This is a genomic window from Bradyrhizobium lablabi, assembly GCF_900141755.1.
Lineage (GTDB): Bacteria > Pseudomonadota > Alphaproteobacteria > Rhizobiales > Xanthobacteraceae > Bradyrhizobium > Bradyrhizobium lablabi_A.
Window position 1 is genome coordinate 7,783,734 of the sequence record NZ_LT670844.1, and the last position, 112,159, is coordinate 7,895,892.

Sequence of the window (112,159 nt, forward strand, 5' to 3'; positions counted from 1 at the left end):
AGCACATTGTTCGCCTGACCTGGTATCTGACGAGCCGCAGCGAATATGAGGCCGCGGGCGCCGGCATCGGTGCGGCCTGGCGCGAGACGCTGGGGCGAAACTTTCCGCCCTCGACCTTGCTCTACATCTCCGGCCTGGTCGATGAGCGCGCCAAGGTCGAGATCGAAGTCACCGCGTTTGTGCCGGCCGCATAGGAATTCGCGACATGACCACCAAGCGATCGACATCGGCGGATTTCGTCACGGCCTTTGCCACCGGCTGGCCCGAGCAACAGCCCGATATCATGGTGCTGTCGCTGACCACGCAAAAAGGCGTTCATGATTTTGCGCTCAACAAGGAGCAGGCGCTGTTGATCGCCAAGACCATGAAGGAAACGGCCGCCCGGCTGGCGAAGCCCAAAACGAGCTAGGGCCGGCCGGCCAGCCGGTACTGTCAACCCAGCTAAAGCATGATCCGGAAAAGTGGGTACCGGTTTTCCGAAAAGATCATGCTCAGACAAACAGATAGAGCGGGATGACGATTCGGAGAAAAGTCATCACGCTCTACGAGCGCGACAACGTGATATTGGCGCCTCTGAACTGGCTCTCGGCTCTGATGATGACCGACTGCCGGTTGCCGTGCGTCGTCAATGAAATGTTCGAGTTAAATCCGGGTGCGCTGGCGATCACCTGGAAATTGCCGTTGGCACCGCGTCCTTCGAGGTTACCGTTAACGCCGCGGCTGCTTTCGCTCCACGTTCCCGAAAGGGCGCCGCGGTCGGCAACCACATTGGCTCTGAGGTCGAATTTGTAGCTGTCGCTGGCGCAGGTCAGGGTCAGATTGAGGCCGGACCCACCGGCGCCGACGGCATAGCCGGCGCGGCAGCGGATTCGCTCGCTCGAGCCGTCGTCGAGCGTCACGCTTCCACCGCCCGACCAGTTGCCGGCCATGCCGGCGAACGGGCCCGCCTGCGCATAGCTGGCGGTGCTGGATACGCTGGCCGCGACCAGCGCGACCATTGCAAATATCAATCGCCTGATGACCACGAGGGCAGGCGCCGCTCGGCTTGCTTTATTGTTATTGGCGGGACGCTTCCCACCGGCCGCTGCACGGGATGCCCGCAGATGCCCCATTCCATTTCCCCGATCCGGTGTTGCCGCTGAGTTGACCATTGGCATATGCACCACGAATTGTAACACGGACAAGACCTTCGTGCCCGATGCTGCCGGTCACATCCGCGCCAGGTGCGGAGATTTTACCATCCGTGACCGTGAGCGTCGAACTCGTCGAGGGTTCGCAATTGCCGCTCTTGGTCACGACGGTGACATGCCAGAGCCCGTCGTAAGGGGTCTGGGCGATGGCGGGAACGGCGGTGAGGGCGGCGGCGGAAGCGAATGCGGAAGCAAGAAATACCTTACCAATGCGGTTTTGACGCATGAATCAAATCCCTGTTTTTTTGTGTGATGGCGCGGCTTATTCGGTCACATTGTGTTCAAAGTTTGCTGCGCTGCGCCAACTCCGATTGTTCCCATCGAATCAAATATTTGATCTGTGAATTAGTTCCCGGCCCGGAACAGAAAGCCAGGGGTTTGCGCGCACAAAAATGCGGCACGAGCAACTTAGGGTATGATGCTACCCTGGGAGGCTTCGGAAGAAAACTCTACTTCGGAAGGCTCGGCGCCAGCGTGGCGAATTGCTCATCCTGGGGTTTTGCCAGCAGGCTATGGTGGGCCTTGGCATAGTCGATGACTTCGCCCAGGAGTTTTTGGCCGAGCGGCGCCAGCGCGCGCTCCCACAGCTCGCGCGCGGTTTCGCCCTTTTTCACAAAACACCATTCCTGGGCGGCGATCGCGCCGGCGTCCATGCGGTCGGCGAGATGGTAGACGGTGCCGCCGGCGATCGGATCGCCCTCCTTGATGGTCCATTCCACCGCCGCGATGCCGCGGTGCCGCGGCAGCAGCGAGGGGTGATAGCCGATTCCGCCCAATTTCGCCGCCGCCAGCGCTTCCTGGCTGATGCGGGCGTGGCTATGCGCGGTGACGATCAGGTCGGTGCCCTCGGCGATTTCGGAAGCCGTCACGAGCTTGGGGCTTTCCTGCACCTTGACCTCGACACCGGCGGCGATTGCCGCGGCGGCGAGCCGGTCGTCGGCATCGGCGACGACCACCCTGGCGATCTCGACATCGTGTTGGCGCAGCATATTGAAGGTCGTCACGCCAAAATGGCGCGAGCCGACGAGCGTAATCCGCATGGTGATTTTTCCATCAGGCGAGGTGTCTGTTCCCCGTCGATAACACGTCGCCCGCCGCGGGGGCCACGGGTTATCAACGACAAAAGACCGCCCGGAGGCGGCCTTTCCCCAATCCCTCGTCCGTTTTCCGGCTCTAGGGACAGGCGTCCCAAAAACCCTGGGTCTTGGTCATGTCGGTGTAATACCAGCAGTAACCGGCGACGGGCGGCGTGCCATAGCGAATTTCTGGCAAAGGCCCCACCCGCAAGCTACGCCATACACATGCGGGATCGGGGATTGGCGGTGTCCGGTCGGCGCGAAAGCGCCTCAGCCGAGCCGGCGGCGGACTTCGTCGCGCATCTTTTCGCGGAATTCCTCGCGACGCGCCGGTCTCTCACGCTCGGGGATATTGTGGCGGTCGAAGACGTTGAAATTGTCCAGGATCGGGTGACGGTCGCTGGCCATCGCCAGGATGCGAAGCAATTCGCCGGCCGGCCCGCTCGGGCCGGAGATTTCCCAGCGCCGGATGGTGTCGGCGCCGCCGCCCTCGAGCCCGCAGAGTTTTGCCATGTCGGCGGCCGACAGGCTCTTGCCGATGGCATCACCGAGATCGCTGCGAAGCTGTTTGAGTTCGGGGCCGGTCATCGAGGCTGATCCATCCTAGGCGATGGACACCCAACCGACACACAAAGATGGCGAAGGCGAGGACCGCCGGGCCATGCCGGCAATTATCCACGCTCCGGTTTGGCGATCAGGCCCAGAGGCTATTCAGTCCGCGCTGTTTGCGGGCGGCGGCCCGATAATTCCTGCAAGCGTGGTGGTAAATCAGGCCGATGATGATGTCCCACATGACCAAACCTCGTTGTTCGGATGGGGCCGTTGATAACAGCCTTTGGTTTCCGGCGACCTTCGTGCGCCGACAAAATGGCTTCGTCGGTGCGGCGGATTGTTTCGCGCGGACTGGCCGCAAGAAACCTTTTCGCTGCGTTGCGATGAGGTTTAGGGAAAGATCCGGCTTCGTCCGTATTCTGCCGGATAGCCCAACGGCCAAGTGTCGCTCTATTAATTTCGACCAGGTCGGGCAGAGTTGATCGTGAGACCACCACGATTTCAATCGCGCGACAGGGACCGCCGGCGTATCGAGGGGGCGCCGGCGGTCCCGCTTCCCGCGCTATGCCCCGCGCGCTCAAGCATTGCGGTCGAGGGCATTACGATCGAGGGCATTACGATCGAGCGCTTGCAGGATTGCCGTGAGGCTTTGCGGCCGGCTCGGCCGGACGGTCACTCGGCGAGGAATGACGTCGACAGAAGTTAGCGGGAACAATTGTTAGAGCAGAATTCTTGAAATGGTCGGGTGCCTCGCCGCCGGGGTGATTCCCGGCCTGGAACGGTCCCAGCTCGCCCCCTTCGCTGGGGCCGTTTCTTTGGACCCTGAAGCCGCAAATGCCGCCCGCGTCAGCGGCCTTCCTGAGTGGTGCAGGGTGAGCTTCGTCGTCAGAGCAGTTTTGCGCGCACGAACAGCGCGCGAAGCGCGTTGGTGGCCTGAGCGCTCAGCATCGCATTTTCGGCGGCTGCTGTCAGAGCGGCCTTTGCCTCGTCGTGCAGAGACTGGAACTCCATCCACTCGAATGTACTGAGCCGGGTTATGAATCGGTAAGCTTGCCCGACGGTCGCAATCGCAATCGGCTCACCGTCCAGCTTGATCCGGAACGATGCCATGAGAGGTGTCTCGGATTTGGATACTTCGCTCATGCTCCGCTAGGGTATCCTAGCCCAATATTTCGTTTCAAAAAATCGACTTGGCGGAATGACCTCGACCCCATGATTAAAAGTCACGCGCTCTACCGCGTGGGCTCCGCGCGCAGTTAGCCGCGTTGTGCAGGGGTCCTGATAACATGCAATTTAATGGTGTCTGCGGATTGCGAAACTACATCCGCTTGAGGCGCATCGTCGATCAACCGTTACGTTGCTCGCGTTCTCGAAGGATTATCGGCATGAAAAAGCCTTCCGTTCTTTGCGTCGCCCTTTGCGTCAGCCTTTCGACCACCGCTGCGTTTGCCCGAGGCGGCGGTACGGGATCGCATATGTCCGTAACCGGCGGCGCCTTCGGCACCAGCGCCGCTGCGCCGGGCACCAACTCACTGGGCACGGCGCTCTCGTCATCCGGCACCGGTCATGGCCCGATGAAAGGGCCGCTGCTTGGCACCAATCCCGCTATCGACCGCGAAGACGCAAAGGTCGAAAAGATGATAGATTCGATTTGCCGCGGCTGTTGATCCGGGAGCCCTGCTGGCTGCGACGACGCGGTCTAGGCCGCGAATGCCCGGCGCGCGGCCGCGGCCAGCATTTGCTCGGCCTGGAGCGTCAGTTGGGACCCTTTGACGAAACCAATTCGCTTCAAGGTAAGGAGCGCAACGGCGTCGCAGAGCTCGGTGGAAACGCCTTCCGCCAGCATCGCGATGGTGCGCTGCTCATCCTTATCAAGATCAGTCCATGAAATGCCGTCCATCGCGCCCCTCGGATATTCAATCCCTGCGACGATGATTCGAATGAAGAGTTTAAGAATTTATTAAAATGGTCTGGGCTGTGAAAATTCCGCGCCGCCATTGAATGAGTTAGCCCGGCGAGTGGGCGGAACCGGGCGCCTTCGCCGCCACGTCGACAGCAGTGAGAAGCGTCGGCAATGGGCGATAGGCGCGCTTGCGGGGCCTGTGAATTCATGCGCAGCAAGTTGTTGTCAACGCTTCGAATTCAAGCGTTTCGGGACTGTGGATATGCTGCGGATAACTTGCCCCGCGACAGACCAGGCCGATCGTTGACGCGCTTGCGGGTCAGGGCGGGCATGCGCCCACGGTTCCGCAGATTTGACCGAGCGTGAAGGCGCTACGGCTTGGGGCCGCGGCCGCCCGTGCGCAAATGGTCAGCTGATAGCCCTTGCGCGATAACCGACCGGAGCAATGCGATGCGATCCGTTTTGGCCTTAGGCCTCTTGATCACTTTGTGTGCTTCTGCCGACGCCGCGACGGTGCATCGCCCCAATCCGCTCGCACGCGCGCACCAGCGTGTTACCGTGCGTCCGAGCCAACGCGTTACCCCCCGGACGACGACTTTTGCAATTCCTGGTTGGACCGACGAACAGACCCGGTACTGGCTGGACAACGCCAGCCGCGGCTCTCACGAAGGCTGATAGACGCCTCGAATTCAAGCGTTTCGGGATTACGGATATGCGGCAGGCGTAGCAGGCGGAATTGCGAATCCGCGGCCAAGCCCCATCTCTTTTCCAACGGTCTGTCCCGGGCGCGCCCCAATCCATGGAGGAAACATGAGGAACCTTTTCGTGGCAGTTCTGTTCGCCAGCAGCCTCTCAACCTTCGGCGCGGCCAATGCCGCAGATGCATGCGGCCCTGGCTGCCATAGCACAGCCAGCGGCGCGTGCGTCATCGACGGGTGGGGCGCTACCGCAGCTCGCAACGAGTGCCCCGCCGGGGCTCGGCCACGCCCCCCGTGCGCACGTGATTATGCCTGGCGATACGGGGCCTGTTTCGAGAGGTGAAGGGCGGCCGGATAGGGGGACATTGAGCGAACCGGTCGATGCGATCACGCCGGGGCGGGCGCTGGCCTGTTTTAACCCTTGGTCGCCTAGTTTGAATTTTGCAGTGGCCTAACAGGACCTATTGAACCGGTTGCGGATATGACGATCAGTTGATTCATTGCGGCGCGAGGAGGCGCTGCAATGAGTGATTTGATTTGGTTGTCGGATGCGCATATGCGCCGGATCGAGCGGCATTTCCCGCGGTCTCACGGTGTGCCGAGGGGCGCCGCATCCACACCCGCTATGACCGCTGCGCCCACACCTTCATGTCCGCGATCTGTATCGCCGCCGCCGTAACCTTCTGGCTCTGATCAATGAGTCCTGAGCCTAGCGATACGAAGCGTAGTCTCGCGTCGAGCACGGCGGCGCGCAGCGATCACGCCCCAGTGGCCTCATTTTTTTGCTCGCTGAGCAGCGCGAACGCGCCACCAACAGAGTGGCGTATTGACGGACCATCAATCGAACCAATTAGTATTGACTCATCAATTAGCGTACGCTATTGGTTGCCCATGACCGAAGCCGCTCCCATCAACGCCGTCATGCGCGCGCTTGCCGATCCCACACGGCGGGCCGTGTTTGAGCAGGTCGTCAGCTCTGACGAGATCACCGTCGTCGAACTGACGCGAGGGAGCGGCGTGACGCAGGGCGCCATTTCTCAACACCTCAAGGCCCTGAAGCAGGCCGGCCTGGTCGCCGAGCGCCCCGAAGGCCGGAAAGTCTATTACCGCGCCCAGCCGAAAGGCCTCGAGCCGCTGGTCGACTGGATGAGCCATTACGGCGTCTTCTGGCGCGAACGCTTTGCAAATCTCAGAACACTGCTGAAGGAAATTGATCCATGAACGACGCCGCATTGAAGCCCGACACGCAAGACATAGTGGTCGACGAGGTTTTCCCACATACGCCGGAGACGATCTGGAAAACGCTGACCACGGCCAATTTGATGGGCCGCTGGCTGATGATGCCGGCCGGCTTCGAGCCCGTGGAAGGCAAACACTTCACCTACCAGACCACACCGGCCGGCGCGTGGGACGGCACCATTCACTGCCAGGTGCTGGAGGTGAAGCCGAACGAACGTTTTGCCTATGCCTGGAAAGGCGGGCTTGAGGGAAACGTCGGATACGGCTCACGGCTCGACACCGTGGTCACGTTCATCCTTTCCAAGGTCGAAAACGGCACGCGCCTCCGCCTCGTCCATTCCGGCTTCGTCCTGCCGAAGAACGATACTGCCTTCAAGAACATGAGCGAAGGCTGGAAGAAGGTAGTCCAGAACATTGGCGCTATCGTCGACGGGAAGGACTGACGCGACGGAAATCGCCGTGGCCAATGCAGCGCTTTATTGGGAGAGAGACATGAGCAAGCCTTACACCGGCGGATGCGCCTGCGGCGCGATCCGCTATGAAATCTCGGCCGAGCCGATTGCGATGAACGACTGCCAGTGCCGCGACTGCCAGAGTACGAGCGGCACCGGGCACGGATCCTATCTGACCTTCCCGAGCAGGGAGGCGGTGAAGCTCGAGGGCGAAGCGACGCATTGGGACATGGTCGGCGACAGCGGGAACGTGAAGACGCGCGGCTTCTGCCCCGCCTGCGGGTCGCCTGTCTATCTGACCTTCTCGGCCATGCCGGACCTCTTCACCATTCACGCCGCGAGCCTCGACGATCCAGGCCGATACGAGCCGCAGATGGTGACGTACACGGTGCGCAGTCATGCCTGGGACCGGCTCGATCCGGCCGTGCCGAAATTCGAGAAGATGCCGCCGATGTGAAGCTATTGCCGCCGTCCGTTCTGCGTAGAACTACTGAGATTTGCTTGTGCAGAATTGGGTGCTGCCATGTCTTGCTGCCCTGCCTTGAAGAGATGGCCATGAAAGCCTGGCTAAGCCAGGCAGACGGGATAGGCCGGGTCGTAAGTCTGGGCGCGAGCCAACGGCGCTGCCGAAACCGCTGCAATCGTCAAAATCGCCAACGCCAGAATGCGCATCAGAATCCCCCTCGAAGATTGACGAATTGCGGTGACAGTGCGTTCAACTCCGTTTTGCCGGGGAGATTCCCGAGATTCTCGACTTTCCAAATTGAGTGCACTGTCGCCGTAATTCCGAAATTTCAATCAATGACGTGATAGCGCCGGCGCCGAACGGTCGGCAACCGGCGGCAGATCGCCTCACACGCGAGACGCCTGAGAATAACTGAACATTAACCATATAAGCCCATGATTTAAGTCGAAATTGGGTGGGCAATCGCGCGAGAGTCGTCGCTGGATCGTCCACGCTGCGGCTCTTTTTTGTTTTGTTGATCGGCGGCGAGGAAAAATCTTGCGACTGGGCTGACACGTAAGGAACGCAGGTGGCGGAAACACCGGATAAGGAAACGCAAGGAGATAAACAGCCTGAGGCGGCACGGCTGGGGGCTTCGAGCCGAGTGGCGATAGTGGTGTCCTTATCCGCCTTGGCCGTCATTGGCGCGGCCACTGCCAATGCTTTGCCGAATTTCCATCGCTTCTCTTTGCCGCATTTCAATCGCCTTTCTTTGCCGAATTTCAATGGCTTCTCTTTGCCGGATTTCAATCGCTTCGCTGCACAGTCTCCACATGAGACGGTTTCAGCCCCGATACCAGATCCCGCCGTCAGCGCGACACTGAAGGATATTCAGTTGTCGCAGCAGCAAAACGCAGCTGTGTTGGTGTCGCTCGCGCAGAGCTCCGCAACTCAACAGGCGGATTTGAAAAGAATATCCCGTCAACTCTCCTCGCTAGCGGCGCAGGCGGACGCTCTGCAGAGTGCGATGACGCCGTTGACGACTTCCAGCATCCCACATCCAAATCCTCGCACTCGGGTCCTCGGGACGTCGCGAAAAATAATTTCTCCACTGCCTAAACCTGTCGGCCCTGTTTCGGTCGGAGGCGCCCCGCTGAGTCCTGCGCCGGCACCGGGCTCGGGCGCAGGTTAGCTTTGGTTTCGCGCCTCAAACCTGTGAACATCGATCCAGAAGACCTGGCTAACGCAGAAGAATTGCGGTGACATTCAACTATCGTTCTGCCGGGGGCGATCCCCCGAGGTTCTCGACTTTCCAAATTGAATGCACTGGACTGCACCCCTGGAACGAGACACGATAATTTCTGTGACAGTGCGGTTGCCATGATGCGTTATCGTGGTTTGTTTTGCGCGAACGCGGTTTCGAACTCAAGGGGCGATTGGTACCCGAGCGCCGAGTGCAACCGGTCCTTGTTGTAGACTTCTGCGATGAAGCTATTGATTCGGCGGCGGGCGTCACTGAGGTCGGCGAAGGCCTTGCCGTCGATCTCTTCGGTCTTCAGCGTCTTCATGAAGCTCTCGGCCTTGGCGTTGTCGAAGGGATTGCCCGGTCTGCTCATGCTGATGGTGATGTCGCGATCGGCCAGCCGTTGGCGATAGGCGATGGAGGCGTATTGCACCCCGCGATCGGAGTGATGGATCAGGCTGCCGGGTTGCGGCTTTCGGGCATCGATGGCTGTCTCCAGCGCGGCGATGGCGAGTGAGGCATCGAGCGTGTTCTCAAAAGCCCAGCCCACGGCCTTGCGCGAGAAGGCGTCGAGAATAACGGCGAGATAGGCGAAGGCTCTGGCGAGATGCACATAAGTGATGTCGGCGACCCAGATTTGATCAGGCGCTGACGGAACAAGGCCGCGCACCAGATTGGGCACGATGAGAAAGGCCGAGGGGCGGTCGGCTGGTGGCTTCAGGAACGGCGCCTTGCGCTGGGCCAGGAGATTGTCCTCGCGCATAAGCCGCTGAACTTTCTTGGCATTCACCACCATGCCCTGCCGTCTGAGGGCCGCTGTCACCCGCCTATAGCCATAGAAGCGGTGCTTGAGGCAAATGCGCTGGATAACGTCGCGCAACTCGCACTCAGCCGCCTCACCGCTGCGTCCGGCAAGGTGCCGGTAATACGTCGCGCGCGGCAGGCCTGCGAGCCTGCACAGGTGCAGCACATCGGCGTGCGAACCGGCCGCTTCTAGCGTCATGGCTTCAATAACTTCGATGATGCGGATGCGGGTTTGCCTTGCGCTGCCGGCCGCTCCAAGGCGCGCAAGGCTTTTCGAAAAAAATCGATGTCCAGTTGCTGGCGGCCCACCAGCCGTTCAAGCTCGGCGATGCGCGCGCTCGCCTGGGCGAGCGCAGAGCGTTTTTTGTCATCCGCCTGTAGCGGCCTGAGCCTGCGGGGGCCAGGCTTGGGCCCGCGCTTGCGATTCAACCCCTCAGGCCCATGGGCCTTCCACGCCTTGATCCAGTCATGCAGAAGCTTGCGCGATATCCCAAGCTTGCGGGCCACAGGCAGAACGCCTTCGCCTCCTTCAGCAAGCTTGATCGCCTTCAATTTGTACGCCGTCGGAAACTGACGGATCTTTCCTTTTGCTGCCACAGGTCATCCTCGAAATGCCTGTCACAGAAATTATCGTGTCTCGTTCCAGGGGTGCAGTCCAGCACTGTCACCGTAATTCTCGTAATTCGAAAACCTCGAGGTGTCAGCTGCAGACATGCCGCAGAAGGCCGCGGCCGTGTACATGATCACGCAAGCTCGGCATTTCCTGGCGCGGCATCCCATCGGCGAAGTCACAGTGCTCGAGGCGCTGCGGCCGATGCTGAGAGGATTGATCCGCGAGCATGCCGAGTTCGCCGCCAAGGATTGGGAAGCGCCGATCTGCACCATGCCCTTCTACGCGGCCTAAAGATCAGCGCCAGCGCCGTTCACGAAGCCGCCGGGCTCGCCCGGCGGCTTTTTTGTTGCTCGGCCGTCGGCGAATCGCCAACGCGCGAACGTGAATTGACTTCGAACAACCAGGTCCGTCTGCTGCGCCGCGCATGTGTTGAAGGAGGTACTGATGCGCAATCTGGTTTTGGCCATATTGGCGATCGGGGCGGCCTCAATAGCCGGGCCGGCGGCGGCCCAAACATACGACCCGGACTATCCGGTTTGCCTGCACGTGTATGGACCGGCCACCTATTACGAATGCCGCTATACGTCGCTGGCCCAATGCAACGCGTCGGCATCGGGCCGCGGCGCCCAGTGCGTCATCAGTCCATATTTTGCGAGCGTGCAAGTGCCCGCGGGACCACATTATCGGCGGCATCCCCGCGTCTACTAAATGCGCTTCTGACAAAGCATTTCAAGCGCGCTTACGGCATTACTCCGCTGCAATTTGCCAAAGCTGCCGCGCCAAGGGCGTGAAAATCAGGCCCAGGGCAAACCGTAGTTCGTTATTTTGACCGGGGCGGTGAGGAGATTGGTAGCCGCCGGCTCGAAAACGTGTCCTGAGGCCCCGCAGCCCGTCACGGATCCCGCGCCAGCTTGCGGCGTCCCCAAGGTCATTCCCCATCTAGGTTTCTCGTCAGGTATCCCAGCATGGCCTTGCAGGCTTCTTCGGCCTCAGCAAGCGTTTTAAAGGGCGAGCCGCCAACCCGGATGGCGGCCGTGTTTTGAGAAAGCGAGCGCCACGATGCCACATAGCCGGGCGGTCCGTGAAAGCCGGGACCGCCGCGGCTCTCATAACTGATCACGAAGGAAAAGCCGTCGCTGCTCGCGTTCCATATTCCCATGTCCTCGACGGGACCAACGACGCGGTTGAACTGCATAGCCATTCCACCGGGTGAGGGTGGGCATGCGCCATCAAAACGCGACGCTTGCCGGCTGGCAAATTAGATTCGCAAATTTCGTTCTCAGAAAAACGGACACGGAACGGACACGGTCAAACCGTCTGCGACGAGAAAGAAGCGGCCAAGCTATAAACTGCTGCGACTGTTAGATATTTTGGTGAGCGCGGAGGGACTCGAACCCTCGACCCCATGATTAAAAGTCACGTGCTCTACCGCCTGAGCTACGCGCTCACGTGAGGCGCTGTGTAGGGGGCAGCTTGGTGCGGGTCAATAGCGCCAGTTGCCGCAAACGGAGCGCCGGGATAATCCGGATTTCTATTGTCAGATGGGCCGTTAGCGGGAGTTCTTCAACCGGGCTGCCCACAGAAAACCCGCCTCCGTCAGCTCGCCTCGGGGTGAATCTCCGACGCCACCGGCTGTGAATTGCGGACCACCTCGGGGAGGGCGACCGGGCGCAGGCCGATCAGCTCCGCGGTCCGGATCGCGCTGTTGCGCCAGAACGAGAATTCGTTGAGGCGGGAGTTTTCCAGAATGGCAATGGCTACCGCCGACAGGAAGGGCAGGCTTTGCAGCACCAGCACGCCGGCGAACACGTAGATCTCGAGGACCTGCTTGAAGTTATTGGTGACGACCAGCACCGCCGCGCCGACCAGCAGCAACACGCCGATCACGGCCTCCCAGAATGCCTGGAACTCGATCGACATCCGCGACAAGCCGCCCTTCGAGGTGCGGGTGAACGGCAAATGCTCGGTGATGAGGCCGTTGGCAACCGCCCGCGACACCGTCCATTGCACCGACATCGCCGCGATCATGGCGCCCAGCATCTGGCCCCATTTCACCGGCACGCGCAGCCGGTACATCGTCACGAAATGCAGCAGCGAGACCACGAAGGATGCGATGATCGGCAGCGTCAGGATCTTGTCGGGAATGGCGATGTCCGCGAAGGCTACGATCGGCACCCAGATCAGATTGAGGATGGCGACCAGCACGCCAAGGCTTTCGGCCCCTAACCAGTTCAGCCAGCCGAGGGTGAATTCGCGGCGTTGGTCCGGCGTCAATCGGCTGGCGCCGGGCAGAAAACGCCGCCAGTGCTTTTTGACGATCTGGAAACCGCCATAGGCCCAGCGATGACGCTGCTTCTTGAAGGCCTCATAGGTGTCCGGCAACAGGCCGTGACCGTAGCGGTGATTGGTGTAATGGGTCAGCCAGCCATGCTCGATGACGGCGAGGCCCAAATCCGTGTCTTCGCAAATGGTGTCGCCGGCCCAGCCGCCGGCCATGTCCATCGCCGCGCGCCGGATCAGGCACATGGTGCCGTGAACGATGATGGCGTTGGCCTCGTTGCGCTGGACCATGCCGATGTCGAAGAAGCCGGCATATTCGCCGTTCATGATGTAGTGCATCAGCGAGCGGTCGCCGTCGCGATGGTCCTGCGGCGCCTGCACCAGGCCAACTCTGGCGTCGGCGAAAACCGGCACCAGATCCTTCAGCCAATCCGGCTGCACGACATAGTCGGCATCGATGATGCCGATGATCTCGGCATCGACGGCAGTGCGGTCCATGGCGATGCGAAGCGCGCCGGCCTTAAACCCTTGCACCTTCTCGGCGTTGATGAACTTGAAGCGCTCGCCGAGCGCGCGGCAGTGATCCTGGATCGGTTGCCAGAATTCAGGGTCGGGGGTGTTGTTGATGATCACGACGCATTCGAAATTCGGATAGTCGAGCCGCGACACCGCATCGAGCGTCTGTTTCAGCATCTCCGGCGGCTCGAAATAGGCGGGGACATGGATCGAGACCTTGGGGAAGGTGACGGTTTCGCCCATGGTGGCCGGCGCGACAGCCGCGCCCTTGATGATCAACCGGAGTGGCTTGCGGCCGAAAGCCACCGCCGCGATCTCCTCGATCCGCGCCATCGCGATCAGCACCAGCGGAACCAAGAGGATCAAGCCCAGCGTGAGTGCAAAGGCCGAACCGAGCACAAAATAATGGCCGGTCCAATAGGAAAACACGGTCGCGGCCCAGGCGCCGATGCCATTGGCCGCCGTCGCCAGTATCAGCGACTGCATCACGGTGGCGTCGGGCAGCCGCAGGATCGGGAGCGACATCAACAGGCCGACCAGCAGAGCGAGCGTTGCCAGTTTCCAATAGGCCTCATCGACGACGGGGCCCGACCAGGCGAATTTCGGCTCGCGCGCCGCGTTGAGGATGCCCCAGTATGGACCGACGCCGCCCTCAAAATATTTCCAGGGCTGATCGATCGCCTCGACGATGTTGTATTCCATCCCGATGGCTTCGGCGCGGCTGACGAAATTGCGCAGCGTCACTGCCTGCTGGAACGGTCCCGGCGTGGCGCTTTGCAGATTATAGCCGGCGCTCGGCCAGCCGAATTCGGCGACCACGATACGCTTGCCCGGAAACGCGTCGCGCAGTTTCTGATAGATGATCAGCGCCTGATCGACCGCCTGCTTGTCGGAAAAGCCTTCCCAATAGGGAAGGATATGCGCCGCGATGAAATCGACGGAAGAGGCGAGTTCGGGGTGCTCAAGCCAGATGTTCCAGATTTCGCCGGTGGTCACGGGGACATTGACCGATCCCTTGACGCGCTGGATCAGCGCGATCAGGTCGTCGATCTTCTGCTCGCCGCGGTAGAGGGTTTCGTTGCCGACCACGACGCCGTTGACGTTGCCGTTGTGTTTTGCCAGTTCGATCGCCGACAGTATTTCGCGTTCGTTGCGGTCGGCATTCTTGTCGATCCAGGCGCCGACCGTGACCTTGAGCCCAAATTCCGCGGCGATCGGCGGCACCAGTTCGCTGCCTTCCGTCGAAGAGTACAGGCGGACCGCTCGCGTCAGGGTGGAGAGTTTCTTCAGATCGGCGCGAACCTTCTCAGAGTCGGCGATGCTGTCGGCTACGATGTGACCCCGTTCGAACGGCGCGTAGGACACGCTCGGCAGAATGCCCTTGAAGTTGGGGGCCTCCTGCTTCTCCCGAAATACCCCCCATAAGGCAGCATGAACGGCGGCCACACACAACAAAACGGCGACGACGGCGCGCATCGCGACTAAACCACCTGGGGCCAAAATGGCAGGGAAACGGATCCGTCCCCGAGATCCGACCGAGTCAGCGGCAAATTCAACATAGCTCTGCCACGCGATTTAACAACTCTTATGACGCCATGGCGTTTTGAGGGCGCGAACAATCCCAACCGTGAAAAAGGTTGGAACCATCGCGATCTGCGCCAGCGATACTAAGATGATCATTCCCAGCGTCACTGCAACGGCCGAGCCGCAAGTGAAGTAACCACCAGAACGGCGGCGACGACGGCGCGCATCGCGACGAGACCCTGGGGGCAAGTATGGCTGGGAAGCGGATTCGTCCCCGAGATCCGACCAAGTCAGCGGCAAATCGAGCATATCTCCGCCACGCGATTTAACAACTCATATGACGCCCTCACGTTTTGAGGGCGCGAACACTCCCAACCAGTGAAAACTTCGGATCGTTCCGAAGGCGGGATTGCGACTATTTCGCCGGCGCCGGGGTGGCAGCGGGCGCCGGGGTTGCCGCGGCAGCGGGCGGGGCGGGCGCCGCGGCGCCCGAGGTCGTGGGCGCGGCGGGCGGGGCGGCCGCTGCGGCGGCTTGCGGCTGGGCCGCCGGATTGATCCAGCAGGCATGGACCCGGCCGCTCAGGCTATCGGGCACCTTGGGATCGATCAGCGAAAAGAACCGCGTCAGGCAACGAAAAGCAGCCTGGACGTGGCCGCCCGGGCAGCCGAACCGGTCGTACAGATCGAGATGCCGGAACGCGGTGTCGAGGTCGTCGCGGTACATCAAAACCACCACCCGGCGGCCGAGCCAGACGCATTCCGGGTTTCCGGCCGGACCGTTGATGGTTTGCGACGCTTCGACGAATTCGTCGGTTTTGTGCTGATTTTCCTTGGGCGCGTCAGCCGAGGCGGCGGGAGGCTTGCCGGATTGATCGGCGCTGGGCGGGGTGCCGCTCTGGGCAACGGCGCTTCCGATACCCGCGCTTCCAAAACCGATGAGCAATGCAAGGCCGGGAACGGCGAGGTGACGCAAAACCGCATTCTTGAACTGAAGCACACCTCGACCCATAAATTCCCCGATTTGTTTCCCGCCCGCGGCCAGCGCTGAGCAGCTGGTTTGCGCGCTGGTTTGATTGCCGTTCAAATGGGTCCCCAATGCGGCGGAGACACCGGGGGATTCCCATGACGGACATTTCGGATTTTGTCCAGCAAAGTCACAACTTTATCGTGTCGTGGTAAAGCCGGCGCACCGGACGGCATTGGATTGCGCATATCAACTCTTGGCAGACGGCACCTGACCGGCTAATCGACGGGCCCTTCCCGGAGGACGGAACCGATTTCTCTTCGTACGCCACTGGCGCTTCTACTCATATCCCTGAGTGCGATTGGAGCCGTGTGGTGGTGGCTGGCCACGCCGATCTCGCTGCCGCGCGCACCGATCGACCCCAACGCCAAGCTGTTGTGCGTGTCCTATGCGCCGTTCCGCGACACCCAGACGCCCCTGCAGCCGACCACGCACGTTTCGGCGGAGCAGATCGCCGAGGACCTGGCGCAGCTTGCCAAAGTCACCGACTGCGTCCGGACCTATTCGATCGAAAACGGTCTCGACCAGGTTCCCGCGCTTGCCGGCAAAGTCGGGCTGAAGGTCCTCCAGGGAATATGGCTCGGCAGCAACCGGCTCAAGAACCTGACGCAGATTTCAACCGCGGTGCGGCTGACCAAGGAAAACCCCGGCGTGATCACCGCGCTGGTGGTCGGCAACGAGGTGCTGCTGCGCGGCGAGATGACGACCAACGACCTCGCCGCCACCATCCGCTCGGTCAAATCGCAGGTTTCCGTTCCCGTCACCTATGCCGATGTCTGGGAATATTGGCTGCGCAACCGGGAAGTCTATGACGCGGTGGATTTCGTGACGATCCACATCCTGCCCTATTGGGAAGACGTTCCGGTCCGTGCCAAATATGCCACCGCCCACGTCGACGCCATCCGCAAGCAGATGGCGGTCGCCTTTCCCGGCAAGGAAATCCTGATCGGGGAGACCGGATGGCCGAGCCAGGGGCGGATGCGCGACGGTGCGCTGCCGTCGCGGACCAATCAGGCCCGCGTCGTCTCCGAAATCCTCGATCTCGCCAAGAAGGAAAATTTCCGCGTCAACCTGATCGAAGCCTATGACCAGCCCTGGAAGCGCGAGCTCGAGGGCACCGTCGGCGGCTATTGGGGCCTGTTCGATTCCGTGCGGCGCGCGGTGAAATACCCGCCCGGCGTGGACATCAGCAATTTTCCGCTGTGGAAGTGGCAGATGGGCTGCGGCATGGCGCTCAGCTTCCTGGTGTTCACTGCGGCCTGGCTGACGCTGCGGCGCCGGCCATGGAAGCCGCGGCTCGCCTCCTGGATCGCGGTCGGAACGTCGGCGACCACGGGCGGAATCCTGCTCGGGGTCGCCGCCGACAAATTGGTCTATGAAAGCTACGGCGTGGGCGGCTGGCTGTTATGGGGCGCGCTGTTTTCGGCCGCGATCGCCTCGCCGTTGCTGTGTGCCAATGCGCTGATGTCGGGACGCCCGCTGCCGACCTTTCTGGACCTGCTAGGACCGCGTGACGACCGGCCGCGGTCGATCCTGACCATGCTGCTGGCGATCGCGCTTGTCGTGACTACCCTGGTCGGTGCCAAGACCGCGCTCGGCTTCGTGTTCGACCCGCGATATCAGGATTTTCCGTTTGCCGCGCTGACCATGGCGGTGGTGCCGTTCTCGACGCTAATGCTGCTCAACCGTCCGCAGGACGGTGTGCGCCCGATCGCGGAAGCGGTATTTGCCGGGCTTTTGGCGGGGTCGGCGATTTACACAGGGTTCAATGAGGGCGGCAACAATTGGCAATCGCTGTGGACCTGCGCGGTCTATGGCCTGCTCGCGCTCACGCTGTGGCGGGCGCGGGCCGTGCAAATCCTAAAATAAGCAGCCCGATCGCAAGGCCGGAGAGGCCGACATTGTAGAGCACGATCCCCAGGCCAGCGGCGATCAGCCCGCCGGTCAAGAGCACGATCGAGGGCCGGATCAGGTGAAGGGTCGCGATGATGAGCGCGACCGCGCCGAACACCGAATTGCGAAACAGGGATGTTGCGAGTAAGCGGGTCTTGCACAGCATGGTCTGCAGGCCGGCATCGCAGGCCAGCGCCACGGTCGAGAGCTCGATCGCGAGATAGCGCAGATAAAGCGCATAACCGACGGTGACAAAGCCGACGATCAAGAGCCATTGCACCTGGTAGGGCGACAGCCGAAACGGAGTTTTTTTCATCGCGGGAATATGGTCGGGAATGCGGGGCGGGACAACCCTGTCTCAGCCGTCATTGTGGGCGAGCCCCAGTTCCAACCGTCATTGCGAGCGAAGCGAAGCAATCCATCTACCCGCGGAACGATGGATTGCTTCGTCGCTTCGCTCCTCGCAATGACGATGGGGTTAGACTCTGGATCAAGGTCTAGACTTAACGTACTGAAACTACGTTGCTTTTAGCGCTACTTCCTACCAAACAGCGACGACAGCGTCGAGGGCGGGTCGGGCTTTTTCGGCGGATCGTCGATGACGACACGCTTTGAACTGTGCCTGCGGGCGACCGGCTTCGGCGCCGGCGGCGCAGGCTTGGATGAGCTGGCCGCCGGCTCCTCGGCCTTCATGGCAAGGCTTTGGCCGTCGAACACGGCGGTCTCGCAATCGCGCTCGTGTTCGATCAGGCCGGCGCAGATTTTCGCCGCCGCCGCGGCGTCGTCGAGCGGGCCGGCCACCAGCCGCAGCTGCATGCCGAGCCCGGTCGAGCCCTCCCGGATCACGATGATCGGGCGCAATGTCGTCAACGCGGCATTCGCACGCGATTTCAAGAGTCCCCGCCACAGCGCGCGCAAGCCGCTGACCGAATTCGCACCCCCGACATCGACGCCAAATTCGGTGCGCAGCACCGCGATCTTGGCCGGCGCCGCATCGGGGGCATCCGTCCCGAAATCGTCGGCAGCCGGCGTGGACGCCGCCACCTCCGGCATCGGCGCCACTGTGACTTTGGCCGGCTTTTCCGGTTCGATCAGTTTCGACGCCGCCGCATCGGGCGGCGCCATGATCGATTTTGTCGCCACCATCGGCGTTGCCGGCGGTGCCGCCGGCGGATTTGCCGCGGTTGGGCCTGCGGAGGCGACGCTCGCCGCCGGGACTGGCTGCGGGGCAGCGTCCGCGCGCGGCCTTTCGGGTATCGCGGCAGGCATGGTTGCAACCGGGGACACGGCGGGAGCCGGCGGCGGAGTTTGCGCCGCCTGTTGCGCGTCTGCGGTTGTGGGAGAAGCGGGCGCGGCCGGCGCCGAGGCGGCCTGCCGCGCCATCGCGCCGGTTACCGTTTCCAGTCCCTGTTCGAGGACCGTGACGCGGGAGTAGAGCCGGTCGCGATCGCTGTTGAGGGTATCGATGGCGGATGCCAGCCGCCGCGTTTCGTTCTGGCTTTCCTTGGCGACCAACTGGATCTGCTGCGCCTGGCGCGCCAGGTCGGCGGCGGCGATCTGTTCGCGCCGCCATCCGATTCCGGACTGGTTGGCGTAGAGCGCGATCACGATCGCGCCGACCGAGGCAACGCCCCATGAGCCGAGCCGCCACAGCGTATGCCGGTCGAAAACGTCCTCCTCGGCCAACAATCCAGACAGCACCCCGCCGGTATTCTCGGTCTCAAAACTGCCGGCCAATTGGTCGGGATTCTTTGCCATACGACGCTTCCGGCCCCCCTCGGGCCTTATCCGAATCACACAGCAAACATTAACAGGAAATCCGCCCTGATCCGGAATTCCGGACCACTTGTGGGTGTGCGAATCAGGTTTCCGTTCCGATGCAAACGCTTTATGACGGCGGCGGCGCAACATGCCCCGCCGATGCAGGGCTTCTGATGCAAGGACAGGGATGACCGTTCGATCCAGCCTCACGATCGTGCTCGCGGCCGGCGAGGGCACGCGCATGCGATCAGTGCTGCCAAAAGTGCTGCATCCGCTGGCCGGCCAATCGCTGCTGGCGCATGTGCTCGCGGCCGCCCCGAAGGGCGCCGGCACGGCCATCGCCGTCGTCGTTGGACCCGGCCACGAGGCGGTAGCGGAGGAGGCCAAGAAAATCCGCCCCGAGGCTGTGATCTACATTCAGCGCGAGCGCCTGGGCACCGCGCATGCCGTGCTCGCCGCCCGCGAGGCGATCGCGCGCGGCGCCGACGACCTCCTGGTCGTGTTCGGCGACACGCCGCTGATCTCGGCTGCGACCTTTGCGCGCCTGCGCGCGCCCTTGCAAAGCGGCGCGGCGCTTGCGGTGCTCGGCTTTCACGCCAAAGATCCCAGCGGTTACGGCCGGCTCATCGTCGAGGGCGGCCACCTCGTTGATATCCGCGAGCACGCCGACGCCACGCCGGCGCAGCGCGCCATCACACTCTGCAATGCCGGGATCATGGCGTTCGACGGCAAGCGGGCGCTCGAAATCATCGAAAAAATCGGCAATGCCAACTCCAAGCGCGAGTACTATCTGGTCGACGCGGTTGCCGTTGTCAGGAACATGGGATTGGAGGCGGTCGTGATCGAAACCAGCGAGGATGAAGTGCGCGGCATCAACACCAAGGCCCAACTCGCCGAAGCCGAAGCGGTCATGCAGGCGCGCCTGCGCAAGGCGGCGCTGGACGCCGGCGTGACCTTGATCGCACCGGAGACGGTTTTCCTCGCCGCCGATACAAAATTCGGCAGCGACGTCACCATCGAGCCGTTCGTCGTGATCGGCCCCGGCGTCACGATATCAGACGGCGCGGTGATCCATTCGTTTTCGCACATCGTGCAGGCCTCGATCGGCAGCAACGCCTCCGTCGGTCCTTATGCGCGGTTGCGGCCGGGAACCTCGCTCGGCGACGGCGCCAGGATCGGCAATTTCGTGGAGACAAAAGCCGCGATCCTGGAGGCCGGCGTCAAGGTCAACCACCTCTCTTACATCGGCGACGCCTATGTCGGTGCCGACACCAACATCGGCGCCGGCACCATCACCTGCAATTACGACGGTTTTTCCAAGCACAAGACAGAGATCGGCGCCGGCGCGTTTGTGGGCACCAATTCGTCGCTGGTGGCGCCGGTAAAAATCGGCAACGGGGCCTATATCGGCTCGGGGTCGGTAATCACCAAGGACGTGCCCGACGATGCGCTGGCGGTCGAGCGCAACCAGCAGGTCAACCGCGAGGGCGGGGCGAAGCGTATTCGCGAGATGAAGACGAAGGCGAAGACGCCGAAAGCCTGATCTACTCGTCGTCGGCAAATTCGGAGAAGATCGCGCGCGTCAGACGCCAGCCGCGGGGCTTGGCGCGTTTGGCGGGTTCGCCCGGCCTGTGCTTGACGAACACCGGTTTTGCCTCTTGGCCGCGGTGCGGCGGCGGCCGGTGGGCGAGGTGGGTGCCTTCGGTCTCGCTGGGCTGCAAGTGCAGCGAAGCGAGACCTCGGTCGCCCGGCGAATGGTTGCGCGTGTCTGCCACGGGCTTGCCTCCGTATCACTCAATCCTTCGAGAAATGCGTTGTTCTCCGGTTAATCGGCGACGGGTTCGTGCTACGATCGGTTCTACAGCTCCCTCTGTTAAGCTTTCGGCTTAACGCTGTTTCAATCGGCAATAATTATTGAGTATCTCAACATCTGCTGTTTTCGTTAAGTGAGGCTTGCGCGGTTTGGACCATCTTTCGGCGATTTGGGGATATTGATCCGCATGTGCGGCATTGTCGGCATTTTGGGACGCGGTCCGGTCGCCGATCAGATCGTGGATTCGCTCAAGCGCCTTGAGTATCGCGGCTACGATTCCGCCGGCGTCGCGACGCTGGAAGGCGACCGTCTCGAACGCCGCCGCGCCGAGGGGAAGCTGAAGAACCTCGAGACGCGGTTGAAGTCGGAGCCGCTCGCGGGCCATACCGGCATCGGCCACACCCGCTGGGCCACGCACGGCAAGCCGACGGAAAGCAACGCGCATCCGCATGCGACCGACAATGTCGCGGTGGTGCACAACGGCATCATCGAGAACTTTCGCGAGTTGCGGAAGATGCTGGAAAAGGAGGGCGCGAAATTCGCCAGCGAAACGGACACCGAAACGGTGGCGCATCTGGTCAACTCTTATCTGCTGAAGGGCGCTTCGCCGCAGGAGGCGGTGAAGGCCTCGCTGCCGCAATTGCGCGGCGCGTTCGCGCTGGCATTTCTGTTCCGGGGCCACGGCGATCTCATGATCGGCGCCCGCAGGGGCTCGCCGCTGGCGATCGGCCATGGCGACGGCGAGATGTATCTCGGCTCGGACGCGATTGCGCTGGCGCCCTTCACCGACACTATCAGCTATCTCGAGGACGGCGACTGGGTGGTGCTGACCCGCGAAGTCGGCGTGATCTATGACGCCCACGGCGCGGTGGTGAACCGCGAAGTGCTGAAATCCGGCGCGTCGTCGTTTTTGGTCGACAAGGCCAATTATCGCCACTTCATGGCCAAGGAGATTCACGAGCAGCCGGAAGTGGTCGGCCACACGCTGGCGCGCTATGTCGATATGGCGACCGAGAAGGTGGCGCTGCCGGCAAAGCTGCCGTTCGATTTTGGCGCCATCCAGCGGATTTCGATCACGGCCTGCGGCACCGCAAGCTACGCCGGCTATATCGCCAAATACTGGTTCGAGCGGCTTTCTCGCATGCCGGTCGAGCTCGATGTCGCTTCCGAATTCCGCTATCGCGAGGCGCCGCTGCGCAAGGGCGATCTCGCGATCTTCATTTCGCAATCCGGCGAGACCGCCGATACGCTGGCGGCCCTTCGTTACGCGAAATCGCAGGGGCTGCACACGCTGTCGGTGGTCAACGTGCCGACCTCGACCATTGCCCGCGAGAGCGAGACCGTGCTGCCGACGCTCGCCGGCCCGGAAATCGGCGTCGCCTCGACCAAGGCTTTTACCTGTCAATTGATGGTATTGGCCGCGCTCGCGGTCGCCGCCGGCAAGGCGCGCGGCGAGTTGTCCGATGCCGATGAAGCCAAATTGGTGCGTGGGCTGATCGAAATTCCACGCCTGATGGCGGCAGCGCTTGCGACCGAGCCGCAGATCGAAAAGCTCGCCCGCGACATCGCGAAGTCAAAAGACGTGCTCTATCTCGGCCGCGGCACCAGCTATCCGCTGGCGCTGGAAGGCGCGCTAAAACTGAAGGAAATCTCCTACATCCACGCCGAAGGCTATGCCGCGGGCGAACTCAAGCATGGGCCGATCGCGCTGATCGACGAGAACATGCCGGTCGTGGTGATCGCGCCGTTCGACCGGGTGTTCGAAAAAACCGTCTCCAACATGCAGGAGGTCGCGGCGCGCGGCGGCGGCATCATCCTGATGACCGACGCCAAGGGCGCGGCGGAGGCGACCATCGAGTCCCTGGTGACCATCGTGCTGCCCGACATGGCCGCGACCTTCACACCGATGGTCTATGCCGTTCCGGTGCAGCTTCTGGCCTATCATACCGCCGTGATCATGGGCACCGACGTCGACCAGCCGCGCAACCTCGCGAAATCGGTGACCGTCGAATAGGCCGAGTCAAGACCTTCGTCGTGCCTGCTTCGCAAATTCAGGTCTTCAAAAATCTGCTAGAACACCCTAGCTGACTAGCTGACTGCGTTGACATCCCTAGATGGCCGCTTCGACCGACCTGGAACCCGAACCCCAATGAATCGCGACGACCTGCCACCGACCGTGCCGCCGGCCGAACTCCCGCCGGAAGCGCCGCGCGGCTTCATGGCCCGTTTCCGGAACTATTTTCTGACCGGCCTCGTGGTCGCGGGCCCGATCGCGATCACGTTCTATCTGACCTGGTGGTTCGTGAATTGGGTCGACAGCCTGGTCCGGCCCTTCGTTCCCATGGCCTATCGGCCGGAAACGTATCTGCCGTTCGGGCTGCCGGGTTCCGGACTCATCGTTGCCGTGATCGCGCTGACGCTGTTAGGCTTCCTCACCGCCAATTTGATCGGGCGGACGCTGGTCGATCTCGGCGAAAGAATTCTCGGCCGGATTCCGGCGGTGCGCGCGATCTATCGCGGCTTGAAGCAGGTGTTCGAGACCCTGTTCTCAGGGGGTTCGAGCTTCCGTCGCGTCGGCCTGGTCGAATTTCCCTCGCCGGGGATGTGGTCGATCGTGCTGATCTCGCAGGTGCCGAGCGCGGAAATCGCGAACACGCTTCCCGGCCAGGAGGAACACATTTCGGTGTTCCTGCCCTGCGCGCCGAACCCGACGACGGGTTTTTTCTTCTATGTGCCGAAGAGCAAGATCATCGAAGTCGAGATGAGCGCCGAAGATGCCGCGACCCTGATCATGTCCTGCGGCGTGGTGCAGCCCGGCTCCGACCAGCAAAAGAAGGTCGCAGCACTGGCCGGAATGGCCAACGCCGCCCGCGTCGCGAATGCGGCCTCGCTGCAGCCCGAGCCGGTGAAGGTGGAGTAGGGCAAGGGGACGCGAAATGCGCAAGGGAAAGACCTTCCGCGAACGCGTGCACGACGCCCGCCAGCATGTGGCGATGATCTCTCCCGATGAAGCCAGGCGGCTGCTCGACCGCGGCGGCGTCACACTCATCGATGTCGGCGAGGAATGGCAGCTCCGCGAGCGCGGAACGATACCGGGCGCCCGCAACATCACGCGCGGCGAACTCGAAATCAAAGCCGATAGCGAAGAAGAACGCCGCGATCCCGCGCTTGAGGATCGTGATCAGAAAATCATACTCACCTGCGGCGGCGGCGGAAAGGCCACGCTCTCGGCACAGGCTTTGCTGGAAATGGGTTTTGCAGACGTATCCGTCATTCAGGGCGGCTGCCGCGGATGGCAGCGGGCAGGCTTTCCGCTCGAGCCTTACCTCGCCCCCAGCATTAGCAAGGCGTCGTCGCAGTCGCAGGGACAGCGCGCCTAGCATCCGCTGTCTCCCCGTCATTGCGAGGAGCTCTTGCGACGAAGCAATCCACGCTTTCTTTCCGCGGCAAGATGGATTGCTTCGCTGCCCTCGCAATGACGGGGAGGGAGCTGTGGCCCGCTTCACGCCAGCGATTCGTAGAGATCCTTCCATTCGGGATTTAGCACTTCGATTAGCGCCAGTTTCTTCGCGCGGCTGCCTGCCTTGATCTGCTTTTCTCGTGTGATCGCTTCGAGCATGGTTTCGTGGAGCTCGTACCAGACCAATACCTTGCAGCCGTATTTGGCTGAGAAGCCCTTTACCAGCCCTTCACGGTGCTCGTAGGCACGCTTTGGCAGGTTTGACGTGACACCAGTGTAGAGGGTCCCGTGACGCCGGCTTGCCACGATGTAGACGCAGGGCTGCTTCATCAGTTTTCCTCCAACCGCATGGATGAAGTCCTACCACGTCATTGCGAGGAGCTCTTGCGACGAAGCAATCCACGCTTTCTTTCCGCGGCCGCCACGGATTGCTTCGCGGAGCCTGTCATCGGGCGCGCATTCGCGCGACCCGTTGGCTCGCAATGACGAAGAGGGCGACCATCTGCCAACACGATACCCCGTCATTGCGAGGAGCACTTGCGACGAAGCAATCCACGCTTTCTTTCCGCGGCAAGATGGATTGCTTCGCTGCGCTCGCAATGACGGGGAGGGAGCTTTGGCCCGCTTCACGCCAGCGAGTCATAGAGGTCCTTCCAATCGGGATTTAGCGCCTCGATCAAAGCCAATTTCTTCGCGCGGCTGCCTGCCTTGATCTGCTTTTCTCGTGTGATCGCTTCGAGCACGGTTTCGTGGAGCTCGTACCAGACCAATACCTTGCAGCCGTATCTCGTGGAGAAACCCTTCACCAGCCCCTCACGGTGCTCGTACGCGCGTCGCGGCAGGTTGGCCGTGACCCCGGTGTAGAGGGTCCCGTGACGCCGGCTTGCCACGATGTAGACGCAGGGCTGTTTCACCGGCTTTCCTCCAACCGTTTGGATGAAGTCTTACCACGTCATTGCGAGGAGCACTTGCGACGAAGCAATCCATCCTTTCTTTCCTGCGGCGGCAATGGATTGCTTCGCTTCGCTCGCAATGACGGCGGAGGAGCGCAATGACGGGGAGGGAGCCTCACCCCGCCCCCAGCAACGGCAGCGCCTCGTCCCGCTCGAACAGATAGAGCAGGCAGCGCAATGCCTCGCCGCGTTCGCCTTCGAGCTTCGGATTGTCCTTCATGATGCGCAGCGCTTCGTCGCGGGCCTGGGTGATGAGCTGGCCGTGCACCTCGGAGCGCGCGATGCGATAGCCGGGCAGGCCGCTTTGCCGGATGCCGAGCACGTCGCCTTCGCCGCGCAGTCTTAGGTCCTCTTCGGCAATCCGAAAGCCGTCGGTGGTTTCCCGGATGACTTTCAGCCGCGCCTTGGACATGTCGTTGAGCGGCTCCTTGTAGAGCAGCAGACACGTCGAGGCTTCCGCGCCGCGCCCGATCCGGCCGCGCAGCTGGTGCAATTGCGCTAGCCCAAAGCGCTCGGCATTCTCGATCACCATGATGGTTGCGGCGGGAACGTCGACGCCGACCTCGACCACGGTGGTCGCCACCAATAGCCCGATCTCGCCGGCGGCGAACTGCGCCATCACGCGATCCTTCTCGGCGCCGCGCATCTGGCCGTGCACGAGACCGACGCGGTCCCCAAAGCGCTCCTGCAGGCTCTCAAAGCGCTGCGTCGCATTGGTGAGGTGTTCGATCCCCTCGGCTTCGGATTCCTCGACCAGCGGACAGATCCAGTAAACCCGCTTGCCGGCGGACAGCGCGCGGCCGACGCCATCGATCACTTCGTTGAGCCGGCTGTTCGGCATCGCGCGGGTATCGATCGGCTGCCGTCCCGCCGGTTTTTCGCGCAGCTCCGAAACGTCCATGTCGCCGAAGTAAGTCAGCACCAGCGTGCGCGGGATCGGCGTCGCGCTCAGCACCAGCACGTCGACGGCTTCGCCTTTTGCCGTCAGCGCCAAGCGCTCGCGCACGCCAAAGCGATGCTGTTCGTCGACGACTGCGAGCGCCAGCGCCTTGAACACCACGTCGTCCTGGATCAGGGCGTGGGTGCCGACCAGGAGATCGATCTCGCCGGCTTCGAGGCGCGCCAAAATATCGCGCCGCTCCCTGCCCTTTTCTCGCCCGGTGAGGATGGCGATCCGCAGGCCCGCGCGTTCGGCCAGCGGCGCAATGGTCTTGATGTGCTGGCGCGCCAAAATTTCGGTCGGCGCCATCAGCGCGGCCTGCTTGCCGACTTCGGTGACGGCAGCGGCTGCCAACAGCGCCACCACGGTCTTGCCCGAACCGACGTCGCCCTGCAAAAGCCGCAACATGCGGATCGGTTGACGCAGATCGTCCGCGATCGCGGCGGTGGCCTGGCGTTGCGAAGCCGTCAGCGCATAGGGCAGGGCGTCGATGATCTTGCTGCGGAGATGACCGTCGCCGGCATGGCGGTCGCCCGCGGGCCTTCGCAACTGCGCGCGCACCAGCGCCAGTGCTAATTGGCCGGCCAGCAACTCGTCGAAGGCGAGCCGCGACCAGAACGGACCGTCGGGCAGGATGTCCGTCAATTCGACCGGCACGTGCACCCGCTGCAGCGCTTCGGCGACCTTTGGAAACTTGCAGCGGCGGATCACTGCCGGGCTGATCCATTCCGGAAGCTCGGGGAGTTTTTGCAACGCCTGCGCCACCGCGCGCCGCACTGAGCCCACCGCCAGGCCTTCGGTCAGCGGGTAAACCGGATCGATGCCCGACAGTTTTGCAAAGCCGGCTTCATCGACGACGCGGTCGGGATGGGTGATCTGCAGCATGCCGTCGTAGATCTGCGCCGTGCCGGAGACGTAACGCTTGGAGCCGACCGGTAGCAGTTTTTCGACATAGCCCGGCTGGGCGCGGAAATAAGTCAGCACCACGTCGCCGGTCTCGTCGCTGACATAGACCAGATGCGGCGCGCGCGGGTTGCGCGGCGGCGTCGGCCGATGCCGGTCGACGGTCACTTCGATCGTCACCACGGTTCCAGGCACGATCTCGCGGACCTTTGGGCGCGCGCGGCGATCGATCACGCTCGCCGGCAGATGGAATAGCAAATCCACCAGCCGCGGCGTGTCGTCCCGGCCGAGCAGATAGCGGAACAATTTGTCCTGCTTCGGCCCGACGCCGGCAAGGCTCGTGACCGGCGCAAACAGTGGATTGAGCAGAGCAGGGCGCATCACCAAAGCCTAAGACCGTTCATGCTCGTCATGCCCGGCTTTATGCCGCGCATCCACGGCTTTTTTTCCAAAGAAAGCCAAGCCCGTTGGATGAATTGAGCCGACGCGTCCGCCATCCAGCCATTTTTCTTGATTTGGTTGCTTCAGTCTGATAACCATCGGATGTGACGGAGCCGCGCGACCCTTCCCTGGATGTGCTGCTCGACCTTGATGGGCAGGTGCTCGTTGTCGATCCGGAAGGCGGCCACTGGGTCCGCTTCGTCGTGACGCAGGTGCCGGCGTCGGTGGAGAAGCCGCACGGCCTGGACTATTCGCTGACGCTGCACGGGCCGAATGGCGAGCGACTGGTAGGCTTCGACAACGCCCATCCGGTGGCGCGTCAGAAGCGCGGAGAGGCGCAAGACCATCGACATCGTCTAACGGACAATCAAGGCTTACGACTATCGGGACGCGGCGACGCTATTGCGCGATTTCTGGACCTTGGTGGACACCGTGTTGCGCGAGAAGGGAGTAATGCCATGACGACTCTGAAAGTGGGTATCGCTACCTATGGGGAGATGAAAGCCCGCACGATGGCGGTCGCACGCGGCGAGCGGCGCATTGCGCCCGGCGAACCAAAGGTGTGGTTTACCTCGACCGAATCCTTCGCCAAAGTTCTCTCGGCGGGCAATCGCGACCTCTTAAGGGTGATCGCGGAACAGGCGCCGGCCTCGATCGATGAACTGTCGCGGATCACCGGCAAGGCGAAGTCGAACCTCTCGCGGACGTTGAAGACGATGGCGGGCTACGGGTTGGTGCGGCTGGAACGTGGCGAGCGGGGACGGATCACGCCCAAGGTCACACATGACCGGGTCGAACTCGACCTGCCGCTTACTCGGCCGCGGAAGGCGGGATAAAGTCACAGCTCTAGCTGGGGGATGGAGCCGCCCCGTCCTCGGTAGCTCCAAGAGCACAGGCCGTTAGTTGCTGATGATGATGCCTAAGCGGACTGGGTCATGGAGCCAAGGATATGGATGATGTCGAGATCGTCAACTATGATCCGCGCTGGCCGGTATTGTTCGACGAAGAGGCCAAACGATTGCGGGCAGTACTCGATCCGTCTCTAATAGTGGGACTCGAGCATTTCGGAAGCACGGCTGTTCCCGGCTTATCGGCCAAGCCCATCATAGATATACTGATTGCGGTCCAATCATTGGCGGACGCGCAAGCCACTTTTGTCGAAGCCCTTCGAAATCTTGATTATGTCTATTGGGCCGATAATCCGAAGAAGGATCGAATGTTCTTCGTTAAAGGCATGCCCCCCTTCGGATCAAGGCGCTCCCACCATGTTCATGTGACGGAGCCGCATGGAGAGATGTGGCAGCGGTTGGCGTTCAGGGACTATTTGCGCGCTCATCCAGAGGAAGCTACGACTTACGAGCGGCTCAAGAGACGACTTGCCGCCGAACATCAGACGGATCGCGAGGCTTATACCGACGCCAAATCTGCCTACGTCGAAACTGTGATGCGGAAAGCAATCAAGCGAGCGTAGCCCAGATGAGCCCGTAGGGCGCAATGGCGTAGCGTGTTGCGTCGGCGCGCTATTACGGAGGCCAGCTCGCTACGCCCAGGGCAGTGTATCGTTATCGCTCCCTCGACAGACCGAGTTGCCGGAACTAGCTTTACGCGATGAACATTGTTCGCCGTACCGTGGAAATCGATGCCAGCACCGACGCACGCCTGACCGAAATGGCGGCTGAGCGCGGGCAGGATGTCGCGGCCGTTCTCGCCGAGGCTGTGGCGCTGCTCGATTCGGTTGTCGATCTGGCGGGTCCGGATTTCGCAGAGGACCGGCGTCGGCTCGACGAATTCCTCAACAGCCGCACGGCGGCTCCGCTGAACAGTGTCAAGGTATGGGTCGCGAGCTGGGATACAGACGAAGAAACTGCCCCGTCCATCCCCAGACAAGATTCCGAGTAGTCGGCGGACGTCCGCTTTGGTGCGCATTCCGGACTCAAGTCGGACGTCGAGTCAGGTCCGAAAAGTGCCCCAACAACGGACTTGTGCGCTGCAGCGCCGTTGCGGCAAAATGGAAGCGGCGCCGAGCCGGTCGGGCGCGTGAAAGACGTTGAGTTACTGAGAGCGCGCATAGTCAGTTGCATCAAGCCGGCAGGAACGACACGAGCTCAATCGAGAGTTCTGATGATGCCGCAGAATTCATCTGAGAGTGCCGGGCGGGTGCGGTGGATTTCTTCGGTTTGCCAACGCCTTGTTGCGCAAGCAGGCCGCATTGGCGCCGCTCCAACCGATACCACCGAACGAGCGCTCCAAAAACGCCTTATCGTTTCGCTTTCGGTCGGACTCTTGCCTTTGACATTTCTGTGGAGCGTAATCTACTTCGCCGCTGGCGCACCGCTCTCTGCCGCCATCCCGGGCTTGTATACGATCATCGCCCCGATCAATACAGCAGTCTTTGCGTGGACTCGAAATCTCGTTGTCTACCGCTTCATCCAGCTTCTAATATTTCTGATCCTTCCATGGCTACTGATGATGAGCCTCGGCGGATTCAAGAACTCGAGCGTGGTGATCATATGGGCTGCATTGTGCCCGCTCGCAGCACTTCTGCTCGAGGACTTGCGCCAAACAGTGTTTTGGGTCCTTGGGTTCGTCTCCCTTCTGATCGTGAGCGCGATCCTGCAGCCCTATCTGGTTCCCGTCGGCTTGTCCGAAACGTTCGTGACCTGGTTTTTCGTGCTCAATGTCGGCGCGGTGATCGCAATAGCCTTCACGCTCCTCTACTACTTCGTCGTTCAGCGGAACTTCTTTCAGGAACGTTCCGAGATGCTGCTGCTCAATATCCTGCCAAAGGAAATCTCGGAGGCGCTCAAAGCCAAACAGCAACCGATCGCGGCTCAATATCAGGATGCAAGCATCCTGTTTGCCGATGTCGTGGAATTCACGCCCATGGCGGCGACTATGACGCCAATGCGCTTGGTCGATCTTCTCAACGAAGTCTTTCAATGTTTCGACGATCTGGTTGAGAAATACGATCTTGAGAAGATCAAGACGATCGGCGACTGCTACATGGTTGCTGCCGGGGTACCGCGATCATGCCCCGATCACGCCAGGGTGATCGTGAATTTAGCCCTCGATATGCGGGCGGCGGTAACCGAACGCAAGTTCGGCGATCGGGAGCTCGCGTTTCGCATCGGTATCAATTCCGGTCCGGTGGTGGCCGGCGTCATCGGCCGCAAGAAATTTATCTATGACCTCTGGGGTGATGCTGTGAACATCGCAAGTCGTATGGAATCGCAGGGACAAAGTCAGTCCATCCAAATCACTCGCAATACCTTTCGATTGATCAAGGATGAATTCGTCTGCGAGGCCAAGGGTACAATCAAAGTGAAGGGGGGCGATCAACTGGAGGTCTGGCACGTGCTAGGAAGGAAGGCCACCTAAGCGTTCCAACACTGGCCGACTTCCGAGTTGGGTCAAACTGAGAAAAACTCAGTGCGAGCAGATGCATTCCGGGTTGCCCGCTGATAGCGGACATTGCTCGATGCAGGGCACTTCGCATTTGTGACAACAAGAGACTCGTCGACCGCGTGTGCCCCCCATAAGGACCACGCATTTTACAATCCTTAAATACTAGCGCTTTTCGAACCGGCGGCGAGCGGGAAACGGCAAACATCGCTTCGAATGTTGGCTCAGGCCGCCGTCCGTTCAGGCTCATTCACGACCGGATGGCAACATGTGGTGCGAAGCAGGCCCGGAGCCGGACATCGGGCGGCGACGCCATTTCGCATCAACGGTAATCTGGCAATTTTCGGATTTTCAGAAATATCGCTTGCCGCCTGACCCAAATCAGTTGTATATGCCTGCCGTCCCGCCTCCTTTCGAGGGGCGTTTCGCGATCGTCACGGACGTCGGCGGCGGGATGCGGTGGACGCGGCGGCGCTTTTGACGAACAGCGCCTAAGCGGACGGAGAAGGCGTGTGGTCCTGACGCCCCGACGCTGGCGTCAAGTTCTTGAGAAGCAAGCTTCTCAGGGGCGACGGTGGCAAGAAAGCCCGGTCGCCGGGGAGAGCGCGCAGGAAACCGTTAAAACCATTGCGCGGGGAAGGCCGGGTGATTCCGGTGTGACCTGACTAACGCGTGTGCGTTCTACCACTACCATTGCACACGCGGCTATCGGGCGCATCGGGCGCCCGGCTTTCCCTGCGCCCTCTCATTCAGAGGGCGGGAAAATTCCAGCAAATCTCGCGCAAAACATGCGGCGAGATCGCGAAGCTGTGTCCGGGGACGGTACCCATGCAACATCGCCGATAATTCGCGCCAGAGAGGTGCTGACATCCGCTCTCCTCATCGCTATATCAACCCCGCCCGGCACGTCCGGGCTTTTGGCGTTTGGACGGAATGGGACAATGACGGGATCGACACGATCGAGCGGCGGCCTTGATGACCGCCGCAAGCGGCTATTGTTTCGCTGCTGGCATCGCGGCACCCGCGAAATGGACCTGATTCTCGGCCGTTTTGCCGACGCCGAGATCGCAAGCCTCAGGGATGACGAACTGGCGCAGCTCGAGCGCCTGATCGAGGTGCCCGACCCCGATCTTTATGCCGCGTTGACCGATGGCAAGGCGCTCGCAGGCGAATATGCCAGCGCTCTTTTTGACCGCATCAAGTCGTTTCGCGTGGACCACGAGGCATGAAAGCGCCCACCCGATCGCCCGCCGAATTGCTCGCGCCCGGCGGCGCGTTGACCTTTGCCAATGTCGCCGAGGGCGCCGAAGGCCTGGTCGTCTCTGATCTGGCCCGCGCGATCGCGGCGCGGCCAAAGAGGCCTGCCGTCAGTCTCGCCGTGGTTTGCCGCGACGGCGCGCGCATGCAACAGCTCGCCCGCGCGCTGGAATTCTTTGCTCCCGACTTGCCGGTGCTGCAGTTCCCGGCCTGGGACTGCCAGCCCTATGACCGGGTGTCGCCGCATGGCGGCATTTTGGCGCAACGGCTGACCACATTGGCGCGATTGGCGCGCCTGCAGGGCAGCGACAAGCCGCTGATCGTGCTGACCACGGTCAATGCCATCGTGCAGCGGGTGCCGGCGCGCGAGATGATCGCCGCGCAGGCGCTGTCGGTCGCGCCCGGCCATGTCGTGCCGATGGACTCGATCGTCGCGTGGCTCGAGCACAACGGCTACAACCGTTCCTCCACGGTGCGCGAGCCCGGCGAATATGCCGTGCGCGGCGGCATTCTTGATTTGTTTCCGGCCGGCCTCGACCAGCCCGTCCGTTTTGACTTTTTTGGCGACAGCCTCGAATCGATCCGCTCCTTCGACGCAGAGACCCAGCGCACGCTTTTGGACATGCGCTCGCTCGACCTGGTTCCGATCTCGGAGTTTCAACTGGTCACCGAGACCATCCGCCGGTTCCGCATGGGCTATGTCGCAGCCTTCGGGGCGCCGGAGCGCGACGATCCCCTGTATGAGGCCGTCAGCGAAGGCCGTCGCCATCCCGGCATGGAGCATTGGCTGCCGCTGTTCCAGGACAGGATGGACACGCTGTTCGACTATCTCGGCGACGCGCCGCTTGCGATCGAGCCGCAAGGCGAGGATGCCGCGCGCGAGCGGTTCAAGCAGATCATTGACTATTACGACGCGCGGCGCGAGGCGCTGGAGCATCCCGGCGGCGGCGCGGTGTACAAACCCTTGCCGCCCGACCGGCTCTATCTGACCGAGGATGAGTGGAGCAAACGGCTGGACGAGGCGGCGCTGGCGCGGCTGACGCCGTTCGCGGTTCCCGAAGGCAGCGCCAACACGGTGGATGCCCGCGCGCGCCAGGGACGCAATTTTGCGCCGGAACGCGCCGATACCGCCGTCAACGTATTCGAATCCGTCGTCGCCCATGTCGGCGCGCTGCATGCGCAACGCAAGAAGGTCGTGATCGCGCTGTGGAGCGAAGGCTCGCGCGACCGCATGAGCAGCATGCTGCGGGATCACAAGCTCACACACCTCACCAGCGTCAACACCTGGCGCACGGTGCTGGCAACCCCGCGCAACGAGGCCATGCTGGCGGTGCTTGGCATGGAATCCGGCTTCGAGACCGACGATGTCGCCGTCATCAGCGAACAGGATATCCTCGGCGACCGCCTGGTGCGCCCGCGCAAAGCGAGCCGCAAGCTCGACAATTTCATCTCCGAGGTCACGAGCCTGACTGCCGGTGATCTCGTGGTGCATGTCGAGCACGGCATCGGCCGCTTTGTCGGGTTGCAGACGCTCGAGGTATCCGGCGCACCGCATGATTGCCTGGAACTGCATTACGCCGCCGACACCAAACTGTTTTTGCCCGTTGAAAATATCGAACTGCTGTCGCGCTACGGCTCCGACCACGCCAACGTCGAGCTGGATAGATTGGGCGGCAGCGGCTGGCAGACGCGGAAAGCAAAACTCAAGAATCGCATCCGCGAGATTGCCGGCGAACTGATCAAGATCGCGGCCGAGCGGCATTTGCACGAAGCGCCGAAAATGCCGGTGCAGCCGCATGTCTATGACGAGTTCTGCGCGCGCTTCCCCTATGAGGAGACCGAGGACCAGCTCGGCGCCATCCAATCGACGTTGAAGGATCTGGAAAGCGGCCGGCCGATGGACCGGCTGATCTGCGGCGACGTCGGCTTTGGCAAGACCGAGGTGGCGCTGCGCGCGGCCTTTGCAGTCGCGCTTGACGGCAAGCAGGTCGCGGTGGTGGTGCCGACCACACTGTTGGCCCGCCAGCATAACAAGACCTTTGCCGAGCGGTTCCGCGGTTTTCCCGTCAATGTCGCCCAAGCCTCGCGGCTGGTCGCGCCGAAGGAATTGTCGCAGGTCAAGAAGAACCTCGCCGACGGAAACGTCGATATCGTGGTCGGCACCCACGCGCTGCTCGGCAAATCCATCAAATTCAGGGACCTCGGCCTTCTGATCGTCGACGAGGAGCAGCATTTTGGCGTCAGCCACAAGGAGCGCCTAAAACAGCTTCGCGCCCAGGTGCATGTGCTGACGCTGAGCGCCACGCCGATCCCGCGCACGCTGCAACTGGCGCTGACGGGGGTGCGCGATCTCTCGATCATTGCTTCGCCGCCGGTCGATCGGCTCGCGGTTCGCACTTTTGTGGCGCCGCACGATCCGCTGATGATCCGCGAGGCGCTGCTCCGCGAGCGCTATCGCGGCGGACAAGCGTTTTACGTGGTGCCGCGGATCGAAGATCTTGCCGGGGTAAAAGATTTTCTCGACAAGAACGTGCCGGAGATGAAGGTCGCGGTCGCCCATGGCCAGATGGCGCCGACGGTCATCGAGGACATCATGTCGGCGTTCTATGACGGCAAATATGACATCCTGCTCTCGACCACCATCATCGAGTCCGGCCTCGATATCCCGACCGCCAACACGCTGATCGTGCACCGTGCCGATATGTTCGGGCTGGCGCAGCTTTATCAGTTGCGTGGCCGCGTCGGGCGCTCAAAGCTGCGGGCCTACGCGCTGTTCACGCTGCCGGCGCAGCAGAAGATCACAGCCCAGGCCGAGCGGCGCCTAAAAGTGCTGCAATCGCTGGAAACGTTAGGTGCCGGATTTCAGCTCGCCTCGCACGATCTCGATATCCGCGGCGCCGGCAATCTGCTCGGCGAGGAGCAATCCGGGCATATCAAGGAAGTCGGCTTCGAGCTTTACCAGTCGATGCTGGAGGAGGCGATCCTCAACCTCAAGGCCGGCGTCGCTGAACCTGCGGCCGATCGCTGGTCGCCGCAGATCACCGTCGGGATGCCCGTCTTGATTCCGGAAGAATATGTCGCCGACCTCGCGGTGCGGCTGTCGCTGTACCGGCGGCTGGCCGATCTCGACACCGACGAAGAGATCGACAATTTCGCCGCTGAACTGCGCGACCGATTTGGCGTATTGCCGGACGAAGTGCGCTATCTCTTCAAGGTCGCCGCCATCAAGGGCTATTGCAGAAGGGCCAATGTCGAGAAGGTCGATGCCGGGCCGAAGGGCGCGGTGATCACCTTCCGCGACAACAAGTTCGCGCAGCCCGATCGTCTGGTCTATTTCATCCGCCAGCACGGCCAGGCGGCGCGGGTGCGGCCGGATATGAAGGTGGTGTTCTTCCAGGATTGGGAAACGCCGGAGGAGCGGCTCGCCGGCACCACCGAAATCCTGCGCCAGCTCGCCAGCCTCGCCGAGGACCGCAAGGCGGCATGAGTGAGTTACGAGGCCGCGCGATGGGTGTCCTGATGAAGCCGCGCCAGCAGCGACTTCGCGGTATCCTTCGGCAACAGCGTCGCGAGCGTCACGACCGGCTCCGATCGCGCGTCGCGTTTGCCGTGGGCGGTATGGCGCATCACGCTGGAGAGCCGCCGCGCGATCATATGCGCGGTGCGCAGATCGGCCTCTGGAAACACCGCGATGACCGATCCTTCTTCTTCTGCCACGCCAAAATCCATCTGCCGCATCAGGCGGCTGAGGATCCGCGCGCCGTCGAGCTGCGCGCGCGGATGGTCCGGGTCGAAGGCAAAGCGCGCCACCGACAATCCGCCGCCGCGCGACTGCGTCTGGTAGACGGCGGTGGCGAAATCGCGGTTGAACGCCGCCTGTGTCAGCAGGCCGGTCCTGGAATCGAGCAGGCCGCCGGCGTCGATCGAGCGCAGCGTGCGGCTCAAATGAGCCTCGAAGGCGCGCTGGCGGATCAGCGGCAAGGCATGGGCGGCGACGCGCGCGGGCTCGCCGGAGGTGATCTCGAGATTGGGCAGATCATAGGCCGGCGTCATTTCATTCGACGTGACGATGATGGGCAGGCTGCGAAAGCGCGCATCCTCCGCCAGCACCGTGAGGAAGGCATCTTCCACGCGCGGGCTAAAACCTTCGCCGAGCACGATGCCGTCGATGTCGCGCGCGCTGAGGTGTTTTGCGGCGGCTTCGATCGAGAGCGCGCCGACCACCCCCATGCGCTCGCCGAGCGACACCGAAAGCGCGGGGTAGGCGGCGCCGCGGCCGATCAAAAGCACGGTGGCATCACGCGCGGGATCGGTGTCGGGGATCATGGTTCGTCCCGCCTTCTCGTCGTCAAGCCGGCGCATCACGGTCGAATGCAAGGTCCTGACCCGAAGTGCTGCGCGCAGCCGCGCCAGCAAGCGATCGAAATTGTCGCCGCTTTGCAAAAAGGGAATAGCGTTCTCGGGCAGGCTTATCCCGGTCCCGGTCCCGGGATCGACCGCGATCAGCGGCAGATAGGGCGCGCGTGCGGCGATCTGTTTTGCGAGCGCCTCGAAGCCCGGCGCGCCGCTCTCCGACAGCGCGACGAGAACCGCGGCCGGCTGCAGTTGCTCGACCGCGCGGGGCGCCTCCGCCCAGGCGGTTTCGATCACGGGAAACATCTTGGCTTCGTCAAGCGCCGATACCAATGGCGGCCGCGTGGCGTCGGAGACGACAATGATCGGGCCCTGCTGGGACATCTAAAAAACTCGGATCGGCGCGATCGATGGAACGCGCGGCCCAAATCCTAATTCGGCCGGCTTAATGTCGCGTAAAGCCAGAACGAATTTTAGTGCCCTTGTTTCAATGACTTAGCTCAAACATCACGGCAAACCTCAGTTTTGATAATCCAACTAAATTGTAACTTGGGCGTTTAGGCAACTTTAGATGGGTTGCCGTAGAAGTACGGGGTGGAACCCGACACGTCACACGAGGAGGCAAAATTGAAGCGGAGTTTTCTGGGGTTTTTGGCCGATGAAAAAGGGGCGACCGCCATCGAATACGGCCTGATCGCCGCCGGGATCGCAATCGCGATCATCACAGCCGTCAATGGTGTGGGCACTCAGTTGAGCACGAATTTCAACAACATCAGCACGTCGCTGAAATAAGCCTCCCTTCTCAGGGAGACGCGTCTACCTAAACTCCGCTCAAACAGCGATCGCGCGAATCGAAGGCAGGGACCGCGTGAAACCATTCTGTTAGCCGGGCGCCGCAAGCTATTGGCTTGTCATGGATCTGGGACATGCAGTCGTCGGTTTCGATCAAGTTGAATTCGCCCGGTCGCGAAACGCTTCCACCATCAGCGGGTTAAGCCCGAGCTCGTTGAGTGCTTCGCGGGCTCGCGCGTTGTCGTTGGCGCGGCCGGCGAGGCGGTGGCCGCTGATCCGGTCGGGCAAGGCGGTGAGCAGCGCGCCCTGTCCGAGCCGCTTCGCCCATTCCTGCAGATCATGCGACAGGAAGCGGTAACCGCCGACCGCCATCACGCCTGAGGGCGGCGCGGTAATATTGATCGCGCCGGTTGATCGGTCGAGCCGCGCGGCATATTCGGTATCGACGTAATCGCGCGGTGGCTGGGCCATCAATTGATCACTCTGCGGCGCGAGCGCAGGCGCGTAGGCCGCGGGCGTCACCATCGGTCCCCGCAACCCCAGCGTTCCCTTCGGGGTCAGCAGGACTTCGCCTGCGATCGACGCACCCGGCACATTGCGTGGCGCGCCGTGCGGTCCCGGCAGGATCGGCAGCGGCGCGCCGTCGTCGCCGCGGCGGGCGCTGAACATGCCGGCCTCCCCGAACAGATAGACGTCTGTCAGGATAGCTGGTCCGGCGTTCCAGAGCGGGCTCGAGGCGACCTGTTCCGGCGCCCGCCAAAGGGCGATCACCTGGCGCAAGGCCGGCAGCCGCGACGCCATTTCGATCTCGGACAATCGCAGCGCGAGCTGCGCCGGGGCGATCAGCGTTTCGCAACCATGCTCGTTGATCTGCCGCTCCAGTACGTCGGCCTCGAACGGATGATGCAGCGCCAGCGCTCCGCCCGACAACAGCCAGACCATCAGCGATGAGGTCAGGCCCGCGAACGATGACGGCGCGAACGCCGACATCACCGTCGCGCCCTGGGGCACATCGCTTTCGAGCGACAAAGCGAGGCCGCCGGCGATCAGGCCGAGATGCGTGCGGGGCACGGGGCGGAAGCCCTCGGCCGTGACGTCGAAGGAAATGATCGCCGCCTTGCGGCCATCCTGGACCACCGCGCGCGTGGTCGTCGATCGGGTCTCGAGCGCAAGGTCGAGCGAAGCCATTCCTTCCGGCAGATCATTGCCGAAGCCGCAGACATGGCGGATCGAAAACGCTTCGGCGGCGGCGTTCATGGCCAAATCGGCATGGCTGACGCCGTCGATCTTGCTGGTGGTCACGATCGCCCTGGCGCCGGTGCGATTGAGCGCGACTGTCAACTCCGCCTGCCGCCACAATAGCGGGAGCAGGGCGACGACCAGGCCGGCGCGGTGGGCTGCGAGCACCGTCAGCATGAACTCGATGGTGTTGGGCAGTTGAACCGCGATCACGGAATTATTGGGTAACCCCGATTCGATGAAATGCGCCGACAGCGCCGTGATCGCGCGGTCGGCTTCGGCAAAGGTCAGGCGCTTTGGCAATTGGCCGGTGACGCGAAGCTTGTTGGGGGGATCAAGCAGCGCCAGGCCATCCGGTTTTCGTGCCAGGACCCGTCGAAACAATCCGTCGAGCGTCGGCGATGCGTTGGTCTGGATCACGGGATCACTTCGGTTGCGGGCTTGGCTTGGGTTGGGCTTCCTGCTTCTGCCACCAAGTCTCCGGAAGGTATCCCGTCAACGCGGTGGCGTCAGGCCGTTCTATCCGATTCCAGCGCGCGATCCATTGCTCTTGAATGCTAAAGAGCGGGATAGCGTAGAAGCCCGACATCAGGACCCGGTCGAGCGCCCGCACCGCCGAAACGAAAGCGGGACGCTCGCGCGCCTCCAGCATGGCCGCGATCAGGGCATCGATGGCGGGATCCTTGGCGCCCATATAATTGCGTGTGCCCGGAATGCCGGCGGCCTCGCTGCCCCAATAGAACGACTGCTCGTTGCCCGGCGACAGCGACTGATCCCAGCGGTTCTGGATCATGTCGAAATCGTAGCCGAGCCGGCGCTGGTCGAATTGCACGGCATCGACCGCACGCACCGATGCCTCGATCCCGGCGCGCTTGAGATCGCGCGCATAGGCAAGCGCGATCCGCTCCTGGTCGCGGGTCGTCACCAGGATTTCGAAGGCGAGGGGAGCTTTGCTCGAACGCTGCCGCAACACCGTGCCGTCCAACTCGTAGCCGGCCTGAGACAACAGCGTCAGCGCGCTGCGAAGCGTTGCGCGATCGCGCCCCGAACCGTCGCTGACCGGCAGGTGGTAACTGCCGTCGAGAATGTCGGGCGCTATGTGCGAAGCGAACGGTTTTAACAGCTCGCGCTCGCGATCATCGGCGGGCCGGCCATAGGCCGATAATTCGGAGCCGGCGAAGAAGCTCCCCGAGCGGCCATAGAGGCCGAAGAAATAGTTGCGGTTGATCCATTCGAAATCGAACAACAGCGTCAACGCCTGGCGCACGCGGACATCAGAAAACACCGGACGGCGGGTGTTGAACACCAGAAATTCCGACGGCTGCGGCATCCCGGTCTTGATGACATCGCGGATCACCTCGCCGTTGCGGGCGGCCGGAAAATCATATCCGTCGTGCCAGCGCAGCGGTTCGGTCTCGACGCGGAAGTCATAGAGGCCGCGCTTGAAGGCTTCGAACTGGCCGTTGGCCTCGCGATAAAAATCGAGTCTGACTTCGTCGAAGTTCCACAGCCCCTTGTTGACCGGCAGGTCGCGGCCCCAATAATCGGGATCGCGCGTCAGCGTCACGCTGGCGCCGGGCTTCACCGCGCTGACGCGGTAGGGTCCGGAACCGACCGGCCCGGTCATGGTCGTTTCCTCAAAGGTTGCGACATCGACGGCGTGCTTGGGCAGGACCGGCATCAGGCCGAGGATCAGGGGCAACTCGCGGTCGTTGACGCCTGAGAGGTCGAACCGCACCGTGAGCGGGTCGGGCGCCTCGGCCTTTACGACTTTGGCATAATACTGCCGGTGGTTCGGACGCCCGTGGTCGCGCAGTAAGGTCCAGGAGAACAGCACGTCCTCGGCAGTCACCTTCTGCCCGTCGGAAAAACGCGCGTGGGGATCGAGATGGAAGGCGACGTAGCTCCTGGCATCATCCGTCTCCACGCTCTTCGCCAACAGGCCGTAGAGCGTGAAAGCCTCGTCATTGCCGCGCGCCATCAGGCTCTCGACCACAAAGCCCCTGATTTGCTGCACGGCGAGGCCCCGGACGATCAGGGGGTTGAGGCTGTCGAAAGTGCCGAGAATGCCCTGCACCAGCCGGCCGCCCTTGGGCGCGTCGGGATTGGCATAGGGCATGTGGGTGAAACCCGCCGGCAAAGCCGGCGCGCCGTGCATGGCGATGGCGTAGCTCTGCTCCGCCCGGGCGTTGCCGGCGTCGATGGCCAGTGCGATGCCCAACACCAGCGCGGCACTGACAAAAGCGCCAATACGGATAGGCTTTGGTGCGTGCAATGGACCACGCTGATTTGATTCGGGATTGCTCACTGCCGAGTTTTAACATGGCCGCCGGAATGTGACGCGGGTGTGTGCCAAAGATGCTTGTCGGCATTGATCTTTTTGTGCGCCGCTGTATGAAGGCGTGCCATTGACCAACGCGCCAAGGCCTGTCACTTAACCGCCTCAATTGGCAAGGAGACAGCCGCCCCAAACGGCCAGGTGCAAACGGCTAGATACCAGCGCCTGCAGCGGTTTTCGGGTGCTCCCGTTCAGAAAGGGTTTTCCGCAATGAAATTCCGTATCTTGGCCGCGACGGTCCGGCCGCGTGGGCGGGTTTTCGCCTTGTTGGCGGCGACCGCCTTGGCCGTGTCATTGCAGGCGCCTGACGCGAGCGCCCAGGCACCGGCGCCGGCACCGGCTGCGCCGAAGGCCAAGGCGAAGGCGGCCCCCAAAGCCGCTCCCGGGGCGTCCGCGCCGGCGGCTCAGCAGGCGCCCGCAGCCGGCGCTCCCGCGGCGGGGGCTCCCCCGGCCGGCGCACCCGCGGCGGCGGGCGGTCAGCCCCAGGACCAGCAGGTCCAGCTGATCTATGCGCCCTGGACCAAATTCTGCCTCAAGGGCCAGGACGCCAACGCCAAGCAGGTTTGCTTCACCGGCAAGGACGGCCGTATCGAGTCCGGCCAGCCGGTCATCGCCGCCGTCATCATCGAGCCCGAAGGCGAGCCGAAGAAGATCCTGCGCGTCACGCTGCCGCTCGGCATGCAGCTCGTTCATGGAACCCGCGTCATCGTCGACAACAGCCAACCGATGCAGAGCCCCTATGTGATCTGCTTCCAAAATGGCTGCATGTCGGACTACGAAGTGACCCCGGAACTGCTCGCCAACATGAAGAAGGGTCAGAACCTGGTGGTGCAGGCGATCAACTCCAACGGCGCGCCGCTGACGCTGCCGCTGCCGCTGGCCGAATTCGCCAAGGCCTATGACGGCCCGCCGACCGATCCGAAGCAATTCGAAGAGACCCAGAAGAAGCTGCAGGAAGAACTGCAGAAGCGCGCCGAGGAGCAGCGTAAGAAGCTCGAGGCCGCTCAGGGCCAGCAGCCCGGTGGCGCGGCACCGGCCAATCCGGCTGCGAAGTAGACGCTCGACAAACGAAAAAGGCGCCCGGACCGGGCGCCTTTTTTGTTCCACCGTCATTGCGAGCCAACGGGTCGCGCGAACGCGCGCCCGATGACGGGCTCCGCGAAGCAATCCAGCTTTGGCGCGGCGGATGTAGAAAGCGGGATTGCTTCGTCGCTTTGCTCCTCGCAATGACGAGAATTAATTCAGCGACGGATTGCGCGGGCGGTAGCTGCCGGATTTGTCTTTGACGAAAATCTCGGCGACCTGCGAATGCCGGATCGGCTCGCCGGAATCGTCGGGCAGAAGGTTCTGCTCGGAGACATAGGCGACGTATTCGGATTCCGAATTCTCGGCGAGCAGGTGGTAGAACGGCTGGTCCTTGTGCGGCCGGACGTCCTCCGGGATCGACAACCACCATTCCTCGGTGTTGTTGAATTCCGGATCGATATCGAAGATCACGCCCCGGAACGAGAACACCCGGTGGCGCACGATCTGTCCGATCTGAAATTTGGCGGTCCGCGTTTTTATCATGCCTCGTCGAATAGACCATGATTGTGGCCGATGCTAGAGGCAAAGCGGCGAATTAACCTTTGCTTAATCTTTGACATGGCCAGTCCGCTTAAGGTTGCCGATCGGGGCCAACAATGAAAAAGACGCTATCCCCATGGTCGACATTCTCAATTTGGCGCTGCCCTATTTCGGGCTGATCTTCATCGGCTTCGCCTGCGGCAAGGCCAAAGGCCTGCCCGAACAGGGCCTGGCCTGGATGAACTTTTTCCTATTATACGTGTCGCTGCCGGCGCTGCTGTTCGGCATCATGTCGAAGACGCCGTTTGCGGAACTCAACAACCCGCCGTTCCTGATCGCGACAACGCTCGGGACCGCGACCGCCTTCGTGCTTGCGCTGTTGGCGGGCCGGCTGATCGGAGGGCTGCAATGGCGCGAGGCGACGCTGGCGGGCCTTTCCGGCGCCTATGGCAATATCGGCTATATGGGCCCCGGCCTGGCACTGGCGGTGCTGGGCGCCAAGGCTGCGGCCCCCACCGCGTTGATTTTTTGCTGCGACAGCATCTTCCTGTTCACGATCGTGCCGCTCTTGATCGCACTGACCGACCGCGAACATGAGACGTTGTTGCACTCGCTCGGCGTCGTGGTGCGGCAGATCGTCTTGAATCCGCTGATCATGTCGGCCTGCGCCGGCGCGCTCGCGGCGGCGCTGCACCTTCACCTGCCGGTTGCGATCGACAATACACTTTTATTCTTGCAAAACGCCGCCGCGCCGGTCGCGCTGTTCGTCCTCGGCGTTACCGTGGCGCTGCGGCCGTTCGGCCGGGTGCCCTGGGAAGTGCCGGGGGTGATTGCGATAAAACTGCTGATCCATCCGCTGGTCGTTTTCGGATTGATGCTGCTGCTCGGACCGTTCGCACAGCCCTGGGGGTCTACCGCGGTCTTGATGGCGTCGCTGCCTCCGGCATTGAATGTGTTCGTGATCGCCCGGCAAAACGAGAGCTGGATCGAGCCTGCATCGGTCGCGGTACTGATCGGGACGTTCGCCTCCGTCATCACGCTGACCAGCGTGATGTGGGTCATTCAGACCGGGCGGCTGGTGTTTCCGTAAAACTCAGAGAGCTCGCTGCTTCGATCGCCACGAGGGGGCCAGACCCTCGCGCATGGCAAGACGGCGCAGCGGTCCAATCGAACCGATCAAGTGCAATCCCGCCGCGCGCAGCGATTGCATGGGTAAGAAATCAGACAGCAGCGAGCGGTTCGCCATGTCGATCACAAACGTCCGGCTCAGGACGTCGGCGCGCCGCGTTGAATCATAACGCTTTGTCACTTGCTCAGAGCCGGGATCCTCACCCGACGCCATCGCGCGCCCCGCGATGTCGGCGATATCGGCGGCATCACGCAGCCCCATATTCAAGCCCTGGGCGCCGATCGGCGGCACCACATGCGCGGCTTCGCCGACCAGCGCGATGCGGGCTTTTGCAAATTGCCTGGGCTGCTCGATCGCGAGCGGAAACAGATGGCGTCCCGGCTCGACGCGGATGCGGCCGAGAATGGAATGCGATCGTCTTTCGGCGGCCTCGGAAAGTTCGTCGTCCGTGAGCGCGATCAGCCGTTCGGCCTCCTTCGGCGCGGCGACCCACACGACGCTGCAGCGGTCGCCGGGCAGCGGCACGAATACGCAGGGACCCTGGGGGGTGTGAAACTCGGTCGAGATGTTCCGGTGGGTGCGCGAATGGCTGACGTTGAATGTCAACGCCGCCTGATGGAGTTCGCGGCGCTTCACCGCGATGCCGGCGGCCTCCCGGCAAAGCGAGTGCCGCCCGTCGGCGCCCACGACAAGGCGGGCAGACAAGGTTTTTCCGCTTGCGGTGCGGATCGCGACATCGGCTTCCTCCGGGCTGATGGTTTCGGCCTCATCGTCGAACCGTGTCAGCGATGGCAGTTCGGATGCGCGCACTTCCAGCGCAGACATCAACTGACGGTTCTCGATGTTGTAGCCGAACGCCTCGAGACCGATTTCATCACAGAAAAACCGCACCTCCGGTGCGCGGATCAGGCGGCCGGTATCGTCGACCAGACGCATGGCGCGTAGTGCCGCGGCGCTGGCCTCGCAGCGCGGCCAGACATCGAGCTCTCGCAACAGATCGACGGAACCGCCCAACAAAGCGGTGGTGCGATTGTCGGCATAGGGGGCGCGGCGGGCAATCAGGGCCACCTTGGCGCCCGCTCGCGCCAACGCAATCGCCGCCGCAAGTCCGGCAGGGCCGCCGCCGATCACGATGGCGTCGAAGGGTGCGGATGTATCGTTCATATCGGGACAATCGACGTTCCCCGCGGCATTTTCAAGCCCGCATCGCAGCAGCGAATTTTGCCGCAAATCGCGCGGCGGAACGCCGCAAGCATGGATGTGCAAACAGGAGCGATTCCTGATAGCACTGCCCGCCAAATGGACCAGATCAACCGTCAGGATTCTCCGTCAGTTTCGCCGGTCATGCGGGCCGCCGCATTTTCCGTGCACCTGTTCACGGCGTTGGGGGCGGGCTTCGCCCTGATCGCGCTGCTGGAGGCCGTGCGGGAGCATTGGGCGGCGATGTTCGCCTGGCTCGGGGCGGCGCTGGTGGTCGATGCGCTCGATGGCCCGATGGCGCGGCGGCTCGATGTCGTGCGCCTGCAGCCGAACTGGTCGGGCGAGGTGCTCGACCTTGTGGTCGATTTTGTCACCTATGTGTTTGTGCCGGCCTACGCGATCACCGCAAGCGGCCTGTTGTTGTCGCCGACGGCTGCGCTGCTCGGCGTCGGAATTGCCATGTCGGGCGCGCTCTATTTTGCCGATCGCCGCATGAAGAGCGCGGACAATCACTTTCGCGGATTTCCGGGGCTGTGGAATGTGGCCGCGTTCTATCTGTTCCTGCTGCATCCGCCGCCGGCGATTTCGAGCCTCGGCACGGTCGTCTTGATCGTGTTGACGTTTCTTCCTTTCCAGGTGCTTCACCCCGTGCGCGTGGTGCGGCTGCGCTGGCTCACGCTGTCGTTGATGGCCGTTTGGGCGGTGCTTGGGGTCGTGACGCTCGCTAACGATTTTGACGTGGGCGCGCCCGTCAAAATCGGACTCTGCGCGATTGCCGTCTATGTCGTGGCAAGCGATGCCGCGATCCGGCTTTTGAGATCGCTCCAGACATGATCGGGTTATTGACGAGCCCGGAAGCCTGGGCTGCCTTGTTGACGCTGACGGCGCTGGAAATCGTTCTCGGCATCGACAACGTGATTTTCCTGTCGGTGATCGTCTCGCGCATCCCTGCGCAACAGGCAAAACGCGCGCGGCAAATCGGATTGGCGCTGGCGCTGGTGTTCCGCCTCCTGCTGCTCAGCCTGTTGGTATGGCTGATCGGCCTGACGCAGGCCGTGCTCACCGTGAAGGGACTGGCGTTCTCATGGCGCGACATCATCCTGATCGGCGGCGGGCTGTTCCTGATCGGCAAGGCGACGCATGAAATCCATGGCGAAGTGGAAGGGCGCAGTGAAGCGAGCGATGACACGCCGAAGGCGGGCGCGTTCTTTTGGGTGATCGTGCAGATCATCATCATCGATCTGGTGTTCTCGCTGGATTCCATCATCACCGCGATCGGCATGGCGCAGGATCTCGCCATCATGATCGCGGCCGTCGTGATCGCCTGCGTGATCATGTATGTGTCGTCCGGACCGGTCGCGCGATTCGTGGCGGAGCATCCGACCACCAAAATGCTGGCGCTGGCGTTTCTGGTGCTGATCGGGGTTGCGCTCGTCGCCGATGGATTCCAGTTTCACATCCCGCGCGGCTACATCTATTTTGCGATTGCGTTCTCGGCCCTGGTCGAGGCCTTCAACGTGCTTGCCAAACGCAACCGCAAAAAGGCCGTTAACTAATTGGGCCGAGACACAGCGCCGTCATTGAGTTGACAACGCGGCCTCGATGGCTTTCGCTTGGTATTAAGGAAATGCCGAGGGAGAATTCGATATGACCAAGGCTGTGCGGGTGCACAAGGTAGGGGGCCCGGAAGCCCTGGTTTATGAGCCTGTGGACGTGCCCGCGCCGGGACCCGGCGAGGTCCGGATCCGCCAGCACGCCGTCGGCCTGAACTTTATCGATGTGTATTACCGGACCGGCCTCTACAAGGCGCCGGGACTGCCGTTCATCGCCGGCAATGAGGCCGCCGGCGAGGTGTTGTCGGTTGGCCCAGGGGTAACCAATTTTCATCCCGGTGATCGCGTCGCCTATTATTTCAATCTCGGCGGCTATGCGAGCGAACGGAACATTCCTTCGGACAAGCTCGTTAAATTGCCCGACCATATCACCTACGAGCAGGGCGCGGTCCTGATGCTGAAGGGGATGACCGTCTGGTACCTCCTGCACAAGACATTCAAGGTCGAGCCGCACCATCGGGTGCTGATCCATGCCGCCGCCGGCGGCATCGGCCTGTTGGCGTGCCAATGGGCGAGGGCGATGGGCGCCCATGTCATCGGCACCGTCGGCACCAAGGCAAAGGCCGATCTCGCGCTCGCCAATGGCTGCGATCATGTCATTCTCTACAACGACGAAGATTTTGTTGCGCGCGTCAAACAGATCAGCCGCAACGAGCTCTGCGACGTCGTCTATGACGGCGTCGGCAAGACTACATTCCCGGGTTCGCTATCTTGCCTAAAACCGCGCGGCCTGTTCGTGAGCTTCGGCAACGCCTCTGGCCCGGTGCCGCCGTTCTCGATCGCCGAACTCAACAATCACGGCTCGCTGTTTGCGACCCGGCCAAAACTCAACGACTATATCGGCAAGCGCTCGGAGTTATTGGAAGGCGCCGATACCCTGTTCGCCGCCGTCATCAACGGCAAACTGCACGTGCCGATCAACCACGCCTACGCGCTGAAGGATGCGGCGAGGGCGCATATCGATCTGGAAAGCAGGGTCACCACCGGCGCGTCGATTTTGAAGCCGTAGCCTATGCGTGCGGTTGTTTTTCGACTCATTTTCGCGGCCGCAGTCGCCTTCACGATTTGCGCTGCCCATGCCGAGGGTGAGCGAGAGGGAGTACCATTTCGCCCTTTAGTCCAAAAGCCGTCGCCCCAGCTTGTGTCCAAGTTCCAGCACTGGCGCCTGAAGTTTAAGGAAGGCAAAGAAATCGATGCGCCCGAAAAGGGCGCGTTTTCCTCTTACTACATGCAAGCGACCGGCGGTACGGCGCGCTTGGTCAACGATTTGGCAACGTCTGCGGCCGTCAAATTGACGCCTGTTGCGAACCGAATACGGTATGTGCCTGCGACTGACCCCGGAGAATAGTGTACGAAGCCGAGGAAGACAGTCTCGAAATCCTGGCCTGGGAGCGCGGCGCGCCAGTCTTGGTCTATGAGATGTCCTTTGAACGTCGACCTCGGAAATAAGCCATTCGTCTTCTCCCGCGACAAACTTCAGTGACAAGCGTACCCCTGCAGCGGCGGTGACTTCGAACCGAACCGCTCGCAGGGGCATCCACCGTCAATGGGAGGCCGGCAGTTTGATGCCGGTCATGGCAACGCTCCCTCACGCCACCCGTCGAGCCGCGCCGATCTTCGCGAGGATCGCGTCCAGGCACTCGATCATGAGCGCGATTTCCGCGCGGCTGACGTTGAGCGCCGGCATGAAACGCAGCGTATCCGGCCGCGGCGCGTTGAGCAGGACGCCATCCTCGAACGCCAGCGCAACGACCGATGCCGCGATCGGAATTTTCAGATCGAGCGCCAGCAGGAGGCCCCGGCCGCGAACCTCGCCGAGGCCGTGGCGTGCCGAAATTCGCTGCAACTCGCTCTCCAGGTAAAGCCCGGCGTCAGTGACCGATTTCAGAAAGTCGGGCTCGGCAACATGCTCGAGTACGGCAAGGCCGGCGGCGCACATCAGCGGATTGCCGTTGAAGGTGCCGCCCTGGTCGCCATGCTCGAAGCAGGACGCAGCTTCCGTCGCCAGCAAAGCGGCGAGCGGAACGCCGCCGCCGATGCCTTTGCCGAGCGTCATGATGTCAGGCTCGATGCCGGCGTGCTCGTAGTGGAAAAGCTTTCCGGTGCGGCCCATACCAGTCTGTATCTCGTCCACGATCAGCAACAGGCGGTGCGCTTTTGTCAGGGCGCGCAACTCACCTAAAAACTGATCCGTCGCGGGCCAGACTCCGGCTTCGCCCTGGATCGGCTCCAGCATCACGCCGATGGTTTTGTCGGATATTAACCGCTTCACTGACGCGATGTCGTTCCACTGCGCCTTGGGAAAGCCGGAAACTTTGGGCTCGAACAGCGGCTCAAAGGCTTTCTTGCCGGAGGCCGACATGGTCGCCAGCGTCCGGCCGTGAAAGCCGCCTTCGAAGGTGATGATCTCATGCGCGCCGCCTTTGCGCAGGGCACCGTATTTGCGCGCGAGCTTTATCGCGCCTTCATTGGCCTCCGCACCGGAGTTCGCAAAAAACACCTGGTCGAAGCAGCTCTGCTCGACCAACGCTTTTGCAAGTTTCAGGCTCGGCGCATTGTAAAACGCCGGGCTCGGCGTCAACAGCAGTTTTGACTGCGCCGCAAGCGCTTCGGCAACGGCCGGCGGCGAATGGCCGAGGCAGTTGACCGCCCAGCCCTGAACGAAGTCGAGATAGCGCTTGCCGCTATCGTCCCACAACAGCGAGCCTTCGCCGCGGACGAAGACGACCGCCGGGCGCGCGGTGATTTCCATCAATGCGTCAAACGGATGGGTGGCGATATTCATGTCGGGCTCCTGCGGTTGGGAATGAAAAAGCGCGCCAAAACGCGAGAAGGCCGCACTTTTTAGGGTGCGGCCTTCTCGAAAACGTTGCTGATCTGGTTGTTCAGCGTTGTCGTCGGACACGGCGCGACCCTTCATCGTCACGGATGCGACGACGGCAGGTGGCGCGGAGATGGGTCCGGTCAAGGTTCATGGGAGTAGGGCCATACAGCCGATCGGCAGGCGATGTCAAGAACCGGATTGAATTCGCCCAAATCGCTTCGTCACTCGACCCCATAGGCCGTGTAGTCTTCCGCAATGTCGGCCTGGATCGCTTTCGCGGCCGTCATGTCGCTCTGTGCGCCGTCGGCGTCGCCTTTCTTGCGGCGGGCGAGGCCGCGGCCGTAGAGCGAACTCGCGAGCTTCGGGTTGACCTTCAGCGCCGCGGTGAAATCAGCGATGGCGGTGTCGAAATCGCCGAGCTTGAGATGGCAGAAGGCGCGGCTGTCGATGGTATAGGCGTCATCAGGCCGCCATTTCAGCGACTCCTCGCAATCGGCGAGCCCTTCCTGCGCCCGCCCGAGGATGGCCCGCGTCAGGCAGCGGGCGTTGAGCGCGGCGGCATATTTCGGATTGAACTTGATCGCGAGGTCGAAGTCCGCCAGCGCGCGCGGAAAATCATGCTTGTCGAAAAACAGGTTGCCGCGCGCGTAAGCGTCGCGATAGCCGCCGACGTCAAGCCGCAACGACTGGTCGAGATCGGCGCGGGCCCGATCGATATCGCCTCTGTCTCTATAGATCCTCGCCCGATTGCCGTAGGCCGCCGCATAATTCGGATCGAGCCGGATCGCCGCGTCGAGGTCCGCAAGGGCCTTATCCTGCTCATTCCCTTCGCGATAGGCGGTGCCGCGATTGTAATAGGCGAGCGCGAAGTTCGGATCGAGCTTGATGGCCTCGTCATAGTCCGCGATCGAGCGATCATTGTCTTTCTTGTCGGCGTAGGAGTTGCCGCGATTGTTGTAGTAGAGCGCGTCGGGCTTGAGACGGATGGCTTCGTTGTAATCGGCGATGGCGCGATCCGGATCGCCCTGATCGCTATAGGCGATGCCGCGATTGTAGAACGAGTAGGCGTCCTTGGGATCGAGCGCGATCGCGCGGTTGAGATCGGCCACGGCCAGTTTAGGCTCGCCCTTGCGCCGATAGGCCTCGCCCCGATTGGAGAAACCATAGGCGTTTTCCGGGTGGTGCTCGATCATCGCGCTGAAATCGGCAATCGCCGCATCGAGGTCGTTCTTGGCAAGATAGGCCGCTCCGCGATCAAGATAGAGAACGGTATTCGGATCGATCCTGATGCACTCGCTGAAGTCGGCGATGGCGCGGTCGAATTCCTTTTTCTGGGAAAACACCCAGCCGCGACCGCGGTAGGCCGGGCAATAGCCGGGGGCCAGCCAGATCGTCCGGTCAAAATCCGCGATGGCGCTGTCATAGGCTTTCTGATGGGCGTAGGCGCTGCCGCGTATAAAATAGGCGTTGGCCCTCTGCACTGTCGATGCCAGCGGCGATTCGAGGGTTGCGGTGCATGCCGCGATCCGCTTGTCGTCGCCGATATCCTGCTTGGCCAGACACCCGGTCAAGGCCGGCGAGATGGCTTTTGTCTGAGCCAGCGCGGGCTGGGCCGCAAGGATGGGCGCCAGCACCAGCAGCAAAAGCGCCTTCAGGGCACAAAACCGGATCGCAGTGGTCCGATGATCTCGCATTGACCGTCTCCACGCCCCGAAAGATCGCAAAACTCGGAGGCTTTGCGTCTTTGTTGGTCCAGGGCCCGGACCGGTTCACAGGATCTCAAAATCCCGCGACGCTGCCGTGGAGATCATATTCGTCGGCACGGTCGATTTTCGCGGTGACGATCTCGCCGACCTTCAGGGGGCGGCGGCTGGAGAGATAGACCGCGCCATCGATTTCGGGCGCGTCCGCCTTGGAGCGGCCTTTTGCGACGGTCGGGCCGACCTCGTCGATGATGACTTGCTGCCGCGTGCCGACCTTGCGCTTCAGCCGTCGGGCGGAAATCTTCTGCTGCCGCGCCATCAGCGCATTCCAGCGCTCCTGTTTTGTCTCCTCGGGCACGGCATTGCCGAGTGCATTCGACGAGGCGCCCGCGACCGGCTCGTACTTGAAGCAGCCGACGCGATCGATCTCGGCTTCGTCGAGCCAGTCGAGCAACTCGGCAAAATCAGAATCGGTTTCGCCGGGGAAGCCGACGATGAACGTCGAGCGCAAGGTCAGCTCGGGACATTGATCGCGCCATTGCTTGATCCGCGCCAGCGTCTTCTCCTGCGCCGCCGGGCGCTTCATGGCCTTGAGGATTTCCGGATTCGCGTGCTGGAAGGGGATGTCGAGGTAAGGCAAGATCTTGCCTTGCGTCATCAGGCCGATCACTTCGTCGACATGCGGGTAGGGATAGACATATTGCAATCGCACCCAGACGCCGAATTCGCCGAGCGCCTCGGCCAGATCGAAGAATCTGGCGCGGATTTCGCGGTCCTTCCAGGGGCTCGCGGCATATTTCAGGTCGACGCCATAGGCTGAGGTATCCTGCGAGATAACCAGCAGTTCCTTAACGCCGGCGCTGACCAGCTTCTCAGCCTCGCGCAGCACGTCATTGGCCTGACGCGACACCAGATCGCCGCGCAGTTTGGGAATGATGCAAAAACTGCAGCGGTTGTTGCAGCCTTCGGAAATCTTCAAATAAGCGTAATGCCGCGGCGTCAGCTTGATGCCCTGCGGCGGCACCAGATCGAGATGCGGATTGTGCACCGGCGGCAGCGCGCGATGCACGGCATCGAGCACGCTCTCATATTGCTGGGGACCTGTGATCGACAATACACCGGGATAGGCGGCCTCGATCTGTTCGGGTTCCGCGCCCATGCAGCCGGTGACGATCACCTTGCCGTTCTCGGCCATGGCTTCGCCGATCGCGCCGAGCGATTCCTTTTTGGCGCTGTCGAGAAAGCCGCAGGTGTTGACGATCACGAGGTCGGCGCCGTCATGCTTGCGCGCAAGCTCATAGCCTTCGGCGCGCAGCCTCGTGATAATGCGCTCGGAATCCACCAATGCCTTGGGGCATCCCAGCGAGACAAAGCTGACTTTGGGCGCGGCGGCCTGTTGCATATTTGATCTGACTCGTGTCCCGGCTCTAACATTCGCATCCCGTTGCGGCAGGCTCTTTGCGAATGTTAGAGCCGCAGGGACACGAGCAAAAATAGCTCTAGTGCGGCCCTGGATTTGGCATTCGCCACGAGAACTCGCGGAGCCCGGGGGCGAATGCCAAATCCACCGCACTAGTTGATGAGCAGGAACTAGTCCCAATTACTCATAATTACAAGGCTTTGAGCGGGCCTTGGGCGTGCTATGACTAATTTGCCGGAATGCGAGTGATCGATGGGCTCCGAGACGTCTCCTAAAATCGTTATCGTCGACGAAAGCCCGATCCGCGCCGCGATCCTCGAGGAGGGCTTGCGGGAAGCGGGTTTTGTCGACGTCGTCCATATCAGCGAAATGCAGAGTCTGCTGGCGCGGATCTATGCGCTCGATCCCGACGTCATCGTGATCGATCTGGAAAATCCCAGCCGCGACGTTCTGGAGCAGATGTTCCAGGTCAGCCGCGCGGTGCGCCGGCCGATCGCGATGTTCGTCGATCAGAGCGATGCGGCGTCGATACAGGCCTCGGTCGACGCCGGCGTCTCCGCCTATATCGTCGACGGACTGAAGAAGGAGCGCCTCAAGCCGATCCTCGACCTCTGCATCTCCCGCTTCAACGCGTTTGCAAAACTGCAGGACGAACTCGAGCGCGCCAAATCCGCACTCGAAGACCGCAAGGTGATCGATCGCGCCAAGGGGATCCTGATGAAGCTGAAGGGCCTGACCGAAGAAGAGGCCTATGTCCTGCTGCGCTCGACGGCGATGCGCGAGAAAAAAAAGATCGGCGAGATCGCGCAGTCGATCCTGACCGCGTCGGAGATGCTGAAATGACCGAACCGCTTCACATAGGCTTTATTCCACTGGTCGATGCTGCGGCGCTGATCGTCGCCGTCGACAAGGGGTTTGCCGCTGCCGAAGGGCTCGATGTCACGCTGGTGCGGGAAGTGTCGTGGTCGAACGTCCGCGACAAGCTCAACATCGGCCTGTTTGAGGCTGCCCATCTGCTGGCGCCGGTTGCGATCGCATCGAGCCTCGGGCTCGGGCACGTCAAGGTGCCGATCACCGCGCCCTTTAATCTCGGCCTCAACGGCAACGCGATTACGGTATCTCCAGCGCTGCATGCGGCGATCATGGGCGAGCTAGGGGGCGACCCGCTCGATCCGATGGCCACCGCGCTGGCTTTATCGCGCGTGGTCGCGGCGCGACGTAAAAGCGGAGCCGAGCCGCTGACGTTCGGCATGACCTTTCCATTTTCGACCCACAATTATCAGCTTCGTTTCTGGATGGCCGCGGGCGGCGTGGACCCAGACGAGGATGTGCATCTCGTGGTGCTGCCGCCGCCCTATATGGTGGATAGTCTCGCCAACGGTCATGTCGATGGATTCTGCGTGGGCGCCCCCTGGAATTCGGTCGCCGTCGATCTCGGCGTCGGCCACATCCTGCATTTCGTCTCGGATATTTTGGTCCGCGCTGCCGAGAAGGTGCTTGCGATCAGACAGAGCTGGGCGGAGAAAAATCCAGAAGTGGTTGCAGCCCTGGTCCGCGCCGCGTTTCGCGCTGCCGAATTCATCGAGCAGCCGGAAAATCGCGCCGAGACCGCACGCCTGCTGGCGCAGCCAGAACGCGTCGGTGTCGATGCCGACGTTATCCAGCGAACGCTGGACGGCCGTCTCAAAATTTCGCCCGATGGCACGATGCGCGAAAGCAGCCGCTATTTGCTGGTCGGTCGGGAGAGCGCGGGCCGTCCCGATCCCGTGCAGGCCGCCTGGCTCTATGCGCAGATGGTCCGCTGGGGGCAGGCTGGGGTCAGCCCGGAGGCACTGAAGGCCGCCAAGGCGGTGTTCAGGCCGGATCTCTACGACGCAGCGCTGGGGCGCGAAGGGAAGTCCGCCGATGCGCCTGGGGCTATCGGGGCCTTCGCCGGTCCGGCATTCGACGCCGGCGATATTGTCAGCCATCTGGGGGCATTTCGGATCGGACGGTGGAAGCCCTAACGCTCGCGGATGGAGCAATGTTGGGCAGCCATTTCATTCGGCTAATTTTTGGGCTATTTGCTCGAAATTGGCAGCGGCGGGAGCGGTAAAGTTCCAATCCGCGAATTTGGTGCGCTGATTTCATTAGATATTTTTCGAGCGACCGGCTGGCACGCGAATTGAATGTTGCAGTGCAGCCAGCCGTCGCAGATGCCCGCTGGCCCTTACGTCCAAGATGGATTTCCGCAGCAACGAGGCTGGTCGGACCGCTCCTTGGAAATTGAACCGGCGCTTAGAGCCGAGGCGATTTCCTCTCGCGCGGTCGCATTCCCTTACCCGTTGACGCCACTGATCGTGGCCGCAGGAGCTTCGTCTCGCACCATGAAAATCGATCCTCTCTCTGTCGACTTTACCGACGAGCAGAAGCGCTACCTCGAAGGTTTTGCCACCGGCCTGCAGATCAGCAAGGTCGGGCGCGGCCTCGGGGGCGCCAGTGCCGGCAAAGCCAATACCGAACCGAGCGGACCCGATGCCGCGCACATCAAGGCGCAGGACAGGGTTATCGCGTCCGGCAAGAAATTGGTGGACCAAGAAAAATTCAAACGCGAGGAGCATCCGTTCGATGCCTATCCGCGATTGAAGCAGCAGGCGCTTACCAACGCGCCGCCATCGCCGGCGGATAACTTTCGTTGGCGTTATTACGGCCTTTTTTACGTCGCGCCGGCGCAGGATTCCTATATGTGCCGGTTGCGGATTCCGAACGGCATCCTGAAACACTGGCAATTCGCCGGGATGGCCGATCTCGCCGAGCGCTATTGCGGGCCGTTCTGCCACGTCACCACGCGCGCCAATCTGCAGGTCCGTGAAATTCCGCCGAAGCATGCGGTGACGCTGATCGAGGGCATCCAGGACCTCGGCCTGTGCTCGCGCGGCTCGGGTGCCGACAATATCCGGAACGTCACGGGCACGCCGACCGCCGGCATCGATCCGCAGGAACTGCTGGATACCCGCGAATACGCCCGCGAATGGCACTACCACATTCTCAACGACCGCTCGCTGACGGGGCTGCCACGCAAGTTCAACGTTGCCTTCGACGGCGCCGGCAAGATCGCGGTGCTCGAGGACACCAACGACATCGCGTTTGCGGCGGTCGAGGTGAAGGATGGTTTTGGCGTTGAACCAGGCGTCTGGTTTTCGCTTGGGATCGGCGGCATCACCGGCCACAAGGATTTTGCCAAATCGACCGGCATCATCGTGAAGCCTGTGGATGCGACCAAAGTCGCCGACGCCATTGTCCGCGTCTTCATCGATCTCGGTGACCGCACCAACCGCCTCAAGGCGCGACTGAAATATGTCATCGACGGCATGGGGATGGAAAAATTCCTTAACCTGGTGGAAGAAAAGCTCGGCCACGCCTTTACCCGCGTGCCGCCGGAAGCGCTTTCGCCGCGCCCGGCCTTCGACCGCATGGCGCATATCGGGGTGCACCGGCAGAAGCAGGAGGGACTGAGCTGGATCGGCGTCGCGCTGCCGGTCGGCAAGATCACCTGTGACCAGATGCGTGGATTGGCAAAGATCGCCCGTGATCTCGGCGACGGCGAACTCCGCCTCACGGTTTGGCAGAACCTTTTGATTTCAGGCGTGCGCAACGAGAATGTCGCGCTTGCCGTTGCCGCGATCGAAGCCATTGGGCTTGCGACAAAGGCCTCGCAAATTCGCGCCGGGTTGATCGCCTGCACCGGCAATGCCGGCTGCAAGTTCGCGGCCTCCGACACAAAACGTCACGCCGCCGCGATCGGCGACTGGTGCGAACCGCGGGTGGAGATCGACACACCCTTGAACATCCATATCACCGGCTGCCACCATTCGTGCGCACAGCACTACATCAGCGATATCGGCCTGATCGCCGCAAAAGTCCCGGTCGGCGAGAGCGACGACACCGTCGAGGGTTATCATTTGTTCGCCGGCGGCGGGTTCGGCCCGCATGCCGACGTCGGGCAGGAGGTTTTTCATGATCTCAAGGCCGAGGACGCGCCGAAGACCGTCGAACGGCTATTGAAGGCGTATCTCGCGCATCGCGCTTCGCCTGACGAGACTTTCCTCACATTCGCGCGCCGCCACGATGGCGAAACGCTGCGCAAGCTGGCCGACGCCGAGGTTTCCTCATGAACCAGATGGCGCCTCCACCCAAAATCGAAATCATCCCGCCGAGCGCGCCATTCTCCGAAGCGCAGCGCTCCTGGCTCAACGGCTTCTTTGCCGGGTTGCTGTCTGACGGTCCCGCGCCGCTGTCGGCGGAGCAGGGCGCCGCCGTGCTGCAGGGACCGGCCGGCGATGGCGATGACGGCGAAGCACCCTGGCACGACCAGACGATTCCGATTGTCGACCGCATGAAACTCGCGGAAGGCCGCCCGTTGCAACGGCGCATGATGGCAGCGATGGCGCAGCAGGATTGCGGCCAGTGCGGCTACAATTGCCACGATTATTCGGAGGCGATCGCCGGCAAATCCGAGGCGCGTCTCAATCTCTGTGTCCCCGGCGGCAAGGAAACCGCGCGGATGCTCAAGGCGCTGCATGAGGAGCTGGAAAAAGCGCCGGCGGCTCCTGCAAGCCCGAAGGCCGCACCTGTCGCGGCCGCTCCGGCAACCGCAACCGAGCCCGGGCGTTCGCGCGACAATCCCATCGCTGCGACATTCCTGTCGCGCCGCCTGTTGAACAAGGCTGGGTCGGAAAAGGAGACCTGGCATATCGATTTCGATCTCTCCGGCTGCGGCCTCGACTATGTCGTCGGCGACAGTTTTGGCATTTTCGCGCGCAACGATCTCGGCCATGTCGATCAGATCATCGCGCTGCTCGGCGCTTCCCACATCACTGAAGTGAGGGGCAAGACGCTGCGCGAGGTGTTGACGACGGATGTCTCGCTGGCGCCGGCGCCGGATTCGCTGTTCGAATTGTTTTCATATCTCACCGGCGGCGCGCAGCGCGAAAAGGCGCGCGCGCTGGCGCAAGGCGAGGATCCCGACGGCGATGCGGCCACGCTTGACGTGATGGCGACGTTACAAAAATTCTCCAATGTCCGTCCACATCCCGAAGCCTTTGTCGAAGCGCTGGAGCCGCTGCAGCCGCGGCTTTACTCAATCTCTTCCTCGCATAATGCGACGCCCGGAAAGCTGTCGCTGACCGTCGATTGCGTGCGCTACGTGATCGGCAAGCGCAAGCGCCTGGGCCTTGCCTCGACCTTCCTCGCCGAACGCATCCAGCCGGGCGATCAGGTAAAAATCTATGTCCAGAAGGCCCACGGTTTTGCATTACCGCAGGATCCGAAGACGCCGATCATCATGATCGGGCCGGGCACCGGCATCGCGCCGTTCCGCGCCTTCCTGCTTGACCGCAAGGCGACCGGTGCGCCCGGCAAGAACTGGCTGTTCTTCGGGCATCAGCGCAGCGAATGCGACTTCTTCTATGCCGATGAACTCAACGCCATGAAGACCTCGGGTCTGTTGACGCGGCTGTCGCTGGCGTGGTCGCGCGACGGCGACAAGAAATTCTACGTGCAGGATCGCATGCGCGAGGTCGGCCGGGAATTGTGGACGTGGCTTGCCGAAGGCGCCAATCTTTATATCTGCGGAGACGCCAAGCGGATGGCCAAGGATGTCGAGCGCGCGCTAGTCGATATCGTGGCGCAATTCGGCGCCCGTTCCACCGACGAGGCCATCAGCTTCGTCGCCGACCTCAAGAAGAAGGGCCGGTTCCAGCAGGACGTTTACTGATGGAACCGGTTCCGCGTCAATCAGCATCAAATCCTAACGAATAAAATTCTCGCCGGATTCCGGTCGAGGAGAATTTTTTGGCTGCAACCGAATTGATCAAAGTATTCGTATCACTTTTTTGAGGGTCGTCTTGAATCCCGTCCTAATCGGTATTCCACTATCCTCCGATGGGGCGTTGGAGATCGACCATGCGCGAACTATCGGCGGAGGCCCGCCTGCACCTTTACGCGCGTTCCCTGTCCCGGCGCACGGGAACTGGATTTCATGCGGCGGCGCTTTATGGCGCTTTCGCATTGATTGCGGCCGTGCTGTTCGGCACGCTCTCGGTTCACCCGTTCTAGAGCATGGATCCGGAAAAGTGGGAACCGGTTTTCCAAAAAGATCATGCTCAAACAAAGAGTTGAGATCATGATCCGATTTAATCTAATCGGATCATGATCTAGCCGTCCTCAACTCGCTTTCTTGAACGGCGCTACGGCAATATCGCTGTCCTTCAACGCCTGCCGGAGACCGCGCGCGATGTCGACCGCGCCCGGCGTATCGCCGTGAATGCAAACGGTGTCGGTGCGCATTTTGATCACCTTGCCCGTGACCGATACCACCGCGCCATCCTGCACCATCCGCACCACGCGCTCGGCGATCCGTTTGGCATCGTGCAGCACCGCGCCCGGTTTGCGGCGCGATACCAGCGAGCCGTCGTCCTCATAGGCGCGGTCGGCGAACACCTCATGCACCATCGGCAGGTTTAGGGCTTCGCCCGCCTGCACCAGCGGCGAGTTGGCCAGCACCACGAAGATCAGATTAGGATCGACCGCCTTGATGCCGGCGGCGATGGCCTTCGCGGTGGCATCGTCCTCGCAGGCGACGTTCGAAAGCGCGCCATGCGCCTTGACATGGGTGACCTTGTGGCCGGCCGCGGTCGCGATCGCCTGCAACGCGCCGATCTGGTAGGCGACCAGGTTTTCGATCTCGGACGCCTTCATGCCCGGAAAAGGCCGGCGGCCGAAGCCGTGCAGATCGCGGTAACCGGGATGGGCGCCGATAGAGACGCCGCGCGCCTTCGCAAGCTCGCAGGTCCTGCGCATGATGTCGGCATCGCCGGCGTGGAACCCGCAGGCGATGTTGACCGAAGTGGCGAACTCGATCATGGCGGCATCATTGCCCATTTCCCAGGCGCCAAATCCTTCGCCGAGATCGCAATTGAGATCGATGGTTTTCATGTCTAACGTCCTCTTCTCGCGAGTGATCTCTGGTTAATCCGGCGCCAGCGCATCGGCGCCCGTTGCAATCTGCCAGGTGACGGCGTCGACGGCGCTGACGGCGCTGCCCGCGACATTAGCATCTTGCAGGGCCTCGATGTTGAGATCAAAGCTCTCGATGGCGCGCAGGCAGTCGGGCAGGGTGTGCAGCATTTTCCAGAACTTTCGCGCCTCTCCTTGCGCCTCCGCCATGGGAACGGCCTTGAACCGGAAACCGGTTGCCGCCGGGATCTGCGCGAACCGTCCGAGATCGGCCGAGATCAATGTTGCGATCTTGGGATAGCCGCCGCTGGTGCCGCGGTCCCGCATCAATACGATGGGCGCGCCATTGCCGGGCACCTGGATGCTGCCGTCGACGGTGCCGTCGGAGACGATGTTGTTACCGTGCAGATGTTTTATCACCGGGCCTTCCAGCCGGTAACCCATGCGGTCGCTGGTCGCCGAGATCTTCCATTCGCTGTTGAGAAACAGCTTCTTGGCATCGTCGCCGAATTCGTCGTCCTGCGGCCCCATCACCACGCGGATCGGGCCCGTGACCGCCACCGGCAGATCGATCCGGCGCTCGGCCGTGCCGCTTGCCGGTTTGGTCTGCAACGTGTCGCCTGCCTGGAGCGGGCGCGGAAAAGGGCTGCCGAGGCCGGCGCGGGCGTTCACCGCGAGGCTGCCGAACATCGGCTCGCCTTCAATGCCGCCCTCGATCCCGAGATAGCTGAAGGCGCCGCCGCGCGCAAAGCCCAGCGTCAGTGTCTCGCCGTCGGCGAGCGTCATGGACGTGTCGAACGCCACCGTGCGTCCGGAAATGTCGGCCGAGCGCGGTGCGCCGGCAAGCGCGACGCGAACCGCGCCTTCGCGCGCGGTAAAGGCCGCGCCGAACGGGCCGATCTCGATCGCAGCGGCGAAGATCGGGTTTCCGGCCAGGCAATTCGCCGCCGCCAGCGCGATCCGGTCCATCGCGCCGCTCGGCGTCAGGCCATAACGTTGCGTGCCATGCCGTCCGCCGTCCTGGACGGAGCTCGCCGGCCCAATCGATGACACGACGAGTTTAGTCATGCGGCGATCTGCTCGGCGATAATCTCGCCGGCTTCCGCGGCGCGATCCTGCTCGGCGAAGGTTTTGGCGTCGACCGCGGAAAACGTCACGCGATCGCCGGGTTCCAGGAGAAAGGTCGGATCGCGATGCAGCTGGTAGGTTCTAACCGCCGTCCGCCCCAGAAGATGCCAGCCGCTCGGACCGGCGAGACATTGCACGCCGGTCTGCACGCCGCCGATCGAGATCGTGCCGGCGGGTGTCAACAGGCGCGGATTTTGTCGCCGCGACATGTGCAGGAATTTCTCGAGACCGCTCAGATAGGACCAGCCCGGCGTAAAGCCGATCATGGCGACGCGGTAATCGCCGGCGACATGCCGCGCCACGATATCGTCCGGGGTGGTCTTCAGCGTTTTGGCAACATCCTCCAGATCGATGCCATGTTCGCCACCGTAAACCACGGGAATGCGCCAGCGCCGCGTCCTGGTCTCCGGCGGAACCGGCCGCAGCGCGAGCGCGGTGAGCTTTGCGCCGAGCTTATCGAAATCGATCTGCAGGGGATCGTAATGCACCAGCAGCGATCGATAGGTCGGCACCGTCTCGGTGATGCCGGCAACCGGCTCACTTGCGAGCGTGCGATCGAGCGCCAGCACCCGCTGGTTTGCGGCATCATCGATGTTGCGGCTGAATTCGACCGTGATGGCGCTGTCGCCACTGGGCAGAATACGGGGCGGGGAGAGCGTCGCGGCCATGGCCTCAGAGGTCTTCGGTGGAAACCAAGCTCTAGCCTGTTTTGCGCCGCAGTGGAATTCGCAATCCCGCAAATGCGCCTGCAAGTTCAATAAATTAATCCGCATGATCGCGATAAGACGCCCTAATTGCGCCGTCTCGATTAGGCCCCTCCCGGGGACGGCACTTGACGCGATGCCTGTGCCCCGCAAGATGCGCCCGCCGAATAAATCCGAAAAACCGGAGTTGCCCGTTCGATGTCCCTGTCCCCCGAAGCGATCAAGACCCTTTCCGGCGTATCCACCGCCACCATCACCACGGTTCTCCTCAAAAAGGGCCTGCGAAATGTCTGGATGCGCGGGTCGCGCCCGCTGCGCCCGGGACAGAAACGATTGGTCGGATCGGCCTTTACGCTGCGTTTCGTACCAGCACGCGAGGATCTCGCGACGCCGGAATCCTGGTCGTCGCCGATCTCGACCCGCACCGCCATCGAAGCCATGCCGGAAGGCTGCATCGCCGTGGTCGACGCCATGGGCATCACCGACGCCGGCATCTTCGGCGATATTTTGTGCGCGCGCATGGTGAAACGCGGCGTCGCTGCGCTCGTCACTGACGGCGTCGTGCGCGATCTCGAAGGCGTGCTCGGCACGGGATTGCCGGTGTGGTGTGACGGGTATGCCGCGCCGCCCTCGGTCGCGGGCCTGACGTTTGTCGGCTGGGGTGAGCCGATCGGCTGCGGCGGCGTCGCGATCTTCCCGGACGACGTTATCGTTGCCGATCAGGATGGCGCGGTGGTGATTCCGAAAGCGTTTGTCGACCTGATCCTGGCCGAAGGCGCCGAACAGGAACGCATGGAAGCCTGGATCGTGGAGCAGGTGAATTCAGGCGCGGTGCTGCCGGGTCTCTATCCCATGAATGCCGAGACCAAGGCGCGCTATGCCGCCTCGAAGAAATAATCAGGACGCAGCCCAACAGCGTCTGCCATGACAGGAGGAACACCATGAATATCCATCTCGCCGGTTCTCGGCCGACGCGCCGAGCGCCAAAAGAGTATTTTACCGGGACCGTCTGGCAGGATCCGATCATCGCGACCGAGGCGCCGGCACGCGCTGTCGCGAACCGCGTATCCTTCGAACCGGGTGCGCGGACGGCGTGGCACACCCACCCGCTGGGGCAGACGCTCTATGTCGTCACGGGCGTCGGACGGGTGCAAAGCAAGGGCGGGCCGGTGCGCGAGATCAAGGCGGGTGACGTCGTCTGGATTCCGCCCGGTGAGAAACATTGGCACGGCGCCTCGCCGGCCAATGGCATGACCCATGTCGCGATACAGGAAGCGCTGGACGGAAGTCACGTGACCTGGATGGAGCATGTGACGGATGCGGAATTTACCGCTGACGTCGGCAAGTAGCGATTTACCGTTCCCCGGCGGCGGCGGCGCGCCATGTCCGGGACACGATGGACTGTCAAATCCGCTGCGCGGTCCAGGTGCCCGAGCACAACGCGCCGCGCCAGGTGCCCGATCCGGACGTGCTCGAGAGGTGACCGAAGCCGACCGCATGCTTCATGCCGCTTGCAAGCGTCACGCTGATGTTGCCGGCGTCGGCAACGCGGCCTGATGCCGTCATCAGCGGATTGTTCGAGGCGACCTGGCCGTTGTTGATGCCGATCGAGACGGTTGTACCGCCGCCGCAGGCCGAATTCGATGAGGCGATCTGGACATTCCAGGCGCCGTCAAATGTCGCCGCCGCACCGGCAGGTGTTGCAGCTGAGATTCCCGCGAGCATCAGGATAGCGACTGTGGCTGTGTGAAAACGCTGCATGACAACCCCCTGTGTTGGTCCGACGCCGACACCGTCACACATCCTTTCCTCCGGGAATGTGATTGGAATCACACCGCAAGTTCGCAGCCATCAACTAACATCCGCCTCGGGTCGGCGAGCGAAACTTGGCCAAGCCATCGCGCCACTACGATTCGGTTCGAACCCTTGCGCGTTCTTGAACGACCACCGCATGAGTGTACAATCTGCAGGGATTTTTCGCGGTAACACTCGAGACAAAAGGTGCGTGAAACCAACGATATACGACAGGGTGGGTGATTTTCCCCAAACTCCCGGAGAATTTGATGAAGCGAGCCCTTCTGTCAATCGTTTGCGGCGCCGCTCTCATTGCGAACTCCGTTGTCTGTGCCGCCGATCCGCTATCCGACAAGGAGATGGCCGACCGCTATTTTCAGGCCGCACAGTCCGGAGATAACGACGCGCAGTTTTTTCTTGGCGCGCTTTATTCCGCAGGCGCCGGGCGGCCAAGGTCCGATGAGCAGGCCTTCCAGTGGTTTTCGCGCGCCGCCGAGCAGGGTCATTCGCACGCGATGCTGGTGCTCGCCGGATTGTATGCGATCGGGCGGGGAACGGCGAAAGACAACGTCAACGCCTACAAATGGGCTTACATCGTTTCCGTCGGTACCCGGGTTGACGAGTTCCGCAACGGTGCCCGCCAATTGATGGGCGTTCTGGAAACCAGAATGACACCGGCAGAACTCAGCCAGGCCAGGGCCGCGGCCGCCGACTGGCACGCGGTACCGACCCAGGCCAGGCTCGCCACGCCGTCAGAAACGGCGCCACCGCAGCCTTCGCCGCCCGTCTCGAAGCCATCGCCGTCGGCGAGTGCCGCTGCCCCTTCGGCGCCGACGGCCAGCAGCAAGAAAGACGATATCGACACGTTGATGGACAAAATGCCGTCCGAACTGCGCAAGCGGCTCGGCTTCTAAGAGGTAATGCCGATGCCCTCGCGCAATCTTGTCTGGTCCGCCTCCATGCTCGCAGCGCTTGCGGCCGTAGCGGTTGGCGGAGCCTATCTGGAATATCCGGACTTCTTTCGGCCGCCAACGATGACCGCGGCAACGTCCATCCTCGCGCCGGTCTCGGAGGCGATCTATGGAACTGGAACCGTCGAGCCCGAGCGCTGGGCGAAAGTCGTGCCGTTGCAGCGACGGCGGTTGGTAGACCTGTGCCGCTGCGAGGGGCAGGCCGTGCGCGCCGGCCAAATCCTCGGCCGCCAGGACGACGCCGAAGAAGTCTCGGCGCTGCATGAATTGGAAATCAACAATGAACAATTGCAGCGCGACCGCGATCGGGCCGAGCGCGACCGCGACAAGAGCGACGCGGCGAAGACCGAATACGAGCAACGCCAGACCCAACTCGATGAATCCAAATCGCGCATCAGCGCCCAGAAGGTACGCGTCGATTCGCTGGTGCTGCGCGCGCCGCTAGATGGAATGGTGCTGCGGCGCGACGGCGAGGTCGGCGAGATCGTTGGACCGACCGACGTGCTGTTCTGGGTCGGTCCGCCAACGCCAATGCAGGTGGTGGCGGAAATCAACGAGGAGGAAATCACCCGGATCGCCGTCGGGCAGAAGGCCTTTTTACGAAGCGAGGCCTTTGCCGCGCAGGCCCTGCGCGCCACCGTTTCACAGATCACGCCAAAGGGTGATCCGACGCGAAAGACCTTTCGCGTCTATCTGCGATTGCCGTCCGATACGCCGTTGCGGATCGGGATGACGGTCGAAGTCAACATCATCTATCGTGAAAAGACCGCGGCGGTTGTGGTGCCTGCCGAGGCTGTGATCGACAATGGGGTCCAGGTGGTGCGCGACGGAAAGGTTCATCGGGTTCCCGTCAATGTCGGGATCAAAGGCAGCCGCAACGTCGAGATCATCGGCAATGTGACGCAGGATACCACCGTGTTGTCGCCGGCACGCATGGACTTGGCCGACGGTACCCGGGTCCATGTGGAGAACGTGGCTACGCCTGCGAAGCAGGCAACCGACGCTCCCCTGGAACCCGCTCCCGATCCTGTGCCCACTGCTGCTCTCGAGCGCAACAACCCTCCCGTCCTGACCAGTGCCGCCGATCCTGATGATGCCGTGATCTCGGCGGCGCTGTCGGCGCATGTAGATTCCATTGTCAACGACGCCCGCAGGAACGTCGCCAAATACCCTGCGGCCCGGTGAACGGCATGGCAACGAACCTCTTGCTGAGTATTGCCTGGACCCATGTCTCGAGCCGCGTCCGGCAGACGCTGGTCGGCATGTTCGGCGTCGCCATGGGCGTCGGCTTCACCATCATGATGGCGGGCCTGATGCAGGGATCCCAGATCGATTTTTTGCGGCAGCTTGTCGATACCATGCCCCACATCACGGTGAACGATGAGCGCCGGTCGGTCCCTGTGCAACCGGCGGATCAGGAATATGCCGCGGTCGCGATGTCCAACGTGGCGAACGTCAATCCGCGCCCGGGGATCCGATATCCGGATGCGGTGATGGCATCGCTGAAGTCATGGTTGCCGGGCGACGTCGCGCCGTCGGCGCGAACCACGGCGATCATCGATCACGGCGGCGGGCGGATCGGCGTGACGCTGACCGGCATCGATCCGCGGTTCGAGGTTCGCGTGTCAAAACTCGCCACGCAGATGCGCGAGGGGCAATTGAGCGATCTTGCGAAGGCGGCGAACGGGATCATCATCGGCCAGGCGCTGGCCGAGAAGCTCGCGGTGAAGACTGGAAATACGGTCCTGCTGGCGGGAGGCGAGGGCACGCAGATTTCAGCAACCGTGGTCGGCATCTTCCGCTCCGGGTTGAAGCGGGTCGACGAGGCGCAGATCTATTCGCTGACCGGTCTGGCCCAGACCCTGATGGGGCAAAACGGGATCGTCAACGAGTTGCGGCTGCGGTTGAACGATCCGTTGATCGCGCAGAAGGTGGCGACGCAGGTTGAGGCGCAGACCGGCTACAAATCGGTTTCCTGGCAGGAAGCCAACGCTGACCTCTTGTCGAGTTTCGCAACGCGCGATTTCATCGTGCTCACCGTGATGGGCGCGATGCTGCTGTCCTCCTCCTTCGCGACCTACAACATCATTTCCACCATTACCCATGAGAAACGTCACGACATCGCGATCATGAAGTCGCTGGGCATGCGCGAAGCCTCGGTGCGGCGAATCTTCATCCTGGAATCGATGATGATGGGATCGGTCGGAATCCTGTTCGGATGGATTCTCGGATATCTGCTCTGCTACGCGTGGTCCAAGATCACCATCTACAACACGCTTACCGGAGCGACCGTCCCGCTTTCGATCTACTATTCGCCGACGCACTATTTAGCCACCGGCGCCATTGCCATTCTCTGCTGCGCGATCGCGGCGTTCTTTCCGGCGCGCAAGGCGACGCGGGTACACCCGGTCGAGATTATCAGGGGGGCATCGTGAGCGAGATCGCGCTGGAGGTCGTGGGCTTGGTCCGCCGCGTTCAGGGCGTCGTTTCTCATACGCTGGTCAACGGCATCGATCTGTCGGTGCAAAAGGGCGAATTCCTCGCCATCACCGGACCTTCCGGGTCCGGCAAATCGTCGCTGCTCTATCTGATTGGATTGCTCGATGCGCCGACCGAAGGCGAGATCATCATCTGCGGTCAGCCGACGTCAAAGCTATCGGAAACCGAGCGCGCCGACGTTCGCCTGACCAAATGCGGCTTCGTGTTTCAGTTTCACTTCCTGCTGCCCGAGTTCACCGCGCTGGAAAACGTGCTGCTGCCGATGCGCGCCCATGGCCGGATGTCCACCAAGGACATGCATGAGCGGGCGATGGCGCTGCTCACATCGCTCGGTCTCGGCGAACAGGTCGCAAAACGCCCCAATCAGCTTTCCGGCGGTCAGCGGCAGCGCGTCGCGCTGGCGCGGGCGCTCGCCAACCGTCCCGAGATCATCGTCGCCGACGAGCCCACGGGAAATCTCGACACCGCCTCGACCGAGCAGGTGTTCGGCATCCTGCGCGATATCGCCGACAATGGTCAGACGGTGGTGGTTGTAACGCATGATGCCGCGTTGGCTGCGCGCGCAGACCGGCGCATCCATATCGTCGACGGCAAGATTCACGAAACGACCTTTGGCAATGGGAAGCCAGAGATGACGGCCGCGACAGGGACCGCGGAATATCAGCCGTAACGGCGTACGCTGGCGCGATCGGTCAGATGCGGTGCGCGGTCCAGGTGCCCGAACACATCGCGCCGCGCCAGGTGCCCGATCCGAATGTCGCGGTGAGGTGACCGGAGCCGACGGCCCGTTTCATTCCGCTCGCGAGCGTGACGCGGATGTTTCCGGCATCGGCGACACGACCCGATGCCGCCATCTGCGGGTTGGTCGACGCCACCTGGCCATCTCGAATGCCGATCGAGATGGTTGCGCCGTTGCCGCAGCCCGCATTCTGCGAGGCGATCTGGACATCCCAGGAGCCGTCATAGGTCGCGGCCACGGCCGGCGTGGCGACGGAAATTCCCAGAAGCAGGACGATGCGGCCTGCGATTGCAAGTTTGCGAAAGCGTTCCATGACATCCCCCGTTGTTGAACGGAGCCATAGTCATCGAACGCATCGCCCGAAGATGTGATGGGGGTCACGCCGTCGCGATGGAGCCAGGCTGGCGAGCTTTGGGGCGGGCGCCGCGGAGCCGCGCCTCGGTCAAAATCCGCGCCATGGAAGCGCACCGGGCGGTGCAGCGGGACGGGGCCAAGGACCTTGGCGCTGGAGAGGTCCGCGCCGATTAGTTCACCCGGCTCCAGGTCTGGCCGCCGCAGAACATGCCGCCGAAGGCGCAGCCCTGGACGCGCAGGGTATCCGGGGCTTTCAACGCGATCGTCGAATCATAGGTTGAGCCGGTATTGGGATCGAGAATCCGCCCGCTCCATTTGGCGTCCTTGCCGGGCTTCATGTTGATCAGCACCTGTTCGCCGTTCTTGTTCGATTTCGAATCGACCGAATAGCCGCAGAGATTGGCGCCGCATTGCTCGATACGGACCTTGCCTTCCTTCTCTTCCGTCAGCCATACGCCGAGCGGTGAATTTGCCGCCTGAGGAGCCGGCGCTGGGGCAGGGACCGGCACCGCCGGGGGAGCCGTCGCTACCACCGGAGGCGGCGCAGGCCTGGGGACTGGGGCGGGGGCAGGGTCCGGCTGTATCTGCGGGGCGGGGGCGCTGGCCCCCGGCGGTGTTGATGTGATGGTCTCGGATGATGGCGCCGCGGTTGCGGTGGTCGTGGATGGCGCGGGCGAAGCGGCCGCCGGTGCAGGCGTGGGAACTGGAGCCGGCGCCGGGGTCTGTTCGGCCGGCGCGGAGGGAGCGGCGGGGGCCTGCGGATCGATCTTCGCCTGCTCGGGCGACTGCTTGCGCGTACTGTCCTGGTCGCCACGGGCGCGCTTCGATTTCCGCCCGCTATTGTCATAGACGCCCGGAATCGAAACCGTTCCGCGATCCGGATCGATGCGAATGGTGCGCCCGCCATATTCGAAGGTGTACTGCGCCTGCGCGGCGCTGCTCGCCAGCACAAAGGCGGCGACGGCCAAAAGCCCTTTTGCGATTTTCATACTCACCCCCTGAGCAGTCGAAATCCCGGTCCCAAGTTGGGAAGTCCCGCGTTCCGACCCTATGCTTCGGCAGCTTTCGTCAACGTGATCTAGATCACTTTCATCGCTATGAGTCGTGGATAAGCGGCCTTTGGTTCAATCCATCTCCGCCCGGCCAGCCCAATTTAGCACCGCGCAGGATCTATTCAAACCAGGCGGCATAGATCTTCTTGAAACTGCCGTCCTCAAAGGCGATGTGCAGCCATTGGTCGACAAAGGCCTTGAGCGCGGCGTCGCGCTGCAGCCAATACGCTTTCTCGGCGAAGTCGAACGGCTTGTCCGGATGCACCGCGCAGAGCACGCCCGGATGAAGCCGTTGCTGATAGCGCGTCTCCGACGCATCCGTGATCATGACGTCGGCGTTGCCCTTGGCGATCTCGTCGAAGATCGTGACGTTGTCGTTGTAGATTTTGATCTCGGCGTTTTTGACATTGGCGCGGGCGAACCGCTCGTTGGTGCCGCCGGTGTTGGTGATCACGCGGGTGCCTGATTTGTCGATATCGGCGATGCTCTGGAATTTATCCTTGTCGGCGCAGCGCGCGATCGGCGTCTTGCCTTCGCGCATGATGGGGCTAGAGAACATGCCCTTTTTCTGCCGGTCGAGGGTGATCGAGACGCCGCCCATCGCGATGTCGAAATTGTCCGCCTCGAAATCTTTCGTCAGTTGCGGCCAGGCGGTCTGAACATACTCGACCCTGACGCCGAGCGCCTTGCCAAGCGCCTCCGCCATATCGACGTCGAAGCCGCGGAATTTCTTCGTCTCCTTGTCGATATAGGTGAAGGGCAGATAGTCGCCGGTCATGCCGACGCGCAAGCTTCCGCGCTTCATGATCTCGTCGAGGCGGGAAGGCTGCTGGGCCTGCGTTGGGCTTACGGCAAGAAAAAATAGGGCGGCGAGGCAGGATAGAACGCGAATCATCAAAGCTTTCTCCGGAAGCCAGATCGATCCGACGCAAAAAGCCCGGACCACGATGCCGCGCAACATATCGCGTTGCCCTGTATCAACAAGACAAATGCTTAAGAGCAATGGTTTGTTGCAAAGTGGAAGGATAGGATCGGCCGATCAAATCGGCGGCTTCGGACTTTGCGGCCCGCGCGGACAGGACCCAACAATGTCGATCTCGATGTACAATGCATCAGTCGCCGTCTTCACGCAATTTCTCGGCAGTCTGTCGCATCTTCTCGACCGCGCGGGGGCTCACGCCGAGGCGCGCAAGATTGATCCCTCAATTCTGCTCAATGCGCGGCTCTATCCCAACATGTACAACCTCACGCGCCAGGTGGGCGAGGCCATCAGGCACGCGGTGCTCTCCACAAGCCTGCTGGTCGGCGTCGACCCGCCAGTCTTTCCGGATGGCGAGCCGGATATTGCCGAACTCAAGGCGCGTATCGCGACGGCGATCGATTTTGTCCGGAGCTTTTCGCCCGCCGAGATCAATGGCGCCGCCAACAAGGAAGTGGTCTTCACGTTTCGCAACGGTTCAACGAGACGTTTTACCGGCCAATCGTTGCTGCTGACGTTCAGCGTGCCGCAGTTCTTTTTCCACGTGACCACGGCCTACGATATCCTGCGCCATTGCGGCGTCGATCTCGTCAAGAAGGATTTTCTGGGAACGCCGAGCGAGTTGCTCGAGAGTTGAGCGCTAGATTTCGCCGCTGTCCTTGCGGACGATATGTGCCGCCGCGGCGCGGCCGGACATCTCGCTTTTGAGCTCTTCGAAGCGCCGCCGCGCCTCGCTCTCGCGATCGTCCACGAACCACACCGCCGCATCCCTCGACATCGGTCCGCTGACGACAGGCGTTGAATTCTCGCCGATCGTCTCGTCGACGTAATATTCGCTGCCCTCGCGGCGGACCGTCCACTTCAAACGGATCGCGGCCATCGGGCCGGGGCCGCTCTTCGAGTAACCGTCGGCCTCGGTCAGGGTTGGGGCGAGGGGCTTTTCGTCGACCTGAGGCTTTTCCTCAATCGGCGGCTTTTCCGGCGCGCGAACGGATTCGCCTTGATCGAGAATGCTGGCGATGGTCGCGAGCGCGTCGTCGGTCGGATCGCTTTGAGTCAAATGTTCAGCCTCCGGATGTCCCACAGTCGGCAGCAAAACGATTCTGCCATTCCGGTATCCCTACCTTGTCCCCGAATAAGGCTGAGTTTTGTCGGTTTAGCTGCAAACTGGCGGCAATTTGTGCTTCCAGGGCCGCGCCTGCTCGAGCTGCGCCGCCAGCCGAAACAACCCCGCCTCGTCCCCGAAGCGTCCCGCGAACATCATACCGAGGGGCAGGCCGGCCGAGTTCCATGCCAGCGGTACCGACATCGAGGGCTGACCGGACATGTTGAACATCGAGGTTGCCGGGATATACCGCCGCAGGATCGGCGCGATATGGGACAGGTCCCGCGACATCGGGTTGAGCTCTCCGATCCGCAGCGGCGGCAAGCACAGCGTCGGACACAGGAACACGTCGCAGGTCTCGAAGAACGCCGCCAGCCCGCGCGAAATCTGGAATGCACCGAGCTGCGCCGCCACGTAGTCCGCCGCGGTTGCTTTTTGCCCGTTATGGGCGGTTGCCAGCGTCAATACTTCAAAATCCTGATCCGTCATCGCGCGGCCCAAGCGCTGCTCGGCAAGGCGCACATTGAGCGCGGTGTTGGCGCCGACGATGGTTGACATCACCGCAGCCGGATCGGCGGCCAACGCCGGCGCGCGCTCCTCGACTTCATGGCCGAGCCCGGCCAGCATGGAGGCGACGTCCCGTGTCGCTGCCGCAATTTCGGGATCGATGGCGTCGCCATAGGGCGATTTGTCGGTGAAGGCGATGCGAAGCCGTCCGGGATCGCGGCCGACTTCTTCCGCAAATGGTCGCTCCGGCGACGGCGCGTAGTAGAGGCTCGACGATTCCGGTCCGTGGATCGCGTCCAGCATCGCCGCGCTGTCGCGCACGCTGATGCTCACGACATGGCCGCAGGAAAACCCGCCCCAGCCTTCGCCGCGGTCCGGCCCGACTGGGTTGCGCGCCCGTGTCGGCTTTAGTCCGAACACGCCGGATGCGGAGGCCGGAATGCGGATCGAGCCGCCGCCATCGCTCGCATGCGCGACGGGGAGGATGCGCGCGGCAACGGCGGCGGCGGCGCCGCCGGACGAGCCGCCGGAGGAATGCGCGAGATTCCAGGGATTGCGGGTTGGGCCGAACAGGCGCGGCTCGGTGGTCGGCATTAGGCCAAATTCCGGACTGGAGCTTTTGCCGAAGATCGTCACGCCGGCATCAAGAAAGCGCTGCGCGAGGGTGCCGGTATGATCGGCGACATTGTCCTTGTAGAGGCTGGCGCCCGACGTCGTCCGCGTGCCCTCGAGGAGCTCCAGGTCCTTCAAGAGAAATGGCACGCCGGTGAAGGGGCCACCCGGAAGCTCTCGCGCGATTTGCCGCTTTGCATAATCGTAATGCTTCACGACGACGGCGTTGATCTGCGGATCGACCTTGGCGGTGCGGGCGATCGCCTCGTCGAGCAATTCGCTCGCGCTGACGTGTTTCTTGCGGACAAGGTCAGCGAGGCCCACCGCGTCATAATTACCGTATTCGCGAAAGGCCATTTGCATTACCCGCGGTCATGAAACAACGAAGCCGGCGAAGCGACCGGGGTCAGCCGAGCACGTCTGGATTGATGACGTTCTGGCGGATCGGTTCGCCATCGAGCGCGCTCAGGATATTTCGCGCGGTCTGCTCGCTCATGCGATCGACAGCTTCCCGTGTGACGCCGGCGACATGCGGGGCCATGATCACGTTCGGCAATTCGAACAGCGAATGGCCCATCGGCGGCGGCTCCTGCTCGAACACGTCGAGACCGGCGCCGGCGAGTTCTCCCGATACCAGCGCGGCAAACAGCGCCCGCTCGTCGACGATGCCGCCGCGCGCGGTGTTGATGAGGTAGGCGGTGGGCTTCATCCGTGCCAGACGCGCCGCGTTGAACATCCCGATGGTCTCGGGCGTTTTCGGGCAATGGATGCTGACAAACTCGGCGCGCGGCAGCGCCGCGTCGAGATCGGCGACGGGCTCGCAACCCGCCGCCTTGATCTCACCGGCGGCCTTGTAGGGATCGTAGACCAGGACGTTCATTTCCATGGCAAGGCAGCGTTTCGCGGTGCGGGTGCCGATGCGGCCAAAGCCTACGATCAGCACGGTCTTGCCGAAGAGATCATAGGGCAGCATGCCGAGCCGATGGCCCCATTTGCCGTCTTTGACGATGGAATGCATTTCCACAGCGCGTTTTGCCAGCGTCAGCATCATGAACAGCGCTTGTTCGGCGACCGAGGGCGAGTTGGCGGTGCCGGCCACCATCAGCGGGATCTTGCGGCGAGACAGCGCCGGGACATCGACGGCGTCATAGCCGACGCCGATCCGGGTCACCACCTTCATGTCCTTGGAAGCCTCGAGCTCCGGCTCGCCGAATTTTGTCGCGCCGAGCGCCACGCCATGGACCGGTGCCTGCGCCTTCAGCATGGCCTCGAAATCGGGCGCGGAGATCATGTTGGGGAATTCGACGAGCTCGATGTCCTCCCGTTCCTTCAATAGTGCCCGCCCTGGCTGCGACATCGATTCAGTGACGAAAATTTTCTTCTTGTTGGTCGCCATTCCCGTTTCCCTGCCAGCCCCCGAGGGCTCTTGTTTGTTGTGCTGCCGTCAAAGGACGACGCCGGTAACCTCATTTAGCAGGTGCATATTGTTGAGGTCCACTGCCAATCGCAGCGGCCCGCCGTCGCGTGCGCCGGCGTTGGGGTTGACGCGTCCGCAGATCTGCGCGCCTTCCATGGTAAAGTAAATCAACGTCTCCATACCCATCGGCTCGGTGACATCCAGGACCGCGTCGAAGGGCTCTACCCCGGGCTCCAGATGCGAGTTCGCCTCGGTGATGTGCTCCGGCCTGATGCCGAGCAGCAATTTCTCGTTCCGCGCGACGCTTTGATAGCGCACCGCGCGGTTCAGCGGCAGCGGGAAGGCGATGCGGTCGGTCAGGCGGATGTGCAGCTTGCCTGCGACCTCCTCGAGCCGGCAGGGTACGAAATTCATTGCCGGCGAGCCGATGAAGCCGGCGACAAAACGCGTCGCCGGATGGTGATAGAGGTCGTTCGGCGTTCCGATCTGCTCGATCCGGCCGTGGTTCATGACCACGACCCGGTCGGCGAGCGTCATCGCCTCGACCTGATCGTGGGTGACATAGACGGTCGTGGTGCGGACCTTCTGGTGCACTTTCTTGATTTCGATCCGCATCTGTACGCGCAGCTTGGCGTCGAGATTGGACAAGGGTTCGTCGAACAAGAACACCTTGGGATTACGAACGATGGCGCGGCCCATCGCGACGCGCTGGCGCTGACCGCCGGACAACTGCTTCGGCTTGCGGTCGATCAGGTCGGTGATGTCGAGCATGCGGGCGGCTTCGGTGACCCGGCTCTTGATCTCGGCCTTTGGATAGTGTTTCAGGCGCAATCCGAACGACATGTTTTCCGCAACCGTCATGTGCGGGTAAAGCGCGTAATTCTGAAACACCATCGCGATGTCGCGGTCCTTTGGCGGCACGTCGTTGACGACGTCGCCGCCGATCATGATGTCGCCGTCGGTGATGTCTTCCAGCCCCGCGATCATCCGCAGCGTGGTGGACTTTCCGCAGCCGGATGGTCCGACCAGCACGACGAACTCATGGTCGGCGATGTCGAGGTCGATGCCGCGCACCGCCTCGACCTCGTCATAACGCTTGATCACCTTACGCAACGTCACGTCAGCCATGAGTTCAACCCTTTGTCGCGCCGGCGGTCAGGCCGGCAATGTAGTAGTCCATCAGGAACGCGTAGATGATCAGCGGCGGCGCGGCGCCGAGCAGCGCCCCGGTCATGATCTGCCCCCAGTTGAAGACGTCACCCTTGATCAAGGTGGTGATGATACCGACCGGCAGCACCAACTGGTCGGTCGAGGTCGTGAACACCAGGGGATAGAGGAATTGCGCCCAGGACACCGTGAAGGCGAAGATGGTCGCGGCGATCAGGCCGGGTAGCGCCACCGGAATGAAGATGCGCGTCAGGGTCTGGAACCATGACGCGCCGTCGATGATGGCGGCCTCATCCAGTTCCTTCGGGATCGAGGCGAAGTAGCCGATCATGATCCAGGTGCAGAACGGCACGGTCAGCGTCGGATAGATGATCAGCAGCACGTACCATCGGTTGATCAGCTGGATGCCGGTCCAGTCGCCGAACACCGCGAACATCTTGAACAGAGGCAAGAACAGCAGCGTGTCCGGGATGAGATAGGTCAGAAACACCCCGGTCGCGAGCGTCGCCGAACCCCAGAACCGCATGCGGGACAGTGCGAACGCGGCGGGCACGCTGATCAGCATGGTGATCGTCACCACGAAGATTGAGACAAACGCGGAGTTCCGAAAGAACGTCAGGAACTGGTTCGACGTCAGCAGTTCGACGTAGTTCGACAGCGTCGGATGAAACACCCACCAGGGATTAGTCGCGGCCGAGATCTCCGCGCTGCTCTTGAGCGAGGTGATCAGCATGTAAAGCGGTGGCACCAGCGAGAAGAACGCAAACAGGGTGAGGAAGAAGTATGACCACCGGAGCGCCCAGGTACGATCGCGGCTCATGCTGCCATATTTGACCCTGCGGGTCGGCGCGGCCTTGTCGATCAACACGGTGCTTGTCATCAGGCTTCATTTCCCCGTTTATTGATATCGCGCAGGATGAAGATCGCCGCGATCGCGAGGATCGGAAACATGAACAGCGAGACGCTGGCGCCGAGCGGGATGTCGCCGCCCTCGATACCAACGCGGAACGCCCAGGTCGCGAAGATATGCGTGTGGTCCAGCGGACCGCCAGTGGTCAGGATGCGGACGATATCGAAATTGGCGAAGGTCACGATCAGCGAAAACAGCGTCGTGATCGCGATGATGTTGCGCATCATCGGCAGCGTGACGTACCAAATGCGCTGCCACCAGTTGGCGCCGTCGATGGCCGCGGCCTCATAAAGCTGCTCGGGCACCGATTTCAGCGACGCCAGATACAGAATCATGAAGAAGGGCGCGCCAAACCAGATATTGACCAGAATGACGGTAAAACGGGCCCAGTTGGGTTCGCCGGTCCAAGCGATCGGTCCGATGCCGAAAAACGAAAGGGTGTAGTTGAAGGCGCTGTAGGAGGGATCGAACAGCCATAGCCAGGCCAGCGTGCTCATCGCGGGGGGAATCACCCACGGCACCAACAGCATTCCGCGCCACTTGCGTTGGCCCTTCGCGGGAATGTTGTGTACGAGGTGTGCGACGACGAAGCCGATCAGCGCTTTGAACACCACGGCCGTGATCGCAAAGATACAGGATTGCTCAACGACCAGCCAAAATGTCTCGCGCTTGAACAGGAACTGAAAGTTTCCGAGGCCGACAAAACGCTGCATCGACTTGTTTAGGGTTGCGAGATGCAGCGAGTAGAAGGCGGGATAAATCACCAGCAGCGCGATCAACAGGATCAGAGGCAATGTCATCAGGAAAGCGGTCATCGACTTTCGCTTGAGCGCCGTACGTAAGCTGCCCCGCTTGCGCCTGGCACGACCATCGACAGCGCTGTCGGCTCTAATCGCGACATCAACCATGGTGCATCTTCCTCGCCCGTTTTATTGCAGTGAGCCAGCGTCCGGATGTTTCCGGACATATCAACCTGAGGCCGGCGATCATGGCCCGCCGCTCGCCTTGTTGACATAGATGATCATTGCGACTGCGCGCCGCAGCGGCCACGCGACCGCTGCGGCGAATTCCTTCGCCTCAACTGCGCATGTAGCCTTCGCACTCGCCTTCCGCCCAGGCCAGCGTCTTCTCCATCGCTTCGCCCTGATAGTACCTCACGCACATTTTTGTCAGGATGGCTTGCGTATAGATCTGCTGGGCGATCTTGGGCGGCGCCGGTGACGCGGCAATCGACAGGATTTGATGGTTGTACGGATTTGGGTAGTGGTAGAGCGTCCCCTTTGGCGGGCCTTCTTCGGCCCATGTCTTCAGGGTGGTCAATTTCTCGAACGCCGGCAAGTCGTAGCCGCCGCTGGCTGCAACAAGCTTCTCAACCGAAGCCGGCTGCGACAGGTGGACCAGCAAGCTCTTCGCGGCCTCCTTGTTCTTGGAAAAATTCCATGTGGTCCAGAAGAAGGGAAGGAATGGGGCAAAGCGGCCCTTCGGACCCAGCGGGAAGCCGTGTGTCCAGCATTGCTCGGCGACATCGGGCGCGTCGCGTTTGGCAACCGCCCATGCGCTCGGCGGATTCATGATCAATGCGCCCTTGCCTGACACCAGCCATTTGTTGTTGGAGGCGTCGTCCCATGCCGGTGCATCGGGCGGCAGGAATGCCATCAGTTTCTTGTAAAACTCAAGTGCCTGGCGGACGGCGTCGGTCTTAACAGTGATGTTGGAATTGGCGTCGACGAGTTGCGCGCCGAAGGCGAGGAAGAATGCGCCGGCGGTGTCGACGGAATCGCTGGTTGTACCGAGTCCAATCCCGAACGCAAAGCCGCCCTTCTGGCAGGCTTCGGCCGCCTTGAGGAACGTATCCGTCGTCCAGTTGTCCGCTTTGGGCGGTGCGCCGGCGGGATACATCGCCTGGACGTCAATATTGGCGTACTTCTTCATCAGGTCGATGCGGGAGCAGGGCCCTTTGATCTGGCTGCCGATAGTGGCGGGAACGCCGAGCCATTTGTCGCCGGCCTTGCCCAGGTACTGCACCGTGCCATTGACGGCGCCGTTCTGCTTGATCAGCGGCTCCATGATGTCGTTGACGGGCTCGAGCAGATCAGCCTGTGCGTGGGGCCACCAGGTCGGCATCGCCAGGATGTCATGGCCGGTTTTTCCCTGAGCCTCGGTGGCGATGGTCAACAGAGTCTTGTTGCCCTGGCTCGTGATGTAGTCGATCGAAACCTCGACCTTTTCCTTGGCGGCCCACTCATTGACGAGCTCGGTAGAGGCACTGTTGGCGCCGGGCACCCAGTGATCCCAGAAGCCCATCGTGAGCTTCCCGGCAGCGTACGCGCCCCGAACATAGGGCGCTGTTATCAGCGCTGCAGACGACATGGCGGTAGCAGCAACGAATTGCCGCCGAGAAAGCTTCTTCCGTGACATGGCGTTCCCTCCCTGGTGAGCCAATCCTGGTAAGCTTGGAAATCCCGTCGTTTTTGCTTCGCCGCCGTCAGGCCGAACTTGGCGTGACGGGGCTGCGCGGTGATTTCGTTGTCGCAATCAGAGCAGAATTGCCGGCGTCTGTCGAGAAATCCGGCGCCGTGCGGTTCTAGTACTAACGTTGCGGGCAAATTTGCCGCAGCTGGAATCCTTGCCGCTTCGTGCATGCCGTCGCCGAGGCGCGATGAAAACGGTTGTTGCGCTGCACATACGATCGCGGGCCGGGATGCGCAATTGCGCCGCAGTCCGGTTTCATCCTGCGTAACCGGCTCTTGCGGCGCAAGTTTCCAGATCGTGGACAAGGCGGCGGGACGGTAGACTTGCAGGTCTCGGAAACGATAATGTCCGGATACGGCAGGTTGCATGCCGCCCTCCAACGAACAGCCAGCCCGAAAATCCACATCGACCATGGAGATTAAAGAATGATCAGTTCGACACCGACGGCGCGTGCGCGGTTGAGATTGCGCGTCGTGCTTGGGGCCGTTGTCGTCCTGCTTCTCAACGCGCCTTCGGCCGCGGACGCGCAAGGGCTGGTCAAAGGCGTTCAAGAAGGAGCCAAGGAGGGCAACAAGGCGGCCGGACCGGTCGGCGCCGTGCTCGGCGGAGCGATTGGCGGTGTGGCCGGTGTTTTTACCGGCGTGCTTGGTGTCGGCAAGAACGAGCCGGCGCCGGCGGCGGGCCCAAAGCAGCCTGGTTCCGCAAAGAATGCCAAGGGAGCCAAGGGTGCGAAGGAAACCAAGCAGGCCGTGCTGACCCAGGAGGGCGAGCCGCAACTGACGGCCGAACAAATCGTCGCCAGCAGCGATGCCAACATCGAACGGATCAAGGCCGAATTGAAACTCACGCCCGAGCAGGAGAAGAACTGGGCCGGGTTCTCAAGCGCGATGCATTACCTCGGCCATAACGGGGCCGACCGTCTCAACTTGCGTATTGCCCGCGCCAAGCGCGACCCGCCCGACGATATTATCGAGCAGATGCGCAACGAAGCCCAGTTTCTCAATGATCGCGCGGTGGATCAGCGCAGTGTCGCCGACGCCGCCGAGCCGCTATTTGCAAGCCTCGACGACAAGCAAAAAGCGCTCTTCATCGAGGAAATGGTGCGCTTAAGTCATGAGCGCGGCCTCGATTAAAGCGTTTTCAAGCGAAGAGAACGCGCCAAATCAAAAATCTAGAGCCCCGTTTCGATTCCATCGAAACCGGGCTCTAGGCCGCAACTCCGGCGGGGAACGCATCGGCCCGGCGCGGGCGAATAGCCGGGCACTCATGCCCCTGGGGTAGGGTTTGAAGGGCGCGGCACCCGGCTATCCTGCCGCAGCGGCGCGGCCCTTCAACTCGTCACGCAAAATTGGAGAAAAGCTGACGGTTCCACGCCAGGGTGATGGCCGAGTCGGGGCGTTGTCGGGAACAACGTGTGGAACGTTGTTAGATCGCCTTGGCCGGGTGACGTCTCACGCCTTCGGAAAATTCAGCTCCACGCCGACGCCGTCGGGATCGTACAGGAAGAATTGCGTGTCGCCGGTGCGCGGCACGATGCTCTCGCGGAATTTTACGTTCTTGGCTTGCAGGCGCTTGCGCACGCCCTCGACATCGGTCGCGGCAAAGGCGATGTGGTCGAGCCGGCCGGTGTCCTCATATTTCTTCTCGGTGCCGCGCACCACGATGCCTTCGCGCGGCTTGCGGGTACCCATCAGATGCACCGTCGCGGTGCCGCCGGAATAGAGCCAGTAGCCGGGAAAATCGAGCGGCGGACGGTCGCCGTTTTCCAGTCCCAGCAGCTCGCAATAGAACTCCTTGGTGCGCTCCAGATCCTGCGGTTCGATGGTGTAATGTTGCAGTCCGCCGAGTGGCATAGAGTCTTCTCCTTGAGAGGAACGTTAAATCGGTATCGGGATGTGCGATCGCTTATGCCTGCCGAACTGAGGCCGTAGCTGCCGGCAGATCAGGCGCAAGGGTCAACTCCCGATCGATCTCTTCGATCGACTTGCCCCGGGTCTCGATGCCGAGGAAATAATATACCGCGCCCGCCATCAAAAACCAGCAGCCGAGATAGACGAAGGCCAGCGGAATCTGTGGCAACGGCACGTCCGGCTTTAGGTAGTTGCCGGAGCCCACGATCAAGGCGAGGCCGACCGGCCCGATGATCTTGCCGATGCCGCCAAAACCGTAGGCCGAGCCCATGCCCGAGGTCCGCAAATGCGAGGGCCAGACTTCCGCCGCATAGGGGCCGACGATCGCAAACCCGCCATCGGCAAAGAAGAAGGCAACCGCGAGCAGCAGCCAGAACGCCGACACGCCCATGAACATGACATCGTAATTGTAGCCCGCCACGATGGTCATCAGCCCGGCGCCGAAGCCGAGCAGGCCGCCGGCGTTGCGCCGACCCATCAGTTCGGAGAAGAACGCGAATGACAGCCGGCCGATGAAGCCGAACACCGAGAGCAGGATCATCATCTTGGCGGCCTCCTGCGGGGTGACCTTCAACAGCACGACGAACAACGAGGGCGCCCATAGCGTGATGCCGTAGACGCCGGTCTGCGCGCCGGCATTGCCGAGCCATGAGACGACCAGGCTGCGCGGATATTTGAAAAGGTCGAGCCAGTTGCTCTTGATGATCGGCCCGGCGTCGGCGGCCGTCGGCAGCGGCAACGCGGATGGCTCCATCTGCAGCGCCCAGGCGAGCGATTTGCGCGCTTCCTCATAGCGCCCCTGGCGGCAGAGCCAACGCGGCGATTCCGGCACCCAGAGCCGGACCAGGAGGACGAGGAGGGCGGGCAGCACGCCGATAGCGAACAACAGCCGCCAGTCGCCGCTGCCGACCAGGGCGCCCATCACCGCACCGAGCCCGACACCGAGCGGGATTACGCAGGTCACGAGGCCGCCGACCCAGCCACGCTTGGAGGAGGGCATGAACTCCTGCACCAGGGGCAAGTCCACGCAATAAAGCCCCCCGACGCCAACGCCGACGAAGAAGCGCAGGATCGACAGGTAGATCCAGCCATTGTCGGGGGTGAAATACAAAAGGCCGGTGGCGATCGAGAAATTCAGCACGGTGCCGATAAAGACCTTGCGGCGGCCGATGCGGTCGGCGAGCCAGCCCCAGGCATAGGCGCCGATAATGGCGCCAATGCCCGAACTCATCAGCACGGTCGCCGACTGGCCGAAGGTGAGCTTCCAGGGCCCGATCAGGAAGGCAAGAACAAAACCGATCAGGAAATAGTCAAAGAATTCCAGCGCGTCGCCGATGATGGCGGCGGCGAGGATTTTGATCTGGTTTCCGGTCAGACTCGTGCGTCGATCGAGTATCTCGAACATGGCGTTTTTTCCCCCTTGGCGCATGTTCGTTTCTGAGCGGGCGCCGCGCCTGCGTCCCGCCGATCGTTCGAATGCTACGCTTTCGACGCGGCGAACGGAAGCCCGGGCGCGCAAGGTCAATTTCTTTAAGGTTTTTGGCTAAGCTTGCGTCCCGCTCGTTCCCGTCGAGACCGAAGCCTATGGAAGAAAAGCGAAAGCATCCGCGGACCGAAATCGAGGAAGCGGCCTACGTTTCGTCGGGCGGAATGGTCATGAGCTGCATCGTCCGGAATATCTCGCCGGAGGGCGCCGCCATCGACGTCGAGAACCCGGCCTTCGTACCCCCGCGCTTTCGCCTCGTGGTGGCGAAGGACTCCTCGGTTTTCGAATGCCGAACCGTCTGGATTCAGCGAAACCGCATCGGCGTGGCTTTCGCTGCGGTGCCGCAAGAAGTGCGGCAGCAGGACAAATGAATTGACATCATTACTTCTTCAACAGCGATCGGATCTTCTTGTCGAGTTCCTCGAACGACATCGCGCCCTTGGAGATTTCGCCGTTGATAAAGAAGGTCGGCGTCGCATCGACTTTCAGTTGCTTTGAGGCGAACTCCTGATCGGCCTTGAGCTTGTCGAGCAGCGCCTGATCCTTCACGCAACCCTCCACCGCCCGCTCGCTCATACCGGCCTGTTGCGCACCGATCTGCTTCAGGGTGGCGGTGGTCTGGTCCATCAGCTGATCCTGCTGCTTGAACAGCTGCTCGACGGCGCCGAAATATTTCTCGGCATCGCCATCGGCGATGCAGCGCGCCAGCATCGAGGCCGCCGCGGCCTTGATCTCGAGCGGGAATTCCCGAAACACGAAGCGCAGCTTGCCGGTGTCGATATATTTCGATTTCAGCATCGGAAACACGTTCTCGCCGAATGCCGCGCAATGCGGGCAGGTCAACGAGGCGTATTCGACAATGGTAACCGGCGCCTTGGCGGGTCCGAGCGCCATGTCCGGGAGCGCTCCCGGCTTGGCCAGAAGGGCCGCCGTCCTGCTTTCCGCCATGGCGTCGGCGACGGGATTGAGTTGCGCGAGGCCGGCGAGAGCGGCAAGTCCGGCCAGCGTCAAAGCGGTGGCGAAGGCGCGGCGGATAACGATCAACGGCTCTGCTCCAAAACCGGCATTGGTCATTCGAAACAACCGCCGTTCGCTAGCTTGAAACGGCAAATCTGGCAATGGCGGTGCGGGATGACGAGCCAGACCCGCACGGCGCGATGAAATGTAGAGCAGTTTCCTGAACGCGCGCCGGCACCCTTGCATCGTTTTCAGGCAAGCCGCGCCGGCTCGGTGCCGGTCAAAATTGTTGCGACGAGTGACACCCAGCAGTTTATCGCGCGACGCCTCCCGGCGTAGAAATCGCAAACGGGAGATTCTTCGAATGCAGTTCCTCAACCGTCGGCAAGCGATGAAGCTCGCCTCGTCGTTCGCCGCGGCCTTGCCCTTGTTGAAAAGCGCCGGAAGCCGTGCGCAAATCAAACCCGGAGCCGTCGTTTTTGAGATGGCGGAATTCAGCAAGGGGGTTCCCGACGCCGATACAGCCTTCGCAAAAGCCTTCGCCGCGATTTCCAAATCGGCCGGTGAGGCGAGCAAGGCCGGCAAACCCGTTCCCATCGTTCTCAACCTGGAAAAGAACGCCACCTACAGGATCAAGCAGCCTCTTCAGCTCAAACGGCTCAAGGACTTCGAACTCAACGGAAACGAGGCGCGGCTCGTCAATACGACGCTTGCGTCGACGCTTTTGATCTCCGAGGCGAGCCGCGTCACCATCCGTGACCTCGCAATCGACTACGACCCGCTGCCGTTTACGCAAGGGACCATCAGTGCGTTCGACCATGGTGCACTGCAGATCACGGTGAAGGTCGACAACGGTTATCCCGACGATCCAAAATTCCTCGCCGGCATCAATGACGGCTTCTTCAAGGTGATGGATCGCCGCACCCGTGCGTTGAAGCCCGGCGCGAGGGATTTTCTGACCCCGAGCCGGATCGAGCGGGTCGGCGACAAACTGATCAAGGTCGTTTTGCGATGGAGCGCCAACGATACCTTTCCGAGCCAATTGCCGATCGCGGTAGGCGACGTGGTGACGATGTGCAACGGCTACGCCCATGCGATCGTCGTCGACGGCAGCCTCGCGACCACGTTCTACGGACTGAAACTCCTGGCTTCTCCCGGCATGGGCATCCTGGAGAACGGCGGACCGGGCGGAATGGTGCTACAGAACGTATCCATTGTTCCCGGGCCAAGGCCGGTCGGCGCGACCACGGATCGGCTGGTTTCCACCAATTCCGACGGGACCCACTTCATCACCGTCGAACGCGGCCCGACGATGCAGGATTGCACCTTCGCCAACACCTCCGACGATGCCGTCAACGTGCACGGCTTTTATTATTACGTGGTGCAGAAGACCGCGCCGCGGCGCTACGTCGTCAGTCCCAAATGGGATATCGGCCTGATGGCGGGAGACGAGATCGAGACCTGCGAGCAGGGAACGTTCCGCTCGCTGGGACGCACCAAGATCGTTCAGCTGACCAAGCGAAAGGCGCCCGAACTCAAAGCCAGGATCACGCCGATCTGGAAGAACAAGAGCCCGGCTACCCAGCCCGATCTGGTCTACGACATCGAGCTAGCGGAGGACCTGCCGCTGAAGATCGCCGATGCTGTCACATCGCTCAGCCGGATCGGCACGGGCACGGCGATCCGGCGATGCAGCTTTCACGCCTGCGGCCACGTCGTGGTGAAGTCGCCCAATTCCGTCGTCGAGGACTGCCAGTTCACCTATTCGTCGACGATCGCGCTGCAGGCCGGGAGTGACATCGGCTTTTGGTCCGAGGCCGGCTTTTCCGACAATCTGACACTGGGGAACAATCATTTCGACCATAGCATCACCGGCGCCAACGCGCTAACGGAGGGTAACGGTGCGCTCGGTACCATCTATATCGGCATGTCGCCGCCCGAGGGCACGAAGGGTTTTGCCAACAGCTTCCAGAACCGCAACATCACCATCCAGGGCAACCGGATCGACAATTCCTTCATCTACGGGATTTTCGTCGGCAATGCCGATGGCGTGCGCATCATCGACAATGTGATCGGCCAGACTTTTATTCGCGGCAGTTTTGATGCCGGGAAATTCTACGGCGAGACCCCGAACAGCGGCATCTTTATCGGCCGCTCAAGGAATGCCGAGATCAGCAACAATTCCGTCGCGCGCGGCCGGATTGCAAAAACCGCGGTCGCCGTGGACCGTACCTGCGTTCGGGAATCGATCCGCCTGGCGAACAACGTTCTGGCGTGACAAGGGAGGGCAGGGGACGCGAGCACGGAACTCGAACGGGGGATATTTCGGGCGCACAACATCCCACGCGCCGCATTTAGCGTGCCATGCAGCGTCGCTATCCCCGCCGGCCGCAACCAGCGGGGCTATTCAGATAACGACCTCAACCGACCGACAGCGGCCTTGCCGGGTATGTCTCGACAGCGGGCTTTGCATGGGAACCCGGCTGATGAACCACTGGCAATTGCAGCACGGTCGCACGCTGCCCCTCACAGAGCTGCGTCACCAGTACATGGCTTCCGTCCGGAAATTCGATCGCATCATGGTGACGATGCGGGACATCGGGGTCGATCTGGCCAAATTTTCCGACCCGGAAATTGGTTACCCGCGTCCAGATCCACCTGTTGTCGTATCGGACGTCCTCAGCGAACGCGAGTTCGGTGCCGGGTAGCATGCAGACCGCCACATTGGGCTCGCTTTGCGACGCGAAACCACGCGTCGACGTGCCGCGGAACGTGGTCGTGATCAATGTCTCTCCAACCTGGGCAGGACGCGTTGCTACAGCGTGCAGACTATAGTCACACATTTGGTTTGCTCCTCGATCGAGATAGCCAACCCACGCCGCTCCGAGGCGCAGGCCTCTATCAGAGTGAACTTCAAATCTTAACTCGATTATGGGGCGATTGTGCGGCTCGCCTTGGCCGGGCGCAATCACAAATGCGTTTGCGGAGGTTTTGAGCGATTTGGTGGGGTTGTATGCGAAGGCAAGGCAATCGTCGCCGCAAGGCCTTCCCGCCGACGCAAGCCGGTGTCTACCGTGCAGGCAAGGCCCAAGCCTTGCTTCGGCTCAAGTGACCGGCCCTGGGGTGAACAGGGTCAGATCATTATGAATGCCCCAGCGGTCCGACCACACTTTGGTGCGTCCGCTCGCGACATCCAGAATCAGCCGGAACAGGTCCCAGCCGGTTTCCTCGATCGTGGCTTCGCCGGTGGCGATGCGGCCGGCATCGAAATCGATCAGATCCTTCCAGCGGCGCGCCAGCTCCGTTCGCGTCGACACCTTGATCACTGGTGCCGCGGCGAGCCCATAAGGCGTGCCGCGCCCGGTCGTGAACACCTGCAGCGTCATGCCGGAGGCGAGCTGCAGCGTGCCGCAGATGAAGTCGCTGGCCGGCGTCGCCGCGAACGTCATGCCCTTCCTGCGCACCCGCTCGCCCGGCGACAGCACATCGACGATCGGGCTCGAGCCTGATTTGACGATCGAGCCGAGTGACTTTTCCACGATGTTGGCCAGTCCGCCCTTCTTGTTGCCGGGCGTGGTATTGGCGCTGCGATCGGCATCACCCTTGGCGAGATAATCGTCATACCAATCCATCTCGCGGATCAGGGCGCGACCGACATCCTCGTTGATGGCGCGACGGGTCAGCAAATGAATGGCATCCCGCACTTCGGTGACTTCGGAAAACATCACGCTTGCACCGGCACGCACCAGAAGGTCGGCCGCGAAGCCCAGGGCCGGGTTGGCCGTGACGCCGGAAAAGGCGTCGGAGCCGCCGCATTGCAGGCCGACGACGAGATCGGAGGCCGGGCAGGTTTCGCGGCGGCGCCGGTTGAGCACGGCAAGCCGCTCGTCCGCCATTTTCATGATGGCGTCGACAATGGCGCCAAAACCGTCGAAGGCCTCGTCCTGCATACGCACAACGCTGTCGCCTGCTTCGCCCGGCAGCAGCCGTTCGGGAACCAGCTTTTCGCAGCCGAGGCCGACAACCATGACCTCGCCGCCGAAATTCGGATTGCGCGCGATGTTCTGCAGCGTCCGGATCGGCACGATTGCGAGCGGCGCGGTGATCGCAACGCCGCAGCCGTAATTGTGCGTCAGCGCGACGACGTCGTCCACGTTGGGATATTTCGGCAAAAGCTCTGTCTTGATGCGCTTGAGCGCAAACTGCAGCGTGCCGGCGACGCATTGCACGCTGGTGCTGATCGCCAGCACGTTCTTGGTGCCGGCGGAACCGTCGGGATTGCGAAAACCCTCGAACGTATAGCCCTCGAGCGGCGCTTGGGCTGCGGGAACGGCAGTCGCAAGTTCGAGCTTGTCTAGTTCCGGCGGCGTCGGCATGCGAATCCGCGCCTCGTCCACCCATTCGCCGGCCTGGATCGGCTGCGCGGCCGTTCCGATCACTTCATTGTAGCGGCGGATCGGGGCGCCTTCCGGAATATCGGCCAGCGCCACCTTGTGACCCTGCGGCACGAAATTGCGCAGCTCAAGGCCGCAGGCAAAGCGGGTTTGCGCCGGCAGTCCGAAATCATTGACCACGATCGCGACATTGTCGTTGGCGTCGAGCCTGATGTAGCGCGGCTCGTAGGCCTGCGCCGTCGCATGTACCGTCACGACACTCTCCCTTGCCTTGTCCTGCGCCTAGACCGGATTGATATAGGCCGTTTTCACGATGGTGTAGAATTCGCGGGCATAAGCGCCTTGTTCGCGCGCGCCATAGCTCGATCCCTTGCGGCCGCCGAACGGCACGTGATAGTCGACGCCCGCGGTCGGCAGGTTGACCATCACCATACCGGCCTCGCTGTTGCGCTTGAAATGCGAGGCGTATTTGAGGCTTGTCGTGCAAATGCCCGCAGCCAGACCGAATTCCGTGTCATTGGCGAGCGCCAGCGCCTCGTCGTAATCCTTGGCCCGGATGACGCAGGCCACGGGTCCAAAAATCTCCTCCCGTGCGATCCGCATCGCATTGGCAGCGCCGGTGAAGATCGCAGGCTGCATGTAGAAGCCGGGGGTTTCGCGGTTGAGCATTTCGCCGCCCCAGTGCAGCCTTGCGCCTTCTTCCTTGCCGATCTGGAGATATCGCAAATCTTGATCGAGCTGGGTCTGGTCCACGACAGGTCCCATCTGGGTTCCGGCCTTCAGCGCATCGTCGACGACGAGGCCTTTGACACGTTCGGTCAGCGCCTCGACGAAACGATCGTGGATACCCTCGGTGACGATCAAGCGCGACGAAGCCGTGCAGCGTTGGCCGGTCGAGAAGAACGCGCCATTGACGGCGGCTTCGACCGCGACCTTGACGTCGGCGTCGTCGAGCACGACCAGCGGGTTCTTGCCGCCCATTTCGAGCTGGAATTTCTTCATCGGCGTCGAGGCGACGCAGGTCTGCGCGATCCGGCGCCCGGTTCCGACCGAGCCGGTGAAGGAGATCGCGGCAACGTCGGGATGTTCGAGCATGGTCTGGCCGACGACGGAGCCGGAGCCCATCACCAGATTGAAGACGCCGGCAGGAAGCCCCGAGCGCGCGATGATTTCGGAGAGCGCGTGAGCCGAGCCCGGCACGATCTCGGCGGGCTTGAACACGACGGTGTTGCCATAACACAGCGCCGGCGCAATCTTCCATGCCGGGATCGCGATCGGAAAATTCCACGGCGTGATCAGGCCGACGATGCCGACTGCCTCGCGCGTGATCTCGACCTCGAGGCCCGGACGCACTGATGCGCCCTTTTCACCCGTCAGCCGCAAGGCCTCGCCGGCGAAAAACGCAAAAATCTGCCCGGCGCGGGCGACTTCCCCAATGCCCTCCGGCAGCGTCTTGCCTTCCTCGCGCGCCAAGAGGCGACCGAGCTCTTCTTTGCGCGCCAGAATTTCGATGGAGACGCGGTTGAGCGCGTCAAACCGCTCCTGCGGCGTCGAGCGCGACCAGGCGGGGAAAGCAGCCTTCGCGGCGGCGATCGCCTTTTGGGTCTGGGCCGGATCGGCCTTGGCATATTCGCCGACGATATCGTTGGTGTTCGACGGGTTGATATTGCGGCTGATGCCGGGCCCCTCGACCCAGTCGCCGGCGATGTAGTTCTTCAGGATAGCGTTCATTCGACTTCTCCAATGGGCGGCAGGCAAAAAAGCGTCAGCGTACGAGGCAGGGACGCTTGTCGTTGAATTTCCAGCCGGGAATAAGGAATTGCATGGCGATCGCATCGTCCCGGGCGCCGAGCCCATGGGTCTTGTAGAGCCGGTTCGCCGCTTCGAGTGCAGCCATATCGATCTCGATGCCAAGGCCGGGGCGGTCGGGCAGGGGGATCTTGCCGCCGACGATCCGCAACGGATTTTTGGTGAGGTTTTGGCCGTCCTGCCAGATCCAATGGGTATCGATCGCGGTCACCCTGCCGGGCGCCGCCGCCGCGACGTGGGTGAACATCGCGAGTGACACGTCGAAATGGTTGTTGGAATGGGAGCCCCAGGTCAGGCCATTGTCGCGGCAGGTTTGCGCCACGCGCACCGAGCCCTGCATGGTCCAGAAATGCGGATCGGCAAGCGGAATGTCGACGGCACCAAGGCGCAGCGCATGGGACAATTGGCGCCAGTCGGTGGCGATCATGTTGGTCGCGGTGGGTAGTCCCGTGGCACGGCGGAACTCCGCCATGATCTCGCGACCGGAAAATCCGTCCTCGGCGCCGCAGGGGTCCTCGGCGTAAGCAAGAATGCCGTGCATGTCCTTGCACAGGTGAACGGCCTCCCTAAGCGACCAAGCGCCATTGGGATCGAGCGTCACGCGCGCCTTCGGGAATCGCTTGGCGAGCGCGGTCACCGCCTCGATCTCGTCTTCGCCGCGCAGCACGCCGCCCTTGAGCTTGAAATCGGCGAAACCATAAAGGTCTTGCGCGGCTTCGGCGAGGCGCACGATGGCGTCAGGCGTGAGCGCCGGTTCGTGGCGCAGGCGAAACCAATCGTTCTCCGCGCCCGCTCCGTCGGCATAGGGGAGATCGGTCTTGCGGCGGTCGCCGACATAGAACAGATAGCCCAGCGTCTCAACTGCGTGGCGCTGAATGCCTTCGCCGAGCAAGGCGGCGACCGGAAGTTTTAGATGCTGGCCGAGCAGATCCAGCAGCGCCGATTCGATCGCGGTGACGGCGTGGATCGTGACCCGAAGATCAAATGTCTGCTTGCCGCGTCCGGCGGCGTCACGATCGGCGAATTGCGCGCGAACGGCGGCAAGAATGTTGTTGCAGGCGCCGATGGTCTGGCCGACGACAAGAGCGCGGGCATCTTCCAGCGTCTGCCTGATTTTTTCGCCGCCGGGAACCTCGCCGACGCCGGTATGGCCGGCATTGTCGGTGAGGATGACGATGTTCCGGGTGAAGAACGGCGCATGGGCGCCGCTCAGATTGAGCAGCATGCTGTCGCGCCCGGCGACCGGGATGACCTGCATCGCCGTAACGGTCGGCGCACCGGAGAAACCCGCACCAACGGAATCCTGGATCACTCTTTCCTCCCGGCGGCAGGTCCCGCTTTGGCCTGCCGTTTAAGTCCTTATCAGGCCGCCTGAGGCCGGCCCGCCACCGCGCCCGGCAGCTTTGCCACCAGCGCCGCGACTTCGGCGATCTCCGCCGCAGTCAAATCGGTCAGCGGCGAGCGCACCGGACCCGAATCCCGGCCGATCACCTTCATGCCCGCCTTGATGATCGACACGGCGTAACCCTTCTTGCGGTTGCGGATCGCGATCAGCGGCAGGATGAAATTCTTCAAACCCGCCGCGATCGTGGCGTGGTCGCGGCGCCGGACCGCGGCGTAGAAGTCGGTCGCGAATTGCGGCACGAAATTGAACACCGCCGACGAATAGGTGGTGACGCCCATATCGAGATAAGGCAGCGCGAAGGTCTCGGCGGTCGGCAATCCCCCGACATAGGTCAGCCGGTCGCCCATGCGCGAATAAACCCGGGTCATCAATTCGATATCGCCAACGCCATCCTTGTAGCCGACGAGGTTCGGACAACGCTCGCACAGCCGGGCGAGGGTGTCCTCGTTCAGCATCGCATTGTCGCGGTTGTAGACGATGACGCCGAGGCTGGTCGATTTGCAGACGGCCTCGACATGCGCGGCCAAGCCTTCTTGCTCGGAATGCACCAGATAAGGCGGCAGCAGCAGCAGGCCGTCGGCTCCGGCGCGCTCGGCGGAGACTGCGATCTCTTTGGCGATGGCGGTGCCATAGCCGGTGCCGGCGAGAACCGGCGTGCGGCCCTTGGTTTCGTCCACGGCAACGGCGACGACTTTTGCGACCTCCGCCGGTGTCAGCGAAAAGAACTCGCCCGTTCCACCGGCCGCGAATAGTCCGGCGACGTCGTAGCCGCAGAGCCAGTCGATGTTGGAGCGATAGGTTGCCTCATCGAACGAATAGTCCGGCCGAAACGGCGTGACGGGAAACGAAAGAAGGCCACTGCCGATGTGCCGGGCCATGTCCTGCGGGGTCATCTTGCTCATCGTAGCCGCTCCGTGTCCAAAAAATCGGGGATGCGCGTGCCTAAAATGATTGGCGAGGCGCTTGCTGTGCGGGCAGTTCTAGTGAGCGCGCCGATGCACGTCCAAGCCAATCACTGGATCGAACAATGCCGAATACGCATCAATCCTCTTTTCTCGTGTGGGCCGATGCGAGGCCGCCGGCGATCTCGATCAGCGACGGCAGCAATGGGTTTTCATGTTCTCTGCGCCAGACCAAAAATAGTTCGACCAGCGCCGGCGCCCGCAATCGCAGCGGGCGCAGCGTGACGCCCCTGAAATTCAGACTGGCGGCCGCCTCCGGCACGACGGCGAGGCCGAGCCCGGCCCGCACCATCGCGAGGATGGAATGGATCTGGCTGAGATGCTGGACATAGCGCGGCAGGATGTCCGCCCGCGTGAATTGCGTGACCAGAAGGTCGTGGAAATATCGGGATTCGTAAGGCGAGTACATAACGAAGGGCTGGCCGTCGAGATCCTTCGGCGCGACGATTTCGACAGCGGCGAGCGGATGAGCTTCGGGCACCGCGGCGAGAAGCGGCTCGGCAACGACCCGGATCGAGGCGAATTCGGATCGCGCGACCGGTGGCCGCAACAGACCGACGTCGATCTGGCCCGACGCCAGCGCCTCGAGCTGATCGCCGGAGACCATTTCCTTCAGCGATAGGTCAACCTCGGGCAGGCGGGTGCGGCAGGCCGCGACCAGTTCCGGCATGAACCCGTAAGCCGTTGCCGCGGTAAAACCGATCTTGATCGATCCGGCTTTTCCCGTCGCAATCCGGCGCGCGACCTGGGACGCGCTTTCCGCGAGCCTCAGGATACGCTTGGCCTCGGGCAGAAAACTTCGCCCGGCCGGCGTCAACCGCACCGAGCGGCTGGTGCGTTCCAAGAGCGGCGCCTCGACGATGTGCTCGAGCACCTGGATCTGCCGGCTGAGCGGCGGCTGGGTCATGTTGAGCCGCGCCGCCGCCCGGCCGAAATGAAGCTCCTCAGCCACAGTGACAAAACAGCGAAGCTGGCTCAGATCGAACATCGATGCGTGTCCGGAATGGACGGACTGCCTTGATGTCAAGTTTAGCATCGATCCCTCGATAGACACAATGGCGGCCGCCTGTCCCGAACGCCCGCAAGCCGGGGTGAACGCGGTCAGGATGGTTGCAATTGCACCCGTTCGATCTTGCCGACGACAAAGAGGTAGGCGACCGCCGCGACCAGCGCATTGGCGCCGATAAACACCAGCGCGCCGTTGAAGGAGCCCGTGGCGCTGAGGATGTAGCCGACGATGATCGGCGTCGTGATGCTCGACAGATTGCCGAACATGTTGAACAGGCCGCCCGAAACCCCGCCGGCTTCCTTGGGCGAGGTGTCCGACACCACAGCCCAGCCGAGCGCGCCGATGCCCTTGCCGAAAAAGGCCAGCGCCATCAGGCCGACGACGAACGCCTGTCCGTCCACATAATTGCAGCCGATGATCGCCATCGAGAGCAGCATGCCGCCGACGATCGGGATCTTGCGCGCCAGCGTCAGCGAGTTGGTCTTGCGCAAGATGACGTCGGAGATCACGCCGCCGAGCACGCCGCCCAAGAATCCACAGAGCGCCGGCAGCGTCGCGACAAACCCCGCCTGCAGGATGGTCAGGCCTCGTTCCTTGACGAGATAGACCGGGAACCAGGTCAGAAAGAAGTAGGTGAGGGCGTTGATGCAATATTGTCCGAGATAGACCCCGAGCATCATGCGATTGCCGAGCAGTTGCCGGATGTGGTCCCATTTTGGCCCGCTTTGCGCACCCTGGCCGGCGTCCATGTCGACCAGCGCGCCGCCGTCCTTGATGTAGTCGAATTCGATGGAATTGACGCCGGGGTGGTCCTTCGGACCATGGATGGTCATGATCCAGATTAGCCCGATGACCAGACCAACGGCGCCCATCACGAAGAAGACGTAGCGCCAGCCGAAATCATGGGCGATCCAGCCCATCAGCGGCGCGAACAATACGGTCGCAAAATATTGCCCCGAATTGAAGAAGGCCGAGGCGGTCCCGCGTTCATTGCTCGGAAACCAGGCCGCGACGATGCGGGCGTTAGCGGGGAACGACGGCGCCTCCGCGAGACCGACCAGGAAGCGCAACGCGAATAGCAGGACGATCGCAGTTCCGCCCGCGAAGAAGCCGATAGTGCCCTGCATGAATGTGAAGACCGACCAAATCAAAATGCTGCAGGCATAAACCCATTTTGAGCCGTAGCGATCGAGCAGCCACCCGCCAGGGACCTGGGCTGCAACATATGACCAGCCAAAGGCTGAGAACACGTAGCCAAGCGCGACCGGATCGAGTTGAAGCTCCTTCGACAGCGCCGCGCCCGCGATCGAGAGCGTCGCACGATCGGCGTAATTGACCGTCGTCACGATAAACAGCATCAGCACGATGAAGATGCGGACGCGGGACCTCTTGGCTTCGACGGCGGCGATCGTCACGGTCATTGGTTCCTCCCAGAACGCTACCCGAGCCCGCTGGTCGTGAACTTCGTCGTCGTTCCCTGCGGTTGGGTGCGATGTTTCTAGGAGACGTGCGGGGCGGGGATCGACAACCGATTGAGCATCGGTCAATTCAATTTGGGTATTGATGGGGGAACCTCGGCAAGACCGCGAACGGGGCTTGCGGTTCTCACGAAGGAGATTAAACCAGCAAATGCAATCGGTCAGACAATACGCTGTTTCTATTGACTCTTCTGAAGGCAGCGAGCGTCTGAGAATTGAACCTTGGCGGGCCACGACCGACGATGATGAGCACTATGTCTACGCCATAGCCCTATGACCGGCTTCATCTGGTCAACGCGGGATAGGAAAGCGCATGACGTGACGCCGTTGACCGGCCTGTCCTACCTTCTGAAAGCCGGCTTCGCTGAAGGTTTCGACAAAGCCCATGAAGCGATAGCTCGGAGAATCCGGATCGACAGGGTAGGCTTCCACGATGGTCGCGCCGTTGCGCGCGGCATGATCAACGGCTGCCAGAAGCAACTTTTTCGAGATTCCGTGGCCGCGATACTCTCGCTTAACGAAGAAGCACGCCAACGCCCAGACTCGTTCAGTCGTTTCGAAATCATCAAGGCCCCCGAGATGGCGGTAGGTGTCCCGAGGCGCGATCGAACACCAGGCGATGGGGGCGCCGTCACGATAGCCGAGAATGCCGATCGGCACGCCGGCCTCGACCTTGGATTGCATCGCAGCCCGGCGGCTTGCGCCATCGCGTTGTCTAGCTTCCGTAGCCGTCGATCGCCAGACCATGCACCAGCAGCTCTTTGGTCCGCCTCGGCTTTCGAAGAGGCCGGCGAAATCCGGCCAATTTTCATGGCTTACTTCCCGAAAGACGAATTCGCTCAAGTTTCCAATTCCTCGCCGTCGGTCACGTGCATCTGGCGCAACGCCGGACGGCGTTGGATATCATTTCGCACACAATAGCGTAGAATCGGCGGGTCTGGCGGAAGGGGTGTCCTCCGCATATAATTGATATAATTCGGCTATTTTGGATTTTGTGAAGCCTACCCACGAGTTACCCCACGCTCTCGCCCGCGCATGGCGCCGGTTTACGTCGCCCGATGCCGTCAGGAGCGGGTACGCACCGCGATTTTGGTGCTTACCGCGAAAAAATATTTATATGACAATTCAAAAAGATATGGTCATGACTTCGAAGATTAGGTTAGTTCGGGATTGTCTTTTGTAGCCCACTGATGTACATCCACACCCGCCTTGGAGGGTTCGATTCGTTCGTCTTGAGATCATCTCCAAGGAATCACGCCCATGCATATCGCCGATCCTGGTGCTGCCCCTGGCCGAAAGGCCTTTTCGGTCGACCAGTTCTGTTCAGATCACGGCATTTCGCGCGCGACGTTCTACAATCTCCGACAACGCGGCAAGGGGCCCACGGAAATGAAAGTCGGGACTCGCACGCTCATCAGCGTTGAAGCCGCGGCGGAATGGCGCCGCCGGATGGAAACGGAAACTTCGGCGGCCTGATTGCGCGGCAAAAGGAAAAGCGGCCCAACGGTGTGGGCCGCTCCTCCGGTATCTGCAGAGCTTGGCAGCCCGCATAATACCGAAGTTCCCAACCGGCGCAAACCCCATAGACCAAATTTGTATCCGGAAGACTCGCGCCCCGACGCCAACGGCGAGGATGACTTGGCATTCTTCCGGGCGCGGCCGCATGTGCGAACGCGTATCAGAGCAGCTTTCCCAGGCGAATTTTCCAGAAAGATTCTGAAGCAGGGTCGCGGCCGATCCGCGGTGGTGGTGGTCGCGATAGCGCGTGACCGCGCTGGCAACCCTACAACACGGGCGCGCGGCGTCCTCTTCGTCGACGAGGGGCGCGCATGACCGCATTTGCATTGATCAGCGGCGTCATCTTTCGCGCACCGATGCAGAAGACGGCGAAGAGCGGGAAGCTCTTCACGACCTGCACAGTGAAGGCCGGGGCGGACGACAACGGCGGCGATTTTTGGAACGTCTTGAGTTTTTCCGAAAGCGGACAGTTCGAGCTGTTGCGGCTCGAGGTTGGCGACGCCGTTTCGGTGCGCGGCAAACTGAAGGTCGAAACCTACGCCGCGAACGACGGGACAACGAAGATCAGCAGGACGATCTTCGCGGATGCTGCATTGGGGCTGCGTCCCGCGCCTCGCGAGAAAAAGCAGAAGGCGCCTCCGGCGGGCAGCAAAGCTGCGGACGCGCTTGCAAAACAATCGATCTTGCCCGACGCGACGCCAGAGATTGCAGCAGGGGGGCCAGCGTTTTTTAACGACGACATACCTTTTGAGGCAGTGCGATGAGCAGCGCAGCCCGAAAGATCGATCATCATCAAAGCGCAAAGCCCTCGCCGATCGAGGTGTTCCGCGAGCGCGCCAGGGCGCGCGCGATGCTCGTCGCAAATGGCCTGATGGACTTGCAAACCGCGGTCGACGGTATGCAGGAGACCGCCGGAGCTCAAGGGCTTGTCGCAAAGTACGGCCAGGACGAAATTCAACAGATCCTCAGCGAAGCATTCGCGAGGTGGCGATGATGGACCAGCTCTCCCCGCCGGTCGATCGCCTTGCCTATATCGGCCGCGATGTTTCGCTCGCCCAGCCTGGCGAAAAGCTCTCCGTATTTGTGGACCGCGCCAACGCCGTCGGCGGTTTGGTCCGCGACGGGTTCCTCAGCGCGACAGCCGTGAGTGAAAAGCTTTGGCAAACGGCCCGGGCTCATAATCTCGTTGGGTCGCCAGGCAGCGAACTGGAAGAACACATCACCAATGTGATCGAAGGCGCGGTCGCATTGGCCGACGAGGACGAGCCGCCAATGCCGGCTGGACCTGATGATTACGGCGGGCACAGCGCGTCCACGGCGCCGAGCGATCAATCACCACTCGCGCTCGTCACCCCACAGCAGTGGAAAGGCGTCGAGCTCGAGCCCATGCGCTGGCTCGCGACACATCGCGTCCCGGCCGATGACGTCACCATCCTTTCCGGTGATGGAGGCCTCGGCAAGACGACCGTCGCGCTGCAACTCGGCGTTTCCGTCGCGCGCAATCTTGGCGACTGGCTCGGAACGACAACCTTGTCGGGCCCCGTCATTTTCTTCAGCGCCGAGGAGCCGGAAAGCGAAATGCGCCGGCGCCTCGATCGCGTCGCTCGAAAGCGCGGGATCGAGCCCGAACAGATCGAGCATCTCTATTTTCACTTCGCGGAACCCGACAAGGCCTTGCTGGGCATCTCTACACCCGCCGGCACGATCGCCCCGACGGCAACGTTCCAGGCTCTTGCCAGATCGGTGACGGATGTCAGGCCGGCGCTGCTGATCGTCGATAGCGTCGCCGCGGTCTTCGGCGGTAACCAGAACGACCGGGTCCAAGCCCGAACATTCGTGAGCATGTTTCGCCGCCTGGCGCGAGAGGCGGGATGCGCCATCGTGCTGCTCGACCATCCGTCGCTGAGCGGCATGAACAGCGGCACCGGCCGCGGCGGCAACATGGATTGGAGCAACGTCGTCCGGTCCCGCCTGTATCTGCGGACGGTGGAGGAGGAAGAGGCTGCCTTCCGCGAGCTCGAAGTCGTCAAGAGCAATTATGGTCCCGCCGGCGAGAAGGTCAGGCTCCGTTGGGAGGATGGATCGTTCGTCCTCAAGACCGTTCAGTCAACGCCACAGCAGGCCGCCACTTTCGCAAAGATCGATGACCTGTTCCTGAAGCTGCTCGACAAGCGGACCGCTCAGGGCCGCCGGGTCTATCCGACCAAGGGTTCCGGATACGCGCCGAGTGTCTTTGCGATCGACCCGGACGCCGCCGGCATCACCCCCAAGGCCCTCGCAACCTCCATGGAGAGGCTCTTCAGCGAGCGCAAAATCGTCACCATCGAGGAGGGACCGCCATCGAAAAGAGTAACCCGCATCGCCCGCGCCGAGGTGTCCAAGGATGGCTAAAGCACCCTTCGATCATCCTTCGATCATCAAAATTTGGCTTCGATCATCCTTCTTTCACCTATTCGAACACCCCTTATATCATCTTCGATCATGCTTCGATCACCCTTCCTACTCACCCCCCATACCCCCGGGTGATCGAAGGTGCCGATCCCTGGGCCTGACGGCCGGTCCGGACACATCGATCCAAGCAAGCGGAGGCGTCGAATTGGGATGACTTCCCTTGGAGAGCCGCTTGACGCAAAAACCGATGCCGAGAAAAAAATAGCGCCGCGCGACGAGCCGGCCTTGCCGGCGATCGACTGCGACGTGCTCTTCGGCCTGGGCGCGATAGCGCGGTGGCTTGGCATCACCGTTGGCCAGGCAAAAGCGCTTGTCGACGATGGCACCGTTCCGACCTTCAAACCGCCAGGCCGCTCGGCGCGCTGCGCGTTGAAGAGCGCGATCAATGAGGCGTTTGCGGAATATGCTCGCCGATCGGCGGCGCGAAAAAGCGCCGCTTGACAGCAACTCTGTACCTGTTACGGATAACTCAACGAAGGTTGGACTGTTTGTAACGGGGCGGCAATGGCAGACGGCAAGTGGATTTCGTACCTCAGGGTCTCAACCGATCGGCAGGGCAAAAGCGGCCTTGGCCTCGAAGCGCAGCGCGCGGCTGTGGCCGATTATCTCAACGGCGGCCAGTGGAAACTGATCAAGGAATTTGTCGAGGTGGAAAGCGGAAAGCGGGCCGATCGGCCACAGCTCGAGGCTGCACTGGCTGCCTGCCGGCTGCACGGCGCAAAGCTCGTCATTGCCAAGCTTGATCGCCTATCGCGCGATGCTCACTTCCTACTCGGATTGGACAAGGCCGGCGTCGATTTCGTTGCGGCCGATATGCCGAATGCCAACCGGCTCACGGTCGGAATCATGGCCATGGTGGCGGAGGAAGAGCGGCGCATGATCAGCGCCCGCACAAAGGCGGCATTGGCCGCCGCCAAGGCGCGCGGCACGAAGCTCGGCGGGCGTCGCCGGAAGGTGATCGGCATTAACGAACGTGGCCGGAAGATCTATGGCGAAGTGGTCCGCGGCTCTGCCGATGCCATCGCCAAGGCTCAGGCGGCGATACAGCAGCGTGCGGACGCCAGGGCGGCCGACATCGGCCCGACCGTGAGAGCGTTGCAGGCAGCCGGGGCAGCGAGCCTGCGTGCCATCGCAGCGGGGCTCAATGCTCAAGGCATCCCGACGGCGCGCGGGCAGGGCACATGGTCCGCCAACCAGGTCGCGCGCGTCCTCGAGCGGCTGCAGGAGACCGCATGACGCCCCAAGAGCAGCAATGGCATTGGGGCGAGGGCACCAAGTACGCGATCGAAGGCATGAAGGCGCTCTTGCTGCTGAACGGCGGGGCCGCAATTGCGCTGTTGACGTTCATCGGAAGCCACGCGCCAAGCGGCTCCAACAAAACTCTAATCGCCCAGGCAATCGGAAATTCGCTGATTTCATTTGGTGTGGGAACGGTGAGCGCCGCGACGACGTTTGTTGCAGGCTACCTGACGCAGCTATATTACGGGAACGGAAGCACCAGCACGGCCATTCGATGGCACCAGCTAACCTATGTGCTGGTGATTGTCTGTGTGGCCGGTTTCATCGCCGGGGTTTATTTCGCCCGGAGTGCAGTGATCGCGAGCCTTTGACGTGGGCTGATTCGCCCGTGTGAAACCGCGACGGCGCGGCGAAGCGGCCTGAAACAGCCAGCGATCGGCACACGTCCGAAATTTATTTTCAGCTTCCCTCAACCCCGCTCAGCCTCGACCAACTCTGATTAGCCAATCGAGCCGCGCGCCAGCGGAGCGGTGCGCTCTTGCGTTAACACTTTGAGCCAGTTTCTTTGCTGAAACTCGGTTCAAACCTCGCGAAACCAGTGCGGCAACATCGAACAATGAGCGCGCAACCTCAACCAGCAACCCGTAACCTCGGTGGACGGCCGCCCGGCATCAACCGGAGGCGCAAAGAGCTGGTCGATGGCTACGTCACAGCCCTCGGCGGGCCTGATCGCGTCACACCGCTGCAGATGGTGGAGATCGAGCGCGCCGCGGGGCTGACACTTCTCGCCCAGGAGATGCGCGCAAAGGCACTCCGGGGCGAGGATGTAGCGATTACCGACCTTACGCGCTTGGAGGGCACTCTCGACCGCGCCACCCGCCGCTTGGGCCTCAACATCGGCGCCGCCGCCCATCGCGAACCCGTCGCCGATCTGCAGTCATACCTGGCCAATAAGGCCGCCGGCGGTGGTCCATGACGATCACCCTCGCTGCAGCCATGCGCGACGTGAACTTGCTCGGGGCGCCATTTCAGGCGCCTTCCTTTTGGACGTGGCATACGGTCGCGAAGGTGATCAGCGGCGAACCGCTTGACGAGCGAGAGGCCGCGCTATTCCGCGAATGCACCGGGCGAACGGAGCTCCCGAAGGGGCCGGTCAGCGATTTGACGCTGCTCGGCGGCCGGCGCACCGGCAAAGACCGGTTCATGTCCGCAACGGCGATTTTCCGCGCGGCATTGGCGGCGAAGTGGCAGGAGATCATGAGCGCGGGCGAAATGGCGACCGTGATCCTGCTCGGCGCCGACAAAAAACAGGCGAGGATCCTGCGGCGGTACTGCCAAGGCCTCCTCGAGGCTCCGATGATCAAGGCCTTGGTCTCGCGCGACACGGATGAGCAGATTGAATTTAAGAACGGCGCCGCCCTTGAGATCACGACAAACGACGCTGCACTTGTGCGCGGCCGAAGCGCGATCGCCGTGCTGGGTACAGAGGTTTGTTTTTGGCAGACGGACGCCGCGTCCTCCTCGAGCGACGAGGAGGTTGTCGCCGCAGCCGAGCCCGGCATGGCCATGATCCCCGATGGCGGATTGATGATTATGGCTTCCTCCGTCCACCGCAAGAAGGGCTACATGTACCGGCGGTGGAAAGAACTTCATGGTAACAACGAAGCCGAAGCCATCTGCTGGCTGGCACCAAGCCGCACGATGAATCCCGCCCTTCCTGAGAAGGTTGTGGCGAAGGCGATGAGCAAAGACCCCCAGCGGGCGGGAGCGGAATTCGGCTCCCAATGGCGCGACGACGTTTCCGATTTCATACCGCGTGAAGTCGTCGAGGCCGCGACAGACTTCGGTGTTCGAGAGCGAGCACCATTGCCTGACATGGACTATGTTGCCTTCACGGACGCCGCCGGCGGTACCGGAAAGGACGCTTTCAGCCTCGCCATCGCCCATCGTGAGCGGGACGGCACAGCCGTCCTTGACTTCCTCCGCGAGCGCAAGCCTCGCTTCATCCCTGCCGCGGTCGTCAAGGAATACGCCGCGATTTTGAAGCTCTACCGCATCACCTCGATCCGGGGTGATCGATACAGCGCCGGCTGGAACGCCGACGAATGGGCGCGCGCCGGCATCAAGTATGAAGCGAGCGAACTTACAAAGTCGGAGCTCTATCTCGCGGCGCTGCCGATGCTGCTTTCCGGCCAGGTCCGCCTTCTGGACAATCAAACTCTCCGCGATCAGTTCGTCGGCCTTGAGCGCCGCGTGCACTCTACCGGCCGCGAAAGCGTAGACGATAACGGCTCAGCATCCGCGAATGATGATTCCGCCAATGCCTGCGCTGGCGCGATCGTTCAGATATCCAGCGCTGCGGCGCCCCTCATCATCACTTCCGAATTCGCCGCGGAATTCGCGGCGCTGACGCGCAACATGAACTCACGTTCCAACCTCAACGCAATGAAAGGGCACTAACAATGTCGACATACGATCACGAAGGCCGCCGAAACGAAGACCGCGAAGGCCGCCGCAACTCCGCCAAGGATAACGAAGGCGGTTCGGGCCTCAAGGAGGTGATGGCACTCCTCATGGAAAAGCTCAGTGATGAAGAATTCAACGAATTCATGCAGAGGTTCGGCGGATATTTTGGTGCAAGCAAGGGTGCCTTGGGCGCCGACGATCCCGCCCCGTTCAGGGGCATGCAGCCCGGCGGCAAACGATTTGGCGAGGACGCGATGCGGGCAGCGATCGCCGACGCGCGGTCGACGTCTTACTCGAAATTCGAGGAACACCGGAAGAGCCTCGGGCTTCGCCGGATCCGCGTGCTTGGCTAACGCCACAGACGCCGGCGCCTGGCGTGACGCCGAAACTTTGAGGAGCAAGACCTATGGCACTTCTGCGCATGGCCACCAGCAAATCCGCGCCACCACCGCCACGCTCGCCGGAACGCGTCGCGCTCGCCGCGGCGATCGAGCGCCACACCGCTGCAGTGCGCGAACACGACGCCACCACGCGGGCGCTCGACGAAGCCAAAGCCCGCATCTACCACGACGGCAACCAGGCGGAGGCCGTCGAGAAGGCAAAAGCGGCCGTCGAGAATGCGAAAGCGAACGCCGCAAAGCACATGACCGAGAGCTTGCTTGGAAAGGCAGGCGAGGCGCCGGTCAGCATCCAGGAAGCCCGGCGCGCGCTGCAGGATGCAGAGGACGAATTAGAAGCCTTGAAGGCGGTGGAAGCCACGTTGCAAACACGTCTTACGGCTTGCACCAGCGAGCTCGACTGGGCGAAGCGTCACCTGCGGGACCGCGTCCGCGACGTTGTGAGCTCTGAGCCTGGCATTCGAAATCTGCTCACCAAATTCGAAGCTGCCAAGAAAGACTTAGAGCAGCGCCACCTCGATCTGCGGTGGTTCTCACGGCAGTTTATGATTCCTGATGAATTCAAGAACTGGGATCTCGAGGGCATTCGGCATGAGCCTCAACCCAACGCGCTGTCAGAGCTGACTGCGCCCTGGGCGGCGGCCCTCGAGCAGCTGGCCGTCGACGCCGACACGCCGTTGCCGGCGAGCTGATCAGAATGGAGCGCGTGTTTGGGAAAGCATTAGCGCTCCTGTCCTCGCGCTACGCATTGCGCGAGGCGCGACCTATTCGGCGAGTGGCGCGATACCAAGTAACCCCGAACGTCGGCGCGAGCGTACCGAAAATCTCGCGCTCGGTGGCCGACAAAGTTGGTGAAGGGCGGTGTCCATGACGACCTTCATCATTGCCCGCCGCCGCGGACGACGTAACGGCGGCGGGCAACTATCCAGTCCAACCGAAGGAAACCAACATGCGAATCTCAGTCGCCTGCTCAATCGCTATCGTCGCGTCGCTTCTGCAGTTTGCGCCGTGCATCGCCGCTGAACCTTGCGCGATCGGCGTCGCCGCGGTCGGCGCATGCCAGATTGGGCAGCATCCGAAGTCGGAGCGTCGCGCTGTTCATCCGCGCCATCGAGCGATGGAGAAGCGAAAGTGAAAAAACATCTCGCAATCTCGCTCGCGGCCGCGCTATGCGCGACACCGGCGCTCGCTCAGACGTCGCCGAACCTGACATTCGGCCAGGTCCTCACCCCCGCGCAGTGGAATTCGATTCTGGCCGGAAAACAGGACGTCCTCAGTTACAACCCGTTGAACGTCGCCGGCGGCGTGATGCTCGGTCGGCTGGTGACGGTGGCCCCGCCTTTCGGAACGACGGCTGGATTTAATCTTGCGCCGGGGACGACGCCGCCAAGCCCCGTCAATGGCGACATGTGGGTGACCGCGGCCGGCATCTTTGCTCAGGTCAACGGCGTGACGGTCGGGCCGCTCGGCGGCGCCTCGTCGGCCAGCTTTGCGGCAACGCAGCCACTAGCTGTTACGTTCCCGGGCGGCGTGACGACCTACGCGCTCAATTTCAATTCGTCGCTGTTGAAGGATGGCAGCAATAATCTCGGGATCAATCTCGCCAATCCGAACACCTGGACGGCGACGCAGACCTTTCCTGCCGCCAGCATTACGAACAGCGAGCTTGCTAATTCGTCGATCACCATCGGCAGCACCAACGTTGCTCTTGGCGGCACGGCGGCAACGATCGCCGGGCTGACGCTGACTGCACCGAACCTCGGCGCTGCGACCGCGACCACGATCAACAAGCTGACGATCACGCCACCGGCTACCGGATCGACACTGACGATCGCCGACGGAAAGACATATGTCGTCAACAATTCGATCACGCTTGCTGGCACCGACAACACGACATGGACCGGCGCCGGCGTAAATATGACGCTGGCCGCACTCAACATCGCCGATCAAGTATTGACCGGCGGAGCGAACGTCACGGCGCAATCGCAATCGACCGGCAACATCACGGTGGACTGCGGCTCACGGCCGATCCAGACCATCACCAACAACGGCGCCTACACGATCACGGCACCATCCAACGATGGTTTCTGCCTGCTCAAGGTCACGAACGGTGCTTCGGCTGGCGCCACAACATTCACGGGCTTTTCGGTCGGCACCAACACCGGGGACGGCCTGACCACCACGAACGGCAACAAGTTCGTTATCTCGATCATCCGTGCCGGTGGTGATTCAACATATTCTGTGAAGGCCCTCCAATGAGGCCAGCGATCATCCTGCGGAGTGCGGTTGCCGCCTGCCTGCTGCTTGGCGTCGTAGCCGCAAGGGCTCAAATCTTTGCCCCGCCCTATGTGAATTTTGCATCGGGAACGCCGCTGTCTTGCTCTGGCGGCACGCACACAGTAGTTAGCGGGCACGATGTCTATACATTCACGGCCAGCGGCACACTGACGTGCACGGGCAGCGGAACAGCGAACTATCTCGTCGTGGCGGGCGGGGGCGGGGGCGACATCAGCGGGGGTGGCGCTGGCGGTCTGTTGACTGGAGCCACTTTGCTATCCGCAGGCAGCTACGTGATTACGGTTGGCAACGGTGGATTGGGGGCGACGGCATCAAATAATGCTACGAGCGGAGGTAACTCATCACTCGGCGCGCTCGTCACTGCGGTAGGAGGTGGGCGCGGTATTAGTTCTATCGCATCTGTTAGCGGTGGTTCTGGCGGTGGTGGCTATAGTAGCGGTGGCGGTGCGGGCGCGGCAGGAACGGCGGGGCAGGGTAATGCTGGAGGCAACAGCGGCGCTTCACAAAATGCAGGCGGTGGCGGCGGCTGTGGGGCGGTCGGTAGTAATGGTGGCCCCGGAACAACAGGGACGGGCGGCAATGGTGGTGCGGGATGCTCATCATCGATTAGTGGTTCCGCCGTTACCTATGCAGGTGGTGGCGGTGGTGCTGCCAACACAACACCGGGCAGTGGCGGTTCTGGTGGGGGTGGTGCGGCTGGCGCGTCGTCTGGAACATCTGGCACGGCGAACACGGGTGGCGGCGGCGGCGGCATTTTTACAGCCTACGCGCCGAGCGGCGGCAATGGCGGCTCCGGCATCATCATCGCCAGGGTGAACTAACTAGTCCCTGATACGGCTCAGCGCGCGCCATATTGGGCCTGAACGTTTCCGGGCCCTTTGGTGCTCGTACCGTTCGATGAGCCGACGAATCGCCAGGCGTAACCGCTTCAGCAGATGGCTCACGACGTGTCCCCTTGCGCCGGGCCGAAAACGAATCAACGAAGAGCAAATGCCGGCGCGTTTCCCAGCGGGAACGCTTGCTCGGATCGATGCTGTTTTGGATTCAGAGACCAACGAAAAGCGGGCCGATCTGGTCCGCGAAGCGGTCGAGCGTGAGCTCAAGCGCCGCGAATCGAAGAAGCAGCGCAAGTAGCCGCTCAGGCCTGCAGCTGCGGACGGTCAAAGGATGAACCGTCGCTATTTGCCCTCGACCATTCGAACGACGCAGATTAGCTCCTGTTCCGCCGACAATCGGTTGTGCGGATAGTCGGAAGCGCAGAAAACTGGCGACACCCTTGCTTTGACGAGTTCGCGGATTCGCGCGCAATCCGTCTCCGAAAATCCTTTGCAATAGTCAGGTGTCGGCGGCGTCCGCTGCGTTCCGCATGCAATGTCGGCGAGCGCGCCGGCTGCCGACCGCGGCGGCGCGTAGAGAACCGGCCCGAGACCGCCAGTCTGGTCGCGATAGTGGCCGCGACAGTCGAACCATAGGACGCGGAGGTTTTCGGGATTGTATCCGGCGCCCTCGACAAAGTAGACAAAGGCGTCAGCAGTGCCGTTACTGTAGTGATTGATCGAATTTAGGTCGATCTTGTAGACCGCACCATTATCGGCCTCGACACTTCTCCAATTCCATTGATGGTCCAGCGCCGACGCAGTTGTGACCGTCATAAGAAGTGCCACCGCGGCCACCAACCAGCCAATAAATATTTTCATGAAATGCCCCAAAATAATCAGGGCATGATTCCGCAACCGGGGCGGGAGGGCAAGTATGCAGTGATGATACGCCGTCTGGCCTACCGACCGTCCTCGGTCATTTGCCTTTTACCTTCAGCCCGATCTCGACCAGGCGGCGGATTGCTTCCGGGCGGCCGGGCAAATCGGATTGTTGCCGGCGCCAATCGTCCAGTTGTTTCGCCATATGCGGTTGCACACGGACCAGGACGGGCTCTCCGGTGGCCGCGGCTCGTTTCTTTGGCGATTTCGTGATTGATTTGCTCATGAGGTCATGATATCACGAAATCAAGCCGGGGCAAGGGTGCAACCTCGCCGCCGGCTCTAACCCCGAGCAAGGATTTACCCCATGCCCAAGGCTACAGGCGTGTTTATCACGCAACGGACAGGCACGTCCGAATTTCTGATCACCGTTAACCGTCTGAGAATATCGCAGCTGCTACGCGATCCCTTCGTCGCGGCCGCTTTCAAGGCCACGGAAGAAGACGACGGGCTTGCGCCGGCCCTGGTCGAGGTCGACCGACCCAAGACCCTCGACGGCGGCGCCGCCGAGCACATTCTCGCGATGGCGGAGGTTTGAGTTATGAAGCGCCTTTCACAGCCCGCCAGCAAGCCGCTGGTCGACGTTTCGTCGCCGCTCCCTGAACAGCATGCCGGCGCCCTCAAAGCGCTGTCGCGCCTGCGCCGCGAGGCCTGTAGGCAAATCGCGAGGCTCGGTCGGTCGTCATCTTGTCCACAGCTTTCCACCGGACAAGATGAACCGGTCCAGCAATCAGACGTTTCTCCGAGCACTGACAAACACACCCGGAGAAATGTCATGGGCATAATGGGTTCGGCGGCGGCCACAACGGCCGGCGCCACTTTCTTGGCGTCGCAGTCTGCCGCAGCGTTTGCAGTCCAGAACTCGGGGCGCGCAGAGATCGACAAGCTTTATGAGGAACGTACGGCGCTCGCTGCTCGATCGCGCGAGTTGCATGCGCAATACGTCGCTGCCGACGCGAGTCTTCCCTGGTGGGCCCGGGCCGGTCACGAGTATCTACGCGGTGACGGCACATGGACAGGCGGCATTGTCGGCTGGCCGGCGATCGATGATGACCACAAGCCGGCGCATTACATCGTCCAGCTCCTGAAGCGGCCTTCGCCGTACACCATCCGCAGGGATTTCGAGCGCGATCTTCGATTTTTTGGCGAAAAACAACGGCCGGAAATTCGTGCGAAATATCGCCGGCGGATGCGCGAGCTGGTCGCGCGGCTTCGGTGTCAACGCGAGGAAGAGCGAAAGGCTGGGCTTCCCGAACTGGAAGCCCAGATCGATGCGATCAGTGATCGGATATTTGATCTCAATGACAGGATCGAAAACCTCGATGTGTCAGCTGCAGACATGCCGCAGAAGGTTGCGGCCGTGCATATGATCACGCAATATCGGCATTTCCTGGCACGGCAACCCATCGGCGACATCGCCGTGCTTATGGTGCTGCGGCCGATGCTGACGGGGTTGATCCGCGAGCATGCCGATTTCGCCGCCAAGGATTGGGAAGCGCCGATCTGCAGCATGCCCTTCTACTCGTCCTAAGATCCAGCACCAGCGCTGTACGAAGCCGCCGGGCCCCCGCTCGGCGGCTTTCGCGCGCGTAGGGCGGTGACAAAACCCCGCCGGTTCACGCCGGCGGCAAGCCGCTAGGGATTGTGGCGCGCGCCGGGGCTCAAACCGCACCGTTGCAATAGTCCGCCCAAGTCATCATCAGTTCGCGCCGCTTTGCCAGCGCAGTGCGGCGCCGATAGGCGATCTCGGTTTCGTCGCCCACGACGTGCGCAATCGCGGCTTCCGCCGTTTCCCATGCGGCCTCGGTTTCGTCACCCGCGTAATCCCGAAACGTCGACCGCATGCCATGCGTCGTTGCCGGTGTATCGGTGTGGCGCGCAATGCAATTCGCCAGGGTGACGTCAGATACCGGCCGGAACGGCAATTGCGCCAGTGCGAGCGGCGTGAGCGGCACAAAGTGCGGTCGGTCGCCCTTCATGCGGATCGCGGGGACAGTCCACAGATCGCCCTTCACTTCGGCGGTCGGATCCATTTCGTAGGCCTCGTTAAAGCGACAGGCGGTTAAAATAATCCACCGCAACATGCGCGCTGCGTTACTCGTGTCGCTGGCCAACGATTTCCAGAATTTCGGCATCTCCTCATAGGGCAGGGCAGGATGGTGCTTCACGTCCGATTTCTTGCGTCGGGCAAGCACCTGGTCGAGATGACCGCGCCAAAGCGCCGGATTTTCGCCAGTGCGGAGCTTTTCGGCCTTGGCGGAATTTAGAATTGCTTCGATGCGACCGCGGACACGCCGAGCCGTTTCTTTTTTCTTGGTCCAAATCGGCCGCAGCACTTTCAGAACAGCCTCCGTGTCGACGTCAGCGACCGGCAAATGGCCAATATGCGGATGGGCATAGTCGCGCAGACTATTGCGCCATTGCTGGCGATGTTTGTTGTTTTTCCAGCCGGCTTCGCGACCGGAAATGAATCCATCGGCATAGACCTTGAACGTGACGGAGCGGGAGGCCTCCACCTTGGCCTCGGCGCGCTTGGCATTGCGATCCTCGATAGGGTCTTTGCCGTCGCGTATCAGGGCGCGGGTGTCCTGCGCCGCGTCGCGCGCCTGCGCCAATGTCACGTCGTCAGCAGGCCCCAAGCCCATGTATCGCTCTTTGCCAGTGACCGGCGACGTGAAGCGAAAAATCCAACTTCGGTTGCCGTTTTTGTCGACATCGAGCCGTAATCCGCCGCCGTCACTCAGCTTGTCACCGGGCTTCGAATTCTTCACCTGAAATGCGGTCAATGCCATTGAAGTGTCCGCCTAATCCCACGGGCCAACCCACGTCTGTAGCGTGGATGCTGGCACATTTCGGCGGACACCGGTAGACGCCGGAAGAAATAAAGCCCCGGTTTTCCGAGGCTTTAAAAACATCTATAGACGTGGGTGGATACGGGAGAACAATGTTCTGGCGGAAGGGGTGGGATTCGAACCCACGGTACCCTTGCGGGCACGCCGGTTTTCAAGACCGGTGCCTTAAACCACTCGGCCACCCTTCCGTCGCCGCGACATCAAGCACTTAGCTACCGCGAGATCAAGAACGGCCTGTGAACAAACCGAACTTGGACCAATCTTTGGACCAATCTCGCTTATTTTGACCCGAGAAAACCGGCCGCCAACGCTTCGATTGCATTCGACAGCGACGTGTCGGCATTTTTCGATCGGGTTCTCTTCGCGTAGTTGCGCAACACCACGGCAGGGTCATCGCCGATCCGCTGCGCCACGGTATGCACCGGGATGCCGGCATCAAGCAGCGCAGTCGCATGGATACCTCGCAGATCGTGAAATCTGGTCCTGCCGAAACCGAGCCGGCCGGCGCGCCTTGCAAACTCCTTTGAGAAATTGCGCGGGTTCCGAGGTGCTCTAAATTCGAACTCCTCGCCCTTCATCGGAACGTTGGGGAACATCAAGGTGCCGGGCGGCAGGCGGACCAGACCGAGATCAACATCGGCGCCGTCCGGGATACCGGCTTGGATGCGCTGGTGCTTCTCTCTCTCCGCAACCAACATCCTGACCGTGGCGTCGTCCAAGGAGATGGTCCGCAGCCCGCGTTTGGTCTTTGGCGGCTTGAGTCTGAGGCCGAACTTTTTCGTTTGTTCCCATGCCCGTTCGATCCGGAGAGTCCTCTTGGGCAAGGCCCTTGGTGGTCGGCTGCAGCTTGCCGTTCTTGTCGGTGTACCGCGAAGCTACCGCCGGAAGTGAAGGCCGCCGCCCTGACCGCCCTTACACCCGGATCACGCATGATTTTTCCCAAGCCAAGGCATGCTGAACAATTACCGAAAGATCATGCAGTTCCGGCTTCCAACCCAGCCTCACCAATTGGTCATTGCTGGCGATTATTGAGGCTGGATCGCCCGGCCGTCTAGGCGCTTGACGAACTTCGAAGTTAGTGCCCGCGACGCGCCTGACCGCCTCCACAACTTCTCGTACCGAGTAGCCCCGGCCATATCCGCAGTTAAGTGTTCGAGAAACTCCGTCGAGCCGCAGTTGATCGAGCGCGAGAAGGTGGGCGTACGCTAAATCGGAAACGTGTACATAATCTCGGACGCATGTCCCATCCGGCGTCGGGTAGTCATTGCCGAAGATATTCATGAAAGGCCGTCGACCAAGTGCAGTCTCGATTGCTACTTTAATCAGGTGCGTGGCATTGGCCGTAGATTGACCATGGCGGCCCTTTGGGTCGGCCCCCGCCACGTTGAAATATCTTAAGATTACATGCTTTTGACCATAAGCAGCGCTGACATCACGGATCATAAATTCGGACATTAACTTCGACATCCCGTACGGTGACAGCGGTGCCGGGACGGTTTCTTCATTCACCGTCGCTCTATTTGGATTACCATAGACAGCTGCCGTTGAAGAGAAAACGAAATATCTAACTTTTCCTTTCACTGCTGCCTCTAGTAAAGCCCGCGTCTTTGCGGTGTTGTTCAAATAATAAGCGAGCGGATCAGCTATCGACTCGGGTACGACTATTTTCGCTGCGAAATGCAAAATTGCATCAATCTTGTGCGCTTCAATAATTTGAAGCAATAGCGAAGTATCTCCAACGTCGCCGAAGATAAATGGTACTTCCGAAGGAATTGCGCTTCGACTGCCGGTAGACAGGTCGTCCAAGACAACCGGGGTCTCTCCGCGATCTAGAAACGCCAGAACCGCATGTCCGCCGATATAGCCTGCGCCGCCGGTAATAAGTACTGTCATTCAGGTCTCACTTTCGCCTGAGCGATACGAGAATGTCATCTGTTCGCTCTGCTCAAACCTTACTGCCGCTTTTTATCGAAACTCGCTCGAAGAAGAAATCGTGTTGTCGTTGCGATGCGCTTCGGGCCGTAGCCATCTAACGATCCCCAACGCGCCGCAATACGCGCAAGTTGTATGCTACGGGTCAGTCGGGCCTGCATAGCGGCTCTTGCCATAGCCTGGTCTTCCTCCGAAAGCCGACGTTCGCCCCGAGCAAGTCAACCTGCAGCTCGGGGCCCAGGGTGTGTGAAAGCGCTCTGTTTGCTGTGATTCGCGCGATAAGATTCGCCGACGACTTGCGGGGTATCTGATGAAGCGCGCTTTGTCGAAGGGTTGGATCGCGGGCAGAGCACAACTGTTTCCGGCATCGCTCGATGACTATGTGACCGACCCGGCGCCGCCCATCCGATTGCGCCGGTTTCGCGCCAGGATTCGCGCCTCGCAGGCGCGCAAACTTCTGGCGCAGTGCCAGTGTTGCACCAGCCAGACCGGCGGCAAGCAGCCTGAAGGCCCACAATGGAGAAAACAGCCGGCGGAGATGGCGGGAGTGCACGAGGCCGAACAACGACTTGCGGGCAAGACGGGCCAGACTTTGTGACTCGGATGTGCAGCCGCTTTTGGATGGGTCAGCCGACCAAGGAACACTTCCTAGTTCCTCGAGCAGAAGGTTCTGCGCCATAGCGACCGCGGATTGACTTGCGGTGCGAACCGGCTAAGGAGATCGGATGAGCACTGGTTTGACCCGCGCTATCGCGTGGCTCTACGCAGCGGCGCTGGTCTTTTTGACCCTCGGCTCGCCGAGGTATCGCTTTGAAACCGTGCTGCCCCACAATCTGGAGCACTTGGTGGCCTTCAGCATCTCGGGCCTCTTATTCTCTATCGGGTATCGGTCCCGCCCTCTGCTTGCTCCATTGGCCGGCGTCGGCTTTGTGGCGGCGCTTGAGGTGCTTCAGATCTGGGTGGCGGGTCGGCATGCGAGATGGATCGACTTTGCAATGGACGCGTTGGGTTTCTGTATCGGAGTCGGTGTGGATCTTATTGTGTCCCGGGTACGAGACCAGTTGACGGCACAGTGAGCTCGTGTCGTGAGCGCCAATAGTGGCGGCAGCTCCGCCGTGGCACGGCTCGAGCTGTACGCCTTCTTGGTCGCCTCGCTCGGGAAGCGCACGTCGCGGGCAAATGAGTAATTGCAGTCAGATGCGCTCGGCCTGTCAGAGCATTGTCTTCGTTATCAACTCGCTCACTGCCGGTGGCGCGGAGCGTACCCTGGTCGATGTGCTGGCGTACCTTGAGGATCGCCTAAGAGGCTATGCTGTCCATCTTGTGCTTCTGGACGTCGAAGAAGAGCTGCACGCCGTGCCGCCTTGGGTGCAAAAGCATGTTCTCAATGCCAACTTTAGTTTCCTTTGGAGCACGATTTCGCTTACTCGGCTTCTGAGAGGTTTGGCGCCTGCGGTAACTGTAAGCTTCCTGAACCGATCGAACTGTGCAAACGTCTTATCCTCCAAGATCCTCAAATATCCATGCATAGTCAGTGAGCGTACTTACCCGACCAGCCGTTTTGGAGCCGGCCTGAGTGCCGTGATCACCAAAGTGATTATGCGGCTCACATATCCGCATGCAGACCAAGTGATCGCTGTATCCGAAGGGGTTAGAGCCGATCTGATGGCGAATTTCGGCGTCGACGGAGCGAAGATTCGCGTAATCTACAATCCCGTCGATACGGATCGGATCTGTGAACGAGCGTTGGAGACGCCGAGCGCGAGACTTCCAGAACCATATATCGTGAGTCTGGGACGCCTGGTTCCAAGTAAGAATTTTCGGCTGCTGATCGAGTCCTATCGATCATCGAGCATCAACGAGAATTTGGTTA

Annotated in this window: 117 protein-coding genes, 2 tRNA genes and 1 pseudogene (2 of these 120 only partly in view); 63 read left to right on the forward strand and 57 right to left on the reverse strand. The window is 61.9% G+C overall.

What is annotated here, in order from left to right; genetic code table 11:
- A protein-coding gene (locus tag B5526_RS36550) for a RidA family protein (protein WP_079544461.1) crosses the window boundary here: on the forward strand, positions 1–194 show its 3' end. It extends 205 nt beyond the left edge of the window; the window shows 194 of its 399 coding nt (coding positions 206–399); its start codon lies beyond the left edge, outside the window; the stop codon is at positions 192–194.
- 11 nt (positions 195–205) lie between these two features.
- The gene (locus B5526_RS36555; RefSeq protein WP_079544462.1) at positions 206–409 is read left to right on the forward strand and encodes a hypothetical protein; all 204 of its coding nucleotides are present in this window, start codon (positions 206–208) and stop codon (positions 407–409) included.
- A 133-nt stretch (positions 410–542) separates the two neighbouring features.
- Here the strand turns inward: B5526_RS36555 and B5526_RS36560 are convergent, their stop codons facing one another.
- The 5 genes from B5526_RS36560 to B5526_RS36580 form a co-directional block, all read right to left on the reverse strand.
- Complete coding sequence (locus B5526_RS36560) at positions 543–998, reverse strand: hypothetical protein (protein ID WP_349642755.1); 456 nt, start codon at positions 996–998, stop codon at positions 543–545.
- A gap of 58 nt (positions 999–1,056) precedes the next feature.
- Positions 1,057–1,416: a hypothetical protein gene (locus B5526_RS36565; protein ID WP_079544464.1), complete on the reverse strand. Its 360-nt coding sequence runs from the start codon at positions 1,414–1,416 to the stop codon at positions 1,057–1,059.
- Between the two features lie 223 nt (positions 1,417–1,639).
- Positions 1,640–2,230, reverse strand: a complete 591-nt coding sequence (locus tag B5526_RS36570) for a formyltransferase family protein (protein WP_079544465.1) — start codon at positions 2,228–2,230, stop codon at positions 1,640–1,642.
- A 306-nt stretch (positions 2,231–2,536) separates the two neighbouring features.
- A complete protein-coding gene (locus B5526_RS36575; RefSeq protein ID WP_079544466.1) occupies positions 2,537–2,854 on the reverse strand; it encodes a helix-turn-helix domain-containing protein in 318 nt (105 codons plus the stop codon).
- Positions 2,855–3,703: 849 nt separating this feature from the next.
- Complete coding sequence (locus B5526_RS36580; RefSeq protein WP_079544467.1) at positions 3,704–3,961, reverse strand: hypothetical protein; 258 nt, start codon at positions 3,959–3,961, stop codon at positions 3,704–3,706.
- Between the two features lie 242 nt (positions 3,962–4,203).
- On the opposite strand from B5526_RS36580, the gene B5526_RS36585 reads away from it, so the two are divergent.
- Positions 4,204–4,485: a hypothetical protein gene (locus B5526_RS36585; RefSeq protein WP_079544468.1), complete on the forward strand. Its 282-nt coding sequence runs from the start codon at positions 4,204–4,206 to the stop codon at positions 4,483–4,485.
- 32 nt (positions 4,486–4,517) lie between these two features.
- On the opposite strand, the gene B5526_RS36590 is transcribed toward B5526_RS36585, so the two are convergent.
- Positions 4,518–4,718: a hypothetical protein gene (locus B5526_RS36590; RefSeq protein ID WP_079544469.1), complete on the reverse strand. Its 201-nt coding sequence runs from the start codon at positions 4,716–4,718 to the stop codon at positions 4,518–4,520.
- An 813-nt stretch (positions 4,719–5,531) separates the two neighbouring features.
- Here B5526_RS36590 and B5526_RS39840 point away from each other — a divergent pair.
- The 6 genes and pseudogenes from B5526_RS39840 to B5526_RS38255 all read left to right on the forward strand — a co-directional run bounded on the left by B5526_RS39840 (position 5,532) and on the right by B5526_RS38255 (position 8,747).
- Entirely contained in the window at positions 5,532–5,762 is a 231-nt protein-coding gene (locus B5526_RS39840) for a GCG_CRPN prefix-to-repeats domain-containing protein (RefSeq protein ID WP_079544471.1), read from the forward strand.
- Positions 5,763–6,019: 257 nt separating this feature from the next.
- A pseudogene (locus tag B5526_RS39330) lies at positions 6,020–6,112 on the forward strand (IS5/IS1182 family transposase); the annotation flags it as partial.
- 198 nt (positions 6,113–6,310) lie between these two features.
- The gene (locus B5526_RS36605) at positions 6,311–6,640 is read left to right on the forward strand and encodes an ArsR/SmtB family transcription factor (protein WP_079544472.1); all 330 of its coding nucleotides are present in this window, start codon (positions 6,311–6,313) and stop codon (positions 6,638–6,640) included.
- Positions 6,637–7,101, forward strand: coding sequence for an SRPBCC family protein (locus B5526_RS36610; protein WP_079544473.1), 465 nt, complete (start codon positions 6,637–6,639; stop codon positions 7,099–7,101). The genes B5526_RS36605 and B5526_RS36610 overlap by 4 nt, the downstream gene beginning before the upstream one ends.
- A gap of 49 nt (positions 7,102–7,150) precedes the next feature.
- The gene (locus B5526_RS36615; RefSeq protein WP_079544474.1) at positions 7,151–7,567 is read left to right on the forward strand and encodes a GFA family protein; all 417 of its coding nucleotides are present in this window, start codon (positions 7,151–7,153) and stop codon (positions 7,565–7,567) included.
- Between the two features lie 577 nt (positions 7,568–8,144).
- Complete coding sequence (locus B5526_RS38255; protein WP_154071631.1) at positions 8,145–8,747, forward strand: hypothetical protein; 603 nt, start codon at positions 8,145–8,147, stop codon at positions 8,745–8,747.
- 196 nt (positions 8,748–8,943) lie between these two features.
- Here the strand turns inward: B5526_RS38255 and B5526_RS36620 are convergent, their stop codons facing one another.
- Entirely contained in the window at positions 8,944–9,801 is an 858-nt protein-coding gene (locus B5526_RS36620; protein ID WP_079536390.1) for an IS3 family transposase, read from the reverse strand.
- Positions 9,798–10,199, reverse strand: coding sequence for a helix-turn-helix domain-containing protein (locus tag B5526_RS36625; protein ID WP_079536392.1), 402 nt, complete (start codon positions 10,197–10,199; stop codon positions 9,798–9,800). Before B5526_RS36625 ends, B5526_RS36620 begins: the two co-directional genes overlap by 4 nt.
- A 100-nt stretch (positions 10,200–10,299) precedes the next feature.
- Here B5526_RS36625 and B5526_RS36630 point away from each other — a divergent pair, with 100 nt between their 5' ends.
- Together B5526_RS36630 and B5526_RS36635 are read left to right on the forward strand one after the other, a co-directional pair.
- A complete protein-coding gene (locus B5526_RS36630; RefSeq protein ID WP_154071632.1) occupies positions 10,300–10,506 on the forward strand; it encodes a hypothetical protein in 207 nt (68 codons plus the stop codon).
- A 153-nt stretch (positions 10,507–10,659) separates the two neighbouring features.
- Positions 10,660–10,923 carry a DUF3551 domain-containing protein gene (locus B5526_RS36635; protein ID WP_079544476.1) on the forward strand — a complete coding sequence of 88 codons (264 nt, stop codon included), beginning with the start codon at positions 10,660–10,662 and terminating at the stop codon, positions 10,921–10,923.
- A 220-nt stretch (positions 10,924–11,143) separates the two neighbouring features.
- On the opposite strand, the gene B5526_RS36640 is transcribed toward B5526_RS36635, so the two are convergent.
- The 4 genes from B5526_RS36640 to B5526_RS36655 all read right to left on the reverse strand — a co-directional run bounded on the left by B5526_RS36640 (position 11,144) and on the right by B5526_RS36655 (position 15,544).
- A complete protein-coding gene (locus B5526_RS36640) occupies positions 11,144–11,410 on the reverse strand; it encodes a hypothetical protein (protein ID WP_349642756.1) in 267 nt (88 codons plus the stop codon).
- Between the two features lie 176 nt (positions 11,411–11,586).
- Positions 11,587–11,662, reverse strand: a tRNA-Lys gene (locus B5526_RS36645).
- A gap of 149 nt (positions 11,663–11,811) precedes the next feature.
- Positions 11,812–14,487, reverse strand: a complete 2,676-nt coding sequence (locus tag B5526_RS36650; RefSeq protein ID WP_079544478.1) for a glycosyltransferase — start codon at positions 14,485–14,487, stop codon at positions 11,812–11,814.
- Positions 14,488–14,950: 463 nt separating this feature from the next.
- The gene (locus tag B5526_RS36655; protein WP_079545973.1) at positions 14,951–15,544 is read right to left on the reverse strand and encodes a beta-1-3, beta-1-6-glucan biosynthesis protein; all 594 of its coding nucleotides are present in this window, start codon (positions 15,542–15,544) and stop codon (positions 14,951–14,953) included.
- A gap of 267 nt (positions 15,545–15,811) precedes the next feature.
- On the opposite strand from B5526_RS36655, the gene B5526_RS36660 reads away from it, so the two are divergent.
- A complete protein-coding gene (locus B5526_RS36660; protein ID WP_079544479.1) occupies positions 15,812–17,428 on the forward strand; it encodes a beta-(1-6) glucans synthase in 1,617 nt (538 codons plus the stop codon).
- Here B5526_RS36660 and B5526_RS36665 read toward each other — a convergent pair.
- Positions 17,388–17,768, reverse strand: coding sequence for a hypothetical protein (locus tag B5526_RS36665; RefSeq protein WP_079544480.1), 381 nt, complete (start codon positions 17,766–17,768; stop codon positions 17,388–17,390). The two genes, B5526_RS36660 and B5526_RS36665, sit on opposite strands and share 41 nt — an antisense overlap.
- 218 nt (positions 17,769–17,986) lie before the next feature.
- The gene (locus B5526_RS36670; protein WP_079544481.1) at positions 17,987–19,210 is read right to left on the reverse strand and encodes a hypothetical protein; all 1,224 of its coding nucleotides are present in this window, start codon (positions 19,208–19,210) and stop codon (positions 17,987–17,989) included.
- A gap of 190 nt (positions 19,211–19,400) precedes the next feature.
- Here B5526_RS36670 and glmU point away from each other — a divergent pair, with 190 nt between their 5' ends.
- Positions 19,401–20,756 (forward strand): bifunctional UDP-N-acetylglucosamine diphosphorylase/glucosamine-1-phosphate N-acetyltransferase GlmU, encoded by a 1,356-nt coding sequence (gene glmU / locus B5526_RS36675; protein ID WP_079544482.1) that lies wholly within the window; start codon positions 19,401–19,403, stop codon positions 20,754–20,756.
- Position 20,757: 1 nt separating this feature from the next.
- Here glmU and B5526_RS36680 read toward each other — a convergent pair whose 3' ends face one another.
- The gene (locus B5526_RS36680) at positions 20,758–20,988 is read right to left on the reverse strand and encodes a hypothetical protein (protein WP_079544483.1); all 231 of its coding nucleotides are present in this window, start codon (positions 20,986–20,988) and stop codon (positions 20,758–20,760) included.
- A 225-nt stretch (positions 20,989–21,213) separates the two neighbouring features.
- Here B5526_RS36680 and glmS point away from each other — a divergent pair, with 225 nt between their 5' ends.
- The 3 genes from glmS to B5526_RS36695 all read left to right on the forward strand — a co-directional run bounded on the left by glmS (position 21,214) and on the right by B5526_RS36695 (position 24,406).
- Positions 21,214–23,040, forward strand: a complete 1,827-nt coding sequence (glmS, locus tag B5526_RS36685; RefSeq protein WP_079544484.1) for a glutamine--fructose-6-phosphate transaminase (isomerizing) — start codon at positions 21,214–21,216, stop codon at positions 23,038–23,040.
- A gap of 135 nt (positions 23,041–23,175) precedes the next feature.
- Complete coding sequence (locus B5526_RS36690) at positions 23,176–23,946, forward strand: DUF502 domain-containing protein (RefSeq protein ID WP_079544485.1); 771 nt, start codon at positions 23,176–23,178, stop codon at positions 23,944–23,946.
- A 16-nt stretch (positions 23,947–23,962) separates the two neighbouring features.
- Positions 23,963–24,406: a rhodanese-like domain-containing protein gene (locus tag B5526_RS36695; protein ID WP_079544486.1), complete on the forward strand. Its 444-nt coding sequence runs from the start codon at positions 23,963–23,965 to the stop codon at positions 24,404–24,406.
- A gap of 122 nt (positions 24,407–24,528) precedes the next feature.
- On the opposite strand, the gene B5526_RS36700 is transcribed toward B5526_RS36695, so the two are convergent.
- From B5526_RS36700 to recG, 3 genes are all read right to left on the reverse strand, one after another.
- Positions 24,529–24,816: a GIY-YIG nuclease family protein gene (locus B5526_RS36700; RefSeq protein ID WP_079544487.1), complete on the reverse strand. Its 288-nt coding sequence runs from the start codon at positions 24,814–24,816 to the stop codon at positions 24,529–24,531.
- A gap of 296 nt (positions 24,817–25,112) precedes the next feature.
- Positions 25,113–25,400 carry a GIY-YIG nuclease family protein gene (locus B5526_RS36705; RefSeq protein ID WP_079544488.1) on the reverse strand — a complete coding sequence of 96 codons (288 nt, stop codon included), beginning with the start codon at positions 25,398–25,400 and terminating at the stop codon, positions 25,113–25,115.
- Positions 25,401–25,554: 154 nt separating this feature from the next.
- A complete protein-coding gene (gene recG, locus B5526_RS36710) occupies positions 25,555–27,663 on the reverse strand; it encodes an ATP-dependent DNA helicase RecG (protein ID WP_079544489.1) in 2,109 nt (702 codons plus the stop codon).
- A gap of 164 nt (positions 27,664–27,827) precedes the next feature.
- Here recG and B5526_RS39655 point away from each other — a divergent pair, with 164 nt between their 5' ends.
- The 6 genes from B5526_RS39655 to mfd all read left to right on the forward strand — a co-directional run bounded on the left by B5526_RS39655 (position 27,828) and on the right by mfd (position 35,869).
- Positions 27,828–28,559: a toxin-antitoxin system TumE family protein gene (locus tag B5526_RS39655; RefSeq protein ID WP_349642757.1), complete on the forward strand. Its 732-nt coding sequence runs from the start codon at positions 27,828–27,830 to the stop codon at positions 28,557–28,559.
- Between the two features lie 113 nt (positions 28,560–28,672).
- On the forward strand, positions 28,673–29,194 hold the full coding sequence (locus B5526_RS36725; RefSeq protein WP_079544491.1) for a GrpB family protein: 522 nt from the start codon (positions 28,673–28,675) through the stop codon (positions 29,192–29,194).
- A 137-nt stretch (positions 29,195–29,331) separates the two neighbouring features.
- Entirely contained in the window at positions 29,332–29,622 is a 291-nt protein-coding gene (locus B5526_RS36730; protein ID WP_079544492.1) for a hypothetical protein, read from the forward strand.
- Positions 29,623–29,844: 222 nt separating this feature from the next.
- Positions 29,845–31,101, forward strand: a complete 1,257-nt coding sequence (locus tag B5526_RS36735) for an adenylate/guanylate cyclase domain-containing protein (protein WP_079544493.1) — start codon at positions 29,845–29,847, stop codon at positions 31,099–31,101.
- Between the two features lie 965 nt (positions 31,102–32,066).
- Positions 32,067–32,354: a succinate dehydrogenase assembly factor 2 gene (locus B5526_RS36745; RefSeq protein WP_079544495.1), complete on the forward strand. Its 288-nt coding sequence runs from the start codon at positions 32,067–32,069 to the stop codon at positions 32,352–32,354.
- Positions 32,351–35,869, forward strand: coding sequence for a transcription-repair coupling factor (mfd, locus tag B5526_RS36750; protein WP_079544496.1), 3,519 nt, complete (start codon positions 32,351–32,353; stop codon positions 35,867–35,869). Before B5526_RS36745 ends, mfd begins: the two co-directional genes overlap by 4 nt.
- Before the next feature lie 5 nt (positions 35,870–35,874).
- Here mfd and B5526_RS36755 read toward each other — a convergent pair whose 3' ends face one another.
- Positions 35,875–37,119 (reverse strand): hypothetical protein, encoded by a 1,245-nt coding sequence (locus B5526_RS36755; protein ID WP_079544497.1) that lies wholly within the window; start codon positions 37,117–37,119, stop codon positions 35,875–35,877.
- Positions 37,120–37,362: 243 nt separating this feature from the next.
- On the opposite strand from B5526_RS36755, the gene B5526_RS36760 reads away from it, so the two are divergent.
- On the forward strand, positions 37,363–37,527 hold the full coding sequence (locus tag B5526_RS36760) for a Flp family type IVb pilin (protein ID WP_079545976.1): 165 nt from the start codon (positions 37,363–37,365) through the stop codon (positions 37,525–37,527).
- A gap of 153 nt (positions 37,528–37,680) precedes the next feature.
- Here B5526_RS36760 and B5526_RS36765 read toward each other — a convergent pair whose 3' ends face one another.
- Entirely contained in the window at positions 37,681–39,186 is a 1,506-nt protein-coding gene (locus B5526_RS36765) for an AMP-binding protein (protein WP_079544498.1), read from the reverse strand.
- 4 nt (positions 39,187–39,190) lie between these two features.
- A complete protein-coding gene (locus B5526_RS36770; protein ID WP_433994675.1) occupies positions 39,191–40,990 on the reverse strand; it encodes an extracellular solute-binding protein in 1,800 nt (599 codons plus the stop codon).
- Positions 40,991–41,314: 324 nt separating this feature from the next.
- On the opposite strand from B5526_RS36770, the gene B5526_RS36775 reads away from it, so the two are divergent.
- Positions 41,315–42,160: an invasion associated locus B family protein gene (locus B5526_RS36775; protein WP_079544500.1), complete on the forward strand. Its 846-nt coding sequence runs from the start codon at positions 41,315–41,317 to the stop codon at positions 42,158–42,160.
- Positions 42,161–42,340: 180 nt separating this feature from the next.
- On the opposite strand, the gene hspQ is transcribed toward B5526_RS36775, so the two are convergent.
- A complete protein-coding gene (gene hspQ, locus B5526_RS36780) occupies positions 42,341–42,673 on the reverse strand; it encodes a heat shock protein HspQ (RefSeq protein WP_079544501.1) in 333 nt (110 codons plus the stop codon).
- Positions 42,674–42,806: 133 nt separating this feature from the next.
- On the opposite strand from hspQ, the gene B5526_RS36785 reads away from it, so the two are divergent.
- Positions 42,807–43,760 (forward strand): AEC family transporter, encoded by a 954-nt coding sequence (locus tag B5526_RS36785; RefSeq protein WP_079545978.1) that lies wholly within the window; start codon positions 42,807–42,809, stop codon positions 43,758–43,760.
- 3 nt (positions 43,761–43,763) lie between these two features.
- On the opposite strand, the gene B5526_RS36790 is transcribed toward B5526_RS36785, so the two are convergent.
- Positions 43,764–44,963 carry a UbiH/UbiF family hydroxylase gene (locus tag B5526_RS36790; protein ID WP_079545980.1) on the reverse strand — a complete coding sequence of 400 codons (1,200 nt, stop codon included), beginning with the start codon at positions 44,961–44,963 and terminating at the stop codon, positions 43,764–43,766.
- Positions 44,964–45,098: 135 nt separating this feature from the next.
- Here B5526_RS36790 and pcsA point away from each other — a divergent pair, with 135 nt between their 5' ends.
- From pcsA to B5526_RS36805, 3 genes are all read left to right on the forward strand, one after another.
- Complete coding sequence (gene pcsA, locus B5526_RS36795; RefSeq protein WP_079544502.1) at positions 45,099–45,833, forward strand: phosphatidylcholine synthase; 735 nt, start codon at positions 45,099–45,101, stop codon at positions 45,831–45,833.
- Positions 45,830–46,555, forward strand: a complete 726-nt coding sequence (locus tag B5526_RS36800; RefSeq protein ID WP_079544503.1) for a TerC family protein — start codon at positions 45,830–45,832, stop codon at positions 46,553–46,555. The genes pcsA and B5526_RS36800 overlap by 4 nt, the downstream gene beginning before the upstream one ends.
- A gap of 91 nt (positions 46,556–46,646) precedes the next feature.
- Entirely contained in the window at positions 46,647–47,621 is a 975-nt protein-coding gene (locus B5526_RS36805) for a quinone oxidoreductase family protein (protein WP_079544504.1), read from the forward strand.
- 579 nt (positions 47,622–48,200) lie between these two features.
- Here the strand turns inward: B5526_RS36805 and B5526_RS36815 are convergent.
- The 3 genes from B5526_RS36815 to rimO form a co-directional block, all read right to left on the reverse strand.
- Entirely contained in the window at positions 48,201–49,397 is a 1,197-nt protein-coding gene (locus B5526_RS36815) for an acetylornithine transaminase (protein ID WP_079545982.1), read from the reverse strand.
- A 260-nt stretch (positions 49,398–49,657) separates the two neighbouring features.
- Entirely contained in the window at positions 49,658–51,130 is a 1,473-nt protein-coding gene (locus B5526_RS36820; RefSeq protein WP_079544506.1) for a tetratricopeptide repeat protein, read from the reverse strand.
- Between the two features lie 85 nt (positions 51,131–51,215).
- Positions 51,216–52,541: a 30S ribosomal protein S12 methylthiotransferase RimO gene (gene rimO, locus B5526_RS36825; protein WP_079544507.1), complete on the reverse strand. Its 1,326-nt coding sequence runs from the start codon at positions 52,539–52,541 to the stop codon at positions 51,216–51,218.
- Between the two features lie 270 nt (positions 52,542–52,811).
- On the opposite strand from rimO, the gene B5526_RS36830 reads away from it, so the two are divergent.
- The 5 genes from B5526_RS36830 (at position 52,812) to B5526_RS38260 (ending at position 58,655) form a co-directional block, all read left to right on the forward strand.
- Positions 52,812–53,402, forward strand: a complete 591-nt coding sequence (locus B5526_RS36830) for an ANTAR domain-containing response regulator (RefSeq protein ID WP_079544508.1) — start codon at positions 52,812–52,814, stop codon at positions 53,400–53,402.
- On the forward strand, positions 53,399–54,565 hold the full coding sequence (locus B5526_RS36835; RefSeq protein ID WP_079544509.1) for a CmpA/NrtA family ABC transporter substrate-binding protein: 1,167 nt from the start codon (positions 53,399–53,401) through the stop codon (positions 54,563–54,565). Before B5526_RS36830 ends, B5526_RS36835 begins: the two co-directional genes overlap by 4 nt.
- 360 nt (positions 54,566–54,925) lie before the next feature.
- A complete protein-coding gene (locus B5526_RS36840; RefSeq protein ID WP_079544510.1) occupies positions 54,926–56,713 on the forward strand; it encodes a NirA family protein in 1,788 nt (595 codons plus the stop codon).
- Complete coding sequence (locus B5526_RS36845) at positions 56,710–58,314, forward strand: sulfite reductase subunit alpha (protein WP_079544511.1); 1,605 nt, start codon at positions 56,710–56,712, stop codon at positions 58,312–58,314. The genes B5526_RS36840 and B5526_RS36845 overlap by 4 nt, the downstream gene beginning before the upstream one ends.
- 188 nt (positions 58,315–58,502) lie before the next feature.
- Positions 58,503–58,655, forward strand: coding sequence for a hypothetical protein (locus tag B5526_RS38260; protein ID WP_172842178.1), 153 nt, complete (start codon positions 58,503–58,505; stop codon positions 58,653–58,655).
- Between the two features lie 108 nt (positions 58,656–58,763).
- On the opposite strand, the gene B5526_RS36850 is transcribed toward B5526_RS38260, so the two are convergent.
- The 3 genes from B5526_RS36850 to pxpB are packed head-to-tail and all read right to left on the reverse strand — an operon-like array spanning position 58,764 to position 61,351.
- Positions 58,764–59,534: a LamB/YcsF family protein gene (locus B5526_RS36850; RefSeq protein ID WP_079544512.1), complete on the reverse strand. Its 771-nt coding sequence runs from the start codon at positions 59,532–59,534 to the stop codon at positions 58,764–58,766.
- Between the two features lie 33 nt (positions 59,535–59,567).
- Complete coding sequence (locus B5526_RS36855; protein WP_079544513.1) at positions 59,568–60,623, reverse strand: biotin-dependent carboxyltransferase family protein; 1,056 nt, start codon at positions 60,621–60,623, stop codon at positions 59,568–59,570.
- The gene (gene pxpB, locus B5526_RS36860; protein WP_079544514.1) at positions 60,620–61,351 is read right to left on the reverse strand and encodes a 5-oxoprolinase subunit PxpB; all 732 of its coding nucleotides are present in this window, start codon (positions 61,349–61,351) and stop codon (positions 60,620–60,622) included. The genes B5526_RS36855 and pxpB overlap by 4 nt, the downstream gene beginning before the upstream one ends.
- A 234-nt stretch (positions 61,352–61,585) precedes the next feature.
- Between pxpB and B5526_RS36865 the strand changes: the two genes are divergently transcribed.
- Together B5526_RS36865 and B5526_RS36870 are read left to right on the forward strand one after the other, a co-directional pair.
- The gene (locus B5526_RS36865; RefSeq protein ID WP_079544515.1) at positions 61,586–62,284 is read left to right on the forward strand and encodes a ribonuclease activity regulator RraA; all 699 of its coding nucleotides are present in this window, start codon (positions 61,586–61,588) and stop codon (positions 62,282–62,284) included.
- Positions 62,285–62,328: 44 nt separating this feature from the next.
- Positions 62,329–62,736, forward strand: coding sequence for a (R)-mandelonitrile lyase (locus tag B5526_RS36870; protein WP_079544516.1), 408 nt, complete (start codon positions 62,329–62,331; stop codon positions 62,734–62,736).
- 55 nt (positions 62,737–62,791) lie between these two features.
- Here B5526_RS36870 and B5526_RS36875 read toward each other — a convergent pair whose 3' ends face one another.
- Positions 62,792–63,148 (reverse strand): hypothetical protein, encoded by a 357-nt coding sequence (locus tag B5526_RS36875; protein ID WP_079544517.1) that lies wholly within the window; start codon positions 63,146–63,148, stop codon positions 62,792–62,794.
- 302 nt (positions 63,149–63,450) lie between these two features.
- Here B5526_RS36875 and B5526_RS36880 point away from each other — a divergent pair, with 302 nt between their 5' ends.
- The 4 genes from B5526_RS36880 to B5526_RS36895 are packed head-to-tail and all read left to right on the forward strand — an operon-like array spanning position 63,451 to position 67,321.
- A complete protein-coding gene (locus B5526_RS36880; RefSeq protein WP_079544518.1) occupies positions 63,451–64,095 on the forward strand; it encodes a tetratricopeptide repeat protein in 645 nt (214 codons plus the stop codon).
- A gap of 12 nt (positions 64,096–64,107) precedes the next feature.
- Positions 64,108–65,337: an efflux RND transporter periplasmic adaptor subunit gene (locus B5526_RS36885; RefSeq protein ID WP_172842179.1), complete on the forward strand. Its 1,230-nt coding sequence runs from the start codon at positions 64,108–64,110 to the stop codon at positions 65,335–65,337.
- Between the two features lie 5 nt (positions 65,338–65,342).
- Positions 65,343–66,587, forward strand: a complete 1,245-nt coding sequence (locus B5526_RS36890; protein WP_154071636.1) for an ABC transporter permease — start codon at positions 65,343–65,345, stop codon at positions 66,585–66,587.
- The gene (locus B5526_RS36895; protein WP_079544521.1) at positions 66,584–67,321 is read left to right on the forward strand and encodes an ABC transporter ATP-binding protein; all 738 of its coding nucleotides are present in this window, start codon (positions 66,584–66,586) and stop codon (positions 67,319–67,321) included. The genes B5526_RS36890 and B5526_RS36895 overlap by 4 nt, the downstream gene beginning before the upstream one ends.
- Before the next feature lie 22 nt (positions 67,322–67,343).
- On the opposite strand, the gene B5526_RS36900 is transcribed toward B5526_RS36895, so the two are convergent.
- The 3 genes from B5526_RS36900 to B5526_RS36915 all read right to left on the reverse strand — a co-directional run bounded on the left by B5526_RS36900 (position 67,344) and on the right by B5526_RS36915 (position 69,691).
- Positions 67,344–67,703, reverse strand: coding sequence for a hypothetical protein (locus tag B5526_RS36900; protein WP_079544522.1), 360 nt, complete (start codon positions 67,701–67,703; stop codon positions 67,344–67,346).
- 211 nt (positions 67,704–67,914) lie between these two features.
- Positions 67,915–68,733 (reverse strand): DUF2147 domain-containing protein, encoded by an 819-nt coding sequence (locus B5526_RS36910; protein ID WP_079544524.1) that lies wholly within the window; start codon positions 68,731–68,733, stop codon positions 67,915–67,917.
- 181 nt (positions 68,734–68,914) lie between these two features.
- The gene (locus tag B5526_RS36915; RefSeq protein WP_079545984.1) at positions 68,915–69,691 is read right to left on the reverse strand and encodes a transporter substrate-binding domain-containing protein; all 777 of its coding nucleotides are present in this window, start codon (positions 69,689–69,691) and stop codon (positions 68,915–68,917) included.
- 193 nt (positions 69,692–69,884) lie between these two features.
- On the opposite strand from B5526_RS36915, the gene B5526_RS36920 reads away from it, so the two are divergent.
- Positions 69,885–70,412 (forward strand): DUF1993 domain-containing protein, encoded by a 528-nt coding sequence (locus B5526_RS36920; protein WP_172842180.1) that lies wholly within the window; start codon positions 69,885–69,887, stop codon positions 70,410–70,412.
- Positions 70,413–70,415: 3 nt separating this feature from the next.
- Here B5526_RS36920 and B5526_RS36925 read toward each other — a convergent pair whose 3' ends face one another.
- From B5526_RS36925 to B5526_RS38265, 8 genes are all read right to left on the reverse strand, one after another.
- Positions 70,416–70,835 (reverse strand): hypothetical protein, encoded by a 420-nt coding sequence (locus tag B5526_RS36925; RefSeq protein WP_079545989.1) that lies wholly within the window; start codon positions 70,833–70,835, stop codon positions 70,416–70,418.
- A gap of 96 nt (positions 70,836–70,931) precedes the next feature.
- Positions 70,932–72,356 carry an amidase gene (locus B5526_RS36930; protein ID WP_079544525.1) on the reverse strand — a complete coding sequence of 475 codons (1,425 nt, stop codon included), beginning with the start codon at positions 72,354–72,356 and terminating at the stop codon, positions 70,932–70,934.
- Between the two features lie 49 nt (positions 72,357–72,405).
- Positions 72,406–73,395, reverse strand: coding sequence for a hydroxyacid dehydrogenase (locus B5526_RS36935; RefSeq protein ID WP_079544526.1), 990 nt, complete (start codon positions 73,393–73,395; stop codon positions 72,406–72,408).
- A 48-nt stretch (positions 73,396–73,443) separates the two neighbouring features.
- A complete protein-coding gene (locus tag B5526_RS36940; protein ID WP_079544527.1) occupies positions 73,444–74,544 on the reverse strand; it encodes an ABC transporter ATP-binding protein in 1,101 nt (366 codons plus the stop codon).
- A 4-nt stretch (positions 74,545–74,548) separates the two neighbouring features.
- Positions 74,549–75,463 (reverse strand): carbohydrate ABC transporter permease, encoded by a 915-nt coding sequence (locus tag B5526_RS36945; RefSeq protein ID WP_079544528.1) that lies wholly within the window; start codon positions 75,461–75,463, stop codon positions 74,549–74,551.
- The gene (locus B5526_RS36950; protein WP_079544529.1) at positions 75,463–76,401 is read right to left on the reverse strand and encodes a carbohydrate ABC transporter permease; all 939 of its coding nucleotides are present in this window, start codon (positions 76,399–76,401) and stop codon (positions 75,463–75,465) included. The genes B5526_RS36945 and B5526_RS36950 overlap by 1 nt, the downstream gene beginning before the upstream one ends.
- A 169-nt stretch (positions 76,402–76,570) precedes the next feature.
- Positions 76,571–77,911, reverse strand: coding sequence for an ABC transporter substrate-binding protein (locus B5526_RS36955; protein WP_079544530.1), 1,341 nt, complete (start codon positions 77,909–77,911; stop codon positions 76,571–76,573).
- Positions 77,845–78,333, reverse strand: a complete 489-nt coding sequence (locus B5526_RS38265; protein ID WP_154071637.1) for a hypothetical protein — start codon at positions 78,331–78,333, stop codon at positions 77,845–77,847. Before B5526_RS38265 ends, B5526_RS36955 begins: the two co-directional genes overlap by 67 nt.
- A gap of 57 nt (positions 78,334–78,390) precedes the next feature.
- Here B5526_RS38265 and B5526_RS36960 point away from each other — a divergent pair, with 57 nt between their 5' ends.
- On the forward strand, positions 78,391–79,098 hold the full coding sequence (locus tag B5526_RS36960) for a Spy/CpxP family protein refolding chaperone (protein ID WP_079544531.1): 708 nt from the start codon (positions 78,391–78,393) through the stop codon (positions 79,096–79,098).
- 318 nt (positions 79,099–79,416) lie between these two features.
- On the opposite strand, the gene B5526_RS36965 is transcribed toward B5526_RS36960, so the two are convergent.
- Together B5526_RS36965 and B5526_RS36970 are read right to left on the reverse strand one after the other, a co-directional pair.
- The gene (locus tag B5526_RS36965; protein WP_079544532.1) at positions 79,417–79,818 is read right to left on the reverse strand and encodes a VOC family protein; all 402 of its coding nucleotides are present in this window, start codon (positions 79,816–79,818) and stop codon (positions 79,417–79,419) included.
- A 52-nt stretch (positions 79,819–79,870) separates the two neighbouring features.
- Positions 79,871–81,280: an MFS transporter gene (locus tag B5526_RS36970; protein ID WP_079544533.1), complete on the reverse strand. Its 1,410-nt coding sequence runs from the start codon at positions 81,278–81,280 to the stop codon at positions 79,871–79,873.
- Between the two features lie 179 nt (positions 81,281–81,459).
- On the opposite strand from B5526_RS36970, the gene B5526_RS36975 reads away from it, so the two are divergent.
- A complete protein-coding gene (locus tag B5526_RS36975) occupies positions 81,460–81,732 on the forward strand; it encodes a PilZ domain-containing protein (RefSeq protein WP_079544534.1) in 273 nt (90 codons plus the stop codon).
- Positions 81,733–81,742: 10 nt separating this feature from the next.
- Here B5526_RS36975 and B5526_RS36980 read toward each other — a convergent pair whose 3' ends face one another.
- Positions 81,743–82,405, reverse strand: a complete 663-nt coding sequence (locus tag B5526_RS36980; RefSeq protein WP_079545991.1) for a DsbA family protein — start codon at positions 82,403–82,405, stop codon at positions 81,743–81,745.
- 277 nt (positions 82,406–82,682) lie between these two features.
- Between B5526_RS36980 and B5526_RS36985 the strand changes: the two genes are divergently transcribed.
- Positions 82,683–84,596 (forward strand): right-handed parallel beta-helix repeat-containing protein, encoded by a 1,914-nt coding sequence (locus tag B5526_RS36985; RefSeq protein WP_079544535.1) that lies wholly within the window; start codon positions 82,683–82,685, stop codon positions 84,594–84,596.
- A gap of 142 nt (positions 84,597–84,738) precedes the next feature.
- Here B5526_RS36985 and B5526_RS36990 read toward each other — a convergent pair whose 3' ends face one another.
- The 8 genes from B5526_RS36990 to B5526_RS37025 all read right to left on the reverse strand — a co-directional run bounded on the left by B5526_RS36990 (position 84,739) and on the right by B5526_RS37025 (position 94,035).
- Positions 84,739–85,161 carry a hypothetical protein gene (locus B5526_RS36990; RefSeq protein ID WP_079544536.1) on the reverse strand — a complete coding sequence of 141 codons (423 nt, stop codon included), beginning with the start codon at positions 85,159–85,161 and terminating at the stop codon, positions 84,739–84,741.
- Positions 85,162–85,422: 261 nt separating this feature from the next.
- Complete coding sequence (gene garD / locus B5526_RS36995; RefSeq protein WP_079544537.1) at positions 85,423–86,967, reverse strand: galactarate dehydratase; 1,545 nt, start codon at positions 86,965–86,967, stop codon at positions 85,423–85,425.
- 27 nt (positions 86,968–86,994) lie between these two features.
- Positions 86,995–88,443 carry an aldehyde dehydrogenase family protein gene (locus B5526_RS37000; RefSeq protein ID WP_079544538.1) on the reverse strand — a complete coding sequence of 483 codons (1,449 nt, stop codon included), beginning with the start codon at positions 88,441–88,443 and terminating at the stop codon, positions 86,995–86,997.
- 34 nt (positions 88,444–88,477) lie between these two features.
- A complete protein-coding gene (gene gudD, locus B5526_RS37005; RefSeq protein WP_079544539.1) occupies positions 88,478–89,833 on the reverse strand; it encodes a glucarate dehydratase in 1,356 nt (451 codons plus the stop codon).
- A gap of 50 nt (positions 89,834–89,883) precedes the next feature.
- Positions 89,884–90,828: a 5-dehydro-4-deoxyglucarate dehydratase gene (gene kdgD / locus B5526_RS37010; protein WP_079544540.1), complete on the reverse strand. Its 945-nt coding sequence runs from the start codon at positions 90,826–90,828 to the stop codon at positions 89,884–89,886.
- Positions 90,829–90,967: 139 nt separating this feature from the next.
- Positions 90,968–91,876 carry a LysR substrate-binding domain-containing protein gene (locus tag B5526_RS37015; RefSeq protein WP_079544541.1) on the reverse strand — a complete coding sequence of 303 codons (909 nt, stop codon included), beginning with the start codon at positions 91,874–91,876 and terminating at the stop codon, positions 90,968–90,970.
- A gap of 113 nt (positions 91,877–91,989) precedes the next feature.
- The gene (locus B5526_RS37020; protein ID WP_079544542.1) at positions 91,990–93,318 is read right to left on the reverse strand and encodes an MFS transporter; all 1,329 of its coding nucleotides are present in this window, start codon (positions 93,316–93,318) and stop codon (positions 91,990–91,992) included.
- Positions 93,319–93,666: 348 nt separating this feature from the next.
- Positions 93,667–94,035 (reverse strand): GNAT family N-acetyltransferase, encoded by a 369-nt coding sequence (locus B5526_RS37025; RefSeq protein WP_244562154.1) that lies wholly within the window; start codon positions 94,033–94,035, stop codon positions 93,667–93,669.
- Between the two features lie 600 nt (positions 94,036–94,635).
- On the opposite strand from B5526_RS37025, the gene B5526_RS37030 reads away from it, so the two are divergent.
- The 15 genes from B5526_RS37030 to B5526_RS38280 all read left to right on the forward strand — a co-directional run bounded on the left by B5526_RS37030 (position 94,636) and on the right by B5526_RS38280 (position 104,879).
- Entirely contained in the window at positions 94,636–94,851 is a 216-nt protein-coding gene (locus B5526_RS37030; protein ID WP_154071639.1) for a hypothetical protein, read from the forward strand.
- Positions 94,852–95,204: 353 nt separating this feature from the next.
- Entirely contained in the window at positions 95,205–95,657 is a 453-nt protein-coding gene (locus B5526_RS37035) for a single-stranded DNA-binding protein (protein WP_079545997.1), read from the forward strand.
- On the forward strand, positions 95,654–95,887 hold the full coding sequence (locus B5526_RS38600) for a hypothetical protein (RefSeq protein ID WP_172842181.1): 234 nt from the start codon (positions 95,654–95,656) through the stop codon (positions 95,885–95,887). Before B5526_RS37035 ends, B5526_RS38600 begins: the two co-directional genes overlap by 4 nt.
- Positions 95,887–97,284 (forward strand): AAA family ATPase, encoded by a 1,398-nt coding sequence (locus B5526_RS37040; protein ID WP_172842182.1) that lies wholly within the window; start codon positions 95,887–95,889, stop codon positions 97,282–97,284. The genes B5526_RS38600 and B5526_RS37040 overlap by 1 nt, the downstream gene beginning before the upstream one ends.
- A 210-nt stretch (positions 97,285–97,494) precedes the next feature.
- Positions 97,495–97,785, forward strand: coding sequence for a hypothetical protein (locus B5526_RS37045; protein ID WP_079544545.1), 291 nt, complete (start codon positions 97,495–97,497; stop codon positions 97,783–97,785).
- Positions 97,786–97,848: 63 nt separating this feature from the next.
- Complete coding sequence (locus B5526_RS37050) at positions 97,849–98,580, forward strand: recombinase family protein (RefSeq protein ID WP_079544546.1); 732 nt, start codon at positions 97,849–97,851, stop codon at positions 98,578–98,580.
- Complete coding sequence (locus B5526_RS37055; RefSeq protein ID WP_079544547.1) at positions 98,577–98,954, forward strand: hypothetical protein; 378 nt, start codon at positions 98,577–98,579, stop codon at positions 98,952–98,954. Before B5526_RS37050 ends, B5526_RS37055 begins: the two co-directional genes overlap by 4 nt.
- Positions 98,955–99,148: 194 nt before the next feature.
- Positions 99,149–99,559 carry a hypothetical protein gene (locus tag B5526_RS38270; protein ID WP_154071640.1) on the forward strand — a complete coding sequence of 137 codons (411 nt, stop codon included), beginning with the start codon at positions 99,149–99,151 and terminating at the stop codon, positions 99,557–99,559.
- Positions 99,556–101,043 (forward strand): hypothetical protein, encoded by a 1,488-nt coding sequence (locus B5526_RS37065; protein ID WP_079544549.1) that lies wholly within the window; start codon positions 99,556–99,558, stop codon positions 101,041–101,043. Before B5526_RS38270 ends, B5526_RS37065 begins: the two co-directional genes overlap by 4 nt.
- A 2-nt stretch (positions 101,044–101,045) precedes the next feature.
- Positions 101,046–101,402, forward strand: a complete 357-nt coding sequence (locus B5526_RS37070) for a hypothetical protein (RefSeq protein WP_079544550.1) — start codon at positions 101,046–101,048, stop codon at positions 101,400–101,402.
- 53 nt (positions 101,403–101,455) lie between these two features.
- On the forward strand, positions 101,456–102,139 hold the full coding sequence (locus tag B5526_RS37075; RefSeq protein WP_079544551.1) for a hypothetical protein: 684 nt from the start codon (positions 101,456–101,458) through the stop codon (positions 102,137–102,139).
- Positions 102,140–102,314: 175 nt separating this feature from the next.
- Positions 102,315–102,470 carry a hypothetical protein gene (locus B5526_RS38275; RefSeq protein WP_154071641.1) on the forward strand — a complete coding sequence of 52 codons (156 nt, stop codon included), beginning with the start codon at positions 102,315–102,317 and terminating at the stop codon, positions 102,468–102,470.
- Between the two features lie 108 nt (positions 102,471–102,578).
- Positions 102,579–103,706, forward strand: coding sequence for a hypothetical protein (locus B5526_RS37080; protein WP_079544552.1), 1,128 nt, complete (start codon positions 102,579–102,581; stop codon positions 103,704–103,706).
- Entirely contained in the window at positions 103,703–104,566 is an 864-nt protein-coding gene (locus tag B5526_RS39845; protein ID WP_433994612.1) for a glycine-rich domain-containing protein, read from the forward strand. Before B5526_RS37080 ends, B5526_RS39845 begins: the two co-directional genes overlap by 4 nt.
- A 169-nt stretch (positions 104,567–104,735) precedes the next feature.
- Entirely contained in the window at positions 104,736–104,879 is a 144-nt protein-coding gene (locus B5526_RS38280) for a hypothetical protein (RefSeq protein WP_154071642.1), read from the forward strand.
- A gap of 44 nt (positions 104,880–104,923) precedes the next feature.
- Here the strand turns inward: B5526_RS38280 and B5526_RS37090 are convergent, their stop codons facing one another.
- The gene (locus tag B5526_RS37090; protein WP_079544553.1) at positions 104,924–105,442 is read right to left on the reverse strand and encodes a hypothetical protein; all 519 of its coding nucleotides are present in this window, start codon (positions 105,440–105,442) and stop codon (positions 104,924–104,926) included.
- Positions 105,443–105,809: 367 nt separating this feature from the next.
- Here B5526_RS37090 and B5526_RS37100 point away from each other — a divergent pair, with 367 nt between their 5' ends.
- Together B5526_RS37100 and B5526_RS37105 are read left to right on the forward strand one after the other, a co-directional pair.
- Positions 105,810–106,040: a hypothetical protein gene (locus B5526_RS37100; RefSeq protein WP_079544555.1), complete on the forward strand. Its 231-nt coding sequence runs from the start codon at positions 105,810–105,812 to the stop codon at positions 106,038–106,040.
- A 237-nt stretch (positions 106,041–106,277) separates the two neighbouring features.
- Positions 106,278–107,033, forward strand: a complete 756-nt coding sequence (locus tag B5526_RS37105) for a hypothetical protein (protein ID WP_154071643.1) — start codon at positions 106,278–106,280, stop codon at positions 107,031–107,033.
- A gap of 130 nt (positions 107,034–107,163) precedes the next feature.
- Here B5526_RS37105 and B5526_RS37110 read toward each other — a convergent pair whose 3' ends face one another.
- The 4 genes from B5526_RS37110 to galE form a co-directional block, all read right to left on the reverse strand.
- Positions 107,164–108,294, reverse strand: a complete 1,131-nt coding sequence (locus B5526_RS37110) for a tyrosine-type recombinase/integrase (protein WP_079544557.1) — start codon at positions 108,292–108,294, stop codon at positions 107,164–107,166.
- Between the two features lie 158 nt (positions 108,295–108,452).
- Positions 108,453–108,542: transfer RNA gene (locus tag B5526_RS37115), tRNA-Ser, on the reverse strand.
- Between the two features lie 90 nt (positions 108,543–108,632).
- Positions 108,633–109,073 carry a tyrosine-type recombinase/integrase gene (locus B5526_RS37120; protein WP_154071644.1) on the reverse strand — a complete coding sequence of 147 codons (441 nt, stop codon included), beginning with the start codon at positions 109,071–109,073 and terminating at the stop codon, positions 108,633–108,635.
- A gap of 193 nt (positions 109,074–109,266) precedes the next feature.
- The gene (galE, locus tag B5526_RS37125) at positions 109,267–110,247 is read right to left on the reverse strand and encodes a UDP-glucose 4-epimerase GalE (protein ID WP_079544559.1); all 981 of its coding nucleotides are present in this window, start codon (positions 110,245–110,247) and stop codon (positions 109,267–109,269) included.
- Between the two features lie 349 nt (positions 110,248–110,596).
- On the opposite strand from galE, the gene B5526_RS37130 reads away from it, so the two are divergent.
- The 3 genes from B5526_RS37130 to B5526_RS37140 all read left to right on the forward strand — a co-directional run.
- Positions 110,597–110,884 carry a hypothetical protein gene (locus B5526_RS37130; protein WP_079544560.1) on the forward strand — a complete coding sequence of 96 codons (288 nt, stop codon included), beginning with the start codon at positions 110,597–110,599 and terminating at the stop codon, positions 110,882–110,884.
- Positions 110,885–111,011: 127 nt separating this feature from the next.
- Positions 111,012–111,362, forward strand: coding sequence for a VanZ family protein (locus B5526_RS37135; protein ID WP_079544561.1), 351 nt, complete (start codon positions 111,012–111,014; stop codon positions 111,360–111,362).
- 103 nt (positions 111,363–111,465) lie between these two features.
- On the forward strand, positions 111,466–112,159 hold the 5' portion of the coding sequence (locus B5526_RS37140; protein ID WP_079544562.1) for a glycosyltransferase. It continues 464 nt past the right edge of the window; the window shows 694 of its 1,158 coding nt (coding positions 1–694); the start codon lies at positions 111,466–111,468; the stop codon falls past the right edge of the window.

Bases quoted from the DNA above. Each gene is read 5' to 3' on its own strand.
- B5526_RS36790 (WP_079545980.1), bottom strand. From the start codon at position 44,963: ATGAACGATACATCCGCACCCTTCGACGCCATCGTGATCGGCGGCGGC.
- B5526_RS36890 (WP_154071636.1), top strand. From the start codon at position 65,343: ATGGCAACGAACCTCTTGCTGAGTATTGCCTGGACCCATGTCTCGAGC.
- recG (WP_079544489.1), bottom strand. From the start codon at position 27,663: ATGCGCCCTGCTCTGCTCAATCCACTGTTTGCGCCGGTCACGAGCCTT.
- B5526_RS36840 (WP_079544510.1), top strand. From the start codon at position 54,926: ATGAAAATCGATCCTCTCTCTGTCGACTTTACCGACGAGCAGAAGCGC.
- B5526_RS36815 (WP_079545982.1), bottom strand. From the start codon at position 49,397: ATGAATATCGCCACCCATCCGTTTGACGCATTGATGGAAATCACCGCG.
- B5526_RS36835 (WP_079544509.1), top strand. From the start codon at position 53,399: ATGACCGAACCGCTTCACATAGGCTTTATTCCACTGGTCGATGCTGCG.
- B5526_RS36755 (WP_079544497.1), bottom strand. From the start codon at position 37,119: ATGTCCCAGCAGGGCCCGATCATTGTCGTCTCCGACGCCACGCGGCCG.
- pcsA (WP_079544502.1), top strand. From the start codon at position 45,099: ATGGACCAGATCAACCGTCAGGATTCTCCGTCAGTTTCGCCGGTCATG.
- B5526_RS36985 (WP_079544535.1), top strand. From the start codon at position 82,683: ATGCAGTTCCTCAACCGTCGGCAAGCGATGAAGCTCGCCTCGTCGTTC.
- kdgD (WP_079544540.1), bottom strand. From the start codon at position 90,828: ATGAGCAAGATGACCCCGCAGGACATGGCCCGGCACATCGGCAGTGGC.
- B5526_RS36945 (WP_079544528.1), bottom strand. From the start codon at position 75,463: ATGACAAGCACCGTGTTGATCGACAAGGCCGCGCCGACCCGCAGGGTC.
- B5526_RS37020 (WP_079544542.1), bottom strand. From the start codon at position 93,318: ATGACCGTGACGATCGCCGCCGTCGAAGCCAAGAGGTCCCGCGTCCGC.
- B5526_RS36690 (WP_079544485.1), top strand. From the start codon at position 23,176: ATGAATCGCGACGACCTGCCACCGACCGTGCCGCCGGCCGAACTCCCG.
- B5526_RS39845 (WP_433994612.1), top strand. From the start codon at position 103,703: ATGAGGCCAGCGATCATCCTGCGGAGTGCGGTTGCCGCCTGCCTGCTG.
- B5526_RS36965 (WP_079544532.1), bottom strand. From the start codon at position 79,818: ATGCCACTCGGCGGACTGCAACATTACACCATCGAACCGCAGGATCTG.
- B5526_RS36745 (WP_079544495.1), top strand. From the start codon at position 32,067: ATGACGGGATCGACACGATCGAGCGGCGGCCTTGATGACCGCCGCAAG.
- B5526_RS36585 (WP_079544468.1), top strand. From the start codon at position 4,204: ATGAAAAAGCCTTCCGTTCTTTGCGTCGCCCTTTGCGTCAGCCTTTCG.
- B5526_RS36805 (WP_079544504.1), top strand. From the start codon at position 46,647: ATGACCAAGGCTGTGCGGGTGCACAAGGTAGGGGGCCCGGAAGCCCTG.
- B5526_RS36670 (WP_079544481.1), bottom strand. From the start codon at position 19,210: ATGGCAAAGAATCCCGACCAATTGGCCGGCAGTTTTGAGACCGAGAAT.
- B5526_RS36615 (WP_079544474.1), top strand. From the start codon at position 7,151: ATGAGCAAGCCTTACACCGGCGGATGCGCCTGCGGCGCGATCCGCTAT.
- B5526_RS36570 (WP_079544465.1), bottom strand. From the start codon at position 2,230: ATGCGGATTACGCTCGTCGGCTCGCGCCATTTTGGCGTGACGACCTTC.
- B5526_RS36560 (WP_349642755.1), bottom strand. From the start codon at position 998: ATGGTCGCGCTGGTCGCGGCCAGCGTATCCAGCACCGCCAGCTATGCG.
- B5526_RS36990 (WP_079544536.1), bottom strand. From the start codon at position 85,161: ATGTGTGACTATAGTCTGCACGCTGTAGCAACGCGTCCTGCCCAGGTT.
- B5526_RS36885 (WP_172842179.1), top strand. From the start codon at position 64,108: ATGCCCTCGCGCAATCTTGTCTGGTCCGCCTCCATGCTCGCAGCGCTT.
- B5526_RS37040 (WP_172842182.1), top strand. From the start codon at position 95,887: ATGGACCAGCTCTCCCCGCCGGTCGATCGCCTTGCCTATATCGGCCGC.
- B5526_RS37105 (WP_154071643.1), top strand. From the start codon at position 106,278: ATGGGCATAATGGGTTCGGCGGCGGCCACAACGGCCGGCGCCACTTTC.
- B5526_RS37065 (WP_079544549.1), top strand. From the start codon at position 99,556: ATGACGATCACCCTCGCTGCAGCCATGCGCGACGTGAACTTGCTCGGG.
- B5526_RS36875 (WP_079544517.1), bottom strand. From the start codon at position 63,148: ATGCAGCGTTTTCACACAGCCACAGTCGCTATCCTGATGCTCGCGGGA.
- B5526_RS36590 (WP_079544469.1), bottom strand. From the start codon at position 4,718: ATGGACGGCATTTCATGGACTGATCTTGATAAGGATGAGCAGCGCACC.
- B5526_RS36845 (WP_079544511.1), top strand. From the start codon at position 56,710: ATGAACCAGATGGCGCCTCCACCCAAAATCGAAATCATCCCGCCGAGC.
- B5526_RS36730 (WP_079544492.1), top strand. From the start codon at position 29,332: ATGAACATTGTTCGCCGTACCGTGGAAATCGATGCCAGCACCGACGCA.
- B5526_RS37090 (WP_079544553.1), bottom strand. From the start codon at position 105,442: ATGAAAATATTTATTGGCTGGTTGGTGGCCGCGGTGGCACTTCTTATG.
- B5526_RS37055 (WP_079544547.1), top strand. From the start codon at position 98,577: ATGACGCCCCAAGAGCAGCAATGGCATTGGGGCGAGGGCACCAAGTAC.
- B5526_RS36930 (WP_079544525.1), bottom strand. From the start codon at position 72,356: ATGGCCTTTCGCGAATACGGTAATTATGACGCGGTGGGCCTCGCTGAC.
- B5526_RS39840 (WP_079544471.1), top strand. From the start codon at position 5,532: ATGAGGAACCTTTTCGTGGCAGTTCTGTTCGCCAGCAGCCTCTCAACC.
- B5526_RS36855 (WP_079544513.1), bottom strand. From the start codon at position 60,623: ATGACTAAACTCGTCGTGTCATCGATTGGGCCGGCGAGCTCCGTCCAG.
- B5526_RS36735 (WP_079544493.1), top strand. From the start codon at position 29,845: ATGATGCCGCAGAATTCATCTGAGAGTGCCGGGCGGGTGCGGTGGATT.
- B5526_RS36580 (WP_079544467.1), bottom strand. From the start codon at position 3,961: ATGAGCGAAGTATCCAAATCCGAGACACCTCTCATGGCATCGTTCCGG.
- B5526_RS37135 (WP_079544561.1), top strand. From the start codon at position 111,012: ATGAGCACTGGTTTGACCCGCGCTATCGCGTGGCTCTACGCAGCGGCG.
- B5526_RS36970 (WP_079544533.1), bottom strand. From the start codon at position 81,280: ATGTTCGAGATACTCGATCGACGCACGAGTCTGACCGGAAACCAGATC.
- B5526_RS38265 (WP_154071637.1), bottom strand. From the start codon at position 78,333: ATGCAACCTGCCGTATCCGGACATTATCGTTTCCGAGACCTGCAAGTC.
- B5526_RS37030 (WP_154071639.1), top strand. From the start codon at position 94,636: ATGCATATCGCCGATCCTGGTGCTGCCCCTGGCCGAAAGGCCTTTTCG.
- B5526_RS36700 (WP_079544487.1), bottom strand. From the start codon at position 24,816: ATGAAGCAGCCCTGCGTCTACATCGTGGCAAGCCGGCGTCACGGGACC.
- B5526_RS37075 (WP_079544551.1), top strand. From the start codon at position 101,456: ATGGCACTTCTGCGCATGGCCACCAGCAAATCCGCGCCACCACCGCCA.
- B5526_RS36785 (WP_079545978.1), top strand. From the start codon at position 42,807: ATGGTCGACATTCTCAATTTGGCGCTGCCCTATTTCGGGCTGATCTTC.
- pxpB (WP_079544514.1), bottom strand. From the start codon at position 61,351: ATGGCCGCGACGCTCTCCCCGCCCCGTATTCTGCCCAGTGGCGACAGC.
- B5526_RS37050 (WP_079544546.1), top strand. From the start codon at position 97,849: ATGGCAGACGGCAAGTGGATTTCGTACCTCAGGGTCTCAACCGATCGG.
- mfd (WP_079544496.1), top strand. From the start codon at position 32,351: ATGAAAGCGCCCACCCGATCGCCCGCCGAATTGCTCGCGCCCGGCGGC.
- B5526_RS36575 (WP_079544466.1), bottom strand. From the start codon at position 2,854: ATGACCGGCCCCGAACTCAAACAGCTTCGCAGCGATCTCGGTGATGCC.
- B5526_RS36665 (WP_079544480.1), bottom strand. From the start codon at position 17,768: ATGAAAAAAACTCCGTTTCGGCTGTCGCCCTACCAGGTGCAATGGCTC.
- B5526_RS36605 (WP_079544472.1), top strand. From the start codon at position 6,311: ATGACCGAAGCCGCTCCCATCAACGCCGTCATGCGCGCGCTTGCCGAT.
- B5526_RS36915 (WP_079545984.1), bottom strand. From the start codon at position 69,691: ATGATTCGCGTTCTATCCTGCCTCGCCGCCCTATTTTTTCTTGCCGTA.
- rimO (WP_079544507.1), bottom strand. From the start codon at position 52,541: ATGCAACAGGCCGCCGCGCCCAAAGTCAGCTTTGTCTCGCTGGGATGC.
- B5526_RS36820 (WP_079544506.1), bottom strand. From the start codon at position 51,130: ATGCGAGATCATCGGACCACTGCGATCCGGTTTTGTGCCCTGAAGGCG.
- B5526_RS37035 (WP_079545997.1), top strand. From the start codon at position 95,205: ATGACCGCATTTGCATTGATCAGCGGCGTCATCTTTCGCGCACCGATG.
- B5526_RS36555 (WP_079544462.1), top strand. From the start codon at position 206: ATGACCACCAAGCGATCGACATCGGCGGATTTCGTCACGGCCTTTGCC.
- B5526_RS36640 (WP_349642756.1), bottom strand. From the start codon at position 11,410: ATGCAGTTCAACCGCGTCGTTGGTCCCGTCGAGGACATGGGAATATGG.
- B5526_RS36940 (WP_079544527.1), bottom strand. From the start codon at position 74,544: ATGGCTGACGTGACGTTGCGTAAGGTGATCAAGCGTTATGACGAGGTC.
- B5526_RS36650 (WP_079544478.1), bottom strand. From the start codon at position 14,487: ATGCGCGCCGTCGTCGCCGTTTTGTTGTGTGTGGCCGCCGTTCATGCT.
- B5526_RS36870 (WP_079544516.1), top strand. From the start codon at position 62,329: ATGAATATCCATCTCGCCGGTTCTCGGCCGACGCGCCGAGCGCCAAAA.
- B5526_RS36880 (WP_079544518.1), top strand. From the start codon at position 63,451: ATGAAGCGAGCCCTTCTGTCAATCGTTTGCGGCGCCGCTCTCATTGCG.
- B5526_RS36865 (WP_079544515.1), top strand. From the start codon at position 61,586: ATGTCCCTGTCCCCCGAAGCGATCAAGACCCTTTCCGGCGTATCCACC.
- B5526_RS37110 (WP_079544557.1), bottom strand. From the start codon at position 108,294: ATGGCATTGACCGCATTTCAGGTGAAGAATTCGAAGCCCGGTGACAAG.
- galE (WP_079544559.1), bottom strand. From the start codon at position 110,247: ATGACAGTACTTATTACCGGCGGCGCAGGCTATATCGGCGGACATGCG.
- B5526_RS37100 (WP_079544555.1), top strand. From the start codon at position 105,810: ATGCCCAAGGCTACAGGCGTGTTTATCACGCAACGGACAGGCACGTCC.
- B5526_RS36695 (WP_079544486.1), top strand. From the start codon at position 23,963: ATGCGCAAGGGAAAGACCTTCCGCGAACGCGTGCACGACGCCCGCCAG.
- B5526_RS36565 (WP_079544464.1), bottom strand. From the start codon at position 1,416: ATGCGTCAAAACCGCATTGGTAAGGTATTTCTTGCTTCCGCATTCGCT.
- B5526_RS36775 (WP_079544500.1), top strand. From the start codon at position 41,315: ATGAAATTCCGTATCTTGGCCGCGACGGTCCGGCCGCGTGGGCGGGTT.
- B5526_RS38260 (WP_172842178.1), top strand. From the start codon at position 58,503: ATGCGCGAACTATCGGCGGAGGCCCGCCTGCACCTTTACGCGCGTTCC.
- B5526_RS36725 (WP_079544491.1), top strand. From the start codon at position 28,673: ATGGATGATGTCGAGATCGTCAACTATGATCCGCGCTGGCCGGTATTG.
- B5526_RS36950 (WP_079544529.1), bottom strand. From the start codon at position 76,401: ATGGTTGATGTCGCGATTAGAGCCGACAGCGCTGTCGATGGTCGTGCC.
- B5526_RS36800 (WP_079544503.1), top strand. From the start codon at position 45,830: ATGATCGGGTTATTGACGAGCCCGGAAGCCTGGGCTGCCTTGTTGACG.
- B5526_RS36620 (WP_079536390.1), bottom strand. From the start codon at position 9,801: ATGACGCTAGAAGCGGCCGGTTCGCACGCCGATGTGCTGCACCTGTGC.
- B5526_RS37045 (WP_079544545.1), top strand. From the start codon at position 97,495: ATGACTTCCCTTGGAGAGCCGCTTGACGCAAAAACCGATGCCGAGAAA.
- B5526_RS36830 (WP_079544508.1), top strand. From the start codon at position 52,812: ATGGGCTCCGAGACGTCTCCTAAAATCGTTATCGTCGACGAAAGCCCG.
- B5526_RS36900 (WP_079544522.1), bottom strand. From the start codon at position 67,703: ATGGAACGCTTTCGCAAACTTGCAATCGCAGGCCGCATCGTCCTGCTT.
- B5526_RS36910 (WP_079544524.1), bottom strand. From the start codon at position 68,733: ATGAAAATCGCAAAAGGGCTTTTGGCCGTCGCCGCCTTTGTGCTGGCG.
- B5526_RS37130 (WP_079544560.1), top strand. From the start codon at position 110,597: ATGAAGCGCGCTTTGTCGAAGGGTTGGATCGCGGGCAGAGCACAACTG.
- B5526_RS38600 (WP_172842181.1), top strand. From the start codon at position 95,654: ATGAGCAGCGCAGCCCGAAAGATCGATCATCATCAAAGCGCAAAGCCC.
- B5526_RS38275 (WP_154071641.1), top strand. From the start codon at position 102,315: ATGACGACCTTCATCATTGCCCGCCGCCGCGGACGACGTAACGGCGGC.
- B5526_RS36975 (WP_079544534.1), top strand. From the start codon at position 81,460: ATGGAAGAAAAGCGAAAGCATCCGCGGACCGAAATCGAGGAAGCGGCC.
- B5526_RS37070 (WP_079544550.1), top strand. From the start codon at position 101,046: ATGTCGACATACGATCACGAAGGCCGCCGAAACGAAGACCGCGAAGGC.
- B5526_RS36655 (WP_079545973.1), bottom strand. From the start codon at position 15,544: ATGGGTCGAGGTGTGCTTCAGTTCAAGAATGCGGTTTTGCGTCACCTC.
- glmU (WP_079544482.1), top strand. From the start codon at position 19,401: ATGACCGTTCGATCCAGCCTCACGATCGTGCTCGCGGCCGGCGAGGGC.
- B5526_RS38280 (WP_154071642.1), top strand. From the start codon at position 104,736: ATGCCGGCGCGTTTCCCAGCGGGAACGCTTGCTCGGATCGATGCTGTT.
- B5526_RS36920 (WP_172842180.1), top strand. From the start codon at position 69,885: ATGTCGATCTCGATGTACAATGCATCAGTCGCCGTCTTCACGCAATTT.
- glmS (WP_079544484.1), top strand. From the start codon at position 21,214: ATGTGCGGCATTGTCGGCATTTTGGGACGCGGTCCGGTCGCCGATCAG.
- B5526_RS36610 (WP_079544473.1), top strand. From the start codon at position 6,637: ATGAACGACGCCGCATTGAAGCCCGACACGCAAGACATAGTGGTCGAC.
- B5526_RS36635 (WP_079544476.1), top strand. From the start codon at position 10,660: ATGCGCAATCTGGTTTTGGCCATATTGGCGATCGGGGCGGCCTCAATA.
- B5526_RS37015 (WP_079544541.1), bottom strand. From the start codon at position 91,876: ATGTTCGATCTGAGCCAGCTTCGCTGTTTTGTCACTGTGGCTGAGGAG.
- B5526_RS36935 (WP_079544526.1), bottom strand. From the start codon at position 73,395: ATGGCGACCAACAAGAAGAAAATTTTCGTCACTGAATCGATGTCGCAG.
- B5526_RS36960 (WP_079544531.1), top strand. From the start codon at position 78,391: ATGATCAGTTCGACACCGACGGCGCGTGCGCGGTTGAGATTGCGCGTC.
- B5526_RS36850 (WP_079544512.1), bottom strand. From the start codon at position 59,534: ATGAAAACCATCGATCTCAATTGCGATCTCGGCGAAGGATTTGGCGCC.
- hspQ (WP_079544501.1), bottom strand. From the start codon at position 42,673: ATGATAAAAACGCGGACCGCCAAATTTCAGATCGGACAGATCGTGCGC.
- B5526_RS37000 (WP_079544538.1), bottom strand. From the start codon at position 88,443: ATGAACGCTATCCTGAAGAACTACATCGCCGGCGACTGGGTCGAGGGG.
- B5526_RS36955 (WP_079544530.1), bottom strand. From the start codon at position 77,911: ATGTCACGGAAGAAGCTTTCTCGGCGGCAATTCGTTGCTGCTACCGCC.